Here is an 84,306-nt window from a genome sequence, read left to right on the forward strand (position 1 = left end):
TCCAGGAAACCGCCCTTGAGCGCCTGCGGACCGCACTGACCAGCGGCGTGGCCATCGCGCTGGGCACCGATGCCGGCATCGCCCCGCACGGGCGGAACCTGCGGGAACTGGAGCTGCTCGTCCGGCTGGGGCTCGATCCGCTCGACGCGATCGCCGCCGGGACCGGTGTCGCCGCTCGCATGTGCCGGGTCGACGACGAGGTGGGAACCGTCAGGGAAGGGCTGCGCGCCGACCTGCTGATCACGGGTGTGGACCCGCTGGGCGACATCGCGGCGCTCGGCGATCCCAGCGCCGTGGAGACGGTCCTGCTCGGTGGCCGGATCGTCAAGGACGCCCGGCGCGCCGCCCCGTTCTCCCAGCAGGACGTGAGGCGGGCCGCGTGACTGACCGGGAGCCCCAGGACCGCCCGGCGGCGGGCCAGCGGCGCCGCAGGCCCGGACGCCCGCGCGCCGCGCCCAAGCGGCAGAACGGTCTCAGCACGCGTGAGGAGATCCTGATCGCCGCGTCCAACCTGTTCGGCGAACAGGGGTACCAAGCGACGAGCACCCGGCAGATCGCGGATTCCGTCGGCATCAAGCAGGCGACTCTGTACTACCACTTCGCCGACAAGCGGGCGATCCTCACGTCCCTGTTGTCCAGCACCGTGACGCCGGCGCTGGACTGCGCGCGGTGGCTCGAGGCGCAGGACATCAACCCCGAGGTCCGACTGTGCGCGCTCGTCCGCTACGACCTCGACACCCTGCTGCGGGACCGGCTCAACCTGCACGTGCTCTACCACCTGCCCGGGCTCGTCTCGGACGACTTCGAGCCCACCCACTCGGCCCAGGCGACCCTGCGCGACACCTACCGCCGATTCGGCAGGGCGGCGTTGGAGGCCCTGCACCCGCCCGACCGGGTGGACACCCTCGCGCACGACCTGGATCTCGTCTTCGCCCTCGTCGAGGCGGCGGTGTCGCAACGCCAGTGGGGGGGAGAGGAGAGCCGGGCCCGGTACGCGGGATCCGTGGTGCGGGGCACGCTGCGGCTTCTCGGCGTCGAGGAGGCCCTCATCCCCGGGATCATCGCTTCCGCCGCCGACACCCTCAGCGGCTACCCCGACGCGCCGCGCGCGAAGGGTCCGTAGGCGGACCGCGCTGCCGAGCGTCACCAGCTCATGGATCCAAGCCGGGGGCTTTCGGATATTCGGATTCGCTAGGCTTTTTCGGAGGCGGACGGAGGAGCACAGGTCCCTGAGCCGATCCCCCCGCTGCCGTGCATAACTCCATGCGAGCGACGAAGGGAGCGAGTCCGCGGATGGTAGACACCGCCGGCCTGAACGTGGAGGAGAAGAGCGGTCGTGCGCTCGTCGACGACCTCGCGAGCCGCATCCGCGATCGGATCATGTCAGGCAAGATCCCGATCGGGGCGCAGTTGCGCCAGGCGGAGTTGGCCGCCGACTTCGGTGTCAGCAGGACACCCGTGCGGGAAGCGCTGCGCCAGTTGCAGAGTGGTGGCCTCATCGAGGTGCTCCCCAACCGCGGTGCCATCGTGCGCGTTCCCGCGCCCTGGGAGGTGCGCGAGGCGTACGAGGTGCGGGCGGAGCTCGAGGCGCTCGCCGCCGCGCGGGCCGTCAGCCGGGTCACCGGCGAGCAACTGGAGGAACTGCGCCGGGCCAATCAGGAGATGTACGACCACTCTCTCGCCGAGAGCATGGGAAAGCCGGTCAGCCTCCCGACCAGCCAGCGGGACAACGACCGCTTCCACACCCTGATCGCCGACATCTCGGGCAACGCCCGCCTGGCCAGGGTGGTCAACGACATCAACGAGACCTTTCCCCGCAACGTCTCGGCCCAGCTCATCGTCAACGACGCCCGCCAACGCGACGAGAACTTCCGCGAACACGAGCGGATCGTCGCCGCGCTCGCCGCGGGAGAAGCCGAGGCAGCGGCGGCCGCGATGCGTGAGCACGTCATCCAGGCCGGCGATCAGCTGGCCGAGTGGTACGAGAAGCGCTCCTCCACGGTCTTCCGCGGCTGAACCGAGCCCGTTTCCCGCCCGTCGGGTCCTGACCGCCGTGGGTGCCGCGGCGGTGGGGCTCCGGTGGTGACCGGCGAAGCCCGGTTTCCGACGCCTGCCCCTTCGCTTGGCATCCGGTGCGCGGACCGGCGCGCCCAGGGATTGGATCCATCTGTGCTAGTCTTGGATCCCAATGGAAGGGTGTTGCGAGATGGATTCGATCGAGGCGGCGCCTGGCGCCGCTCTCGGCGCAGGGGCGGAGATCGACGTCGACGCCGAGCGTGCGCGAACCTTCGGTGCGGGTCTTTCGCACCACCTCAACGCCGCGGGCGCCGCGTTGCCGTCGCGCGGCGTCACGGCGGCCGTCGTCGATCACCTGCGTCGGGAGGAGCGGTACGGTGGCTACGAGGCGTCGGCGGCGATCCGTGAGCGCGGCGAGGACGTCTACGCGGCGGCCGCGACACTCATCGGCGCCCGTCCTCGTGAAATCGCCCTCTTCGACAGTGCGTCGACGGGCCTTCGGGTGCTCGTCGACGCACTCCGGATGGCACGGGGCGAACGCGTCGTCGCGTCGAGCACGACCTATGTCAGCCATGCGATGCACCTCATGACGATCGCCCGGGAGCACGATGTCGACCTCGTCGTCGCGCCCGTGGACGACACGCGGAGGGTCGACCTCGGCGCGCTCGAGGCCCTGCTGGCGGACGGGCGGCCGTCGATCGTCTCGGTCTCGCACATCCCCACGTCGTCGGGGCTCGTCGAGCCCGCCGAGGGCATCGGCCGGATCGCCCGGCGCTACGGAGCCACCTACATCCTCGACGCGACGCAGTCCGTGGGACACCTGAACGTCGACGTCGGGGCCATCGGCTGCGACGCGCTCGTGACGACCGGCCGTAAGTTCCTCCGCGCTCCGCGCGGCACCGGCTTCGCCTACATCCGGGAGTCGCTCCTGGAGCGGCTGACGCCGACGGCGCCGGATGTGCGCGGAGCGCGATGGTTGTCGCCGTCAGGCTGGGAGCTCAGCCCGGACGCGCGGCGGTTCGAGTCGTGGGAGAGCCCCGTAGCCGCCCGGCTCGGCCTCGGCGTAGCGCTCCGCGAGACCATCGCGCGCTCGCCGGAGAGCACCGAGCGATGGCTGCGGGCGCGTGCGCGGCTGCTGCGGTCCGCCCTCGCGGACATCCCCGGCGTGACGATCGCCGACCCGGATGGCGCGGCGTCCGCGATCGTGACCTTCGTCGTCGACGGCGTCGACTCGCCCGCGGTCGTCGAGGCGCTCGCCGCGCGGAACGTCCGGGTCGTCGCGGTCCCCGCGACACACGGCCAGTGGGATCTCGGCGCACGGGCGCTCCCCTCGGTCGTGCGGGCATCGGTCCACGTCTACAACGACGACAAGGATCTCGGCGCGCTCGTCGACGGCGTCCGGATGGTCACCGCGGGCCGCGACGGGGAGGCGGGCGGATGACGCGGCACGCGGACCGGACAGACGTCATCGTCATCGGACTCGGCGTGCATGGCAGCGCCGCCGCCGCCAGCCTCGCGCGCCGTGGGCGCCGCGTGATCGCGCTCGACCGTTTCCCGTCCGGGCACGACCGCGGATCCTCGCACGGCAGGACCCGCATGATCCGCCGTGCCTACCCCAGCCCGGTGTGGAACGACTTCGTCGATCGCGCCTTCGTGGCCTGGGCCGCGCTCGAGGCCGAGTCCGGGCAACGGCTCCTGCACCGCACGGCCGGGCTCTACGCGCACCGCGGCCCGTCGGAGCTGCAGGGGCCCGGCTGCGTGGTCATCGATGATCCGGACGAACTGGCGCGCCGCATGCCAGGGCTTGCCGTGCCTGAGGGCTACCGGGGCGTTTACGACCCGGACGCCGGCGTCATCGAGGCCGCACGCGCGCTCGGGACACTGCGTGGCGTAGCCGTGGCACACGGGGCGGAGCTGCGGCACGGTGTGCACGTGCGCGGATGGGAGCCGACGGTGACGGGCGTCCGGGTCGCGACGGACGAGGGCGTGCTGTCGGCGACCAACCTCGTGATCGCCGCCGGCGGTTGGACCGGTGCCCTCGTGCCGTCGTTGGCGCCCTGGCTTGACGTCTGGCGGATCCTGACGGTGACGGTACCCACCGGCCAGCGGGCAGGCATGCCGCCGGGCCTCGGCGCGTTCTCCGTGGACCGGCCGGAGGGTCTCGTGTTCGGTATCCCCGACGCCTGCGGCAACGGGGTGAAGCTCGGCGTCGACGCGGGCCTGACATGGGATCCGGAGGAGCCGGCCGCTCCGCCGAGCCCGCGGGAGATCGCCGAGCTGCGCGCACTCCTGGAGTCCTACGTGCCCGGCCTCGACACGACGCCGGTCGAGGCCACCTCCTGCCTCTACACGATGACGGAGGACCGGCGGTTCACCATCGGCCCGCTCGCCGACGCTCCCGCGGTCGTCGTCGCGGCGGCCTGCTCCGGGCACGGCTTCAAGTTCGGGCCGGCCGTCGGCGACGCGGTCGCGGACCTGTGTGACGGCGTTCCCCGTGACGACCTCGACTTCGTCTCGACGGCACGGCGGGGACTGTGACGTGACCGTCGCCCTCGCAGCACCCCACCACGAGGCGATCGCCGCCGGCGAGCGCGCCGTCGCGGCGGGCGGCAACGCGCTCGACGCGGCTCTCGCCGCCGCGGTCATGCTCACGGTCGTCTACCCCCACCAGTGCGCGCTCGGCGGCGACCTCGTCGCGCTGGTCCGCTCGCCCACGGGAGCGACGACGGCGGTCGTCGCGGCGGGCACCGCGCCACGGGGAATCGACCGGAAGGCGGCCACGTGGCCGGCCATGCCGCGGCAGGGCCCGCACGCCGTGACCGTGCCCGGGATCGTCGCAGGCTGGCTCGAGCTGGAACGCGTCGGCGCCCGCCTGCCGCTCGGCGCGGCGTTCCGCGGCGCCGCGATCACGGCCGAGGCGGGCACCCGGGTGAGCGCGGGCCTGGAACGGGCGCTCGACGCCCGCCGCGAGGCGGTCCGAGCGGATCCGGGACTGCGTGCGGTCTTCGCGCCCGAGGGGGATCCCCTGCGCCGCGGGTCGCTGCTACGCCAGCCGGCGCTGGCCACGACGCTGCGACGGCTCGCCGAGGATCCGCGCGACGCGTACGAGGGTGACACCGCGCGCGCCGTGGTCGCGATGCTCCGTGCGCGAGGCGGTACGCACACGCTCGCGGACTTCGCCGGCTACCGGCCCGAGTCGGTCCCCGCCGTGACACGCGAGATCGCCGGGCGCTCCTGGTCGGTCGCGCCGCCGCCCTCCGTCGGTCCTGTGCTCCTGGGCGTCGCGCGCTCCGCGGCCGGCGCGGACGGTGAGCCGGACCCAGTGCGCGTGCTCGAAGCCAGCCTGGCTGGCGTCGCGGCGCGGGCCGCGCACCTCGGCGACCCACGCTCGGGCGGCGGCGACCTCGAGGCCCTGCTGCGGCTGGACGCGGCGCCCGCGGCCCGCCGGCTCGAACCGCGCGCCACCGGCGACACGGCCGCGGTGACGGCGAGCGACGACGCCGGCTGGAGCGTCACGATCGTCCAAAGCGTCTTCCAGAGCTTCGGAGCCGGGCTCCTGGAGCCCGAGACCGGTATCGTGCTGCACAATCGCGGCGCGGCGTTCAGCCTCGACCCCGCCTCGCCCGCGCATCTCGCGAGCGGGGCGCGGCCCCCGCACACGCTGTGCCCCGTCATCGTCCACTCCGACGAGGCCACGGTCGTCGTCGGCTGCCAGGGCGGGCGAGCCCAGCCCTGGATCCTGGCCCAGCTCGTGCCCGCGATGACGGATCCGGCCCGGCCGCTGGACGACGTCCTGGCCCACCCACGCTGGGTGGTCGGCGACGTCGACCTGGGCCATGCGGAGCTCACCCTCGTGGCCGAGCCGGGCGTGGGCGACGAGGTCGTCGCAGCCGCGCGGACGGCCGGCCTGCCCGTCGCCTGGTTTTCGGCCCAGGCCGACGCCGCCGGGCACGTCCAGGTCGTGCGCCGACGCACGGGGCCCACCGGAGTCGCGTTCGAGGCGGCGAGCGACCCCCGCGCCGATGGCGCGGCGGTCGTCGCCTCGTCCCTGAGCGCGCCACTTACCAAGGAGGAGAAATGACCGCCACCCGGCTGTGGAGCGACCCGCTCACCCCGGAGGAGATCGCCGGCGTCGTGGCCCTCGTGCGGCAGGACGGACGCATCGGCGCACGTCCCCGCTTCTGGGGGATCGCCGTCGAGGAGGGGCTCGCCCGTGGTCTCGCACCGGGCCAGGGCCGCCCGGTGCGGCTCGTCGTCATGAACCCCGACGCGCACGAGGCCTGGGAGGTCACCGCCTGGACGGCGGGCTCCGACCGTCCCGCGTCCCTGGCGGCGTGGGGTTCCGTGGACGCCAAGCGGCCCGGCGTCTCCTCCGAGGAGGCCCGCCTGGTCGCACGGGCGGCCCGCGACCACCCCCTGCTCAAGGAGGCACTGGCCAAGCGCGGGATCGTCGATACCTCGCTGGTGTGGGTCGACCCGGAGTCGATCACGGGCTTCGAGCCCGAGGACCTCGCCGACCGGCGCCTGTCGTGGGGCACGGTGTGGCACCGCGAGTCGGAGGACGACAACGGCTATGCGCGCCCGGTCGCGGGGCTCGTCCCCCTCATCGATCTCGAGACGCTGGACATCGTCCGCCTCGAGGATCACGGCGTGTACCCGATGGCGAGCGAGACCGGCGTGTACCGCTCGGGTACGTGGGGTCAGGACCGGGCGGTCAGCCCGCTGGAGATCACCCAACCGCAGGGGCCGGGCTTCACCGTGGACGGCCACGAGGTCAGCTGGCAGAACTGGTCGTTCCGCGTCGGCTTCACGCACCGCGAGGGACTCGTGCTGCACGACCTCGTCTATCGCGACGGCGCGACGGTGCGGCCGGTGCTGCGGCGCGCCGCCGTCAACGAGATGTACGTGCCGTACCTCGACTCCGACCCGACGGCCTACCGCAAGAACTTCTTCGACTGGGGCGAGTACGGGGCCGGTCCGCTCACCGCGTCGTTGGAACTGGGCTGCGACTGCCTGGGGGAGATCCACTACTTCGACGCGCACGTGCTCGACGGCCTCGGGGAGGCCAAGACGATCACGAACGGCGTCTGCATGCACGAGGAGGACTTCTCCATCCTCTGGAAGCATGTCAACACGCGTACCGGCGAGGCCGACGTCCGCCGCTCGCGGCGGCTGGTCATCTCCTTCTTCGCGACGGTCGCGAACTACGACTACGGCTTCTACTGGTCCCTCTACCAGGACGGCTCGATCGAGCTGGAGGTCAAGCTCACGGGGATCCTCTCGGTGTCGGGCATCGCCGACGGCGAGACGCCGCCGTTCGGCCGGCTGGTGAGCCCCAACGTGCAGGCGCCGACACACCAGCACTACTTCGCGATCCGTCTGGACACGGCGGTCGACGGCCCGCTGAACCGCCTCGTCGAGGTGCACGCCGAGGTCGAGCAGGACGAGGAGCTCAACCCCTACGGCAACGCCTGCCGCATGGTGCCGACCGTCATCCCTTCCGAGCGGACCGCCGGCCGCGCGAACGACCCGTCGCGGGCCGTGCACTGGCGCGTCGAGAGCACGGAGCGCACCAACCGCTTCGGAGATCCCACCTCGTTCCGGCTCGTGCTGCCGAACACGACCCGCCTGTTCGCGCGACCGGGCAGCGTCGTCGAACGCAAGGCCCCCTTCGTCGCGAAGCACCTGTGGGCGACGGCGTACGACCCGGCGGAACGGTTCATCGCGGGGGAGTACCCGAACCAGGCGCCCCTGGGGGAGGACGGCATCGCGGCGTGGCAGCGCGCCGACCGTCCGCTCGACGGAGCCCAGCTGGTGCTGTGGCCCGTCATCGCCTCGCACCACTACGCGCGCCCCGAGGACTGGCCGATCATGCCCGTCCAGCGCATCGGACTGCGGCTGGAGCCGGACGGGTTCTTCGACCGCAATCCGGCGCTCGACGTCCCGCCGTCACAGCCCGCCGCGCACTGCCATGCCTCCCCGGAGCCGGCCACGGACGGCGCTCGGGGGCACGCCCACCACGCCCACGACACCCGGCACGGGCACCACTAGCCCGTCGAGACCTCGTGCTCACGCCGCGGGAACGAGCGCGCAACGACTGCGTGATGGCCTGCGTCTCCCGAGCCTCGTGCCCGGTGTTCGTCCTCGACACCTGATGTTGGATACAATAATGTTGATTTGGGATACCGCATGAGAGCCGGGGAGCGAGGGAGTAGCGCGTCATGCTGAAGCAGGAAGACAACGACAAGATCACCCGCTCGGGCGCCGGCACGCCGCTGGGCGCACTGCTCCGCTCCTACTGGCAGCCCGCGGGGCTCGTCTCCGAGATGCCGAGCGAGCGCCCGGTCAAGGCGATCCGGTTGCTCGGGGAGGATCTCGTGCTGTTCCGGAAGCCCGGCGGCTGGGGGCTGATCAGCCGGTTCTGTGCCCACCGGGGCGTCGATCTGTCTTACGGGCGGCTTGAGGACGAGGGCATCCGCTGTCTCTATCACGGCTGGCTCTACAACGGGGAAGGGCGCTGCGTCGAACAGCCTGCCGAGCCCGAGCACAGTCGGTTCCTCGGCAAGATCCGGATCGCCAACTACCCGTGTGTCGAGAAGAACGGGATCATCTTCGCCTACCTGGGGGCGGGTGACCCGCCGCCCTTTCCCCACTACGACTGCTTCGTCGCCCCGGAGGAGTACACCTTCGCTTTCAAGGGGCTGTGGGAGTGCAACTGGCTGCAGGGGCTGGAGGGCGGCATCGACCCGAGCCACGTGTCGTTCCTGCACCGCTTCATCCAGGAGGACCCGCGGGAGGTCTACGGCCAGCAGTTCAGCGAGGAGGTCGAGGGCACGGGCAGGAAGCTCTCGATGCTCGTCGGCGATAACCACCGCCCGGACATCGCAGTGGAGAGCGCCGACCACGGCCTTCGCGTCTTCGCGCTGCGGCAGCTGACGGAGGAGGTCAGGCACGTCCGTGTGACGAACCTGCTCTTCCCGAACGCCTTCGTCGTGCCCTTCGGCAACTCGAAGGTCTTCACCCAGTGGCACGTGCCGATCGACGACGAGAACCACTACTGGTACATGATCTGGTACGACTTTGCCGAGCCCACTGACAGGGACACGCTCCTCCAGCAGCGCCTGGAAGGCGTGAGTCTTCCGGACTACCGGCCGCTGCGGAACCGGGGGAACGACTGGGGCTTCGACCCGCGGGAGCAGCAGGAGCTCACCTACACCGGGATGGGCCTCGACATCAACGTTCACGACCAGTGGGCGGTCGAGAGCATGGGCCCCATCCAGGACCGCACGGTCGAGCGCCTCGGCGTCTCCGACCGTGCCATCACGGCGAACCGCCGCCTCCTTCTACGAGCCATCGACGCCTTCGCCGCGGGGGCCCGGACGCCCGCGCACCCGGTCAGCGAGGCGGAGGCGGCGGCCCTGACCGGACCGCTCGCCGTCGACACGATCGCCGCCAACGACGCGTGGCAGACGCGGTGGGTCGAGCGCGAGCAGGAGCGACGGCGTGACTCGCCATGGGCCGCCGGGACGGCGCGGACGGAGGCTCCCGCCGATGCGTGAGCGCAGCGTGGACGAGCGGTCCGTCGCGGCGGGCGGCGGAGGCGTGTCGGCCCGGCCGATGCTGCGGGAGGAGCGAGGCGGCTTCATCGACCGGCACGATCTGTGGAGTGAGGCTCAGTACGCGGCGGCCGGCCAACTGCGTCGCGTCATCGACGAACTCGGCATCGAGATGGTGCGGTTCTCGTTCGTCGACCAGCACGGCATCCTGCGTGGCAAGACGCTCGCCAGGGCCGCGGTGCCGGCCGCGCTGCGGTCCGGCGTCACGGCGCCGAGTTCCCTGCTCCTGAAGGACACCTCAGGACAGTCGGTCTTCCCGGTCTTCTCGGCCGACACCGGCGTGGGCGTCGGCGGATTCAGCGGGGCGGGCGACATCGTGCTCGTCCCCGACCCGACGACCTTCCGCGTTCTGCCGTGGACCGACAGGACCGCGATGCTCCTGTGCGACCTGCGGTTCCCCGACGGCGCGCCGGTCCCGTTCTGCACGCGGTCGATCCTGCGCGACGCGCTCGCGGCGCTCGCCGTCCGCGGCTACGGCATGACGGTGGGCGCCGAACTGGAGTTCCACGTGTTTCGCGACGTGGCCGCCGGGGTCGGTCCCGAGCAGGTCGGCGGTCCCGGTCGGCCCGGCGCCGCGTCGGCGGCCCTGCCCACCACCCCTGGCGCGCAGCTGCTGCACGACGAAGGTCTCGACACCATGCAGCCGCTCGTGGACGCCTTGTACCGCGGCCTGACGCTGCTCGACCTCCCACTGCGCTCGATCGAGCTGGAGTTCGGTTCGAGTCAGTTCGAGCTGACGATGGAGGCGGGAGACGCCGCGGCGGTCGCGGACGCGATCGTCCTGTGCCGCACCGCCGTGCGTCGCATCAGCGCCGGTCTCGGCTACCACGCGACGTTCATGTCCCGGCCGCAGGGCGCCGAGGGGGCCTCGACCGGGTGGCATCTGCACCAGTCGCTCCACGACCTCGCGACGGGCGCCGGGGCGTTCGTCCCCGACGTGCCCGGCACGACGCTCTCGCTCGTCGGGGCCGGCTACCTGGCCGGCCTGCTCGCGCACGCGCTCGCCGCGGCCGCCTTCACCACGCCGACCGTGAACGGCTACAAGCGCTACCAGCCGTACTCGCTCGCACCCGACCGGATCGCGTGGGGCATCGACAACAAGGGCGCCATGATCCGCGCCGTCGGAGGCCCCGGCGACCCCGCGACGCGGCTGGAGAACCGTTCGGGGGAGCCCGCCGCGAATCCCTACCTGTACATCGCCTCCCAGCTCGTCAGTGGGATGGACGGGATCGACCGTGGCCTCGTCCCCCCGGCGCCGACGCTTCAGCCCTACGCGGAGCGCGCTGACCGGCTGCCGTCGAACCTCGGCGCGGCCGTCGACGCCCTGTGGGGTGACGCGGCCTTCAGGGCCGCCCTCGGCGACACGGTGGTGGAGTGGTACGCGACGATCAAACGCGCCGAATTCGACCGATACCTCTGCCATGTCTCCGACTGGGAGCAGCGCGAGTACTTCGGGATCTTCTGATCCCGCGCCCACCGGAAGGACGCACATGACCACCAGGACCGCCGTGCTGGCGCTGCCCGACTACGAGCCGTTCCTGTGCGGGGGCACGTGGGTCGCCCTGGGCGACCGCGAAGCCCGCGCCGTCGTCGACCCGGCCACCGAGGAGGTGCTCACCACGGTCGCCCAGGCGGAGGACGCCGACGTCGACGCGGCCGTCATGGCCGCCGCGACCGCGCACGCGGACCGCCGCTGGCGGGGACTGGCGCCCCTGGAGAGGGCACGGATCCTGAACCGGGTCGCCGAGCTCGTCGAGGACGACCTGGAGCAGCTCGCGATCCTCGAAACGCGGGACAACGGCAAGCCCATCGAGCGCTCGCGCGCGGACACGGCCATGGCCGCGCGCACGTTCCGGCACTTCGCGGGGGCGCCTTCCCGGCTGGGCGGCACCGTCATCCCCGTCGATGGCGGGGGGCACCACGTCTACACGGCCCTGGAGCCTGTGGGCGTGGTCGCCGTCATCCTGCCGTGGAACTTCCCCCTCATGACCGCGGCGTTCAAGCTCGCCCCAGCGCTCGCCGCGGGATGCACGGTCGTGGCCAAGCCCGCGGAGGACACCCCCCTCACGCTACTGCGCCTCGCGCGGATCCTGCGGCAGGCGGGCGTCCCGGACGGCGTCGTGAGTGTGCTCACCGGCGACGGGCGCGTCGGTGCGGCGCTCGCCCGCCATCCCGGTGTCGCGAAGGTGTCGTTCACCGGGTCGACGGAGGTCGGGCGAGCCGTCATGCACACCGCCGCGGACGGCTTCAAGCGCCTCACGCTGGAGCTCGGCGGCAAGAGCCCCAACATCGTCTTCGCCGACGCAGACCTCGACGCCGCCGTCGTGACCGCGATGCGGGCCGCGTTCGGGCATTCCGGCCAGATGTGCACGGCCGGCAGTCGCCTGCTCGTGCAGCGGTCCGTTCATGACGAGATGACACGGCGCCTGGCGGGCGCCGTCGCGTCGGTGCCGGTCGGCGACGGTCTCGCGGGCGGTGTCACCGTCGGCCCGCTGGTGTCGGAGGAGCAGCGGCAGCGCGTCCTCGGATACATCCGGAAGGGCATCGAAGAGGGCGCGACGCTGGTCGCCGGCGGCGGTACGCGCGGTCCGGGGTTCTATGTCGAACCGACCCTCTTCACGGGCGTCACCAACGACATGACGCTCGCGCGCGAGGAGATCTTCGGGCCGGTGGTGGGGGTCATCCCCTTCGACGACGAGGACGACGCGATCCGGATCGCCAACGACACCGCCTACGGCCTCGCCGCGGGCGTGTGGACCCGCGATCTCTCCCGGGCGCACCGGATGGCGGCGGCGATCCACGCCGGCACGGTCTGGGTGAACGCCTACAACGTGTTCGACCCGGCCCTCTCGTTCGGCGGCGTCGGCGCCTCGGGGCTCGGGCGGGACCTCGGGGACGAGGGGCTGCGCGGCTACTGCGAACCCAAGAGCGTCGTGATCGCGATCTAGCGGAGAGGGCGGGGAAGTGGTCGACATGGTCCAGAGCGTCACGGGCCCCCTGCTGCCGGAGCAGCTCGGCGTCACGCTGCCACACGAGCACGTCTTCGACTGCCTCATGACGTGTCACGTCGGCGGCGACCTGATCGCCCACCAGATCGACCGGAGACTGTCGTACCTGAGGACGGTGATCGAGAAGGGCTACCAGAACCAGATCCTGCTCTCGCAGGACGTCTGCCAGCGCTCGCACCCGCGCGCGCTCGGCGGCCCCGGTTACACCTTCCTGTTCGACGAGTTCCGGGCGCTCGCCACGGAGGCCGGCATCGACCCCGAGGTGCTCGACCTGATCCACACCACCAATCCCCGCCGCGCGATCTTCGGACAGTGATCCCATGCCCATCCACACCGTGCTCGGACCGATCACGCCCGAGCAACTCGGGCCGACGTCGATGCACGAGCACCTGCTGAGCGACCTGAGTGTCTGGGCGAAGCCGCCCGGGGAGCTGCCCCCCGCCGGCGTGCCGATGGGCCCGGAGCTCGCGGCCTACCTGCGCTGGAACGCGCTGTCGTTGCCGGAGAACCTGATCCTCGGCGACCAGGACGTCGCCGCCTCGGAACTCGCCTACGCGGGAGCGGCCGGCGCGTCCGCCGTCGTGGACCTCACGCTCGAGGGCATGGGGCGGCGCCTGGAGGACCTGCCGGAGATCTCGCGCCGCGCCGGCGTGCACGTCTGCGTCGGCGCCGGCTACTACGTGGAGGAGACCATGCCCGCGTGGGTGCGCGAGGCGGGGACGGACGAGCTCACCGAGATCCTCGTGGCGCAGCTCGTGGACGGCATCGGCCCGAACGGCATCAAGCCGGCCCTGCTCGGCGAGATCGGGACGAGCTGGCCGATCACGGCCGCCGAATGGAGGCTCGTACGGGCGGCCGGCCGAGCCGGGGCGCGCACGGGCAGCGCCGTCTCCATGCACCTCTCCTTCCGTGGCACGGGCGGGACTGCCGTTCTGGCCGCGCTCCTCGAGGAGGGATTGCCCGCCGACCGGGTCGTCATCGGTCACCTCGACGAGCGGTGGGATCGCGGGTACCACCGCGAGATCGCCCAGGCGGGTGCCCTGCTGGGCTATGACACGTTCGGCTCGGACTTCTCCTACGGCTCGCCGGCGCTGCGGAACCCGACGGACGCGGAACGTCTCCAGATGGTCGAATGGCTCCTCAGCGAGGGATTCGGCGCTCAACTGGTCATCGGCGCCGACGTCTGGACGCAGGCCAACCTCCACCGTAACGGCGGCAACGGCTACGACCACCTCTTCCGCCGCATCGCCCCGGCGATCACCGAGCTGGCCGGCGGCGACACCACAGTCGTCGACACGATCCTCGTCCACACCCCCCGACGCCTCCTGGACCGCCCGTGACACGCTCCACACCGGCCCCTGGCCCCGCCCGCGGGAACGCGCTCCCGGAGGAGGTCGAGTACGTCGTCGTGGGCGGCGGCACGTCGGGCAACGTCGTCGCCGCCCGGCTCGCCGAGGCCGGCCTGGACGTGCTCGTCCTGGAGGCCGGTCCCGATTTCGGGCCCGAGGGCAGTGCCGCCTGGCCCGCCGACCTCGTCGACGCGACGCGTCTTGGACGCTCGCACGACTGGGGCTACGACTCTCGCGACAGCTACCCGTGGGTTGTCGGCTTCGAGCGCGCCCGTGCGATCGGTGGCTGCTCCGATGTCAACGGCTGCACCCAGACGTGGGGGCACCGGCGCGACTACGACGCCTGGGCGGAGGCGGGCCTGACCGGCTGGGCCACCGAGGACCTGCTGCCGCTGTTCGACGAGGGCACGCGGCGGATGCGCGTGCGCACCTACCGGGCCGACGACCTCACGCCGTGGCAGCGCGCGTGGTACGACGCGGCGCCCACCGTCGGGATGCCGCGGCTCAACGACCTCAACGACGTCGACGAGTCGGCGGGATTCGCCCCTGAGGCGGTCAACATCGTGGACGGCGTGCGTGTCAACACCGCCTTCGCCTACCTCGACCCCGTGCGCGCGCTGCCGAACATCCGGATCGTCGGCGACACCCTCGTCGACCGCGTGATCGTGACGAACGGGCGGGTGAGCGGCGTCGTGGCCAGGCACCGGGGCGAGACGGTGACCGTGCGGGCCGGGACGGTCGTGCTGGCGGGCGGTGCCTACAACTCGCCGACCGTCCTGCTGCGCTCGGGTATCGGCCCGTACGCGCAGCTCGCGGTTCTGGACATCCCGCTCACGCAACACCTGCCCGGTGTCGGCGAGAACCTGCACGACCAGCCGTTCCTGCTGATGAGCTGGGCGGGCTCCGAGGAGATGACCGCGGCGATGGAGCGGGCGCGCGCGGCGGGCTGGTGTCCCGACGAGCAGGCGATGGGCAAGGTGGCGTCGAGCTTCGACACCGAGGCGTTCGACCTGCACTTCCTGCCGTACAGCCCGACCCATCTCATCGAGCGCAAGCGCTGGAGCGTGGGGGTGTCGGCGCTGCAACCCCGGTCCCGCGGGTTCGTGCGGTTGCGTGGCGCGGACCCGGAGGCGAAGCCGATCATCGACCATCGCTTCCTGGCCGACCCGGAAGGCGTCGACGTCGCGGTGCTCGCGGAGGGCGCCGCGATCCTGCGCGAACTCGCGGCGGACCCGCGGCTCGCGCCGCTCGTCGGCGCGGAGATCCACCCCGGACCCGAGACCTTCGACCGGGACGCGCTCGTCGCCCACCTCTACCGCAGCCCCGACAACTACTGGCACCCCGTCGGCACCTGCAGGATGGGCACCGCCGACGACGCCCTGTCCGTCGTCGACGAGCGGGCGCGGGTGCACGGCATCGAGGGGCTGCGCGTCGCGGACTGCTCGATCATGCCGAAGGTCCCCCGCGCGACGACGGCGATGCCGGCGGTCGTGATGGGCGAGAAGGTGGCCCGGTTGCTGCTGGAGGAGGCGGCCGCGCGCTGAGGGGTGACTCTCGCGGAGGAATGGATCCAATTGTGCGGTGATAGGATCCGCATCTCGTCGTGTACCTGGTCCGCAGTGACGACCTACTCATCGGAGGAAGGCTCGACCATGACGCCACCCACCTGGCCGGCACCGAATCCGACGCTCGTAGGCACGCTGCACTCGGCGTCCTCCGGGCACTACCTGGCCTCGGCCGCGGCGTTCGCGATCCTCGAGGCGGGCGGCAACGCGGTCGACGCCGGCTGCTGCGCGGGCATGGCGCTGGCCGTCCTGCACGCCGACGAGGTCAACTTCGCCGGCGTGGCGCCCATCATGATCCGCCTCGCCGACGGCACCACCGTGAGCCTCGACGGGCTCGGTGTCTGGCCGCGGCGCGTACCGGCCGACCTGTTCCAGACCGAGTACGGCGGCACCATCCCCACCGGCGTCCTGCGCACCGTGGTACCGGCCGCGCCCGACGCCTGGATCACGGCACTGCGCGACTACGGCACGATGACCTTCGCCCGGGTCGCGGCGGCCGCGGTGCGGCTGGCGCGGGACGGGTTCGCCGTCTTCCCACTGCTCGCCGACGGCATCGCCAAGCGGCAGGCCGGCTACCGGAAGTGGGCCGCGAACGCGGCGATCTACCTGCCCGGCGGTCGGCCGCCGCGCGTGGGGGAGCGATTCGTCCAGACCGACCTCGCGCGCACGATCCAGACCATGATCGACGCCGAGGAACGCGCGGGCGGCGACCGGGTCGCCGGCCTCGAGGCCGCCCGCGCGGCGTTCTACGGGGGCGAGATCGCCGACCGCGTGGTGGCCTACCACGAGGCGAACGGTGGCTATCTGCGCCACGACGACCTGGCGGAGTTCCGCTCACGCTATGAGCCCGTCGTCGAGACCCGCTGGCGCGACTTCACGCTCCTGACCTGCGGCGCGTGGTGCCAGGGCCCCACCCTCGCGGCGGCGCTGCTCATTCTGGAGCGGCACGGCCTGGACGGGATGGCACACAACAGCCCGGCGTACGTACACACGGTGATCGAAGCGCTCAAGGGGGCCTTTGCCGATCGCGAACATCACTTCGGTGACCCGGAGTTCGTCGATGTGCCGCTCGACCGGCTGCTGGGCGACGAGCACATCGCCGCGCGCGCGGCGGCGATCGACCCCGACCGCGCCTTCACCGGCCTGCCGCCCGCGCTGTTCGGCCGGTCACAGGTGCTCCCCGACGCGATCCGCGCGGACGAGGTACGCCACATCGGCGAGGGCGGCACCAGCTACGTGTGCGTCGTCGACCGCTGGGGCAACGCCTTCTCCGCGACGCCGTCAGACGGCGCGTCGACCTCGCCCGTCATCCCCGGCACCGGGATCGTCCCCTCGCTGCGCGGCCTGCAGTCGCGGCCCGACCCCGCGCATCCGGCGGGCGTCGCGCCGGGCAAGCGGCCCCGGCTGACGCCCAACCCGGCGATCGCCGTGCGCGACGACGGCAGCGTGTTCCCCTTCGGCTGCCCGGGCGGCGACATGCAGGCGCAGGCGATGCTCCAGGTCTTCCTCAACGCCTTCCACTTCGGAATGGAACTCCAGGAGGCCGTGAACGCGCCGCGCTTCTCGACCTGGAGCTTCCCGAACTCGTTCGCGCCCTTCGACTACCTCGCGGCGCACGTCTTCCTCGAGGACCGGTTCGACCAAGCCGTCTACGCGGGTCTTGAACGGCGGGGGCACGACGTGCGGCGCTGGCCCGCCTACACCCGCGACGCGGCCGCCGTCGAGGCGATCTACCGCAATGCCAGGACGGGGTTCCTGGAGTCCGCCGCCGATCCGCGGCAACCGGCCCAGGCGGTGGTCGCGTGATCGGCGCGCCGCCGCTCGACCCGCGGATCCACATCGCGCCGGTGCTCACGATGGATCCCGCCAATCCCCGGGCCGAGGCACTGGCCGTCGCGGGGGACCGGATCGTCGCGGCCGGGAGGCTCGCCGAGGTGCGCGCGGCCGTCCCCTCGGGAACACCGGAGGAGACGCACGACGGCGTCATCCTGCCGGGCCTGATCGACGCTCACCTGCACATGCAGCGTGGCGGCCTCAAGGCGCTCGCTTACCTGCCGGAGGGGGCAGGTCTCGCCGAGTTCATCGAGACGATGGATCGCACCTTCCACGACGAGGACTGGCCGCACGAGGAGCCGCCGGAGCTCGGGCAGCGTGTCCGGGCCATCGGCATCGCACAGCGGCTCTTCCATCAGCTGGGCTTCACTGGCGTCGTCGATCCGGCCTCGACCATCGACGAGATGCGCGGTTACCAGGAAGCACACCGTCGTGGCGCGCTCACGATGCGCACTGTCGCGATGCCCTACCTCGAGATCGGCTCCACGGCGACGCCCGACGTCGACGCCGTGATCGCCCACCTCGAGGGCACCGGCGTGTCCACCGGATTCGGCGACGACCAGCTGCGGATCGGCCCGATCAAGGTCTACGCCGACGGAGAGGCGTTGAAGGGGCAGGCGCTACTCGACCAGCCGTGGGACGAGAGCGGCTACCGCGGACTGCGGCGGATCTCCGACGAGGACTTCGCGCGGCTCGTGCGCTTCTGCGCCGAGCACGGCTGGGGCGTGGGCACCCACGCCGTCGGCGGCGCGGCGATGGCCTTCGTCGCGCGCGAGTACGCCGCCGCGGGCGCCGCGGTGGCGCAGCGGCGGTTCCAGATCATCCACGGGTACCTCGAGCCGAGCGCGGAGACGATCGCGACCGCCGCCCGCGCGGGTGTCATCGCGTCACTGCAGCCGTCGATCATCTGGCAGAACGGCGCGGGGCTGCGCGTCGCGCTGGGGGAGCGCGCCGAGCGCGCCAACCCCGTGCGCAGCTGGCTCGATGCCGGCGCCGTCGTCGCGTTCGGCTCGGACGGGCCGTTCTTCGCCTTCGATCCGCGCCATCTCATGTGGCAGGCGGTCACCCGGCGGGTGCGCGGCGAGGACGAGCCGCTGAGCCTCGACGAGGCGATCACGGTCGAGGAAGCGCTGGCCGCCTACACGACCGGCGCGGCGTACGCCGCCTTCGCCGAATCCAGCCGCGGCATGCTGCGGGCCGGTCGTCTCGCCGACTGGGCCCTGTGGTCGGCGGACCCCACAGCGGTGCCGATCGATCGCCTGCGCGTGCTGACCGTACGCCGCACCGTCGTCGGCGGCCAGACCGTGTATGACGAGGTGGGCGCGTGATCCAGACGGTCCTCGGTCCGATCGAGGCCTCAGCGCTCGGCCGGGTCGCGACGAACGAGCATGTGCTCACCGATGCGCGGCACCTGGTGCGGCCGACGCGCGAAGGCGGGACGCTCAAGGGGCCGATGCGCCCGGAGGTCCTCGGCGACCTGCGGTGGAGCTATCTGTCCTTGCCCGACAACCTGACGCTCGACTCGCCCGAGACCGCCGTCGCCGAACTGTCCGCCGCCGCGGAGGCGGGTCTCGGCGCGATCGTCGAGGCGACGTCGTGGGGGATGGGGCCACGCCACGCCGACCTTCCGGCGATCTCGCGCGCCGCTGGAGTCCATATCGTCGCGGCCTACGGCAGCTACATCGACAAGACCCTGCCGGGCTGGTGGGCCACGAAGACAGAGGCCTGGATGGAGCGTGCGTTCACGACGGCGCTCACCGAGGCCGTCCCCGGCGCCGGATACCGCGCGGGCCTGCTGGGTCTGCTCGGCACCAGCGCCGAGATCACGCCGGTCGAGCACCGTGCGCTGCGCGCCGCCGCACGGGCCGCCGCGGCGGCGAACGCGGCCGTGAGCGTTCGCCTCGACGCCGCGGCCCGCCGCGGGCCTGAGGTCGTGGCGATCCTCACGTCCGAGGGTCTCGACCCGTCGCGCGTGCTCTTCTGCAACATCGACAAGGTGCTCGACCGTACCTACGTGCGCGAGATCGTCGACACCGGAGTGACCGTCGAGTTCGCGTTCGGCAGCGAACACTACTTCGCCGACCGCGCCCGAGACGCCACCGACGCCGAGCGCGTCGAGTTCCTCTGCGCACTCCTCGACGATCGCCCCTCCGCCGCGGTCACCCTGACGTGCTCCGTATGGACCAAAGGACAACTCTCCCGCTACGGCGGCATGGGATACGGACACGTCGTTCGTCGGGTCGCTCCCGCCCTCGCCCGGATGGGCGTCGCGCCCCGGAGGATCGACGACATGCTCATCGCGCGCCCCGCCGCGTTGCTGGCTGGCTAGACAGAGAACGGATACACCCACATGACGACCGGGACGACCGACAGCCCGCTGCACTGGTGGAGCGCCGCGGATCTGGCGCGTGGCATCCGCACCCGCGAGATCTCCGCCGAGGAGGTGATGCGCGCCCACCTGGACCGTATCGCCGAGACGAACGACAGGGTGGGCGCCATCGTCTCGATGGTCCCGGAGTCGCAGGCGTTGGCGGCGGCTCGCGAGGCCGACCGCGCGGTGGCGCGGGGGGAGGAGGTGGGCGTCCTGCACGGACTCCCCACTGCCGTGAAGGACCTCATGGACGTCGCGGGGCTGCCGACGAGCCACGGCTCCGCCGCCTACGCCGACGCTCCGGCAGCGACCCAGGACGCCCTCATGGTGCGCCGCGTTCGCGCGGCGGGCGCCATCATCATCGGCAAGACCGCTACGCCCGAGCAAGGGCTCGGGACCCTGACGTTCAACCCGCTGCACGGCGTCTGCCGCAACCCGTACGACACCTCACGCCACGCGGGTGGTTCGAGCGGCGGCGCGGCCGCGGCGCTCGCGGTCGGCATGCTGCCGATCGCCGATGGCTCCGACAGCGGCGGCAGCCTGCGGTACCCCGCGGCGTTCTGTAACGTCGTCGGGGTGCGCCCGACACCCGGCCGGGTAGCGAGTGGTCGCCCCGACAACGGCTGGACCGCACACGGCGTGCTCGGCCCCATGGCACGGTCGAGCCTTGACGCGGCGCTCGGCCTGGCGGCGATGAGCGGCGCCGACCGTTACGCCCCGATCTCGATCCCCGAGGATCCCGCGCGCTTCCTTGAAGTCGCCTCGAGTGCCCCGCCGCACGTGCGTATCGGCTGGAGTGCGACGGCGGGCGGCGTGCCGATCAGCGAGGAGGTCGCCGCCGCCCACGCGGCCGCCCGCGACGCGCTCGCAGCCGCCGGGTATCCGATCACCGACCTGGAGCCCGAGCTCGCCGACGCCGAGGAGGCGTGGGAGACGATCGAGATGTTCAACTTCTTCGCCTTCGGCCGCGAGGAGGCGGCGCGGCATCCCGACGTGATGCGCCCCGACCTGCTGCGCAACATCCGGCAAGGCGAGCGGCTCACGGCGGGCCAACTCGCGGACGCGCTGCGTGCGCGCACCGAGATCTTCCGCCGTACGGAGCGGTTGTTCGACGACTTCGACGTGCTCATCGCGCCTGCGACGCCCGTCGTCGCCCCGCCCGCCGAGGTGGAATGGGTCGACCGGGTCGGCGGTGTCGAGTACGACCGGTACTTCCGCTGGCAGATGCTCGCGAACCGATTCACCGTCACAGCGCACCCCGTTGTCGTCACACCTGGTGGATTCAGCGCGGGGCTGCCGGTCGGGTTGCAGGCCGTCGGGCGTCACCGGGGTGAGTTCGCGCTGCTCTGCGCCACGGCGGGAATCGAGGCCGTGCTCGGCCACATCGGCCGCCGTCCCCCGATGTGAAAGCTGGCGGTAGTCAAAGGATCCAAGAGGATGTACTTTGGATCCAACTTGCCCGGTGGTCGCTTCGGAGGAGCACGTTGACATGACCCTTAGTTTCCGTGGGCGGCTCGTCGCCTCGGGCGTCGCGCTGATCAGCGTCGGTGCTCTGACCGTGAGCTGCTCCAGCACGTCGGGAGACACCGCCGACGGCGGCATCGGCGGCGAGATCATCTGGGCCGACTTCGGCGGCCCCACCAACGAAAGCCGTCAGATCGCGTATTTCGACGGGTTCGCCGACGAGTACGGTGCCGAGGTGACCTCTGTGACCACGGAGGACTCCATCTCCTACCCCATGCTCGAGGGCGAGGCCGGTGACTACGACGCGTTCCAGGTCAGCGCCGCCGAGGTTCTGAACTATCCCAATGGAATGCGGGAGTTGGCGGAGTCAGCCCAGTCTGACCTGCTGCCGGACGAACTGCGTCCCTATCTGCTGGGCGGCTTCTACCTCGGCATGGCGCAGGGGTGGCTGACGGACACGTTCCCGGACGGCGGTCCGCAGGACTGGGTTGACTTCTTCGACACCGAGACCTATCCCGGCACGCGTGCCTGGCCGGGTGCGCCGGCGTTCTACGACTCGTCGTACGAGATCGCGCTCCTGGCCGACGGCGTCGCGCCCGAGGACCTCTACCCACTCGATCTCGATCGGGCTGTCGCCAAGCTCGACACGATCCGCGACGACCTCGTGTTCTATCAGTCCTATGCCGAGGTGCAGCAACTGCTCGTCAGCGGAAGCGCGTCGATCGCCGTATCGGTGACCGGCCAGTTCAATGCTCTGCGCAACGCCGGTCAGGATGTCACCGTGCAGTGGAACCAGGCGTTCACGACGCCGCAGGGTTTCGTCATTCCACCGGAGTCGAGCAACTCCGACGCCGTGGCGGCTCTCGCCGAATGGATGAACGACGCGGAGAACCAGGCGACGTTCGTCGAGCGCACGGGGTACGGCCCGGTGAACTCCGCGGTGTTCGACGTCCTCGACCCCGAGTTCGCCGAGACCCTGGCCAACTCGCCAGAGCATGATGGTCTCGTCATCCCGTGGAACGAGCAGTGGCGCGCGGACAACAAGCAGGCGATGCTCGACACCTACACGGAGTGGCTGGCCGGCTGATGATCATCGACGCGTACAACACGACCCAGGATGTCCGTGGGCGCTCGGACTACCTCACCGGAGTCCGCGCGGGTGAGCAGCCGCCCGCGTACGTGCCCTTCGACCCGCGGCGGATCCTTGACAGCATGGACGCCGCCGGCGTCGACATGGCTATGGTGTGCTCGCTCTCGCAGCGGATCGAGAACGACTTCATCATCGGTATGCAGGATGCGTACCCGGACCGGTTCATCGGATTCGGTCAGGTCATGCCGCAGTCGGACGACGCTCTCGACGAGATCCGCCGCCTCGCCGCGGCGGGCATTCGGGGGCTCAAGCTGCATCCCAGCCTGCATGGCTATCACGTCGCCGACCATGGTCTGCTCGATCCGGTCTTCCGTCAGTGCGCGGAACACGGGATGGTCGTGCTGATCAACGCGCTCGACGACGCGTTCTGCGCGCCCTTCGCCATCGAGGAGATCGCGAAGGATCACGCGGACGTACCCACGATCATCGCCCACATGGGCGCGGTCTGGAATGTGCCCGAGGCGATCACCGTCGCCGAACGCCAGCCGCACGTCTACCTCGAGACGTCGGCGACGCTCATGGCCGACGTCAAACGCGCCTACGCGCGGCTCGGTCCGGACAGGATCCTCATGGGCACGGAGTGGCCCGGTTCCGACTTCGACATCGAGCGGCTGAAGATCAGGAAGGCCATTCGTGACGAGGCCGACCGCGCCCTTGTCGAAGGCGGCAACTACGCCAAGCTGCTCGGCATCACCGCGTAGGGCGGCCACCTCCCGTGAGCAGGCCGCCGTTGACTCGACCGCCGGAGATGAGTGACGACGACGCCGAGCTGATGGAGGCGGCCCTCGCCCTCCTCGACCGGGTATACGTGACCGGCAGGCACGAGGTTGTCGCCGCGATGCGGCTCAGCGATGGGTCCGTGCATCTCGGCGTGCACGTCGACGCGTCCTCGCGGCGCGGGGCGGTGTGCGCCGAGGGCGTCGCCGCCGGGAACGCCGTGTCGCACGCCGCGGTGACCGGCGCCGCCCCGGCGGTGGTGGTGAGCTGTGTGAGCGTGCTTCGTCGTCCGATCGGGACCCAGCACGTGATCGAGCCGTGCGGCGTATGCGCCGAGCTGCTCAGCGACTACTGGCCCGAGGCACGTGTGTGGGTGACGCGCGGCGACGACACGATGGCCGTCACGGCGGCCGAACTGCTCCCCGCGAAGCGCCAGCGCGGCTGGTGACGGGCCCGGACCGGCTGCCTCAACCGCCACCTCGCCACCGCCCGACGTGGGGCGGGCCGGGCGCCCCGATCCGGAGCCAGGGCGATGTTGCAGAGGCGAAACATCTCGGACACCCGCAAGGATCCACAGGCGCCTAGATTGGATCCATCGCTCGGCCACCGAGGAGGACCCGCTTCCCATGGCAAGCATCATCCGCATGCGCCGTGCCACGATGGCCGGTACCGCGCTCGTAGTGGTCACCGCCCTCGCGGCCGGCTGCGCCGGCTCCGGCGACCCGGCGTCGGGACTCAGCGGCGAGATCATCTGGGCCGACTTCGGCGGACCGACCAACGAGAGCCGGCAGGCCGCGTACTTCGACGACTTCCAGGACGAGACCGGCGTCGAGGTCGTCTCCGTCCCGATCGAGGACGCGATCTACATGGGCATGCTCAGCGGCGACGAGGGCGAGTACGACGTCTTCCAGTCCAGCGCCGCCGAGACACTGAGCCACGTCGAGAACCTCGTCGAGCTCCCCGAGAACGTGCGAGGCGATCTGCTGCCCGAGGAACTGCGCCCGTACTTCGTCGGCGGCTTCGTCTTCGGGATCGCGCAGGGCTGGCTCACCGACACCTTCCCCGACGGCGGCCCGCAGACCTGGGCGGACTTCTTCGACACCGAGGCGTATCCCGGCACGCGTGCCTGGCCGGGCGCGCCGGGCAGCTTCGACGCGTCGTACGAGATCGCGCTGCTGGCCGACGGTGTGGCGCCGGAGGACCTGTACCCACTCGACATCGAGCGGGCCGAGGCCAAGCTCGACACGATCCGCGACGACCTGGTGTTCTACCAGGCCTACCCGGAGGTGCAGCAGCTGCTGGTCAGCGGCAGCGCCGCCATCGCCGTGACCGTGACCGGCCAGTACACGGCTCTCATGAACGCCGGCGAAGACGTCACGATCCAGTGGAACCAGGCGTTTGCCGTGCCGTCAGGCTTCGCGTTCCCCAGCGCGTCGAGCGACCGGGACGCCGTCATCGCGCTCGCAGGCTGGATGAACGACCCGGAGCGGCAGGCGAGCTTCACCGAACGCACACTGTACGGCCCGGTGAACTCCGAGGTCTTCGACCACCTCCCCGACGATGTCGCGGAGAATCTGGTGAACTCGCCCGAGCACGAGGACCAGATGCTGCGCTGGGACGACCAATGGCGCGGCGAGAACTACGAAGACCTGCTGACGGCCTATACGGCCTGGCTGGCCGGCTGACGAGGCACCGATGACGACGCCGGCGCGGACCACCCCGAAACCCCCGAGCACCGTTGATCAGGAACGTGAGGACGTGAGCAAGCCGGTGATGGCCGTGCCGCGCGTACGCGGAGAGGCCCCGGCGCCCCGGCCGCCGGGTATGACCAAGGCCGAGTCCCGGTGGTTGCTGTGGCCACCGCTGATCTTCTTCGCGCTCGCGCTGGGTTGGCCGCTCATCACCCTCGTCACCCGGTCGCTGGAGGGCGGCGGATCGGCGTATGCCGACGCGTTCGACGTGCCAGCCTTCGCCGGCTCGCTCACCCGCACCGTGATCATGGCCGTCGTCGTCATGGTCCTGACGATGGTGCAGGGCACCGCCTATGCCCTGGCCGTCGTCGCGTCGCCGGCCTGGCTGCGGTTCGCGCTGCTCGCCGCGCTGGTCCTGTCGCTGTGGACGTCGATCATGGTGCGTTCGTTCGGCTGGATGCTGCTCGAACTGCCCCGGGGCGCCATCTATTGGCTTCTTGGCCTGTTCGGCTTGGCCGATGAGCCGATCGAGCTCTACCAGACGACGCTGGGCATGTATCCGGCGATGGTGGCCGTCATGCTGCCGTTCGCTGTGCTGCCGGTGATGTCGGCGCTCCAGTCGATCGACCGCGAGCAGCTCAACGCCGCGACGATCTTCGGAGCCGGCCCGTGGCTGACGTTCCGTGCCGTGACCTGGCCGCAGATCCTGCCGTCGGTACTGAGCGGAGGCGTCCTCGTCTTCGTCATGTCGCTCGGCTTCTACGTCACGCCGCTGCTGCTCGGCGGGCCCGGCAACATGACCGTGTCCGGCGTCATCAACGCCCAGATGAGCCAGGCCAACCGGCCGGACATCGGTGCGGCGATGAGCATGCTGCTTGTGGGAGGAATGATGATCGTCTACCTCATCGCCGACCGTCTGTTCAGGGTCAGCGAGAAGTGGGGATGACGCGATGAGCACGATCGTCGCCCGTAGTCTCGGCTGGTACCGGGTGCCCGTTGTCGTGGTGGCGGTGCTCGCGAGCCTGCTCCTGATCGTCCCGTTCCTCGTCCTCGTGGCGACCTCCTGGACCGAGGGCAGCTTCATCCTGTTCCCACCCCAGGGTTTCTCGCCGCAGTGGTACGCCGAGGTGCTCACCGACAGCCGGTGGCTGGAGTCGTTCCGGCTGTCCCTGTGGACCGCGACGGTCTCCACCGCCATCGCCGCCGTCCTGGGCGCGCTCGGTGCGCTCGGGTTGACGAGGGTGCGCAACCCGGTGGCGCGGCGCTGGATCCGCACGCTGTTCATCCTCCCGATCGCGCTGCCGCCGATCGCCTACGCCGTCGGGCTCCACGGCGTCACCATGGACCTCGGCTTTCTGCGCGGCACGTTCGTCCCACTCATCCTCGGGCACGCTCTTATCGCCCTGCCGTACGTGTTCGTCATCGTCTCCGGCGGCATCGCCCGTATCGACCCCGCGCTGCGTCCCGCGGCGCGCACGCTCGGCGCGCGGTGGCCGCTGATCCTCTGGAAGATCGAACTGCCGGCACTGTCGCCGTACTTGCTGTCGGGCGCGTTGTTCGCCTTCGTCGTCGTGTTCGACGAGGTCGTCCTCGCGGTCTTCCTCATGCCGCCGGGAGAGCAGACGCTGCCGCTGCGGATGCTCAACGCGTCGCAGGAGGCGTTCTCGCCTGAGCTGACCGCGGCCTCCACCCTGGTCTCGGTCCTCGCCGTCCTGGTGCTCGCCGTCATTCCCGTCAGCAATGCCGTCAGGCGGCGCCGGGCAGGCCGCGCGGCGTTCACGCGACCCACCGAGCGGCCGGCCGCGCTGGAAGGAGTCACGCCATGACCATCGCCCTCTCGATCGCGGACGTGCACGTCACGCTGGGCCACAACCACGTGCTCAAGGGGGTGTCCCTCGATGTCCGGCCGGGCGAGTTCGTCACGCTGCTCGGCGCGAGCGGCAGTGGCAAGTCCACGCTGCTGAACGTCATCGCCGGTCTCCAGACGGTCGACAGCGGCCGCCTCACCTTCGACGGCGTTGATGTCGGCAGGCGGCCGCCGCAAAAGCGCGATGTCGGTGTCGTGTTCCAGTCCTACGCGCTGTTCCCGCACATGACGGTCGGCGACAACGTCGCGTTCCCGCTGCTCGCGGCGCGGCGCCCGGCCAAGGAGCGGCGTGCCGTCGCCGAGGAGATGCTCGCGCTCGTCCAACTGCCGGGCATGGCCGACCGCTCCCCGGCGTCACTCTCCGGCGGTCAGCGGCAGCGTGTCGCGCTCGCCCGCGCACTGGCGGCGAACCCCGGTGTTCTCCTGCTCGACGAGCCGATGGCCGCACTGGACAAGCAGTTGCGCGAGCAGATGCAGGTCGAGATCACCCGCATCCAGCGCGAGGTCGGCATCACGACGGTGTCGGTGACACACGACCAGACGGAGGCCCTGACGATGTCGGACCGCGTCGCGATCATGCGGGACGGCGTCCTGGTGCAGGTGGACTCGCCCGAGGACCTCTACCGGCACCCCGTCGACGCGTACGTCGCGGGCTTTCTCGGGGAGGCGAACCTACTGCCCACGGCCGGCGGGCGCATCCTCGACGACTCGCGGGGCACCGAGGTCGACGGCACCGCCGTGCTGCGCCCGGAGGACCTCGAACTGGTCCCGGTCGACGAGCCGTGTCCCACCTGGCATGTCGAGGGCACGATTCGCCTGCTGAGCTTCCAGGGCACGAGATTCCGCCTGGAACTGATGACCGACGCGGGGCGCAAGGTCGTGTGCTCGCTACCCCCTTCCGTCGACGCGTCGTCCCTGGTGGTGAGCACGCGCGTCCGCGTCACATGCCCCGATCCTGAGCGCGTGCACGTCATCGCCGCCCCGCCCTCGCGGCCGGCGCCGGTCGCCGCGTGATCCTCTGAGGGCGCCGACGGTACCCGGACTCACGCCGCGAGGTCGCGCCGCGCGCCGGCGTCGCGGGTGAAGGTCGTCACGGTTGCCAACGCCGCCAGTTGCAGCCCGGCGACGAGGACGAACGCCCAGGTCGTCGACGCGACGGCGATCACGAGCCCGCCGATGAGGGCGCCGCCGGCGTAGCCGACGCTCGTGAAGCTGGAGAACATGCCAAGACCGAGCGCCCTGTTCCCGACGGTCAGGCCGCGCGTGGCGAGCATCGTCAGCGACGGATACAGCGGTGAGAAGCCGACGCCGATCAGGGCCACGCCGACCGCGGCGACCCAGAACCCGCGGGCGAGGCCGAGCGTGGCCAGACCCGCCGCGAGCGCGCACAGCGACACCGCGGTCGAACGCAGCGGACCGATGCGGTCGGGCAGGCTCGCGAGGGCGACGCGCGCCCCGATGACACTGACGGAGAAGACCACGAAGACGGAGGCCGCGCCCATGAGGCCGCTCGCCGGCACGCCCCCGGCTTCGAGATGGACGATGAGAAAGCCGAGCATCAGCCCCTCACCGCACCAGGCCGCCGCGGCGACGACGCCGGGCGTCCATACCGCGAGGAAGGCGCGCCGGACCACCACCGCGTGCTGAGGAGTCGAGGACGTCGGATCGGCCGGCGTCGACCGCGGCGGTCGCGGCAGGCAGGCGATGAGCGCGGCGGTGGCCAACTCGAACACGGCACACACGACGAACACGGCGGCGGGACCGATCGCCTGGTTCACGGCCGCGCCGATCTGCGGGCCGAGGGCGAGCCCCATCCACACGCTCAGACCGAAGACGCTGAGTGCCTTGCCGCGCTGCGCCGCGGGCGCCGTCGCGACGAGCCAGGTCATGACGAGCGTCATCGCCGCGGCGTTTCCCAGGCCGAACAGCACGCGGCCCAGGCCGGCTCCCCACAGCGACGGCACGGCCGCGAGCAGGACCATCCCGAGCGCCGCCACCACGCCGTCCGCGAGGGCGACCACCCGATACCCGTGCCGGTCGGCCAGCATTCCGGCGACCGGCATCGCGACCATCGAGGCGACGGCCGCGAGCGAGATGACGAGGCCGGACAGCGTCGTCCCGCCGTCCAGGACGCGCTCGACGTACACGGGGATGATCGGCGTACTCGCCGCGTTCGTCGTCGCGCCCAGCGCCGAGGCGGCGAAGACGAGCCAGAACGTGACCGTCCGGGTAACGTCGCGCCCCGGCGTCATGACGCGGTCGACCCAGGCACGCACTCCAGGTCAAGCCAGAGCTCGAAGCAGTTGCCGCGCGAGAGCGACGTGGCCCCGATCGACGCGCGACCCATGCTCCCGATCTCGCCGCCGAAGACCTCGAGGAAGAGATCGCTGGCGCCGTTGGAGACCTCGTGGAGCAGCTCGAACCCCGGCGGACAGACCACGAAGCACAGCGCCCGGGACAGGCCCGCGACGTTGTCGAGCGAGCCGATCGCGTAGCGGATCATCCCGAGCGTGTGGATCGCGGTGAGCCGTGCCGCCGCATAGCCCTGCTCGATCGTGACGTCGTCGCCGACGACGCCGGGGTGCAGGCGCTCGCCGGCCCGGTTCTCCGGGGTCAACCCGCTGAGTTGGAGCAGGTTGCCGATGCGGTGAAAGGGCTTCATGGGGCCGTATCGCCGGCCGTAGGGGGGATGGGCGTAGTCGGGGATGTCGAGCCCGAGCTCCCCGACCTTCCGCTCCGCACCGGTCATGTACTCTCCCGCAGGCGTGTGTATCCGATATCATTTGGAATGGATCCATCCTAGAGGGGGAACTCCGTGCCGATGACCCCGACCCCGACCCCCGAGCAGCGCGCACCGCTGCTGTCAACGTGCCCGGGCTCATCCGTTACGCGGTCGGGCGGCAACGTGTTCGAGATGGTCGCCGTCGCCGAGACGCGCGGCGAGATCCGGGACTGAGGGGGCGAGCGTGATCGAGACCGTGCTGGGAGCCATCCCGGCGGAGCGGCTGGGCGTCACGTCCATGCACGACCACGTCCTCAGCGACGCTTCCGCGCTGCGGCGCGACGGCGCCCCGCCGGGTCCTTCGGCGGATCGCGTGGTCCCCGAGACACTCGGCTATCTGCGCTGGAACATGCTGGCGCTGGCCGACAACCTCCGCCTCGACGAGCCCGGCGTCGCCGTCGCCGAACTGGCTCGCGCCGTCGCGCTCGGCCAGCACTCGCTCGTCGAGGCCACCTCGTGGGGCCTCGGTCCCGACCACGCCGGCCTGCCCGACCTGGCACAGCGCTCGGGGATGACCATCGTGTGCGGCTACGGTGCCTACATCCGTGCCACCCTGCCCGGCTGGATCGCCGAACTCGACGAGTACAGGCTGGAGGAGCACCTGGCCGGCGCGCTGCTCGACCGGGTGCCGGGCACCGGCTACCGCGCCGGCATCCTCGGCATCATGGGCACGACGGCGGACCTGCCGGAGCCGGAGCGCGCCATGCTGCGTGCCGCGGCGCGAGCCGCCGTACGGGCCGGTGCCGCCGTCACGGTACGCCTCGACCCCGAGGCTACCCGCGGCCTCGAGGTGCTCTCGCTGTGCGCGGACGAGGGCCTGCCGGCCGAGCGGGTCGTCCTCACCAACGCCGACGAGTACATGGACGCGGCGTACTGGGCCGACCTCGCGGCCGCGGGCGCCGTGCTCGAGATGTGCTTCGGGACGGAGGCGGGCCACGTCGGACGTGTCCGCAATCCGTCGGACACCGAACGCCTGGACTTCTTCGCCCGGTTCTGCGCGGAGCACCCGTCGTCGCGACACGTCCTGGGCGGATCGCTTTGGACGAAGGCGCAACTCCAGGCACACGGCGGCCACGGCTACGGCTACCTCATCGCACGGATCGCTCCCGCGCTGCGGGAGCGCGGCGTCCCGGCGGAGCGCATCGCCCGGATGCTGGTGGACGAGCCGCGGCGCCTGCTGGACCGCGAGCCGGGTGCGACATGTCGCGACGTGCGGTGACGGCAGTCGGGCCGGTTTCATCTGCCTCGGTTGCGCTCTCCGTGCTCACCGAACAGCGGGCACCCGGTACGTATCGCCGTGCGAGAGCGGGGCAGGAGGACCGGGCGTTGGCGCTGGCCGTGTCCGAAGCCCTGGCGGAGCTGCCGCTTCCGCAGCGGCAGGTCCTGACGCTGCGCTTCTCCGTTGATCTGACCGTCCGTGACATCGCCCTGGTGCTGGATGTTCCGGAGGGCACCAGGAAAGGGTGCCACCGGAGTCGCGGCAGCGCGCTCTCCACATCTCCCCGTGCAGCCCGCACCCGGTCTTCCACGACCACGGGCATTCGGTCACCGCGCACATCCGACGGGAGCGACTCGAGCACGCCCGCCGCGACCTGACCAACCCAGCGACTACCGCCGTCAGGCCCGCGGCCATGCGGCGACCGGTCGCTCCCGCGTGTGAGCGGATCCTGAACCCGGCCCCCGCCCGGCCGGTGGTGCCGGGCGGGGATCAGCTCCGTCTTCCCCCGGGGCATCGAGCCTTTGGGCCGTAGAAGTGCCAGAGCCGGCCGAGGAAGAACCGGCCGAAGCGGTCGAGCGCGGCGGCGCCGCGTGGTCCGGTGGTGCGGAAGGTCGTCAACTGGTGCAGGAAGTCGGTGACCGAAATCCTAAGTCTCCCCGCCCCGACTACTGTCGCCCGTGGTTCTTCCCGGCTTCGGATGTGGCCGTCCAGCAGCCTGAAGGGAAGGATGGTCGTCTCCGGCCAGAGACTCAGCGGGGTTCCGCCTGTGAGTTCCTTGCGGCCGGTGAGGGTGTGGGGGCGGTTCTCGGCGTCGGTGAAGTGGAGCTGGTACGTCAGTGTCCGGCCGTCGGCTGCGTCGTCCGGGGAGAACATGCGGCACGAGCCGCGCTGGATCGGCCGTCGTCCGCCGAGGCCTGGTGAGTCGATCCAGCCGTCGACTCGGGCCTGGTGACCGGGTTCGTCCAGGAAGTCGTCCGCGTCGTCGATCGTCACGGTCAGCCGCACCGAGATCCGTTGCGCTGGGCAGGCGCTGTTCTCGGTCGTGCCCGCGGTGCCCGGATTCCGCGCCCCGGGAGTGTAGAAGCCGAGCATCCGCTCGGTGAAGGTGAGGGAGGTGCTGTCGCGGTATGCGGTGGCGGTGGGCGGGAGGTTCACCGACCGCCTGGCACGCGTGGCGGAGTGGTTCTCCAGCAGGTGTGTGGACATGCGGTCGGCCAGTGCCGCGATGGTGAGTGACGGGTTGGTGCCCACCGGTCCTGGGAGGGCCGCGCCGTCCGCTACATAGAGTCCGGGGTGGCCGTGCACCTCGCCGTAGGGGTCGCACACGCCGTCCTCGGCGCGGTGTGCCATCGGCGCGCCGCCGACTGGGTGGACGGACACGACGCGCTTGCGGTACCACAGCGGGTTTTCGACGTAGCGGGTTCCCAGGACGTCGGCCACCTGCCGCATGGTCTCGCGCAGCCGGTCGAAGTACGCGGCGCTGGTGGCCGTGGACCAGTCGACGTCCAGCCGGCCGTCGCGCAGCCGGAGCACGCCGTCCGGTATGTCCCGGCCCATGCCGAGCAGTGGAATGGAGGTGCTGGAGAGCAGGCCCTGCCCGACCAGTTCCGAAACCGCCCGGGACAGGTGGGTGTCCGGTGCGCGGGTGGCGTTCGCGAGGATCCGTCCGAGCGCGAAGCGCAGGCCGCGCGAGAGGTGCCGCGGGAGGTGGGCGCCCTCCGCAAGCCAGTCGACGAAGGCGGGGTATCCGCCGTCCTCGAGGTATCCGCCGCGACCGGTCGCACCGGGGCCGTCGAGTTCGTCGGGCAGTCGGATCGCGGCGGTGATCACCGGCCCTCGACTGGGCTCCAAAGGGCGCGGGTGGCCGCCTCGCCCGGCCCTGACCAGGAGGGCGAGTAGGTCTCCGTTGGGCGAGAAGCGGGTTCCGAGGGCGGGGCTCAGGCCGGGTAGGTGTCTGCGGGAGCGCAGCAGCAGGGTTGAGGTGCCGTAGGTGCCGGCGGCCAGCACCAGTCGGTCGCAGCCGATGGTGTCCACCGTCGGCGGACCGCCATGGCCGACCCCTCGGCCCGTGCTGTTCGGGTCGTACCGCATGTAGTCCACCGCGTAACCGCCGCGCGGGAGGGGGCGGATGGCCCGTGCTTCGTGGTGGGTGCGCAGGTCGGCGCCGTGGTGCCGGGCAGCGGAGAGATAGGTGTGGTCGAGGCTGTTCTTCGCTCCCTCGTTGCAGCCGAGGTTGCATTCGCCGCACAGCCGGCAGGTCCTGCGGGTCGTGCCGTGCAGATTGCCGTATGCCGGTTCGTCGATCGGGAGTCCCGGTTCGGGGTCGGCACCGGGCGCGGGGGCGAAGCTGACGGCGAGCGGCGGCAGTTGGAAGTCGAGGCCGAGTGTGTCCGCGGCCTCCCGCATCGCGTGGGTCTTGGGCGTGCGCGTGTAGGGGGGACGGTCCAGCGGGTAGGGGGTGGCGCCGAGCATGCGCTCCACGGCGTCGTAGTGGGGGTCCAGGTCGGCGCGGCTCACCGGCCAGGACTCGTACCCGCCGCCGGGCAGCGGCTGCTCGTCGACGAACCAGTGCTCGTCCTTGCGCAGCAGCACGTTGGCGTAGACGAGGGAGCCGCCCCCAAGGCCGCTGGCCACCACGGAGTCGAACCTGCGGAAGCTGCGTATGTCGAAGAGGCCGTACAGACCCGCCGCCGGGTCCCAGAACGCGCGGCCCAGCTCCGCCGGGGTGCGGGCGAAGGAGCCGGGTGGGTAGGGACGGCCGCGTTCCAGCAGCACCACCGACAGGCCTGCCTCGGCCAGCCGGTAGGCCGTCACGGAACCGCCGAAACCGGAGCCGACGACCACGGCGTCCACGTGCTCCGAGGGGGTGGGGGCCTCGTGGTCCGGCATGTCAGTTCGCCCGCCGTTTCAGGAAGTCGAGCATCACCGGGAACACGTCACGGTGCGCGTCCTTGCCCCAGAAGGGGTCGACGTAGCCGTAGCCGGGCAGCACCGCCAGCTCGTACAGGTCGGGGGCGTACTGCGAGAGGACCCGGTGGCAGACGACGTTCGCATCCCCGAAGACGTTGTTGTGTGCGCCGGTCACGAACAGAACCGGTGTGCTCTGCCGCGCGGCGTCCATCAGGTAGTCGTCCGGTAGGTCGGCGTGCCGCCGGTCGCCGACGTCGTACTTCACGGCGCGCCCGGCCCGGGCCATCTTCCGGATGTGCCGGAAGTAGTGCAGTCCGACAGGGCCCAGAAGGTCCGCGACGCGGTCATGGGTGGCCGGTGTCAGATTGGCGTGGCTGTACAGCGCCGGCCAACCGGTGCCCCACATGAAACTCACCATGTGACAGGCCGGGTTGTCGCACTCCTGATGGGCCAGTGACACCAGCCGGGACAGCAGCCATCCCCGGCTGAACCGCGTCGCATCGGCCATCCGCGGGTCGAGGGAGGGGAGTCCCAGACCGAGTTCGAGAGCTTCCGGACCGTACTCCAGCTTCCAGCGCGACCACTTCGGCACCCGCATGATCAGCGCCACGCTCTGGGCTATCACGCTGGTCACACCGGAGACGGCGCCCCCGAACAGGCTCATCATGAACGAGGTCGAGCCGACGCAGTGCGCGATGACATGGATCCGCCGCTGCCGCCCCACGTGCCGGCGCGCTTCGGCCAGCGCGGCCGGGTAGTCGTAGTGGGCGACATCGTCGAGGGTGTACTGGTTGGGCTCGGTGTTGTACGGGAACCGGTTGCTCAGCCGCGAGTCGAGCGTCCACACGTCCTCGAACCCGTTGTCGAGAAGGTAACGGGCCAGGTTGTAGTGCTCCGGCATGATGAACATGTCGCCGGACGCGGTCAGTCCATGTACCAGCAGGACCACGTCATCGCACTCGCCCCGCTTGAAGCGGGTCAGGTTCAGCCTCAGGCCGTCCTGTGTCATGAACGGGTGCGACATGGCCTCGGCGTCGGGCACGCCTTCACGCGTGTACCTGGGAATGCTGCGTTCCATTCGAACTCCGACGTAGTCGAATCCCACGCGGGTGGCACCGCCGCGACCCTGCCGAGGGGTGGGAGCGGCGTCGCCTGAGCACGGCCCTCCGCCGACGGTGAGGGGCGGCTGATCACCTCATGCGGCCCATGGTTCCGTGAAGTCTGGCAGCGGGTACACAGCAATGCGTGCCAAGCCATTGACCTCCTGCGCCAATCCGATGCCCGGCCCTCATCACTGGGCTCCAGCGGTCAGGCAGCACACGGCCAGCGACAAACCGACTGACCCGCTTATCGCGTTCGACGGCTCGGCGGTCGGGGCCCCGCCCGCGACGAGCCGTTGACGACCGCGGCTTCGGGACGGGCGAACCGGTGACCATGAGCATCGACGGCCAACTGTGGCGAGCCCGATGCCCTTGGGCATCGCGGAGGCGTGAGTCGAGGAGCAGTTGTTGGAGTGGAGGGCCGCGCGGAGTTGGGGGAAGAAAGCCTTGTTTGGGGAATGGTGAACGGGGCCTTCGGAAGGGGCGAAGCGGAGTTTGTCCCCCAGATGTTCCCCAGCGGCGCGGCCTTGGCCGCTCGGGGTGGGAAAGGCGCAGGTCAGAGGCGGTGCGGTGAGGTCAGCTGACCGGCACGTGTGGGGCAGCGTGGGGCGTTGTCGCGGATCTCAGGTCGCCGCTCCGGCGGCGAGGCGCGCCGCGATCTCGGCGTGTTCGGCGTCGTCGGTGTCCCTGATGAACTTCGTGTAGACGCGGTGCGGCACGGTGACGCCCTGGCCGACGCGCTTGGCGGGCGGTCCCCGGGGCCACGCCGGCGCTGAGCCAGGTCGAGACGCAGGCATCGGAGGTCCTAGGGCCTGTCTGACAATCCCCGGCGGGCTCGCGACGGCTGGCATCCCGCCTGGCTGCGTTGCCGAATCGCGCGAGTACGGCCAAGTACGAGCTGCGATCCGGCGCCTTGCCAGCCGGGCGCCATCCGCCGCTCGCTGATCCACCGGGAATTATCAGACAGACCCTAGGGGCGTTTCGCCAGCTCCGACCCGTACTCCTCAGGCGTCAGCACTGCTTCGCGAGCCCGTGCCCAGACCTCGCCGTAGCCGCTTTCGTGCAGCATGCCGTCCCGCAGGGTGCGGAGGATTCGGCCGTCCGGGGCGGTGTTTTGAGCTCTCAGTCGGGGAGGAGGAATGGCACGCTCACAATCACTAGACGGTGTTGTTGCACCTGCCGTAGCGGCATGTGGTGTGGTCTAGGCGCCACAGCACGAAAGGCTCCGTCTGCGATGTACCCCTCCATCACGCCTCCCCGCCGGGTCAAGATCGGTGATGCTGCCGCCTTCGCCGGGACCACCCCACGCGCCATCCGCCACTACCACGAGATCGGTCTGCTGCCGGAGCCCGAGCGCGGCGGGGACGGCCGCCGCCGCTACGGCTACGACGACATGATCCGCCTGCTGTGGATCCGCAGGATGGCAGAGGCCGGCATCGGCCTGGACGACATGCGGGCCGCCTTCGACGAGGCCCGGGACATCGAGGAGATCCTGAGCAGGCTGGAGGAAGCCCTGGCGGCGCAGGAGACCGCCATCAAGCGTCGGCGCGCGGCTGTCCAGCGCCTGCAGGTGGTGGGTAGTCCGCTGGGGCTGCTCTCCGCACTGGTCACGGACCGGCTCAGCCACCTGCCCCCGGACGCACTGCGACCGTCGGACGTGGAAGCGCTGCTGGTCACGGAACGGATCTTCGGGCCGCTGGGCGCCGCCATCCAGGCCAGCGTGTTCATCGTGCTGGCTACTCACCCAGACCTGCGGGCCGAGCAGGACCGTCTTGACGCGGCCGAGGCGGCCCTCGACGACGGCGTCGAACCCGACGACCCGCGCGTCGAAGAGCTCGCCGTACAGCGATGTGCCCAACAAATGGCCCTGGAGCAGGCCATCGAGGCAGCTGGTCTCGACATGGCTGAGGAGGAGCTCTTCGAGATCTACGACGCTGACCTGCGGGGGGAGGAAGATGCGCCGATGAGCGCCTCCGCGGCGACCGCCAAGATGCCCTACGACTTCTCTCCCGCCCGGATGCGCTGCGTGGAACTCACGGCACAACTCCTCGTCGACGCCCACTCCGCAGACAGCTGATCGCCCGTGCCCGGACCGATGTGGCCTGGCACTGACCAAAAGTGACATCACAACCGGCCGTACGTGGGGATCCCGAACCGGCCGCTGACAGGTGAGCCAGTGTTCGGCACAGACCGGTTCACCCCCGCGCGGGCGGGGGCGGTCCGAGGCCGTGGATGACGACTCGGTCGTCCGATCAGGGTCGGGCTGAACTTCAGGTTCTGGCCCTGTGGCAGGCTCACCTGTCGACCGGGGCTGACGACGGCCTCGAACTCCACGGCTTGGAATGGGCTGTCCTCCTCGGAGGGCCGCGGAGGCGGCAGCATCGGCAGCCGCACGGGTTCCGACGGCTCCGCCGTCGGCTCGACAGTTCCGGCCTGGCGCCGGCGAGGTGCTGGCCGGGAGCGTGTGAGGGCGGAAGATCCGGGCTGGGGTGGCCATCTCCAGCGCCTGGTGGGGGCGTGTGTGGTGGGAGGCGTGGACCCAGGCGCCGGTCGCGTCCTGGGCGGCGGCCGGGTCGGGGAATGGGCCGGAGTGGTCGAGTATCGCTCGACGCAGGGTCTTGTGAAACCGTTCGATTTCGCCCGGTTGTGGTCGGCGACCGAGGCCTGGTCAGGCGCTGGTTGATGCCGTTCTCCCGGCGCACGCACTCGAACATGACCCTCGGTAGGCAGGGCTTGGGAGTAGCGGCCGGTGAACTGCTTGCCGTTGTCGGTCAGGACCTCCGCGGGGATGCCGAAACGGCGCATCGCCTCGATGAACGCCTGGCACACCGCCCGCCCGGACGGCTGTGGCACCACCTGGGCGATCGGGATGAACCGGGGGTGGTCATCGATTCAGGGCGGCCCGCTCGCGGCGATGGCGGTCGATCGTGTGGTCAGTCGTTCGTGGTGCGGCTGTGGGTGGTGAGGCCGGTGAAGACGAGGGTGAGCCAGCGGGCGCGGGCGGTGACCGGCTGGTCGGTGGGAGCGGTCGAGAAGAGCAGGTAGATGTCGTCCACCGTGACGTCGGAGTGAAGGTCGCCGTCGGTCTGGCTGGCCTGGATGAGTCTGGCCAGGGCCGCGCTGGCGCGGTCCTCCGTGGCCTTGTGGTCCGGGTCGGCGCCGAGGGCTCGGGCCGCGGCCTTGACGGCCTGGTCGGTGGCGGCGGCCTCGATGACGCGGCCGAAGAAGTCGGTGATCTCGTCCAGGGCGCGGGAGCCCGCCCGGACCCGGGCGCAGGCGGCCTCGGCGTCGTCGGCGACGGCCGCGACGGACTGGGCGACGACGGCGGCGACCAGGTCGGTCTTGGTGGGGAAGTGCCGGTAGAGGGTGCCGACGGCCACTCCGGCGGCGGCGGCGATCTCGTCCATCCCGGCGTCTGGCCCATGTCGGGTTATCTGCTCGTGGGCGGCCGCCAGGATCTTCTGGCGGTTGCGGACCGCGACGGGACGGCGCGTTCGGGGCTGGGCCATGGAAGCTCTCCAGCGGATGGGGGATCTGTGCTTGCGCGTGGGTGAACCATGGTTCACACTAGTGAGTGAACCATGGTTCATCATCTTACCCGTAGGGACATGAGTCGTAGGGAATATGCCATGACCGCCAAGATCGCCCTTGTCACCGGTGCCTCATCCGGCATCGGCGAGGCCACCGCCCTGAAACTCAAGGAACTCGGCTACACCGTCTACGGCGCGGCACGTCGCACCGAGCGCCTGGAGCCGCTGGCCGACCGTGGCGTCCTGCCGCTGGCGATGGACGTCACCGACGACGCGTCCATGCGTGCCGGCGTCGAGCGGATCGTCGCCGAATCGGGCCGGATCGACGTGCTGGTGAACAACGCCGGCTACGGCTCCTACGGTGCGATCGAGGACGTGCCCATGGCCGAGGCCCGCCGCCAGTTCGAGGTCAACGTCTTCGGCGCCATGCGGCTGGCCCAGCTCGCCCTGCCCCACATGCGCGCCCAGCACGGCGGCACGATCATCAACATCAGCTCCATGGGCGGCAAGATCCACACCCCGCTCGGCGGGTGGTACCACGGCACCAAGTTCGCCATCGAAGCCCTCAGCGACTGCCTGCGCATGGAGGTCAAGCCCTTTGGTATCGACGTCGTCGTCATCGAGCCCGGCGGCATCGCCACCGAGTGGGGCGGCATCGCCGCCGACCACCTCCGGGAGACCTCCGGCACGGGCCCGTATGCCAAGCAGGCCGACGCCGTGGCCACCTCCCTCAGCTCCGAAGCCAACGCCAAGCGCAACTCCCCACCCCAGGTCATCGCCGACGCCATCGGCAAGGCCGTCACCGCCCGCCGCCCCAAGACCCGCTACGCGACCGGCTTCGCCGCCCGCCCGATGATCGCCATGCGGCGCGTCCTGCCCGACCGCGCCTTCGACGCCCTCATGCGGCGTGCGACTGGAGTTCCCACCTGAACGTTCGCCCGCACCCTCGCGACACCGCGGGCTTCTCGGAGACCCGCGGTGCCCGGACCCGACTCGACGGGAGACGCCGCACGTGACGAAGACCCTCGGAATCATCGGCTGCGGCCACGTCGGCGGCACGGTGGCCCGGCTGGCGGTAGCGGCAGGTCTGGATGTGGTGCTCAGCAACTCCCGCGGACCTGAGACCCTCACCGACCTCGTCGCGGAACTCGGCACGCGCGCCCGGGCGGCCACGCCCACCGAAGCCGCCCAGGCCGGCGACCTCGTCGTGGCAGCCGTCCCCCTCCACGCCCACGATCAACTCCCCGCCACGGCCCTGGCCGGCAAGACCGTCGTCGACACCACCAACTACTACCCGGAACGCGACGGCCACATCACCGAACTCGACACCAACGAACTCACCTCAAGCGAACTCGTCCAACGACACCTCGCCGACGCCCACGTCGTGAAAGCCCTCAACAGCATTGGGCCACACCAGTTGCTCAGCCTCGCTCGGCCGGCTGGTGCTTCCGACCGCAACGCGCTGCCGATCGCGGGCAATGACGCGGGCGCCAAGGGGGAGGCGACACAACTGCTGGACGCTCTTGGCCATGACGCGGTGGACATCGGCAGCCTCGCCGACAGTTGGCGGAGCGGACCGAACACCGCGCTCTACGGCGTCCTCTATGTCGGGCAACCGCCCTCCGGGATGAACGCCGAGGAGTTGCAGCAATGGGCCGCTCAGACTCCAGGAGTCCCGGTGCCAGCCGAACGGGTGAAGGCCCTGGCCGACTCGGCAGCCCGCGGTGCCGCGGGCGCCTCGTACACGTGACGGTGGGCCGGGCCTGGAGGGCTGGGAGACTGACTCAGCGAGGGGGCCGAGCCGAGTGACTGGTTCTCACACCCGTCTCCTCCGGGAGGGGCTGAGGCGGACCATCTCGTCCGGCGCGGCCCGTTCCCCCGCGGCCGACACCGCCGAAGGGCCTACTGCCGGGCGCAGTGCGACGGGCCCGGACAGAATCGGCGCGGGCAGTTCACCCCGGAAAACGACGTCCAACAGGTGAATGCTGACGGCGTCGGCGAGGCGGGGCACCGACACCTCGACGACTTCCCGGGCGGTCCCCCCACGTCCGGAAGCGACTGAGGCTGACCGCGACTCCCGGCAGGCCCGTGCGAGGGCCCGCTCACCGGCGTGCCGGGCAGCCCTTGGCCGACCGACCGTGTCAACCCTTTCCACCTGTGGTGGCGATGCCCTGGACGAAGAAGCGCTGAGCGATGAGGAACAGCAGGAGGACGGGTGCCACGGCGACACAGCTGGCGGCCAGCAGGGTGCCGTAGTCCGTGGCGTACAGCGTCTGGAAGAAGCGGATTCCGACGGGCAGCGTGAACTTGGCGGAGTCCGTCAGGAAGATCAGCGGGCTGAAGAAGTCGTTCCAGGAGGCGACGAACTGGAAGAGCGCCACTGTCATCAGGGCGGGCCTGGACAGGGGTAGCGCGATCTGCGCGTACTGGCGCAGCCGGCTGGCGCCGTCGATGTGGGCGGCCTCGAAGAGCTCCTTCGGGATGCCGAGGAAGAACTGCCGCAGCAGGAATATGTAGAACGCTCCGCCGACCCCGAGGAAGCTGGGCACGGTGAGCGGCAGATAGGTGTCGAGCCAGCCGAGCTCCTGGTAGATCGAGTAGGAGGGGATCAGGGTGATGAAGGGCGGCAACATCATCGTGGACAGCAGCACCGCGAAGAGCGGGCCACGGGCCCGGGAGCGTAGGTGGGCGAAGGCGAATGCGGTCAGCGAGCAGCACAGCACGGTGCCGATGGTCGAGACGACGGCGACGAGGAGGGAGTTGCCGAAGTAGCGCCAGATGGAGATGCCGGCCGCGGCGGTGGAGAAGTTGTCGGTGTCGAAGCGCTCGGGCCAGAAGGTGGGGGGATAGGCGGTGATCTCGCTGGGTTCCTTGAAGGCGCCGGAGAGCATCCACAGGAAGGGCAGGATGAAGAAGAAGGCGGCGATGCACAGGGGGACGTAGAGCGGGACGAGCGCGACACGCCCTCGGGGCAGCGTCAGTCTGAGCGTGTTGTTCTTGACCATGGCCGGCGGGTTCCTCCGCGGTACTCGGGGCGTCAGGAGCCCAGGTAGTGGACGTGTCGGCGGGAGAGGCGCAGCACGGCGACGGTGAGCAGCACGATCACCAGGAACTGCACCCAGGCCAGTGCCGAGGCGTAGCCCACGTTGGAGTAGGAAAAGGCCTCGTTGTACAGGTAGAGGCCGAAGAAGTAGGTGGAGCGTTCGGGGCCACCGCCGGTCATGATGAAGGGCTCGGCGAAGATCTGCAGGGCGCCGATGAGCCCCATGATGACGTTGAAGAGGATGACGGGGGACAGCAGCGGCACGGTGACGTTGCGGAACCGCGCCCACCAGCCGGCGCCGTCCACGGTGGCGGCTTCCCGTAGGTCGTTGGGGATGTCCTGGAGGCCGGCCAGGAAGATGATCATCGCGCCGCCGGTGGCGGTCAGGCTCATCAGGACCAGCGCGGGGATCGACCAGGTGCTGCTGGCCAGCCAGTCGGGGCCCTCGATCCCGACCCGGCCGAGGAGGTGGTTCAGAATCCCCGCCGTGGGGTCGAACATCCACAACCAGACGACGATGAGCGGCACCCCCGTCACGATCGACGGCAGGAAGAAGACTGTGCGGAAGAACGTCCGGCCCCAGATGCGGGTATTGACCATGGCGGCGAGGGCCAGGGCGAGGACGGTGCCCAGCGCGACCCGGGCGCCGGCGTAGAGGAAGGTGCGCCCGAAGGAGGGCCAGAAGTCCGGGTCCGCGGTGAACATGACCCGGAAGTTCTGTATGCCGATGAACTCGGGTGCGTTCACGCCGTCCCATCGGGTGAAGGCGGCGTACAGGGAGTAGAGCATCGGCCCGAGGGTGAGGCCGACGAGGCCGATCAGCCAGGGGCTGAGGAAGAGCCAGAAGGCCGCGGATTCCGAGCGTGCTGCCTTTCGCCAGCGGGAGATCGGGGTTGTGGACCGCGCGGGGGGAGTCCTGAGAAGAGTGGTCATGAGGTTTTCCGATCCGGCCGTTCAGGCCCGCAGGATCTGGGTGCCGCGTTCCTGCACCTGGCGCAGGGCCTCGCGGACCGGGACGTCGCGCGTCTGCACCGCCTCGACCTCCTGGCCGAGGATGTCCCACACCTTGTTGAAGATGCCGCCCTGGTAGGCGACGAGCTGGCGGTCCATGTCCTGGAGCATCTGTGTCCAGGGGAGTGCTCGGTCCTCCGGCTGAAGGTCGTCCTGCCACTGGGCGGCGGCCGTCGCCAGCGCGGGCGTGCCGATGGGCTGGAGGAGCCGCTGGGCGTCGGGGTCGGTCGACAGGAACGTGGCGAAGTGCCAGGCCTCTTCCTTGCGTCGCGAGCCGCCGAAGATCGCCACGTTGTTGTTCTGGTAGGTGCCGACCCACTCTGCCGGATAGGGCGCGACGCCCCACTCGAATCGGGTACCGATCTGCTCCCGGTAGGAGGCGAGCGCGTAGCCGGGGAAGAGCTCCATCCCGAAGACACCGCTGGTGAAGTTCACCGCGTACTGCGACTGGGCGCCGGTCGGCATGGCCCGGTGCTCGTGGATGAGGTCCGAGATCAGCTCGACCGCCGACACCATGCGCTCGTCGGTCGCGGTCATCGTCCGGCTCTCCACCGAGAACGGCAGCCCGCCGTGGACCGTGGCCACGTCGTAGGGGAAGAGGCCGAAGGCGGCGGGCATCCCCCAGACCCGATCGCCGCCGGATGCCACGGCCGCCGCGGTCTCGACGACGTCACGCTCGCTCCAGCCCGGCTGGGGGAGGGGCACCCCGCGCTCGGTGAGCAGCGTCGCGTTGTAGGCGATGCCCTTGGGATAGACGATGACGGGCAGGCACAGCAACTGGTCGCCGATCCGGGCGGGGTTGAGGGAACCGGGCACCCACCGGTCCTCCGTCAGGCCGTCGGCCTCGACGAAGTCCGTCAGGTCGGCGTATCCCCCGAGGTGGCTGAGGCCGGAGACCCAGCTTTCCGCGACGACCATCACGTCGGGCGCCGTGCCGCCGCGGAGCATCAGGGGCAGCCGTTGGGAGAAGCCCCAGGAATCGGCGTAGGTGTAGCCGATCCGGGCCTCGGGGTACTTGCGCCGGTAGAGCTCGACGATGCTCTCGTAGATGCCGATGGAGACGGTGTCCCCGTGGAAGCCGAAGAGGAGCTCGTCCCGGTCGCGGGTGAACCCGCAGCCGGCGAGGCCGCCGGCCGCCGCGGTGGCCGCGCCGAGGCCGGCCGCCGCGCCGAGCAGGCGTCGTCTGGTGATTCCGTGTCGCGCCATGGTCGCCTCAGTCCGATCCGAGCTCGACGGCCAGGGCGTTGACGTAGGGGGTGGGGGCGTGGTCGGGGAGGTCGACGACCAGCTCGCCGCCGGGGTAGATCTGATCGAAGGGCACAGGGCCGTGGCCCAGCAGCCGCACGGCGGCGACGCGGTCCTCGAGGCGGATGCTGCGGATGACGGTGCGGCCGTCCTTCGGCCAGGCCATCTGGAAGGCGTAGACGGTCCGGTCGCGGCGGGTGAGCCGGTGGTCGGCGGCGGTCCACGGAACGCGCGTCTCGGTGAAGCCGTCGACGACGACACCGCTGGAGCCCTCGACGCCGTCGCGGAACGGCCTGGTGCCGTGGATGCCCTCGCCGCACAGCGCCATCCAGTCGGCGAGTTCGGTCAGCAGGTGCCGGCACTCCTCGTCGATCGTCCCGTCCGGGAGTTGCGGGATGTTGAGGAGCAGGTTGCCGTTCTTGGCCACGACGTCGACGAGGATCTCGATCACGTGGGCCGGGGTCTTGTAGACGGCGCGCACGTCGTAGAACCAGCCGCCGACGCAGGTGTCGGTCTGCCAGGGGTAGGGGGTCAGCCGTTCCTCCTGGCTGCGTTCGACGTCCAGGACGCCGATGCGGCGGACGTGTTCCTGGCGGTCCTTGTGCAGGTAGACGGCCTGGTTGTGCCCGTCGTTGGCGGCCGCGCTGGTGTTGTACAGGTGGGCGGCGGCGCGCAGTCCGGCGTCGAGGCCCTGCGGGCCGAACGGCGGGGCGCCGTCGGAGTAGAGCAGGTCGGGCTGGTAGCGGTCGATCATCTCCGTCACCAGCTCCAGCCAGCGCAGGTGCCACCACTCGTCGGGGGTGTACCAGGGGGCGACGGGGTCCGGCCGCCGCCCGGCACGGTGGTGTTCGTGGTTGGGCAGGTAGAGGTCCTCGAAGGCGGGGTCCGCGCCGTCGTAGGGCACCCCGGCCCGCGGACCCGTCGCGTCCGAGCCCTTGTTCACCGCCCACCAGCTGAACGCCGCGCCCAGGTGCTCGGTCAGCCCGAACGGCAGGCCGTGCCGGTGCGCGGCCGCCCGCCACAGACCGACGATGTCCTTGCCGGGACCGACCTCGGCCGCGTTCCAGCGATGCAGTCGGGACGGGTAGGTGAGGAAGTGGTCGTGGTGTGAGGCGAGCGCGACGAAATAGCGCGCACCGGCGCGGGCATACAGATCCATCAATCCGTCGGGGTCGAAATGCTCGGCTTTCCAGAGCTTTACCAGATCCTTGTAGCCGAACTCCGACGGGTGCCCGTACCTGCGTACGTGGTAGCGGTACTGGTCAGAACCCTCGACATACATGTTGCGGGCGTACCAGTCCCCGTACCTGGGGACGGACTGCGGTCCCCAGTGGGACCAGATGCCCAGCTTGGCGTCGCGGAACCAGTCCGGACAGACGAACTCCCCGAGGGATTCCAGCGTGGGAACAAAGGGCTCGGGACGTGGCAGGTCGGGCATCAGTCAGCACTCCGGGGCGGGAATTTCTGGTAGGTGCCGGACGACGGTAGGACCGGAAACGGGGACGGGCCAATGGGCGGGACGCGACATCACTGGTCCGTTCTCACCATGGCGCGCCGGGGCCACACGGAGGTAGCGTCGCGGCATGTCGGACACGCGATCACCGGTGCGATGGGCGGTGCCGTTGCGGGAACCGCCCGTCATCGCGGACATCGGGGTGGGTCGGCACGGCGTCGTCAGCCGGGTGGACGAATGGTGCCTTCCTGACCTCTGGTCGCTCCATCTCTACGGCTACTCGGGCGAGTTGGAAGTCGGCGGCGCGGTCCTTCCGATCGCCCCTGGCCGGGTGAGCCTGGTGCCGCCCGGCACGGCCACCCGATACCGCTACCACGGCGAGGCCGTGCACCTCTTCGCCCACATCCGGCTGCCGGACGCCGCGCCGGGTGACGGCGTCGAACTGCCCGTGATGCTGGACTGCGGGGCCGACCTGCCCCGCGTCCGCGACCGCTTCCAGACCGCGCTCGACTCCCACGCCCGGCTGCCCCACCTGGGGCGGGCCGAGCTGTGGAGCCTGCTGTGCCACCTCGCCGGCCGCCAGGTCTCCCGCTACGACGACGCCCTCGGCCTCCACCCCGCGGTGCGCGCCGCGCTCACCCACATCGAGACCCGACTGCGCGAACCGCTCGGCGTAGCCGAACTCGCCGAGCTCGTCGGCCTCTCCCACAACCACCTGGGCCGGCTGTTCCGCGCGCAACTCGGCAGCACCGTCGTCGGCTACATCCGCCGCCACCGCGTCGCCCGAGCCCATCACCTACTGACGAGTACATCGCTGCCGGTCAAGGCGGTCGCGCCGATGGTGGGTTTCCGCGACCTACAGACCTTCAACAAGGCCTTCCGCCGGGAGTACGGCATCCCGCCGAGCGCCGCCGGCCAGGGCGTCATGGTCCGCCCCGCGGCAGCCACCGACGACGACAAGTCCACCTCGGGGGCCTGAGGTCGTGCGCGCGTCTCCCAGGAGGTCGGATCGCCGGGTTGGGGAACCGCGACCTCCACGGCGGGGCCCCAGAGAGCCAGCCGTTCCTGACAGATTCCGCACGGAGGCAGGATCAGGACCCGATCGTGGTCCGGGTCCCGGCTGACTCAGACGGACGCGACGACGGCACGCTGTTCGGTGAACGCCTGGATGAGCGCTCCGGTCTCATGACAGAGGATCACCGCCGCGTTGAGATTGTCCAGACCGACGCTGGTGAGAACGCCTCCGTCAGCCACCCGGACGGCCGCCGCCCCGCCTGGCTCACCCGGGGGCCAGCGTCGGCTCATCAGGTCCACCGCGGCATCGACGAGTGCTTGGTCCAGCGCCATGGAAGGGGAGCCTCGCACCTTCCGATCGCCCGAGCGGACTGTCAGGCGGTGACGGACGCGCTGCTGCCGGACCGCCCCCTGGACGACATCGCGCTGTTCGTCGCCCGCACCAACGCCCTCGACGCGCGCCATGTCGCGCAGTGGGAGCTGCCCGCCGACCCGTCGGCCGTCGCCGGAATGCGTGCCGCCGTGACCGAGCAGCTGACCGAGTGGCGCCTCCAGGAACTGGCCTTCACCACCGAACTGGTCGTCAGTGAGCTCCTCGGCGACGCCATCCGCCACGCCGCGGGACCCATCCGGCTACGCCTGCTGCGCAACCGCAGCCTGATCTGCGAGGTCGCCGACGGCAGCGCCATCGCCCCGCACCCGCGCAGCGCCGCCAGCGGCGACGAGGGCGGGCGCGGACTGTTTCTCGTCACGCAGATGGTCGCCAGCTGGGGCACCCGCTACACCAGCACCGGCAAGGTCATCTTGACCGAACAGGCCATGCCGCCGCCCAGCTCCGGCGAGTGACGGTCGACCCACCGTCCCGGGCCGGACGGCAGCATGTTTTTCTACACTACGGAAATCATGCAAGTGCTATTTCCTATGCATGGAACCCGTGAGAGGTTGAGCCCATGGCAGCACAACAGCGTGGACTCAACGACGGGCCGGTCCTGGTGGTCGGCGGCGGCCCGGTGGGGATGGTGGCCGCCGCCTGGCTGGCCCGTCTCGATGTGCCGGTCGTCCTGATCGAGGCCGAGGACGAGCCGAAGACCGACTGGCGGGCCTCCACTTTTCACGCGGCGACGCTTGAACTCCTCGACGAGCTGGGCGTCTCCGAGCAGATGCACGCCGAGGGCCTGCGCGTGCCGATCTACCACTTCCGGGACCGCGTGGAGGGGCTGATAGCCGAGTTCGACTTCCGGCTGTTGGCGGACGAGACGCCGTTCCCCCACCGACTTCAGCTCAACCAGCAGCACCTGGTCCGGATGCTGCACCAACGGCTGCGCACCACCCCGGGCGTGGAACTGCGCTTCGGCAGCCGGGTCACCGGCTTGCGGCAGCGTCCCGGCGGTGGGGTGACGGTCTCCCTCCGGACCGCGACCGGGACCGAGGAGCTGACCGGCTCATACGCGATCGGCGCTGACGGAGCCGGCAGCACGGTGCGCGGCGCCCTGGGGGTCGAGTTCGCCGGCTTCACCTATCCGGAGCGGTTCCTGATCGCCAGCACCTCCGTCGACCTCGCCCAGGTGCTGCCGGGCATCGCCGAGGTCAACTACGTCGCCGATCCGCGCGAGTGGCTCTTCCTGCTGCGCACCCCGGAGTCCTGGCGCGCGGTCTGGCCGGTGCCCGCCGGGCAGAGCGAGGCGGAGGCGCTGGACGAGGACACCCTGCGCCGCCAGTTCCAGGGGGTGGCACCCCGGGCGGAGGGCTATCCGATCATCGACCGGCAGCTCTACCGTGTCCACCAGCGGGTCGCCGAGACCTTCCGGGTCGGTGACGTGCTGCTGGTCGGGGACGCCGCGCACATCAACAGCCCGATGGGCGGGGTCGGCCTCAACAGCGGCATCCACGACGCGGTCGACCTGGCCCGTCGCATCGGGCGGATCGCGGCGGGCGGCGCCGACGTGGACGCCGAGTTGGACGCCTTCGCCGAACGCCGCCACCGGGTCGCCGTGGAGTACGTCCAGGCCGACACCCAGCGCAACACCGAGCGGCTGATGGAGACCGACGAGACCCGCCGCCGCGCCGCGCACGACGAGATGCGAACGATCGCGGCCGACCCGGTGCGCGCCCGTGCCTACATGCGCCGGGCCTCGCTGCTGGAGAGCGTGCGCCGCTTCGGGATCGGTCTCCCGCCCGGGAGCACTCCCGAGCACGCCGGCACCCGCGTGCCCTGAGCCGCCGCACCCGTCCGCCGACGCCCGCACCCATCCGCCGACGATCTGGAGGCCCCCATGCCCATCGCCGAGGAGACCCCGGAGACCCGGGAGTCCCAGGTGTCCCAGGAGACCGACCCGGAGCTGTGTGCCCTCTACCAGGACATCGAAGCCGCCGGGTTGCGCCCGCTGTGGACCATCACCGAGCAGCTGCTCACCCCGACGCCCCGGCCCCGGGCGGTGCCCTGGCTCTGGCGCGCCTCGGACCTGCGTCCGCTCGCCGAACGCGCCATCCGGTTGGTTCCGGTGGAGCGTGGCGGGGAGCGCCGGGTCCTCTCGTTGACCAATCCGGGTCTTGGCGGCCGGCCCTACGCGGCCGGCACCCTCTGGGGCGCGCTCCAGTGCCTCGGCCCCCGGGAGACCGCCCCCGCGCACCGGCACACCCCGGGCGCCGTCCGCTTCGTCATCGAGGGCGACGGCGTGTGGACCACGGTGGACGGCGATGCCTGCGACATGCGCCCCGGCGACCTGGTGCTCACCCCCGGTGGCGCCTGGCACGACCACGCCAACGGCGGGGACGACCACATGTACTGGTTCGACGGCCTCGACCTGCCGATGATCGAGGCCCTGGACGCCGTCTTCTTCGAGCCGCACCCCGAGCTGCGACAGCCGGTGGTGGGCGAACACAACCGCTCCGAGCGGGAGTTCCTGGGGGCCGGCGGCGCGTTGGCCGACACCATGGTGGCCGGCGCGGTGCGCGGCCCGCTCGACGCGGAGCCGTCCGGGCTGCTGGTCTACCGCTGGGCGGAGACCGACCGGCGGCTCACCGAGCTGGCCGCGGGAGGCGAGGAGCCGCTGGTCAGCGTGGAGTTCACCAACCCGCGTTCCGGCGCCAGCGTGCTGCCCACCCTCTCCTGTGGCATGCACCGGGTGCGGCCCGGCGGCGGGTCCACCCCGGTTCGGCGCAGCGGCAACCGGATCTACGTGGTCTTCCGGGGGTCCGGCCACAGCGTGCTCGACGGGCGTCGCTTCGACTGGACCGCGGGCGACATGTTCGTGGTCCCGTCCTGGGTGGCCGAGGAACACCACAGCGTCGACGGCGCGGACCTGTTCTCGCTCGGCGACGACCCGGTGCTCCGCGCGCTTGGCGTCTACCGCGAGGAGCGCCTGCCGCCGGCCCAGGAGATCACCGATGTCTTCGGCTGAGCCCGCCGGGCCCACCCGGACCGACCCAGCCGCCCGGCCGACCCCGGCCGCCGAACCGAAGGAGAACAGGACGACATGAAGCTGGTGATCTTCGACGACCATCGCCTGGGCGTGGTGGATGGAACGGGGGAGGGGGCGCGGGTGGTCGACGTCACCGAGGCGTTGGGTTGGCCGCACGACCCGGAGCCGCTGACCTCCGGTTGGTGGCGCCGGCTGTGCCGGGACTTCCCCGAGGCGCGGCCGCGCCTGGCCGCGGCCGCCGCGGCCGGCGAGGGGCGGCCGCTCGCCGAGGTGCGGCTGCGGGCGCCCGCCGTCAACCCCAGCAAGATCGTGGCCTGCGCGTGCAACTACGCCGACCACGTGGCAGAGATGCACGGGGTCCAGGAGCGCACCCTGGGCGGCGTGGAGTCCTGGATGATGAACTTCGACGTCTTCCTGAAGTCGCCGTCCTCGCTCTCCGGCCCCGCCGACGACATCGTGCTCCCGGAGGAGATCGTCGCCGCCGGTCAGGAGATCCACCACGAGTCGGAGCTGGTGATCGTGGTGGGGCGGGGCGGTCGTGACATCCCGGAGGAGCGGGCGCTCGACCACGTCCTGGGCTACACCCTCGGGCTGGACATCACGGTGCGCTCGGCGGCCGACCGCTCCCGCCGCAAGAGCTATGACACCTTCAGCCCGCTCGGCCCGGTGCTGGTCACCGCCGACGAGATGGGTGACCCCGGCGCCCTGGAGATCCGGCTGGACGTCAACGGCGGCGAACGGCAACACGTCAACACCCGGGACCTGTTGACGCCCGTGCCGGCGATCGTCTCCTACGCCTCCCACATGATGACGTTGCTCCCCGGCGATCTGGTCTTCACCGGCGCGCCGCCCGGGGTGGGGGCCATCGAACCGGGCGACACCGTGCACGCGTCGATCGCCGGGGTGGGCGCGATGACCCTTGCCGTCCGGCGGGGCTGACCGCGCCCGGGGTCCCGGGCAGGCGGTGAATCCCGCACCGCCCGGGACTCCTCGACGGAAAAGAAGTGGGCTAGAATTCTTTTATGCCGAAAAATGTTCCCGCGGGGCGCCGGGCCACCGCCCCGTTGAGCGGCGCCGGTTCGGGCATCAGCTCGGTGGACAACGCCCTGCGGCTCCTCGAACTGATCGGGGAGCGGCAGGCGCTGCGCGTCTCGGAGGCCGCCGACGAACTGGGGGTCGCGCCCTCCACCGCGCACCGGCTGCTCAACGCGCTGCGCCGGCGCGGTTTCGTGCTCCAGGAGAAGCCCAACACCGCCTACCGGCCCGGTCCGGTGCTCAGCGAGATCGGGCTGGCCGCCATCGGCCGGGTCGACATCCGGCAGGTGGCCAGGCCGGTGCTGGAGGAGGTCAGGGACCGCACCGAGGAGACGGTCAGCCTCTCGCTGCTGGAGGGGCGCAACGTCCGGTTCATCGACTGCGTGGAGAGCCCCCGAGCGGTCCGGGTCGGCAACCGCACCGGGGTGGTGCTGCCGGCACACTGCACCGCCGCGGGCAAGGCGATCCTGGCCGCGATGCCCGAGTCCGAGCTGGCCCGCCGGTTCGCGGACGCCGAGCTGGTCACCCGCACCGAGTTCTCGGTCGCCGAATGGACCACGCTGGCCGCCGAGTTGGCCGAGATCCGGCGGCTGGGCTACGCGGTCAACCTCGAGGAGGGTGAGCTGGGCATCTCCGCCGTGGCCGCCGTCCTCCGGGACCGGGCCGGCACCCCGCTGGCCTCGGTGGCGGTCGTGGTCCCGGCGCACCGCCTCGCCGCCAGGGAGCAGGCGGGGCGGCTGGCCGAGCTGCTGCTGACCGCCAGGGACCAGCTCCAGGAGACGCTGCGCGGGCAGCTCACCTGACCCCGGGCCGCGCGGGGCCCGCCCTCGGGGCGGTGAGGGCGGGGCCGGGGAAGCGCGGTGGTCAGTCCGCCACGGCGCGTTCGTAGTCCAACTCGGCGTCGGTGAGTCCGATCTCCCGCATCACCGCGTGGATGGCCTCGATCGACTCCCGGTCGTTGCCGCCGTGCCAGACCGGCAGGTTCATCTCGCCGGCCAACTCCGGGGACAGGTCGCTGATCTCGGGCAGCGCCTCGCGGAAGGCGTCCGGGTCCTCCGCCACCGAACGCGCCGTCCGCTCGACGCCGGCCCGGAACGCCGCCACCAGCTCGGGGTCGTCCGCCACCCGCTCCGAGGTCATCAGGTAGGTGCCGATCTGCAACCCGGGCCGGGTGTTGACATAGGGGCTGGCGAGCACCCGCAGACCCTGCGAACGGCCGATGGAGGCGAACGGTTCGATCAACAGGCCGGCGTCCACGTCCCCGCGCTGGATCGCCGCCGGGATGTCCGGCAACGGCATCTCCACGAAGCGGACGTCGTCGTTGGAAAGACCCGCCTCGGTCAGCACCGAGTTGATCACCACGTCATTGATGTTCTGGAGCGAGTTGACCGCGATCCTGCTCCCGTCCAGATCCTCCGGAGAGGTGATCGGGCTGTCCTCCGGGACCACCAGCGAGGCGAAGTCCTCCGCCGGCTCCTCCGCGGTGGAGGTGCCGGCCGCCACCATCTGGATGGGCATCCGCCGCCCCATCGCGATCATCGCCGAGACCACGTTGGAGCCGGCCACGTCGATGTCGCCGCTGAGCAGCGCGGGGATCACACTCGCGCCGCCGCTGGACGGGCTCACCCGGAGGTCGACCCCCTCGTCGGCGAAGTAGCCCTGGGACACCCCGTAGGCCAGGAACGAGGACGGCACGCCGGCGGTCTCCGAGACCACCAGGGTGTCGCCGTCGCCGTCCCCGCCGCCGGAGACGTCGGCCCCGGACAGGTCGCCCCCGTAGTCGCTACAGGCCGCCGTGCCGAGCACCAGCAGCCCGGCGAGCGCGCCGGCCAACGTACCCTGCCGGCCTCGCCGCCCGCTCACGCCGCCACCGCCCCGCCGTCGATCGCGGCGAACAGCTCGCCGCGCAGCCGGGCGAACTCCGGGTTCTCCTTGGTGCGCACCTGGTCCCTGGGACGCGGCAGGTTCACCGTCACCTCGTGGCCCACGGAGGCCGGCGGACGCAGCACCAGCACCCGGTCGGCGAGATAGATCGCCTCGTCGATGTCGTGGGTGACGAAGAGCACGGTCACCCCGTAGCGCTCCCAGACCTGGAGCAGCAGGTCCTCGAGCCCCGACCTGGTCTGGGCGTCCACCGAGGCGAACGGCTCGTCCATCAGCAGGATCTTTGGCCGGTAGGCCAGCGCCCTGGCGATGGCCACCCGCTGCTGCATGCCCCCGGAGAGCTGCCAGGGGAAGCGGTCGCCCCGGCCGGCCAGGCCCACCGCGTCCAGCGCCTCCTCGGTCAGCGCCGCCGCCTCCCGGCGGTCCACCCCCTTGTAGCGCAGCGGGAAGGCGATGTTGCGGCGGACCGTCATCCAGGGCAGCAGCGAGCGGCTGTAGTCCTGGAAGACGAACGCCATGTCCTTGGGCGGCCCGGTCACCGGCTCGCCGCGTAGCGTGATCTCGCCAGAGGTGTAGGGGATCAGGCCGGACAGACAGCGCAGCATGGTGGTCTTGCCGCACCCGGAGGAGCCCAGGATGCAGACGAACTCCCGGTCCTCGACGGTGAAGTCGAGGTCCGCCACGGCCGGCGCCGCGCTCGGGTCGGGGCCGTAGACCTTCCGCAGGTGGGAAACGTTGAGCATCAGACTTCTCCGTCGGACGAGGGGGCGGCGGAACGCGCCGACCGCTTGGCGGTTCTGGTGTTCGTGGCGGCGGCCGGCGAGGCCAGGCCCTTGAGACCGAAGTGCCAGGCCAGCACCCGACGTTCCAGGCGCTGGAAGAGCCAGTTGAGGACGTAGCCGAGCACCCCGAGCAGGATGATCCCGGTCCACATCTCCGGGATGGCGAAGGAGCGTTGCTGCTCCAGCACGAAGTAGCCGAGGCCGTTGCTGCTGGCCACCATCTCGGAGACCACCATCAGGATGATCGCGATGGCCAGCGAGGTGCGCATACCGGCGAAGATCCGCGGGGCCGCGCCCGGCAGGATGATCCGCAGCACCCGAGCGCCCAACGGGACGTGGTAGGCGCGGGCCATGTCCAACTGCTGACCGTCGACCCCCCGCACCCCGTCGATGGTGTTCAGCAGGATCGGCCACACCGCGCCCAGCACGATCACGAAGATCTTGGAGCTGTCGCCGGAGCCGAAGAGCAGCAGGGAGAACGGGATCAGCGCCGGGGCCGGCAGCGCGCGCAGGAACTCCACCACCGGCTCGGCGGCGGTGCGCAGCATCCTGGACATCCCCAACACCAGGCCAAGCGTCACGCCGACGGCGACCGAGGCCAGGTAGCCGGCCGACATCCGCAGCAGTGAGGGCACCAGGTCGCTGCTCACCCGATCGAAGAGCCACAACTCACGGAAGTACTGGAGGATTTCGCCCAGCGGCGGGAAGTAGAAGCTCTGTGCCCGGGCCGTCCACAGGCCGTAGCCGACCAGCAGAGCGGCGGGCAGGGCCAGCTCCAGCAGGAGCCCGAGGACACGGCGGTTCACTGGGCCACCTCCTGGCGCTGCGACGGGTGCCACTTCAGCAACCGACGCTCGACGGACTGGAAGACGCTGTTGAGCAGCCAACCGACCAGTCCCGTGACGATGATCAGGGCGTACATCCGCGGCAGGTTGGCGTTGGACTGGGCCACCACGATCGACTGCCCGAGGCCGGGCGCGCCCACCACCAGCTCGGCGGTGACCGCCAGCACCAGAGCGATGGCGGAGGAGATCCGCAGCCCGGTGGCTATGTAGGGGGCGGCGCTCGGCAGGGTGACCCGGAAGAACCTGGCGCTCGGCGGCAGCCCATAGGACCGGGCGGTGTCCCGCACCACCGGGTCCACGTCCTGCATCCCGTAGATCACCTGGAGCAGGATCGGCCAGAAGGTGACGAAGACGATCAGGAAGACCTTCATCTCCAGGCCGACGCCGTAGACCAGCACCGCCAGCGGGATCAGCGCCACGGAGGGCACCGGGCGACAGAACTCGATGACCACCCGGGCCGCCCGGTAGGCGGTCTGGTTGGAGCCGAGCAGGATGCCGCAGGGCACGGCCAGCAGGCTGGCCAGCGCCAACCCCAGGGCCCAGCCGCTCAGCGTGCGACCGATCTCCGTCCAGAGCGGATGCCCGGCGGCCAGCTTGAACAACTCCGCGTAGGTCTCGGTGATCGGCGGAAACCAGCCACGGGAGAGCAGCCCGGTGCGCGAGCACAACTCCAACGCCAGCAGCACCGCGAGCACCCCGGCGATCTTCAGTCCGAGGTCCCGCACCCAGCGCTGACCGAGAAGGCGCGTCACACGACCAGAGCTGTCCGCCAGACGTGCCCGAGCTGTCCCCTGAGGAGCGCTTGTGGCCGCTGCGGCCCCTTCGAGGCTCATGACACGACAGCGGTGGTTTCGGACCGGCTCATGGCGACTCCTTCGTGCTTGAACGGGGTGCCCTGCAAGCTACGGTCTGATTCCGCCTACAGCAATACATTCGTTTGAACTTCCCTCTATAAGAAAAAGTGGCGGTCGGAGGACCCGCCGCGCGGTCCCGGAACGGCTGTGGCGCGACCCGGACGCCGGGTTCGAGTTCGCGGTCGAGGAGGCGAAGCGCGTCGTGGCCCTCGGCGGAGACGGCCAGGGCCCAGGAGGAGCGGTAGACGGTGTTGATCGGTGAGGTCGCGCGACGGTCCGGGGTCAGCGCCCGGATGCTCAGGCACTACGAGGCGCTCGGCCTGGTGCGGCCGACGGGCCGCACCGACTCCGGCTACCGGGAGTACTCCGGCGAGGACATCCGCCGGATCTTCCACGTCGAGAGCCTGCGGGCGCTGGGTCTTTCGCTGCGCGACGTCTGGCGCGGCGACCGCACTGCTGCGGGACGCCCTCACCGACCCCGACACCGTGGGCACCGGGTACGCGGCGCTGGCTTCGGGGGCACGGGGGAGTGGCCGACGCGATCCCCACGCTCCTCGACATGGTCGTCGAGGAGCGGAACGACGCCGACGCGGCCGACGCGCTGAGCACGCTGGGCTCACCCAGGCGCTCGCGGACATCCCGGGGCCACCGCGTCCCGTGCCCTCGCGGAACTGACACACGACGAGGACCGTGCCGTCGCGCTCACCGCGACCTACGTCCTGCGGCTGCGCGACGCGCCGTAGCGAACCGCCTGGCACGCGGATGTTTCCCGCCGATGACCTGCGCGTCAGAATTTCTCGCCATAACTACCGCGTATAACCCTGTTCGACTCTTCGTATAGGTAGCTCCCTATCCTCCGCCGCGCCGCTGCTGATAGAAATCCTGGCTAAGAAAAGCACGTGGCGGAGGAGTGAACGGATGGAATACACCCCCTGGTCGCTGTTGAGCGATGCGGGACTCGTCGCGGCGCTGCTCGTCGTCGGCGCCCTGCTCCGCGCCCGACTGGTGATCATCCAGCGCCTGATGCTGCCGTCGAGCGTGCTGGCCGGCGGCCTGGGGCTGCTGCTCGGCCCCGAAGTGCTCGACGTCCTGCCGTTCTCCGACCAACTCGGCACCTACGCTTCGGTGTTGATCGTCGTCGTGTTCGCTTGCCTCGCGCTGTCGAACGATTCCGGATTCGGCACCTTCGGGAAATCGACCGGAAAATTCTCGCTCTACTCGATCGGCAGTTATGCGGTCCAGGTCGGGCTCGGCGTGATATTCGCGCTGATATTCCTCGGGCCGGTGTGGGGCACTCCGGAGGCGTTCGGGACGCTGTTGTTCGCCGGCTGGGCCGGTGGCTTCGGCACCGCCGCCGCGCTCGGCTCGGCCTTCGAGGAGGACGGCTGGCAGCAGGCCAGCTCCCTCGGATTCACCTCGGCCACCGTCGGCATGCTGGTCGGGATCGTCGGCGGCATCGTGATCACCAACTGGGGGGCCCGCCGCGGCCACGCCAAGGGCGTGGGCACCTTCGACAGCCTCCCGGAGGAACTGCGTTCCGGGCTCGTCAGGGAACCCGCCGACCGCGCCTCGACCGGCACCGCCACCACCTCCGCCGTCTCCATCGAGCCGCTGGCCCTGCAACTGTCGCTGGTGGCCGCCGTGTCCGCGGCCGCCTACGGGCTGGCCGAGTGGGCCGGCGACCTCTACCCCGACTTCGCGGTCCCGGTGTTCGCGTTGGCCTTCGTCGTCGGCCTGCTGCTCCGGCTGGCCGGCAGTCGCACCCCGGCCTGGCACTACGTCGACCCACGGACGATCAGGAGCGTCTCCGGCACCGCGACCGACGTGCTGATCGTCTGCGGCATCGCGTCCATCGTGCCCAGCTTCGTCGCCGAGTACGTCACGCCGCTCGTCCTGCTCTTCGTCCTCGGTCTCGCCATCTGCCTGGTCCTCTTCCTGGTCGTCGCGCCCCGCGTGTTCGAGCGTGACTGGTTCGAGCGGGCGCTGTTCACCTGGGGCTGGGCCACCGGGTCCGTCTCCACCGGCATCGCCCTGCTGCGGATGAGCGACCCGAAGCTGGAGTCCGGCACCCTCGACGAGTTCGGCCTCGCCTACCTGCCGCTCGCCCCCATCGAGACTCTGACCGTCACGCTCACCCCCACCATCGTCGCCGCCGGCGCGGCGTGGGCCCTGGCCGGTGGCTGGACGGCGCTCGGGCTGCTCGCCACCGGGGCCGCGCTGCTCCTCGCCCGCGGCACCTGGCGGCGATCGACCGGCGCCGTGGCGCCCGAGACCGCGCGCCACCCCACCGCCTGACCCCCGTCCCGTCCGCTCACCCCCCCCGTGAACACCTCGAACTGGAAGGAAACCGCCATGGACGCCGACGTAGCGGTCATCGGCCTCGGAGCCATGGGATCCATGACGGCCTGGCGGCTCGCCCGCGCGGGGGCCTCGGTCCTCGGCTTCGAGCGGTACGGACTGGCCCACGACAGGGGTGCCTCGGCCGGCGAGTCCCGGCTCTTCCGCATGGCCTACCACGAGGGCGCCGGCTACGTGCCGATGCTCAGGAGCGCCAGGTCGCTGTGGAGGGAGCTGGCGGCGGTGAGCGGCCTGCCGCTGTTCCACGCCACCGGCTGCCTCTCCATCGGCCTGCCCGAACTGCCGCCCATGCGCAACGTCCGCCGGTCGGTCGACGAGCACGGCCTCGACCACGAGATCCTCGACCACGACCAGCTGGCCGCCCGCTACCCGCAACACCTGCCCCGTGAGGGGGAGATCGGCGTCCTCGACACGATGGGTGGGGTGCTGCGCCCCGAACTCGCCGTGCTGGCCGCCTGCGGCCAGGCACGCCGGCACGGAGCCCGGCTGCTCGACCACACCCCGGTCGAGAGCGTGCGCCCCGAGGACGACCGGGTCCTGATCACCGCGGGCGGCACGGAGTACACCGTCGGCCGGGTCGTCCTCACCGCAGGACCCTGGACCGAGCGGCTCGTCCCCGCCCTGGCCGGCCACCTCACCGTCAAACCCATCGTCCTCACCTGGTTCGCCCCCACGGACCCGGCGCCCTACGCCCCCGAAAGGTTCCCCGCGTTCATCCGGGACACCGACGGCACCCACCTGTTCGGCGTGCCGATGCTGGACGGCATGTCGGTCAAGACCGGCTTCGCCGACGCGTGGGGCGAACTGCCGGGACCTGAGGCGTTCACCCGGGACTTCGACGAGGCCAGGCTGCGCCCGGTGGGCGAGGCGGTGCGCCGGCTGCTGCCGGGGCTGCACCCCGACCCGGTCAGGTACGCCGTCTACCCGGACGCCTACACCCGGGACCGCACCGCCGTCGTGGACCGACTCCCCGGCACGGACCGGGCCGTGGTACTGGCCGGTTTCTCGGGACACGGCTTCAAGCTGGCCCCGGCGTTCGGCCAGATCGCCACCGAGCTCACCCTGGAGCGCGGCACCGGCTTCGACGTCGCCAACATGACGGCGTCCCGGCTCGTCACTCCGCCGGCGGGAACGCCCGGCTGAGCGCGGCGCGCAGCAGCAGCGCCGCCTCCGGCGGGCCCGCGGCGCCGACCACGACCGACAGGGGGGTCACGGCGTACTCCTCGACGAGCCGCAGGTAGACCACGCCCGGCATCGTCATCCGGGTCGTCAGCTCGGGCACCAGGGCGAGCCCGAGGCCGCACGCGACCAGGCCGAGGATGGCCTGGTCGTTGTGCACCTCGTGGCCGAACCGCGGCGAGAACCCGGCCCGCATACACACCGCGACGATCGTGTCGTAGGCCACAGGAGCCAACGAGCGCGGGAAGCCGACCAGGTCACGCCCGGCCAACTCACTCAGCGACAGCGGCCCGCCGGCGGCGAGCGGGTGGCCGGCGGGCACGGCGCAGCGCAGCGGCTCGTCGGCCAGCGGCAGCACCTCGGCGCCGGTGCCGGGCTCGGCGCCGGCCAGGCGGCAGACGCCGAGGTCGATGTCGCCGGCCCGCAGGGCCGCGAGCTGCGCCCGTTGCCCCAGTTCGGACACCCGCGGCACCACCCAGGGGTGCGCGGCCAGGAACGCGGGCAGCACCCGGGGCAGCAGCCCGGAGACGGCGGAGGTGATGGAGCCGACGCGCAGCACCGTCGGCTCGGGGCCCTGGGCGTGGGGCACAAGTTCGGTCACCTCCCGGGCCCGGTCGACCAGGGCCCTGGCCTCGGGAACCAGCAGCCGGCCGGCAGCGGTGAGACGCAGGCGGCCACCCGCACGGTCGAAGAGGACCACACCGAGCTGGCGCTCCAGCTTGGTGACGGCCTGGCTGAGCGCCGGCTGCGCCATGTGGAAGCGCCGGGCCGCCGCAGTGACGCTGAGCTCCTCCGCCACCGCGAGGAAGTACCGCAGTTGTCTGAGTTCCACCATGTCGGCCATGCGGTACACCCTCTCAGCAGGGCGGTACCCCTCCAGCGACGCGAGACCGGTACCGCCGGTCCCGTGCGGCGGGGAGAACCCCGGCCGGTCATGATGAGCGCGACGTCGGCGTCCACAACGGGATGTGTTCACGCTCTGCGCCGGCCCGGGCTTCCGGGGCGTTCAGACTGGCTGGTCGGGAGTGCGGCCGTGAGGGTGTTCATCAGCTCGACGCCGTCAGCGCGGGTCCTGGCGCCCTTGAAGGAGAACCGCATGTCGCGGCTCACCCGGGTGAGGTCGGTGCGATTGGCGGTGTCGCGGACATCGGTGAACGGCATCCAGAAGTTCACCTGGTCGACGCGCTCGGTGCCGGGAAGTGGATCCGCGTCTTCGGTGGCGCGAGTAGGACAGCGGTCGACCGACGAGCGGCGCCGCCGCCGAAGGACTCGTTGGAGGCGGTGGCGACGCTGTTGTTCTCCTCTCGCTCGGCGACTGCCCCCCTCGACCACAGACGACAGCGCGGTCTGGCAGGACTGGGTGAGCGATACGGCGCCACGATTCCTGACAGCCGGAGGGCATGGTGTGGGACACGCACCTCGGGACCCCTGCCCGGCTCCCCGCGATTCCATCGACGACGTGCCCCCAGATCTCGTGGACGGAACGGACGCGCCGATGACGCGGGAGCGCCGGGATGCCTGATTTCAACTTCACCAGGGAGGAGGTCGCCGGGGCGGCGGCCATGGATCCGTGGCGTGCACCTGGTGTGACGTGGTTCACGCTGCCGACCTGTCACGTCAGGTGCGGGTTGCCTGTCCCATGAGCGTCACCGACGCCGAAGCCGGTGCCCGACCTTGGGAGTTTGAGATGAACAACGGCCACCACGTCGTCGTCCTCGGCGCCGGCTACACGGGCATGTTCAGCGCCATCCGGTTGGCCCACCGCACCCGCCGGACCGGCCTGAAGATCACCCTGGTCAACCCCTCAAGCCGGTTTGTCGAGCGGCTGCGGATGCACCAGATCGCCGCCGGGCAAGAGCTGGCCGTCCACCAGATCCCCGACCTGCTCGCCGGGACCGGCGTCGCGTTCGTCCAGGGCACCGCCACTGCCATCGACCCCGAGGCCCGCCGGATCACCGTCGACGGCGCCCGGACACTCGGGTACGACACGCTCGTCTACGCGCTGGGCAGCTCGACCGACACCGGTAAGGTCCCCGGCGCCGACACCCACGCGTTCACCCTCAACACACCGGAGATCGCCGGTCGCTTCGCCGCGCGGCTCACCGAGGTCGCCGCGTCCGACGGCACCGTCACCGTCTGCGGCGGCGGCCTGACCGGCATCGAGGCGGCCACCGAGATCGCCGAGAGCCATCCCGGCCTGGACGTCACGCTGATCAGCCTGGACGCGCCCGGCGGCATGATGGGCACCAGGGCCCGCGCCTACCTCTACCGAGCACTGGACCGCCTCGGCGTCACCCTGGAGACCGGCGCCCGCGTCGCCGCGGTACTGCCGGACGCCGTCGAGTTGGCCGACGGCCGGCTCGTCAGCTCCGACGCCTGCCTGTGGACCACCGGTGTCAAGGTGTCGCCGCTGGCCGCCGACGCCGGGATCGCCACCGACGACCGCGGCTTGATCCTGGTCGACGCCACGCTGCGTTCGGTGTCCCACCCGGAGATCCACGCCATCGGCGACGCCGCCGCCGTCCGCCTGGCCTGGGGACAGCTCCACGGCACCTGCCAGAGCGGCCTGCCCACCGCCCAGTACACCGCTGACACCATCACGCGGCTCGTGCGTGGCAAGGCCGTCAAGGCGTTCCGCTTCGGCTACTTCCACCAGCCGGTCAGCCTCGGCCGCCGCGACGCGGTCATCCAGTTCACCAAGGCCGACGAAACCCCCCGCCGCATGCTTCTCACCGGCCGGACCGCCGTCGCGTACAAGGAGCTGGTGAGCGGCAGCCCGCTCAAGACCTACCGGTTCAGCAAGCACATGAACGTCACCACCATCATCTCCAGGGGCGGCCGCGCCACCCGCGAGTTCGCGGCATGACGGACACCGGCTCCCAGCGCCGTGTCCCGACCTTGCCGCCCAGGTCAGGGCGTGGGCAGGATGGGTCGATGACCGACGCCAGGGACGAGCGGGATCCGTACGTCGAACACCGCAGACTGCTGTTCGCCACCGCCTACCGCATGCTGGGCAGCGTCACGGACGCCGAGGACATCCTCCAGGACACCTGGCTGAGCTGGAGCACCGCGGACCGCGAGGCGATCCGCCATCCCAAGGCCTACCTGGTGCGTACGGTCACGAACCTCTCGTTGAACCGCCTCACCTCCGCGCGGGCCACCCGCGAAACCTACGTCGGCCCGTGGCTCCCCGAGCCCCTGTTGACCTCCCCCGACATCGCCGCGGACGCCGAGTTGGCCGACACCGTCTCCATCGCGATGATGGTCGTCCTGGAAACCCTCAGCCCCGTCGAACGCGCCGTCTTCCTGCTCCGCGAGGTCTTCGGCTACTCGCACGCCGAGATCGCCGAGACCCTCGAACGTCCCGAGCCGACAGTCCGCCAGATCGCCCACCGCGCCCGCCATCACGTCCAGGCCCGCCGCCCCCGCTTCGACACCGACCACACCCAGCGCCAACGGATCACCGCCCTGTTCATGGAAGCCTGCGCGGGCGGCGACCTGAACGCCGTGATGGAACTGCTCGCCCCCGATGTCACCGCATGGTCCGACGGCGGCGGCAAGGTCACCGCAGCCCGCCGCCCGCTCCACGGCACCGACCACGTCGCGCGCTGGCTCCTGGGATTCCTGGCCAGACCCCAGCTGGCCGCCCTGACCATGGAGTCAGCCGTCATCAATGGCGAACTCGGCATCCTGGCCACCCTCGACGGGCACACCGTCGGCGCCCTCTCACTCGACCTCGTCGGCGAACGCATCCAGAACCTGCGCTTCCAGGTCAACCCCGACAAGCTCAGCGGCCTGACCCCGGACAACAGCATGGCGCTTCGCTGAAGCGTTCAATCCTGGAGCGTTACCGGCGGGACCGGTCCAGAGAGCCGTTCGTCCACGACCTCCCCCTGCGGGAACTTCACCGCCGGCAGTTCGTCCGCTGCGCCGCCGCCTGATGCCGCAGTACATCGACGTGCCCTGGCTGCTGGACGTTCAGGAGCAAGCCGTCCCCGAGGACGTGTCCGTCGCCGACTGCTCGGCGCTGGTCGCGGCGGTCGCACGCCACAAGACGCGCATCCCCCGGCCGGAGAGCGCCGACCCGGTCGCGGCCCGGTTGCCGCCGCCCACATGGACCTCGCGGGCGAGGGGATCGCTCCGCCCTTCGGCGCGCTGGTCGAGCTGGTGCGGGACATCCAGGCCCGGAAGGCCACCGTCTACACCGCCGCCGACCGCATCCGCGGCTGGCGTATCTGAACGCCGGCACGCCCAGCTGCCGCCCGGCGGTGGCCGCCACCTCCACCGGCCTCCCGGTGGCCGCGCACTGCTCGGCGGCCTCTTCGGTCTGGCGTACCCACGCGGTGGTCACGCCCGAGGAGATCCGGCGGCCCCACCTGCCCGACGTGTCGCCGACGGCCCACCTGAGCGTCCTGGGCGGCACCGGCCTGACCGCCCATGTGGCGCTGACCCGGATCGCCAGGTTCCAGACCGGCAAGGACCTGTTCGTGTCCGCCGCCGCGGGCGGCGTCGGCACGGCGACCGGGCGGTTCACGAGGCTGCTCGGCGCCCGTCGGCTGGTGGGCGGCACGGGCTCGGCGGCCAAGGCCGACCATCTCGTGCGGGAGGTGGGCTACGACGCGGTGTTCGACTGCCACCAGGGGCCCGCCGCCGACCTGCTGGCCTCGGTCGCGCCGGAGGGCGTCGACGTGTTCGTCGACAACGTCGGCGGCGAGCAACTGGTGGCGGCGGGACCACGCCGAGTCCGCGACGCCGACCTGCCGTCCGACGTCACAACCACGTCGTCGCCAGCCAGCCGGTCGCCACCGCGGCGAGCAGCAGCGTGACGTTGAGGGCGAGCCGGCGGTCGCCGAGGCGCAGGTGGACCGGGATCGCGCCGAGTTGGAGGACCACGAACCCGAGCGCGGCGGCGAGGGCCAGCCAGGGCGCGATGCCGGTGAGCGGCGGCAGGACGAGGCCGATCGCGCCCAGCACCTCCACCAGCCCGATGGCCCGGACGGCGGGCATCGGCGTGCTGTCCACCCAGGCCATCATCGGCCGCAGCCCGTCCCGGGAGCGGACCGCCTTCAGCACACCCCCGTAGAGGTAGAAGGCGGCGAGCAGGCCGGCGACGATCCAGTACGCGACGTTCACGCGTCCTCCTGCCGCGGTCCGGCGCCGTCGACGGCGACATCGGTGGCGGGCTCGGTGGCGTAAGGCCTCATCGCCCGGACGTTCGCCTCCGGGGTCAGCTCCAGGCCGCCGGCCATCAGAGCCTGGAGGTCGCGGAAGTACCGCACGTACCGGGCCGGCGTGAACGTGCTGAGCATGACGGCCGGTTGGTCGGTCACGTTGGCGAACGTGTGCGGGGCCCTGGGCGGGACCATCACGAGAGTGCCGGGCGTCGCGTCGTACTCGTCCTCCCCGACGGTGAACCGCACGGTGCCGGAGACGACGTAGAAGCCCTCGTCGTGCTGGGCGTGCCGATGCTGCGGCGGTCCCGGCGTGTGCGGCGCCAGGACCGACTCGGCGATCCCGAGTCGGTGCCCGGTGGTGCCGCCGTCCTCCAGGACGCGCATGCGCGTGGCGCCCAGCAGGATCGTCTCGCCGTCGTTCGGGCCGACCACCGACACGGGCGGGTCGGCGTTCGGCGCGGTGGCCTCGGGTATGCGGGTCATGCCCCGATTCCACGTCCGCGGCACCAGTACTGTCCAAGACCCGTTCCACGCGAGCGATACCTTCCGGGTATCGTCGCAGCATGGAGCTACGCACGCTGCGCTACTTCGTGGCGGTCGCCGAGGAGCTCCACTTCGGCCGGGCGGCCGTCCGACTGCACATGAGCCAGCCGCCGTTGAGCCGGGCGATCCGGCGTCTCGAGGCCGAGATCGGCACCTCGCTCTTCGACCGATCGTCCGCCGGCGTGGCCCTCACCCCGGCCGGGGCGGTGCTGCTCGACGAGGCGCGCGCCCTGCTCGACCACGCCGACCGGGCGCGGGTGCGCGTCGCCGTGGCGGCCGGCGCCGCGACCCTCACCGTCGGCCTCCTCGGCGACAGCACCGACCCCGGCGTGACACGGCTGGCGGGCGCCTACCGCAGGCGGCACCCGCACGTCGAGATCCGGGTGCGCGAGACCGATCTCACCGATCCGACCTGCGGGCTCTCCGCCGGACTTGTCGATGTCGCCCTGACCCGGGGGCCGTTCGACGAGACCGGCCTGACCGTGCGCGAGCTGCGGGCCGACCCGGTGGGGGCGCTGCTGCGCGCCGACGACCCGCTGGCCGGCCGTGACTCACTCACACTGGCGGACCTGGCCGACCGCCGCTGGTTCCGCTTCCCGGCGGGCACCGACCCCGGCTGGCAGGCGTACTGGAACGGCGGGCGCCTCCGCGAGGGCCCGGTGGTGCGTGCCGTCCAGGAGTGCCGGCAGGCGGTGTTGTGGAACGGCACGGTCGGCGTGACGCTGCTCGACCACGAACCGGGCGAGGGGCTCACGGTGGTGCCGCTCGTCGACATGGAGCCGAGCCACGTGGTGCTGGCCTGGCCCGAGAGCGACGCGAACCCGCTGGTCCGCATGTTCATCGCCGCCGCGATCGCCGCCTACCGCGACTGAGCGCGCCGTCGAGGGGGTGCGGCGCCCAGGGACGGGGGCACCCGGGGCGAACGCTGCCTGGAGAGCCGGCGCAACTGTTCGTCCGGCGGCACGACGTTCTTCCAGCCGGTCGTCGAGGCGCTGAACGCGTACGGCGCCACGGTGTACTGAGTCGTACGGCGTCGCGTACCGGCTCAGTCGTGGAGGTGGTTCCGCCAGTCGCCGGGCACCCGCCCCCGTGGGCCGGGTGCTGGCTGGTCCAGCGGGTGGTGCTGTGGCTGTGCCAGGTCCGGGCCGGTGACGAAGTCCTGGGCGCGGTAGTCCCAGAACCAGTCGTCGCCCGGCTCGAAGCTCCGGATGAGCCGGTGCCCGGTGTCGGCGAAGTGCCGCGAGGCGTGCTGCCCCGGGGAGGAGTCACAGCACCCGATGTGGCCGCATTGGGCACAGCGGCGCAGATGGAGCCACCAGCCTTTCGCCTTCTCGCATTCCACGCAGCCGACTCCACTGGGCGGCACTGCCGGGTCGAGCCCCTCGACGGCTGATGACATCCTCTTCCTCCCGTAACGCACACAGTCCTTCACAGTCTGTCACGGTGGTGAGGGAAAGGGCGGCGGGCACGGTAGGGCGGCGGAAGCGTCGAGTGCCGTTGGCAGACCGTGTCACGCATGGAGGCGCCGAATCGAAGGAGACCGACGATGCACTCGTCGCACCCTTCGCTCTCACGTGACTGAGCGCGAGACGACCAGGCTGGTGGCCTGGAGCCAAGAACTTCGCCGGGTGCACAACCGGCTGCGCGAGGCGCTACGCGTATCACGCGCGAATCCCTGGCCGAGGGGATGGGGAGCGAGGCCACGGCCCGGGAACTCCTGCTGTACTGCCACGGCTTCTGCGCCGCGCTCGACGGCCACTACCGGGGCGAGGACACCACCCTGTTCCCGGCCATCGCGGCCGCGCACCCGGAGCTACGCCCGGTGCTGCTCTCGCTCGAGCAGGATCACTCGATGATCGCCCATCTGCTCAGCGGCCTCTTCCGCTACGAGGAGCGGCAACTACTCACCGTGCTCGCAACCCTTGAGTTGGCGGCCGCGCCCCGCCAGGTGCTTGGCCCGATATGACGGCCGTTGTCATTCGAAGAACTTGAGGCTGTATCCGATGTCGGTGGGGGAACCGGGGACGTTGGCCCGGCGGTACGTGGTGTTCCCCCACCAGACGGCCGTGCCGCTGTACCAGTAGCGGTTGGACCACGAGTACGGCGTGCCCTTGGCGACGGCGTGGAACATGGTCGGGAACCGGTTGCCGGACGGCGGACCGGCGGCGACGTCACCGCGCGGCAGGACGAACGTGTGATGGCCAGGGCCGTCGACGTTCAGCGTGGGGTCCCAGCCCGACATCATGGTCTGGGCGTGCGAGCCGAACAGGCAGCCGTTGCTCTTGTACCAGTCCCACACGTACGTCGGGTCGCCGCCGGCCCGTAGTCGCAGGTCGGCGATGCAGTAGTTGTCGCTCCAGCTGCCGTTCGCGGAGTAGGCGATGTGCAACTGTCCGTTGGGGTCGACGATGGGCTGGGGCGCCTCGTTGATGTACGGGTTGCCCACGACCCGTTCCCACGGTTCGCGCGGCTGCGAGATGATGTAACGGGCGCCGGTGGACGCGGTCGGACTACTCATTCGGGCGATGTACAGGTTCTGCTCGACGTTCGTGTCGCCTGACCAGCCGGACCACACGAACCAGCGCTGGCCACCGAAGGTGAAGGGCACGCCGTCGATGGCCCACTTGTCGTCGGGCAGGGCGACCTTCACGGCGGCGGAGTAGCCGGAGTCCGGGCTGGGCGAGCTGATGTGGTACATGCGGTGGGCCGCGCCGCGGCCGGCGGCGAAGTAGATGCGGTACTGGCCGTCGTGGTGCACGATCTCCGGGGCCCAGACCTCGCCGAGGTTGCCGGTGTCCTGCCACACCTGGTGCCTGGGCGCGGTGGCGACGCCCTCCAGGGTGGACGCCGTCCGCACCGCGATGCCGCCGTCCACGGACTTGGCGGAGACGTAGAGGTCGCCGACCTTGATGATGCTCGGGTCGGCGCCGCCGATGAGGGGGCGGCCGAGCGTGGACGGCTGCTCGTCCGTCACCGCGGCGACCGCTTCGGCGGGTTCGGTGGTGGACGCGACGTGCCCGAGGACGAGCGCGCCCACGAGTCCGAACGGAAGGATGCCGGCGAACCATCGGGAGGGGCGCATCAGGGTTTCCTCCTGACCATGTCCACGACTGAGAGCGCTCTCACATAGTCGGGGTGAGGTGAGCGACCGTCAAGTGAGGGCGCGACGGCTTTCCGGAGACGACCAGTGGGCCCGAACTGTGGTTGCCCGTGGGCCGGGGGCGCGCGCATCATGCGTGCTGTCTCGACGTTGCGACCGCTGCTGTCCGGACCCCACCGCACGTACTGAGGGTCTTTTTCGTGAGCCATGCCATAGGTGAGTACACGACCGACGGCGAAGCGGCGTATCCGCGCTGCCTGGTGCTCTCCTTCCCGAGTACCGCAGTTTCGGTGGCGTGAAGGGGACGCGGCCCTGGGAGCGGACGCCACCGCCCCGTACCGGCCCGGTCCCGCTCCGTCGAGGAGGTGGGGCCGCCCGCCTTCCGGTGCGCCGCGAGCACGACAGGGTGGCTGAAGGGCGCCGACACCGCGGCCGCCGACATCCCCCATCTCCGAGGAGCGCGCCAGGTACAAGGCCGGAGACCGGCTGACCGTTCTTGACGGGCCCGATCGGGGCAGGACGCTCCAGGTGGCCGTCGTGCGGATGTTCGCGACCGACTGCGGCTACTACTTCAAGGGGGCGCCGGTCTCTACCCGCCGGAGACGGTCCGCCTCGCCCGCGAACGCACCGACGGTAACGGGTGATCCCGCCAGCGGCCACCCCGGACGCCGGCGATGACGACGGTGCGGCCGTTGGCGGCCAGGTCGCTGAGTTCGGCCAACTCCAGGCCCTCGCGCTCGGCCAGCCGCTGAATGCCTACCGTGACCCGGCGACCGGCACCTCGCAGTGGCGCCGTGCCCCGGCACGCCTGTGAAGTTCCGGACGGCTTCCCGCGGCACACCGCCGGCCTGCGCGTGCCGGACGAGGGCGGCGGCCAGAGGGTGTTCGGACCCCTCTCGACCGCCGCCAGCCGCAGCGCTTCCTCTTCGTCCAGCCTGGCTGCCGGCACGACATCGGTGACCTCCGGCTCGCACTTGGTGAGGGTCCCGGTCTTGTCCAACACGACGATGTCGACGCGGGCCGAGGCCTCCAGAGGGGCGGAGTTGCCGGGGCCCGGAGCTCGGAGCCCAGTCCGCCGGTGGCAATCCATGGTCGCCGCCCCCCACCGTTGTCACTCAACTACATTGAAAGGAGGAAGACAGTGAGCATTTTCCATCCTCAGCCTGGGCCGGTCAGACGAAGGGTGAGGAGGGCGTAGCGCGCGGTATGGCGTGTGCCGGCTCAAGTCGTACGGCGATAGGCAGCGATAGGCCCTGGAACCGGTCGTCTGGCGAGTCAACAGGCGGCTGATTGCCGCCACTTGATCACCGCGTCCTGACTGTGGTCACGTATCAGCTGTATGGTCCGATCACATACGGGATCAATTCGAAGGGACGTGTCTGACATGGGTTGGCTCATGCTGCAACTCGTCGCTGTAGTCATCGCGTTCGTCGCACTGCTCCTTCTGGTCGGAGCCACCGCCGGATCGCTGGAGGTCCTCCTCTGGCTGGTACTGCTGGCCCTGACCTTCTCCTTGGTGATCCGTCACCACCGCCGCCGTACGACTCAATGAGCCCTTCCGACCTGGTTCGTGGCAGGTGACGTTGAGGGTGAGGGCTGGGTGCGGAGATGGGCGAAGCTCCTGGTGGATGGGTTGTCAACCAGGATCAACCTGTCCGCGCGGAGCTTCACGTGCTTGACCACCCATCGGGGATCGATCTGCCCAGTTCGACGCTTCGTTGTCTGTCCGGCCCGCTGACCGCCCGACGTCTGGAGCGTGGGACGCGGTGGCGCCGCCTCCCAGCCGGCAGGCAAGCCCTGCTGGTCCTGGCCCATCTGCGGTGCGGGCACACCTGCGCGCAGCTCGCCGCCGGGTTCGGTGTCGGTACCACCACCGTGTACCGGTACGTCACCGAGGCGGTCGACGTACTCACGGCCCTGGCCCCGGATATCAACGCGGCGGCCCGCTCCGTGGGCGGCAAGGCGTTCGTTATCCTGAACGGCACGCTGCTGCCGATCGACCGGATCGCCGCCGACCGGCCGTACTACTCCGGCAAGCACCACGGACATTGCATGAACGGCCAGGTGCTCGCTGATCCTCCCCCAGCCTCCGGCCGGGAGGTGCCCCCATGGACGCCTGCTGTGGGCCTCACCCGCCCTGCCCGGAGCAGTCCACGACATCCGCGCCGCCCGCACGCACGGCATCATCGACGCGCTGACCGCCATGGATCTGCCCTGCTGGGCCGACAAGGCGTACCGGGGTGCTGGAGGCACCGTCGGCGTGCCCTACCGGGGACGCTGGGAGAAGCTGCCAGCGGGACAGCAGGCCCACAACCGCTCCCATGCGAAGATCCGAGCCCTTGGCGACAAGCCGTCGCCCCACTGAAGTCCTGGCGGCTCCTGCGAAGGCTGCGATGCAGCACGACCCGCATAACCAACCTCGGCAAAGCCATCCTCACCCTTCAGCTGAGACCCGCAGCCTGAGGTTGAAAATGGCTCTCTAGGACCTGGGAATGGGACCTGCGCCGCCAGACCACGCCTGGCCCCGGCGGTTTGATGGACAAGGCGACCAAAGGCAAGCGGCGTCGGATCGTGCCCATCAGCCCGCAGATCCGGCCCCTGGTGATCCAGCGCCTCGAGGCCGTGGGCAATCGGCCCACGGCCCGACTGTTCACAGGGCCGCGAGGCGGCAGGATTACCACCGCGGTCTTGCGGGACGCCACGCACTGGGACGAAGTCGTGGTCGCGCTCGGTTATGAGCATCTGCGGCGGCATGACCTGCGGCACCCCGGGGCTGACGTGGATGGCCGATGCCGGGGTCAAGCCGCGTGTTCTGCGGTTGATCGCCGGATACGGTTCACTGACCACGACACAGAGGTACCTCCATCCCGATCGGCGGGCGATCAAGGAGGCCGGTGTCGCGCTGGGGGTGGGCCAGGAGGCCGCTGGTCCCAAAGTGGTCCCAGCGGGGAGGGCCCACCGTCACCTGCGTGTGGTTCGGTGAAAGCCATGCAGCACACGAAAAGGCCCGCTGACCTGGGAGAAGACTCCCGGTCTGCGGGCCTCGCACCGTGTCGGGACGGCGGGATTTGAACCCACGACCCCTTGACCCCCAGTCAAGTGCGCTACCAAGCTGCGCCACGTCCCGGTGCCCGTGTGATCTTGAGGTTTTCGCTGATCACCGCGCACGAGAACCATACCGCACTTTGGGTGGTGCTCGCTCACGGTCGTGGCTGTGGGGGGAGGTGGTCGCCGAGCGGGGTGCGGTGCCACCAGGCGTGCGTGGTGTGGCGTTCGTGGCGGGTGGTGAAGCGGTAGCGATAGAGGCGGGCGCGGACGTGGGTGGGTGGGGTGTCGGGGAAGGGGTTGACGCGCAGCAAGCGGAGGGTGCGGCGGTCGTCGGTGAGCAGGCGGTGGGTGAGGGGGCGCAGCCAGGGGCTGGGGGAGTAGGGGCGGAGGGCCTCGAACCACATCAGCCAGTCGAGGCGCAGGTGGAAGGGGGCGAACTGGCGCGGAAGGCGGCGCACGTCGCCCGGTTTGCCGTGGAACTCGTAGGGGAGCCAGCGGGTGTCCGGGGAGAGCTCGTGGTCCGCGGTGCCCTCGAGCACCACCTCGTGCCGGACCCGGGTGACGCTGCCGAAGGCGCCGTAGGTGTTGACCAGGTGCAGGCTGTCGTAGCTGCGGTTCATCTGCTGGGCGGGGGAGAGCAGGTTCCGGACCGGGCGGAGGCTGAGGACGGCGACCAGCGTCACCACCGTCCAGAGGACGGCCGTGAACCAGACCGGGGGGTCGGGCTGGTGGGGTGGCGGGTCGGGGAGGAAGGGGAGCCAGCGGGCGGCGAGGGCGCCGTCGACGGCGGCCACGGCGAGGACCATGGTGAGCCAGTTGAGCCAGGCGAAGTTTCCGGAGGCGACCAGCCACAGCTGGGTGACGATCACCACCGCGGCCGCCCAACTGGCCGCCGGTTGAGGGAGGAAGAGACAGAACGGCACCAGCAGCTGGGCGACGTGGTTGGCCGCGGCCTCCACCCGGTGCAGAGGGCGGGGCAGGTGGTGGAAGTACCAACTGAGCGGTCCCGGCATGGGCTGGGTCTCGTGGTGGTGGTACAGGCAGGTCAGCCGGCGCCAGCAGGGGTCGCCGCGCCACTTGATCAGGCCGGCGCCCAGTTCCAGGCGGAAGACCAGCCAGATCAGCAGGTAGCGGCCGGCGGTCGGCGGCGCGCTGTCGTCGTTGCCGAGGAAGATCGCCAGGAAGCCGGCCTCCAGCAGCAGCGACTCCCAGCCGAAGGCGTACCAGACCTGGCCGATGTTCACGATGGAGAGGTAGAGCAGCCAGGGCACCGCCCACAGCGCCATCGAGGCCCACAGCGGCACGAGGTCGCCGAGGCCCGCCACCAGCGCGGCGGCGAGCGTGGCGCCGAGCCAGGCGGTGGCCAGCAACAGGCGGTCGGAGTAGCTGAGCCGGAAGAGGCTGGGCGCGTGGCGGAACGGCACCGCCCGCAGGAAGCGGGGAGCCGGCGTGAGGCCGCGCTCGCCGGCCAGCACCGGGAACTCCCGGATCGCCGAGAGGAAGGCGAGCAGGTAGATCAGGGCGAGACCGCGCTGGACCACGAGGCGGCTCAGCCAGTAGTCGGGGGCGGCGATCCAGTCCATGGTCCATGGGTACCACCGAGGACGGGGTCCAGCCCGTCCGCGGCGTCGATCGCTCGAAAAGCGGGCGTTGACCTGGAGCGTGGCCCGACGTAGCTTCTCCGCGGCACCTACGAGGAGAGGCACACAGCATGGCGCTTACCGACATGCCGCTCGAGGAACTGCGGGAGTACAGACCCGCGGTCCCCGAGCCGGCGGACTTCGACGACTTCTGGGCGGGGACGCTGGCCGAGGCCCGCGCCGCCGACGGCGCGCCGGCCGAGTACCGGCCGGTGGACTCGCCGTTGGCGACGGTGGACGTCTTCGACGCCAGGTTCCCCGGTTGGGGCGGCCAGCCGATCGCCGCCTGGCTGCTGCTGCCCAGGGGCGCCCGGGGCCCGCTGCCCACGGTGGTCAGCTACATCGGCTACTCCGGCGGGCGTGGCCTGCACCACGAGCACCTGCTGTGGAACGCCGCCGGTTACGCGCAGCTCGTCGTCGACTCCCGGGGCCAGGGGCACGAGACCCCCGACCCGGACGCGGTGCCCACACCGCAGTTCGTCGCCGGCTTCATGACCCGCGGCATAGCCACCCCCGACCACTACTACTACCGGCGGCTGATGACGGACTGCGTGCGCGCCGTGGACGCGATCGTCGAGCACCCGGCCGTCGACCCGCGGCGGGTCATCGTCGCCGGCGGCAGCCAGGGCGGCGGCCTCGCGCTGGCGACGGCAGGCCTGGTCGGTGACGCGGTGGCCGGCGCGCTGATCGACGTGCCGTTCCTGTGTCACTACCGGCGGGCCGCCGACATCGCCTCCGACGGCCCCTACCCGGAGTTGACGCACTACCTCGGCATGCACCAGCGCGAACAGGTCGACAACACCTTCCGCACCCTCAACTACTTCGACGGCCAGCACTTCGCGGCCCGGGCCACCGCGCCCGCGCTCTTCAGCGTCGGTCTGATGGACCCGGTCTGTCCGCCCTCCACCGTCTACGCCGCCTACAACCGCTACGCCGGTGAGAAGGAGATCAGCGTCTGGCAGTTCGGCGACCACGCCGGCGGCCGCGCCTCCCAGGCCCGCGAACAGCTGCGCTTCCTCGCCGAACGCGGCCTACCGGGCCAGGCGCTCGCCGACTAGTCGGTTCCCGGGCCGGCGCCGGACGGCCCGGGAGCGCTTTCCCGCGCTTCACGCCCATGAAGCTGGCATGTCACCTCCTGTCTGTTTTAATTGCGCATGGTTCGCAAGAGCGTCTGGGTATCAACAGGGGTGGCAGCATGACAGTCCGCAGGCCATGGACAGTGCGCGCGGGAGGCGTGGCGGTGGCCGCCCTGCTCGGCCTCACGGCGTGCTCGGCGCCCGCCGAGGAGGGGGGCGGGTCGGCCGCCCACGACTCGCTCGTCGTCGGCATAGCCACCGAACCCGACACGCTCAGTCCGCTCCTCGGCTACGGCAAGGACGGCAATTCCAAGATCTTCGACGGCCTGCTGCGGCACGACGCCGACCTCCAGCTCACGCCGGCCCTGGCCACCGAGCTCCCCGAGGTCAGCGAGGACGGCCTGACCTACACCTACCGGCTGCGCGAGGGCGTCGAGTTCACCGACGGCGACCCGTTCACCGCGGAGGACGTCGTCTTCACCTACGAGACGATCCTCGACCCGGACACCAACAACCCGTACCGGGACGAGCTCGACGCCCTCCAGGACGTCCGCGCCGAGGACGACCACACTGTCGTCTTCACCCTCGCCTATCCCTACGCGCCGTTCGCCGAGCGCACCGTGCTGCCCATCGCCTCGGCCTCGGCAGCCGGCGACCAGGACGTCAACACCGGCTCGTACAACACCGAACCGGTCGGCACCGGGCCCTACGTGCTCACCGGCTGGACGCCGGGCGAGCGCCTCACCTTCGAGGCCAACCCCGACTACTGGGGCGGCGCGCCCGAGGTCCGGCGACTCACCATGGCCGTCATCCCCGACGACGACGTGCGCGCCACCCGGCTGCGCTCCGGCGACCTGGACGCGGCCGTGCTGCCCCCCAACCTGGCCGAGGGCTTCGCCGACGACGAGGGTCTGGTCACCCACGAGGCGGAGAGCGCCGACTTCCGCGCCGTCACCCTGCCGAGCGGCAACCCCGTCACCGGCGACCGCGCCATCCGCCGGGCCCTCGACCTGGCCGTCGACCGCGAACTGATGGTCGACAGCGTGCTCCTCGGCGCCGGGCACGCCGCCTACGGGCCCATCCCGGTCAGCAGCCCGTGGTTCGCCGACGGTACGGAGCGCGCCCACGACCCCGAGGCCGCGGGACGGATCCTGGACGAGGCCGGCTGGCCCCCCGGCGACGACGGCGTCCGCGCCCGCGACGGGCAGCGCGCCGAGTTCACCCTCTGGTACCCGGCGGGCGACCGGCTCCGTCAGGAGCACGCCCTGGCCTTCGCGACCGACGTCGCCGAGATCGGCGTCGACGTCACCGTCGAGTCCGGATCCTGGGAGGTCATCGAGGGCCGGCTCACCGAGGACGCCGTCCTCTCCGGCGGCGGGAACCCCGCCGACCCCGACTTCGACCTCTACGGGCTGCTCTACTCCGAGCTCGCCGGCGACGGCTGGAACAACATGGGCCAGTACGCCAACGCCGACGTGGACGAACAGCTCGACCTCGCCCGCCGCACCGCCGACCGGGACGAGCGCCAGGCCGCCTACGACCGGGTCCAGCGCGCCCTCGTCGACGACCCGGGCTACACCTTCCTCACCCACATCGACCACGTCTACGTGATGGCCGACCACTGGGAGGGCGTCACCACCCAGCCGGAGCCCCACGACCACGGCCTCGGCCACGGTCCCTGGTGGAACGTCGAGGACTGGCGGATCCGCGAGTGACCGGCGCCGCCTCCCTCCCCTGGATACCGATGGCCAGGCTCGCCGGACGGCGGCTGCTCGCCGCCGTCCCGGTGCTGGCCCTGGTCACGCTCGGCATGTTCGCGGTCGCCGCCGCCTCCCCCTTCGACCCCGTCCGGCAGTACCTCGGGGGCGGCGCCATGGGCGCCTCCCAGGAGACCCTGGACCAGCTGCGCGCCTCGCTCGCCGCCGACGGCACCTTCGTCGAGCAGTGGTGGCGCTGGCTCACCGCCGCCCTCACCGGCGACCTCGGCCAGTCCAACACCCTGCACCAGCCGGTCGGTCAGGTCATCGGCGAGCGCATCGGCTGGTCGGTGCTGCTCTGCGCGGTCGCCTTCGTGGGCGCCGTGCTGCTCGGCACGGCGCTCGGCACCCTCGCCGCCCGCCGGCAGGGCGGTGCCGTCGACCGGTTGATCACCTCGACCAGCTACGCCCTCCAGGCGGCGCCGCCGTTCTGGCTGGCTCTGCTGGCCGTCTGGCTGTTCGCGCTGCGCCTCGACGTGCTGCCGTCCGGCGGGCTCACGGACCCCGGCAGCGACGTGGTCACCGCCGGCTCCCTGCTTCGCCACCTCGCCCTGCCCGCCGCCGTGCTGACCATCTCCCAGCTGCCCTGGTTCGTGCTCTACACCCGCCAGGGCGTCGCCGACGCGCTCCGCGAGGACCCGGTGCGCGGCGCGCGGGCCCGCGGCCTGCGCGAGGGCACGGTGCTGCGCGGCCACGCGCTGCGATCCGGGCTGCTGCCCGTGCTCACCCTCGTCGGCACCCGCGTCCCCGAGCTCATCACCGGCGCCCTGCTGGTGGAGACCGTGTTCAGCTGGCCGGGCATCGCCTCGGCCACCGTCCGGGCCGCGACCGCCTCCGACTTCCACCTGCTCGCCGCCCTCGCGGTGCTCTCCGCGCTCGCCGTGCTGGCCGGCAACCTGCTGGCCGACCTCCTCTACGGCCTAGCCGACCCACGCGTCGACCACGACGAGATGTGATCCCCATGGCCCAGACCGTAGAACCGACCTGGCACGCGCGCGGCACCGCACGTCGCGGCACCCGCACCGCGCGGGTCGCCGCCTCCGCCGCGTTGGCCGGCGCCGCCGCCCTGGCGGCGCTGCTGGTGCCGCTGCTCTTCCCCCTGGACCAACAGGCCGTCGACCTCACCGCCAAGCTGGCGCCGCCCTCCGCCGACCACCTCTTCGGCACCGACGACCTCGGCCGCGACGTGCTGCTGCGCAGCGTCTACGGGCTGCGGGTCTCGCTCACCGTGGGCGTGGTCGCGGCGCTCACCGCCAGCGTGCTCGGCCTCGCCGTCGGCTGCCTCGCCGGGGCGCTCGGCGGCCGGACCGACCGCCTGGTGATGCGGGCGGTGGACGTGTTCACCGCCGTGCCGCACCTGCTGATGGGCATCTTCATCGTCGCGATGTTCCGGCCCGGGATCTGGCCGGTGGTCGCCTCCGTCGGACTCACCCACTGGGTGTCGACGGCGCGCATCGTGCGCGCCGAGGTGCTGTCGCTGCGCGGTCGCCCGTTCGTCGAGGCCGCGATCTCCGGCGGCGCCTCCCGCCGCCGGGTGGTCACCAGACACCTGCTGCCGGCGGTGCTGCCGCAGGCCGGGCTCGCCGCCGTGCTGATGGTGCCGCACGCCGTCTGGCACGAGTCGGCGCTGTCCTTCCTCGGCCTCGGCATCCCCGCCCACCAGGCCAGCCTGGGCACCATGATCAACGGCGCCCGTGGCTCGCTGGCCGCCGGCGACTGGTGGCCCACCCTCTTCCCCGGCCTCTTCATCGTCCTGCCGACGCTCGCCGTCGCCGGCCTCGCCGGCGTCTGGCGCGAGCGGATCAACCCCAGGCGACGCTCGGAGCTCGTGCTGTGACGAGCCCCGGCCACACCGACCACGAGGCGCGAACGAACGACGAGAGGGAGGAGCGGCGGATGGACGAGGCGACGCCGGCCGTGCTGTCCGTGCGGGGGCTCTCCGTGCGGTTCCTGATGCCGGGTGGCCGGGAGGTGGCCGCCGTGAACGACGTCTCCTTCGACCTCGCGCCCGGCGAGTGCCTGGCCCTGGTCGGGGAGAGCGGCTGCGGGAAGTCCGTGCTGACCTCCGCCCTGCTCGGGCTGCTGCCCGCCAACGCCCGCACCCGGGGAACGGCCCACCTGCGCGGCCCGGCCCGCGAGGGGGCGGCCTGCGACGGCGTCGAACTGCTCAGGGCGAGCGACGAGGTGCTGGCGCGACGGGTGCGCGGGCGGCTGGTCGGCCTCGTGCCGCAGAGCCCCGCCGCCCACCTGACGCCGGTCAGGACCGTGCGCTCGCACCTGGAGGAGACCGTGCGGGAGCTGACCGACACCCCACGGACCGGGCTGCGGAAGGCCGCCGAGGCGGCCGCGGCGCGCGCCGCGTTCCCCGCCGACCACCTCGACCGTTACCCACACCAGCTCTCCGGGGGCCTCGCCCAGCGTGCCGCCACCGCGCTCGCGCTCGTCGCCGACGCGCCGCTCCTCATCGCCGACGAGCCCACCACGGGACTCGACCGCGACCTGGTGGACCGCACCGTGGCCGAACTGCGCCGGCACGCTGACGCCGGCCACGCCCTGCTGGTGATCACCCACGACCTGGCCGCGGCCGAGCGGATCGCCGACCGGGTGGCCGTCATGTACGCCGGCCGCGTCGTCGAGGTCGCCCCCGCGCGCCGCTTCTTCGGCACCCCGGGCCCCCGCCACCCCTACGCCCGCGGCCTGCTCGAAGCCCTTCCCGAACGCGCCTTCACACCCATCCCCGGGCTGCCGCCCGAGCTCGACGCCCTCCCCGCCGGCTGCGCCTTCGCCGCGCGCTGCCACCTCGCCACCGAACGCTGCGCCACCCAGCCCGCGCTGAGCGACGGCGTCGCCTGCCACCACGCCCCGGAGCCCGCCGATGCTTGAGCTGAGCCGCGTCACCGCCGGATACCAGCGTGGCGCCCCGGTGGTCCGCGACGTCTCGCTGACCGTCGCGGACGGCGAGGCCGTCGGCCTCGTCGGCCCCAGCGGCTGCGGCAAGTCGACCCTGGCCCGGGTCGCCGCGCTGCTCCACCGGCCCGACGCCGGCACCGTGCGGCTCGGCGGCGAGACGGTCCGCGGCTTCCGCTTCCGCGCCCCCCGCGCGCTGCGCACCAGCGTGGGCGTCGTCTTCCAGCAGCCCCGGCTCGCCGCCGACCCGAGACTGACCCTGCGCGAGCTGATCGCCGAGCCGGCGGCCGCCACCGGCAGGACCCGGGAACTCGCCGGCCGGGCCGCCGAACTCGCCGAAGCGGCCGGGCTCGCCGAGAGCCTGCTGCGCCGCCGCCCGCACGAGGTCAGCGACGGACAGCTGCAACGCGCCTGCGTCGCCCGCGCCCTGCTGCCGCGTCCCAGGCTGCTGGTCTGCGACGAGATGACGGCCATGCTCGACGCCTCCACCACCGCCGCGCTGGTCGCCCTCGTCGAGCGGTACCGCGCCGAGCACGGCGCCGCCCTGCTGGCCGTGGGTCACGACCGGGTGCTCCTGGACCGCTGGTGCGACCGGGTGACCGAGTTCCCCAGCCCGGCCGCCTGACCCCCGCGCCGGGAATCTTCCGCCCCCGCGGTGGTTGGAACAGGAGTGGACAACACGGCACGACTGCGGTCGGTGCGCTGGTCGATCCTCGACCGGGCGCTGATCCGCGAAGGACAGGCCCCGCACGAGGCCCTGCGCGAGACGGTCGACTTCGCCCGGCAGGCGGAGGCGCTCGGCTACCACCGGTTCTGGGTCGCCGAACACCACGCGGTCCCCGGGGTCGCGGGATCGGCCCCCACCGTGCTGGCGGCCGCGGTCGCCGCCGCCACCCGTCGGATCCGGGTCGGCACCGGCGGCGTGATGCTGCCCAACCACCGGCCGCTGGTGGTGGCCGAACAGTTCGGCGTCCTGGAGGCGCTGTTCCCCGGCCGCGTCGACATGGGACTCGGCCGCTCCGTCGGCTTCACCGCGGCGGTCCGCCGCGCGCTCGGCGCTGAGAAGGCGGACGCCGACCGGTTCGACGAACAACTGACCGAACTGCTCTCGTACTTCGACGGCACCGGGCCGCTGTCCGCGCCGCCGGCCACCGGGCTGCGGGTACCGGCCTTCGTGCTCGCCGTGGGCGAGGGCGCCGGCATCGCGGCCGCGCACGGGCTGCCGCTGGTGATGGCCCACCTCGGCGACGAGGACCGCATGCTGGCCGCCATCGACCGCTACCGCGCCGAGTTCACCCCGGGCCCGCACGGCGAGCGGCCCTACCTGGTGCTCTCCGTCAACGCCGCCGTCGCCGCCACGGCCGAGGAGGCCGCCACGCTCCAGCTCCCGGAGGCCTGGGCCACCGTCCACTCCCGCACCCGCGGGGTCTTCCCGCCCCTCGAACCGCCCTCCCGGGTGGCGGCCCGCGACCTCACCGACCGGGAGCGACGCCTGTTCGACCAGGCACGGGCCAGCCAACTGCACGGCGACGAGCGCCAGATGACCGAGGCGCTGGGCGCCCTCGTCGCCCGCACCGGCGCCGACGAGCTGCTGCTGACGTTCGGCGACGGCCACCCGGGGCGACTCGACTCCTACCGCCGCCTCGCCCGGCTGGCCGGTCTCCGGCCGGAAGACGGGTCCTAGCCGACCGGCACGATCCCGCGGGCCACGCCGAGTTCCACCAGGTCCTCCGGCCGCAGCCGCAGTTGGTCGGCCGTGGCGCGGACCTGCTCGGGGCCCCGCTTGACCAGGGCCGCCGCCGACTCGGGGGCCACCACCGCGTAGTAGCTGTCCGGAGTGACCCACGTCCGGCCCGGCGAGGTCAGCGCCACCGCGCCGCCCGAGCCGCCCTCGCCGATGACCAGCGTCGTCACCGGGATGGTCGCCGCGGCCACCGCCATGATCGACTCGGCGATCGCGGACCCCACCCCGTCCCGCTCGGCCTCCGCGCCGTTGGCCGCGCCCGGCGTGTCCACCAGTGTCAGCACCGGCACGGACAGCCGGTCGGCCAGCCGCAGCAGGCGGGTCGCGGTTCGGAAGCCCGCCGGCGTGGTGGCGGTGCCGAGCTGGGCCACGTACGCCACGGCGCGTCCGGCGTGGCGCCCGAAGCCGCAGCGCAGCCCGGGGTCGGGGCAGCCGAGCGTCACCCGCTCGGTGAAGTAGGCCCGCAGATACGCGTCGGCACGCGGCCGGGACGGGTCGCGCGCCAGCTCCACGGCCGCCCAGCCGGTCCCGGGCGCGGCCACCGAACGCAGCGCCGCGGGCGGCGGCGCCGGCCCCGCCGCCGGCGTCGTCAGCAGGGAGAGCCAGCGCGCCACGGCGGTGCCGAGATCCTCGGGCGGCACCAACTCGTCCACCTGGCCGATCGCCGCCTGCGCCTCCGCCGTGTAGGCGGCGGGGTCCGCGCCCGGCGGCCTGACCCGGGCGCCGGCGAAGCCGACCTGCACGCCGGGCAGCGCCAGCCGGACGTCGGCGCCCGCCCCGAGCGTCGCCCAACCGCCGCCCGTCACCGGACCGGCGAGCACCGCCAGATGGGGCAGCCCGACCGCCCGCAGCCGCACCAACTGGGTGGCGATGCGCTGCAACTGCGCCAGCGCGAACATGCCCTCCTGCACCCTGCTGCCGCCGCTGGCGATCAACGAGACGACGGGCAGGGAGAGTTCACGGGCCGTGATGAGCGCGCCGGCGATCCGCTCGCCCACGGCCCGGCCGATGGAGCCGCCGAGGAAGCCGAACTCGAAGGCGATCAGCACCGCCTCGGCGCCGCCCACCCGGCCGAGGCCGCAGACCACCGCCTCCGACTCGCCGCTGCGTCGGGCGGCCAGCGCCCGGGCCGCGCCGTAGCCGGGCCAGCCGATCGGCGCGTCGCCCTCGTCCGCCCGGTGGGCGGCCGTCGGCCGGTACGGCAGCTCGGCGAACCGGTCCCCGGCCACCGCGGCGACCAGTGCCCTGGCCGGTGCGGCCGGCTCGCTCACACCAGCTCCCGCTTGAGGATCTTGCCCATGTCGTTGCGCGGCAGCGCCGCCCGGAACCGGACCTCGCGCGGCCGCTTGTGCGCGGCCAACTGGCCCGCCACATGCTCCGTCAGCTCGCGCGCCGAGGGCGGGCTCGTTCCGTCCCTCGGCACGATCCAGGCGATGATCCGCTCCCCGAGGTCGGGGTCGGGCGCGGCGGTCACGGCGGCCTCGGCGACCCCCGGGTGTGCCAGCAGCACGTTCTCGATCTCGCCGGCGCCGATCCGGTAGCCGCCGCTCTTGATCAGGTCCGTCGAGCCGCGCCCCACGATCCGGTACCGGCCGGCGGCGTCCCGCGTCGCCATGTCGCCGGTGCGGAACCAGTCGCCGTCGAAGGCGGCGGCCGTGGCCTCCGGGCGGTTGAGGTAGCCGGTGAACAGGTTGGGCCCGCGCACCTGGATCTCGCCCACCGTCTCGCTGTCGTCGCCCTCGATCACCCGTCCTGACTCGTCGACCAGGCGGAGCGTCACGCCGGGCAGCGGCACCCCGACCGTGCCGGTCGCCGCGGCCTCGGCGCCGGCCGGCACGCTCGTGTTCATCAGCGTCTCCGTCATGCCGTAGCGCTCCACCACCCGACGCCCGGTGGCGGCCAGGATCCGCTCGTGGTCGGGCAGGGGGAGCGGGGCCGAGCCGGACACCAGCAGCCGGGCCCCGGCCAGCGCGGCGGCGACGGCCGCGTCCCGGGCGGCCGCCTCGGCCAGCCGGTGGTACATGGTGGGCACCCCGAAGAGCACGGTGCCGCCCCCGGCGAGCGCGCCGGCCACCGCCTCGGGCGAGAAGCGGCCCACGTGGTGCGCCGTGCCGCCGTGCCGCAGCGGCCCCAGCACCCCGAGCACCAGGCCGTGCACGTGGAACAGCGGCAGCGCGTGCACCACCACGTCGGCGCCGGTCCACCCCCATGTCTCGCCCAGCGCGTCCAGCGTGGCGGCGACCGCGCGGCGCGGCAGCAGCACGCCCTTGGGCGGCCCCGTGGTGCCCGAGGTGTAGACGACGAGGGCGGTGGCCTCCGGGTCCGGCTCGGCCGGCGGCCCGGCCGGCGCCGTGGCGGGAGGTTCCGCGGTGACGTCCAGCCGGGCCGTCCCGGCGAACGCTGGCGGCAGCTGGGCCCCGGCCGGGGCCAGCACCAGCGCGGGCGCGCTGTCGCCCACGATGTGCGCCAACTCCCGCTCGCCGCTCCCCGGGTTGACGGGCACCGCCGGCACCCCGGCGAGCAGCGCCGCCACGGTCGCGACCGCCGTCTCGAGCGAGGGCGTGGCCCACACCGCGACCCGCTGGTGGCCCGCGAGGCGCCCGGCGAGCGCGCCGGCCGTGGCGCGCAGCTCCGCGTAGCTGACTATCCGGTCGCCGAAGCGCAGCGCCGGCGCGTCCGATGCGGCCGCCAGGGCCGGGAACAGAGGGCTCATTCGCATCATGCTAGGGGGCGGCGTCCACACGTCGGTCGGGGCACGGGAGGCCGTCAGGAACCCGTGCCGGCCTGGGGGAAGAGGGCCGTGTACGTCTCGGTCACGTCATCCAGGCCGCGGGCGTAGGGGGCGTCGAAGTGCCAGACCAGGAACAGCAGGAAGGCGATCATCGCGGTGAAGAGACCGGCCAACAGCAACTCCCGCGCCGAGCGCCGGATCTGGAGCACGAAGACCATGCCGATGACCACGGCGGCCCCGCTGACCAGACCGATCCACACCGCGAGCGGCATGGTGGGCTCCGCGCTCTGACCGCGCCCGACGCGCGCCTCGTCGACCCTCGCCAGCTGGTCGACGAGCCCCTGGTACGACTCGGTCTCCCGCACGGTGGTCGGCTCCCTGTCGGTGATGACCTCCCGCAGCCGCAGCAGCAACTCGTCGCCACGGTCGCCGAGTTCACCCTCCTCCCGGAGCAGGGGCCACTCCTCGTCCAGCACGTAGTCGACGTAGCCGGCCACGTCGGCGCGTATCGCGTCCCGCACCTCGGCCGGGAAGACGCCGGCGCGCACGTCCATCTCGTGCAGTGCCTGCGCCTCCTGCCGCACCCAGTCCTCCGCCGCGCCGCGCGCCTCCCAGACGCCGGCGATGGCGAGGCCGAGGACGATCGCGTAGACGACGCCCAGCATCATCGTCATGTACTCGATGACGTCCGGGGTCTCCGACGGGTCGTCGGACTCGCCGGCCCTGCGCTGCCGGAACACGGCGATCAGGAAGACGGCCCCGCAGGTCACGAGGATGATCACGGTGAGGGCCAGCCATTCGGACACACGGGCTCCTAGGAGGCGCTGGAACGGGAGGGGCCGCCGGCTCGTGAGCGGGGGCGCAGCACGGCCGCGGCCAGCACGGCGGGGGCGACGACCAGCAGGGTGCGGGTCACCAGGGAGCCGCCGGAGTCCGGCGGATCGCCGTCGACGGGCAGCTCCAGGCCGGCCACCGGTGGCAGGCCCGTGGGGGAGGGCGGCGGCGAGGGCTCGGCCGGCATCGGCTCTGGCTCCTCGGCGGGCGGCTCCGGGCTCGGGGCGGCGGGGGCGGGCGGTGGTACGGGCTCGGCCGGCGCCGGCGGTGGAGCGGCCTCGCTCGGCTCGGGCGGCGGGGTGGGCTCGGGCGGTGGCGAGGGCGTGGGCGTGGGCTCCGGCGTGGGGGAGGGGGACGGGGGCGGGGTCTCCGGCTCGGACGGCGTGGGCGTCGGGGTGGGCGAGGGGGGCGAGGTGGGCGGTGGTTCCGGTGGCGGGGTGGGACAACCCGGCGGCCACCAGGGCGGTAACGGGAGCCAGACGCAGAGGCAGATGCCGTGCCGGGCGCCCGCACCCGCCTCGGGGTGGTCCGGCGGGCAGTGGTGGAACGACCGGGCGGCCGTCGGTTCGGCGGCCGCGACGGGCGCGGCGGTACCGGCCGTGCCCGCGGCGGCCAGCAGCACGGCGACGCCGGCCAGGCGGGTGCGCTGCGCGATGTTCACGGGGTGATCCTGCGCGCCGGGCGCGCGGCACACCGGACGGTCGCGTTGATTTCGCCCGATGGGGTGAAGTTCGAGGGCGGGAGGATTGTCCGCCGCCGTGTCGGTTCTGTCCGGCTCTCAGGCCCGCAGCAGCCGGGCCGGCTCGTCGAGCGCGGCCCGCACCGTGGACCCGGCGGCGCCGAGCAACGGCCCGTCAGGGCCCAGTGGCGAGGCGGTCACCGGCACCGGGGTGGCCCGCCCCCCGGCCGCCACGCTGGTGCGGCGGGCCAGCTCGCGGTTCACCGGCGGCAACAGCCAGGGCGCGAGCATGGCCAGCGATCCGCCGATCACCACCTGCCGGGGATCCAACAGGTTGACCGTGCCGGACAGCGCGATGCCGAGCGCGGTGCCGGCCTGCCGCACCGCCCGCAGCGCATCCGCGTGGCCCGCCTCGCAGCGCGCCGTGAGGGCACCGAGCCGCACCCCGGGACCCGGCTCGAGACCCGCGGCCCGCAGCACCGCCTCCTCGCCCGCGTAGGCCTCCAGGCAGCCGCGCCCGCCGCAGGAGCAGGGCCGGCCCTCGGGCCGCACCGGAACGTGCCCGAGCTCGCCCGCGAACCCGTGGGCGCCGCGCAGCAGTCGACCCTCGACCACCACCGCGGCGCCGATCCCGATCTCGGCCGACACGTGCACGAAGCTGTCCAGGCCCCCGGCCGCGCTCGACCAGCAGTCCACCGCGCAGCAACTCGTCGACCAGGGTGGACACGGCGGCCCTGGTCAGCCCGATCCGGGTGGCGAC

Annotated in this window: 77 protein-coding genes, 1 tRNA gene and 6 pseudogenes (1 of these 84 running past the window's edge); 54 read left to right on the forward strand and 30 right to left on the reverse strand. The window is 71.7% G+C overall.

The window, feature by feature from the left end:
• The 24 genes from ACFWI8_RS07185 to ACFWI8_RS07300 all read left to right on the forward strand — a co-directional run.
• Positions 1-383, forward strand: partial view of an amidohydrolase family protein gene (locus ACFWI8_RS07185; protein ID WP_387086833.1) — the end only. The gene continues 916 nt to the left of window position 1, outside the view; 383 of the gene's 1,299 nt are visible here — the last part of the coding sequence; its start codon lies off the left edge, out of view; its stop codon occupies positions 381-383.
• Positions 380-1,123 (forward strand): TetR/AcrR family transcriptional regulator, encoded by a 744-nt coding sequence (locus ACFWI8_RS07190; RefSeq protein ID WP_387086835.1) that lies wholly within the window; start codon positions 380-382, stop codon positions 1,121-1,123. Before ACFWI8_RS07185 ends, ACFWI8_RS07190 begins: the two co-directional genes overlap by 4 nt.
• A gap of 170 nt (positions 1,124-1,293) precedes the next feature.
• Positions 1,294-2,016: a GntR family transcriptional regulator gene (locus tag ACFWI8_RS07195; RefSeq protein ID WP_387086837.1), complete on the forward strand. Its 723-nt coding sequence runs from the start codon at positions 1,294-1,296 to the stop codon at positions 2,014-2,016.
• 190 nt (positions 2,017-2,206) lie between these two features.
• Positions 2,207-3,457 (forward strand): aminotransferase class V-fold PLP-dependent enzyme, encoded by a 1,251-nt coding sequence (locus tag ACFWI8_RS07200; RefSeq protein WP_387086839.1) that lies wholly within the window; start codon positions 2,207-2,209, stop codon positions 3,455-3,457.
• The gene (locus ACFWI8_RS07205) at positions 3,454-4,554 is read left to right on the forward strand and encodes an FAD-dependent oxidoreductase (protein ID WP_387086841.1); all 1,101 of its coding nucleotides are present in this window, start codon (positions 3,454-3,456) and stop codon (positions 4,552-4,554) included. The genes ACFWI8_RS07200 and ACFWI8_RS07205 overlap by 4 nt, the downstream gene beginning before the upstream one ends.
• A 1-nt stretch (position 4,555) precedes the next feature.
• Entirely contained in the window at positions 4,556-6,097 is a 1,542-nt protein-coding gene (locus ACFWI8_RS07210; protein ID WP_387086843.1) for a gamma-glutamyltransferase, read from the forward strand.
• The gene (locus ACFWI8_RS07215; protein ID WP_387086845.1) at positions 6,094-8,067 is read left to right on the forward strand and encodes a primary-amine oxidase; all 1,974 of its coding nucleotides are present in this window, start codon (positions 6,094-6,096) and stop codon (positions 8,065-8,067) included. Before ACFWI8_RS07210 ends, ACFWI8_RS07215 begins: the two co-directional genes overlap by 4 nt.
• Before the next feature lie 170 nt (positions 8,068-8,237).
• Complete coding sequence (locus ACFWI8_RS07220) at positions 8,238-9,575, forward strand: Rieske 2Fe-2S domain-containing protein (RefSeq protein ID WP_387086847.1); 1,338 nt, start codon at positions 8,238-8,240, stop codon at positions 9,573-9,575.
• Positions 9,568-11,097 carry a glutamine synthetase family protein gene (locus ACFWI8_RS07225; protein WP_387086849.1) on the forward strand — a complete coding sequence of 510 codons (1,530 nt, stop codon included), beginning with the start codon at positions 9,568-9,570 and terminating at the stop codon, positions 11,095-11,097. Before ACFWI8_RS07220 ends, ACFWI8_RS07225 begins: the two co-directional genes overlap by 8 nt.
• Before the next feature lie 25 nt (positions 11,098-11,122).
• A complete protein-coding gene (locus ACFWI8_RS07230) occupies positions 11,123-12,580 on the forward strand; it encodes an aldehyde dehydrogenase family protein (protein WP_387086851.1) in 1,458 nt (485 codons plus the stop codon).
• Between the two features lie 25 nt (positions 12,581-12,605).
• Entirely contained in the window at positions 12,606-12,956 is a 351-nt protein-coding gene (locus tag ACFWI8_RS07235) for a hypothetical protein (RefSeq protein WP_387086853.1), read from the forward strand.
• Between the two features lie 4 nt (positions 12,957-12,960).
• Positions 12,961-13,980 (forward strand): phosphotriesterase, encoded by a 1,020-nt coding sequence (locus ACFWI8_RS07240; RefSeq protein WP_387086855.1) that lies wholly within the window; start codon positions 12,961-12,963, stop codon positions 13,978-13,980.
• On the forward strand, positions 13,977-15,533 hold the full coding sequence (locus ACFWI8_RS07245; protein ID WP_387086857.1) for a GMC family oxidoreductase: 1,557 nt from the start codon (positions 13,977-13,979) through the stop codon (positions 15,531-15,533). The genes ACFWI8_RS07240 and ACFWI8_RS07245 overlap by 4 nt, the downstream gene beginning before the upstream one ends.
• A gap of 108 nt (positions 15,534-15,641) precedes the next feature.
• On the forward strand, positions 15,642-17,360 hold the full coding sequence (locus tag ACFWI8_RS07250; RefSeq protein ID WP_387086859.1) for a gamma-glutamyltransferase family protein: 1,719 nt from the start codon (positions 15,642-15,644) through the stop codon (positions 17,358-17,360).
• Positions 17,357-18,715 (forward strand): amidohydrolase, encoded by a 1,359-nt coding sequence (locus tag ACFWI8_RS07255; protein ID WP_387086861.1) that lies wholly within the window; start codon positions 17,357-17,359, stop codon positions 18,713-18,715. Before ACFWI8_RS07250 ends, ACFWI8_RS07255 begins: the two co-directional genes overlap by 4 nt.
• Positions 18,712-19,716, forward strand: coding sequence for a hypothetical protein (locus ACFWI8_RS07260; protein WP_387086863.1), 1,005 nt, complete (start codon positions 18,712-18,714; stop codon positions 19,714-19,716). The genes ACFWI8_RS07255 and ACFWI8_RS07260 overlap by 4 nt, the downstream gene beginning before the upstream one ends.
• 21 nt (positions 19,717-19,737) lie before the next feature.
• Positions 19,738-21,165 carry an amidase gene (locus ACFWI8_RS07265; RefSeq protein WP_387086865.1) on the forward strand — a complete coding sequence of 476 codons (1,428 nt, stop codon included), beginning with the start codon at positions 19,738-19,740 and terminating at the stop codon, positions 21,163-21,165.
• Between the two features lie 82 nt (positions 21,166-21,247).
• Positions 21,248-22,309, forward strand: a complete 1,062-nt coding sequence (locus ACFWI8_RS07270) for an extracellular solute-binding protein (protein WP_387086867.1) — start codon at positions 21,248-21,250, stop codon at positions 22,307-22,309.
• Positions 22,309-23,073 (forward strand): amidohydrolase family protein, encoded by a 765-nt coding sequence (locus ACFWI8_RS07275; RefSeq protein WP_387086869.1) that lies wholly within the window; start codon positions 22,309-22,311, stop codon positions 23,071-23,073. The genes ACFWI8_RS07270 and ACFWI8_RS07275 overlap by 1 nt, the downstream gene beginning before the upstream one ends.
• 47 nt (positions 23,074-23,120) lie before the next feature.
• Positions 23,121-23,537, forward strand: a complete 417-nt coding sequence (locus ACFWI8_RS07280) for a cytidine deaminase (protein WP_387086871.1) — start codon at positions 23,121-23,123, stop codon at positions 23,535-23,537.
• Between the two features lie 178 nt (positions 23,538-23,715).
• Entirely contained in the window at positions 23,716-24,774 is a 1,059-nt protein-coding gene (locus tag ACFWI8_RS07285; protein WP_387086873.1) for an extracellular solute-binding protein, read from the forward strand.
• A 73-nt stretch (positions 24,775-24,847) separates the two neighbouring features.
• Entirely contained in the window at positions 24,848-25,726 is an 879-nt protein-coding gene (locus tag ACFWI8_RS07290; RefSeq protein ID WP_387086875.1) for an ABC transporter permease, read from the forward strand.
• 4 nt (positions 25,727-25,730) lie between these two features.
• On the forward strand, positions 25,731-26,606 hold the full coding sequence (locus tag ACFWI8_RS07295; RefSeq protein WP_387086877.1) for an ABC transporter permease: 876 nt from the start codon (positions 25,731-25,733) through the stop codon (positions 26,604-26,606).
• Positions 26,603-27,661: an ABC transporter ATP-binding protein gene (locus ACFWI8_RS07300; RefSeq protein WP_387086879.1), complete on the forward strand. Its 1,059-nt coding sequence runs from the start codon at positions 26,603-26,605 to the stop codon at positions 27,659-27,661. The genes ACFWI8_RS07295 and ACFWI8_RS07300 overlap by 4 nt, the downstream gene beginning before the upstream one ends.
• Before the next feature lie 29 nt (positions 27,662-27,690).
• Here ACFWI8_RS07300 and ACFWI8_RS07305 read toward each other — a convergent pair whose 3' ends face one another.
• Positions 27,691-28,899, reverse strand: coding sequence for an MFS transporter (locus tag ACFWI8_RS07305; protein ID WP_387087036.1), 1,209 nt, complete (start codon positions 28,897-28,899; stop codon positions 27,691-27,693).
• Complete coding sequence (locus tag ACFWI8_RS07310; RefSeq protein ID WP_387086881.1) at positions 28,896-29,396, reverse strand: RidA family protein; 501 nt, start codon at positions 29,394-29,396, stop codon at positions 28,896-28,898. Before ACFWI8_RS07310 ends, ACFWI8_RS07305 begins: the two co-directional genes overlap by 4 nt.
• Positions 29,397-29,468: 72 nt before the next feature.
• Here ACFWI8_RS07310 and ACFWI8_RS07315 point away from each other — a divergent pair, with 72 nt between their 5' ends.
• From ACFWI8_RS07315 to ACFWI8_RS07325, 3 genes are read left to right on the forward strand one after another with little or no spacing between them, the layout of a single operon-like run.
• Positions 29,469-29,603, forward strand: coding sequence for a hypothetical protein (locus ACFWI8_RS07315; protein ID WP_387086883.1), 135 nt, complete (start codon positions 29,469-29,471; stop codon positions 29,601-29,603).
• Positions 29,604-29,613: 10 nt separating this feature from the next.
• A complete protein-coding gene (locus ACFWI8_RS07320; protein ID WP_387086885.1) occupies positions 29,614-30,648 on the forward strand; it encodes a hypothetical protein in 1,035 nt (344 codons plus the stop codon).
• A complete protein-coding gene (locus tag ACFWI8_RS07325; protein WP_387086887.1) occupies positions 30,630-31,025 on the forward strand; it encodes a sigma factor-like helix-turn-helix DNA-binding protein in 396 nt (131 codons plus the stop codon). Before ACFWI8_RS07320 ends, ACFWI8_RS07325 begins: the two co-directional genes overlap by 19 nt.
• 112 nt (positions 31,026-31,137) lie before the next feature.
• On the opposite strand, the gene ACFWI8_RS07330 is transcribed toward ACFWI8_RS07325, so the two are convergent.
• The 3 genes from ACFWI8_RS07330 to ACFWI8_RS07340 all read right to left on the reverse strand — a co-directional run bounded on the left by ACFWI8_RS07330 (position 31,138) and on the right by ACFWI8_RS07340 (position 35,455).
• The gene (locus ACFWI8_RS07330; RefSeq protein WP_387086889.1) at positions 31,138-33,537 is read right to left on the reverse strand and encodes an FAD-dependent oxidoreductase; all 2,400 of its coding nucleotides are present in this window, start codon (positions 33,535-33,537) and stop codon (positions 31,138-31,140) included.
• Position 33,538: 1 nt separating this feature from the next.
• Positions 33,539-34,636, reverse strand: coding sequence for an alpha/beta hydrolase (locus ACFWI8_RS07335; RefSeq protein WP_387086891.1), 1,098 nt, complete (start codon positions 34,634-34,636; stop codon positions 33,539-33,541).
• Between the two features lie 645 nt (positions 34,637-35,281).
• Positions 35,282-35,455, reverse strand: coding sequence for a hypothetical protein (locus tag ACFWI8_RS07340; protein WP_387086893.1), 174 nt, complete (start codon positions 35,453-35,455; stop codon positions 35,282-35,284).
• A gap of 437 nt (positions 35,456-35,892) precedes the next feature.
• Between ACFWI8_RS07340 and ACFWI8_RS07345 the strand changes: the two genes are divergently transcribed.
• Positions 35,893-36,735, forward strand: coding sequence for a MerR family transcriptional regulator (locus ACFWI8_RS07345; protein ID WP_387086895.1), 843 nt, complete (start codon positions 35,893-35,895; stop codon positions 36,733-36,735).
• A 420-nt stretch (positions 36,736-37,155) separates the two neighbouring features.
• Here ACFWI8_RS07345 and ACFWI8_RS07350 read toward each other — a convergent pair.
• Together ACFWI8_RS07350 and ACFWI8_RS07355 are read right to left on the reverse strand one after the other, a co-directional pair.
• Positions 37,156-37,296: pseudogene (locus ACFWI8_RS07350) on the reverse strand (integrase core domain-containing protein); the annotation flags it as partial.
• Positions 37,297-37,591: 295 nt separating this feature from the next.
• Positions 37,592-38,167: a helix-turn-helix domain-containing protein gene (locus ACFWI8_RS07355; protein WP_387086897.1), complete on the reverse strand. Its 576-nt coding sequence runs from the start codon at positions 38,165-38,167 to the stop codon at positions 37,592-37,594.
• Positions 38,168-38,287: 120 nt separating this feature from the next.
• Between ACFWI8_RS07355 and ACFWI8_RS07360 the strand changes: the two genes are divergently transcribed.
• Together ACFWI8_RS07360 and ACFWI8_RS07365 are read left to right on the forward strand one after the other, a co-directional pair.
• The gene (locus ACFWI8_RS07360) at positions 38,288-39,118 is read left to right on the forward strand and encodes an oxidoreductase (RefSeq protein WP_387086899.1); all 831 of its coding nucleotides are present in this window, start codon (positions 38,288-38,290) and stop codon (positions 39,116-39,118) included.
• A gap of 82 nt (positions 39,119-39,200) precedes the next feature.
• Entirely contained in the window at positions 39,201-39,938 is a 738-nt protein-coding gene (locus tag ACFWI8_RS07365; RefSeq protein WP_387086901.1) for an NADPH-dependent F420 reductase, read from the forward strand.
• A gap of 391 nt (positions 39,939-40,329) precedes the next feature.
• Here ACFWI8_RS07365 and ACFWI8_RS07370 read toward each other — a convergent pair whose 3' ends face one another.
• The 4 genes from ACFWI8_RS07370 to ACFWI8_RS07385 are packed head-to-tail and all read right to left on the reverse strand — an operon-like array spanning position 40,330 to position 44,925.
• Positions 40,330-41,193 (reverse strand): carbohydrate ABC transporter permease, encoded by an 864-nt coding sequence (locus ACFWI8_RS07370; protein WP_387086903.1) that lies wholly within the window; start codon positions 41,191-41,193, stop codon positions 40,330-40,332.
• A 32-nt stretch (positions 41,194-41,225) separates the two neighbouring features.
• Positions 41,226-42,164: a carbohydrate ABC transporter permease gene (locus ACFWI8_RS07375; RefSeq protein WP_387086905.1), complete on the reverse strand. Its 939-nt coding sequence runs from the start codon at positions 42,162-42,164 to the stop codon at positions 41,226-41,228.
• 21 nt (positions 42,165-42,185) lie between these two features.
• Positions 42,186-43,448: an extracellular solute-binding protein gene (locus tag ACFWI8_RS07380; RefSeq protein WP_387086907.1), complete on the reverse strand. Its 1,263-nt coding sequence runs from the start codon at positions 43,446-43,448 to the stop codon at positions 42,186-42,188.
• A 7-nt stretch (positions 43,449-43,455) separates the two neighbouring features.
• Positions 43,456-44,925 carry an alpha-L-fucosidase gene (locus tag ACFWI8_RS07385; RefSeq protein ID WP_387086909.1) on the reverse strand — a complete coding sequence of 490 codons (1,470 nt, stop codon included), beginning with the start codon at positions 44,923-44,925 and terminating at the stop codon, positions 43,456-43,458.
• A 145-nt stretch (positions 44,926-45,070) separates the two neighbouring features.
• On the opposite strand from ACFWI8_RS07385, the gene ACFWI8_RS07390 reads away from it, so the two are divergent.
• Positions 45,071-45,919 (forward strand): helix-turn-helix domain-containing protein, encoded by an 849-nt coding sequence (locus ACFWI8_RS07390; RefSeq protein ID WP_387086911.1) that lies wholly within the window; start codon positions 45,071-45,073, stop codon positions 45,917-45,919.
• 146 nt (positions 45,920-46,065) lie between these two features.
• Here ACFWI8_RS07390 and ACFWI8_RS07395 read toward each other — a convergent pair whose 3' ends face one another.
• Positions 46,066-46,287, reverse strand: a complete 222-nt coding sequence (locus ACFWI8_RS07395) for a hypothetical protein (protein WP_387086913.1) — start codon at positions 46,285-46,287, stop codon at positions 46,066-46,068.
• Positions 46,288-46,335: 48 nt separating this feature from the next.
• Between ACFWI8_RS07395 and ACFWI8_RS07400 the strand changes: the two genes are divergently transcribed.
• The 5 genes from ACFWI8_RS07400 (at position 46,336) to ACFWI8_RS07420 (ending at position 51,214) form a co-directional block, all read left to right on the forward strand.
• The gene (locus tag ACFWI8_RS07400; protein ID WP_387086915.1) at positions 46,336-46,800 is read left to right on the forward strand and encodes an ATP-binding protein; all 465 of its coding nucleotides are present in this window, start codon (positions 46,336-46,338) and stop codon (positions 46,798-46,800) included.
• A gap of 104 nt (positions 46,801-46,904) precedes the next feature.
• On the forward strand, positions 46,905-48,170 hold the full coding sequence (locus ACFWI8_RS07405) for an FAD-dependent oxidoreductase (RefSeq protein ID WP_387086917.1): 1,266 nt from the start codon (positions 46,905-46,907) through the stop codon (positions 48,168-48,170).
• A 57-nt stretch (positions 48,171-48,227) separates the two neighbouring features.
• Positions 48,228-49,355 carry a cupin domain-containing protein gene (locus tag ACFWI8_RS07410; RefSeq protein ID WP_387086919.1) on the forward strand — a complete coding sequence of 376 codons (1,128 nt, stop codon included), beginning with the start codon at positions 48,228-48,230 and terminating at the stop codon, positions 49,353-49,355.
• Between the two features lie 75 nt (positions 49,356-49,430).
• On the forward strand, positions 49,431-50,315 hold the full coding sequence (locus ACFWI8_RS07415; protein ID WP_387086921.1) for a fumarylacetoacetate hydrolase family protein: 885 nt from the start codon (positions 49,431-49,433) through the stop codon (positions 50,313-50,315).
• 83 nt (positions 50,316-50,398) lie between these two features.
• Positions 50,399-51,214, forward strand: a complete 816-nt coding sequence (locus ACFWI8_RS07420; RefSeq protein WP_387086923.1) for an IclR family transcriptional regulator — start codon at positions 50,399-50,401, stop codon at positions 51,212-51,214.
• 61 nt (positions 51,215-51,275) lie between these two features.
• Here the strand turns inward: ACFWI8_RS07420 and ACFWI8_RS07425 are convergent, their stop codons facing one another.
• Genes ACFWI8_RS07425 through ACFWI8_RS07440 form a run of 4 tightly spaced genes read right to left on the reverse strand, consistent with a single transcriptional unit; the run spans position 51,276 to position 54,674 of the window.
• Positions 51,276-52,274, reverse strand: coding sequence for an ABC transporter substrate-binding protein (locus tag ACFWI8_RS07425; RefSeq protein WP_387086925.1), 999 nt, complete (start codon positions 52,272-52,274; stop codon positions 51,276-51,278).
• Positions 52,271-53,038, reverse strand: a complete 768-nt coding sequence (locus tag ACFWI8_RS07430) for an ABC transporter ATP-binding protein (protein WP_387086927.1) — start codon at positions 53,036-53,038, stop codon at positions 52,271-52,273. The genes ACFWI8_RS07425 and ACFWI8_RS07430 overlap by 4 nt, the downstream gene beginning before the upstream one ends.
• Positions 53,038-53,883, reverse strand: coding sequence for an ABC transporter permease (locus ACFWI8_RS07435; RefSeq protein WP_387086929.1), 846 nt, complete (start codon positions 53,881-53,883; stop codon positions 53,038-53,040). The genes ACFWI8_RS07430 and ACFWI8_RS07435 overlap by 1 nt, the downstream gene beginning before the upstream one ends.
• Positions 53,880-54,674 (reverse strand): ABC transporter permease, encoded by a 795-nt coding sequence (locus ACFWI8_RS07440; protein ID WP_387086931.1) that lies wholly within the window; start codon positions 54,672-54,674, stop codon positions 53,880-53,882. The genes ACFWI8_RS07435 and ACFWI8_RS07440 overlap by 4 nt, the downstream gene beginning before the upstream one ends.
• Before the next feature lie 350 nt (positions 54,675-55,024).
• Between ACFWI8_RS07440 and ACFWI8_RS07445 the strand changes: the two are divergent.
• The 3 genes and pseudogenes from ACFWI8_RS07445 to solA all read left to right on the forward strand — a co-directional run bounded on the left by ACFWI8_RS07445 (position 55,025) and on the right by solA (position 58,277).
• Positions 55,025-55,519 (forward strand): annotated as a pseudogene (locus tag ACFWI8_RS07445) (MerR family DNA-binding transcriptional regulator).
• Between the two features lie 175 nt (positions 55,520-55,694).
• Positions 55,695-57,071, forward strand: a complete 1,377-nt coding sequence (locus tag ACFWI8_RS07450) for a sodium/glutamate symporter (RefSeq protein ID WP_387086933.1) — start codon at positions 55,695-55,697, stop codon at positions 57,069-57,071.
• Positions 57,072-57,128: 57 nt separating this feature from the next.
• Complete coding sequence (solA, locus tag ACFWI8_RS07455) at positions 57,129-58,277, forward strand: N-methyl-L-tryptophan oxidase (RefSeq protein ID WP_387086935.1); 1,149 nt, start codon at positions 57,129-57,131, stop codon at positions 58,275-58,277.
• On the opposite strand, the gene ACFWI8_RS07460 is transcribed toward solA, so the two are convergent.
• Both ACFWI8_RS07460 and ACFWI8_RS07465 read right to left on the reverse strand, forming a co-directional pair.
• A complete protein-coding gene (locus ACFWI8_RS07460) occupies positions 58,249-59,157 on the reverse strand; it encodes a LysR substrate-binding domain-containing protein (protein WP_387086937.1) in 909 nt (302 codons plus the stop codon). The two genes, solA and ACFWI8_RS07460, sit on opposite strands and share 29 nt — an antisense overlap.
• Before the next feature lie 128 nt (positions 59,158-59,285).
• The gene (locus ACFWI8_RS07465; protein WP_387086939.1) at positions 59,286-59,474 is read right to left on the reverse strand and encodes a hypothetical protein; all 189 of its coding nucleotides are present in this window, start codon (positions 59,472-59,474) and stop codon (positions 59,286-59,288) included.
• Positions 59,475-60,000: 526 nt separating this feature from the next.
• Between ACFWI8_RS07465 and ACFWI8_RS07470 the strand changes: the two genes are divergently transcribed.
• The 4 genes and pseudogenes from ACFWI8_RS07470 to ACFWI8_RS07485 form a co-directional block, all read left to right on the forward strand.
• Positions 60,001-61,179 carry an NAD(P)/FAD-dependent oxidoreductase gene (locus ACFWI8_RS07470; protein ID WP_387086941.1) on the forward strand — a complete coding sequence of 393 codons (1,179 nt, stop codon included), beginning with the start codon at positions 60,001-60,003 and terminating at the stop codon, positions 61,177-61,179.
• 68 nt (positions 61,180-61,247) lie between these two features.
• Entirely contained in the window at positions 61,248-62,141 is an 894-nt protein-coding gene (locus ACFWI8_RS07475) for an RNA polymerase sigma-70 factor (RefSeq protein ID WP_387086943.1), read from the forward strand.
• Between the two features lie 112 nt (positions 62,142-62,253).
• Positions 62,254-62,552, forward strand: a pseudogene (locus tag ACFWI8_RS07480) (toxin Doc).
• An 89-nt stretch (positions 62,553-62,641) separates the two neighbouring features.
• Positions 62,642-63,043, forward strand: a pseudogene (locus tag ACFWI8_RS07485) (NADP-dependent oxidoreductase); the annotation flags it as partial.
• 40 nt (positions 63,044-63,083) lie between these two features.
• On the opposite strand, the gene ACFWI8_RS07490 reads toward ACFWI8_RS07485, so the two are convergent.
• Positions 63,084-63,446: a DoxX family protein gene (locus ACFWI8_RS07490; RefSeq protein WP_387086945.1), complete on the reverse strand. Its 363-nt coding sequence runs from the start codon at positions 63,444-63,446 to the stop codon at positions 63,084-63,086.
• Positions 63,443-63,970: a cupin domain-containing protein gene (locus tag ACFWI8_RS07495; RefSeq protein WP_387086947.1), complete on the reverse strand. Its 528-nt coding sequence runs from the start codon at positions 63,968-63,970 to the stop codon at positions 63,443-63,445. The genes ACFWI8_RS07490 and ACFWI8_RS07495 overlap by 4 nt, the downstream gene beginning before the upstream one ends.
• Before the next feature lie 80 nt (positions 63,971-64,050).
• Here ACFWI8_RS07495 and ACFWI8_RS07500 point away from each other — a divergent pair, with 80 nt between their 5' ends.
• Positions 64,051-64,902 carry a LysR family transcriptional regulator gene (locus ACFWI8_RS07500; RefSeq protein ID WP_387086949.1) on the forward strand — a complete coding sequence of 284 codons (852 nt, stop codon included), beginning with the start codon at positions 64,051-64,053 and terminating at the stop codon, positions 64,900-64,902.
• Between the two features lie 173 nt (positions 64,903-65,075).
• Here the strand turns inward: ACFWI8_RS07500 and ACFWI8_RS07505 are convergent, their stop codons facing one another.
• Positions 65,076-65,429 carry a UBP-type zinc finger domain-containing protein gene (locus ACFWI8_RS07505; RefSeq protein ID WP_387086951.1) on the reverse strand — a complete coding sequence of 118 codons (354 nt, stop codon included), beginning with the start codon at positions 65,427-65,429 and terminating at the stop codon, positions 65,076-65,078.
• Between the two features lie 288 nt (positions 65,430-65,717).
• Here ACFWI8_RS07505 and ACFWI8_RS07510 point away from each other — a divergent pair, with 288 nt between their 5' ends.
• Positions 65,718-65,996 (forward strand): hemerythrin domain-containing protein, encoded by a 279-nt coding sequence (locus ACFWI8_RS07510; protein WP_387086953.1) that lies wholly within the window; start codon positions 65,718-65,720, stop codon positions 65,994-65,996.
• Between the two features lie 9 nt (positions 65,997-66,005).
• On the opposite strand, the gene ACFWI8_RS07515 is transcribed toward ACFWI8_RS07510, so the two are convergent.
• Together ACFWI8_RS07515 and ACFWI8_RS07520 are read right to left on the reverse strand one after the other, a co-directional pair.
• A complete protein-coding gene (locus tag ACFWI8_RS07515) occupies positions 66,006-66,965 on the reverse strand; it encodes a glycoside hydrolase family 43 protein (protein WP_387087038.1) in 960 nt (319 codons plus the stop codon).
• Positions 66,966-67,719: 754 nt separating this feature from the next.
• Positions 67,720-68,220, reverse strand: a complete 501-nt coding sequence (locus tag ACFWI8_RS07520; protein WP_387086955.1) for an HAD family hydrolase — start codon at positions 68,218-68,220, stop codon at positions 67,720-67,722.
• A 306-nt stretch (positions 68,221-68,526) separates the two neighbouring features.
• Here ACFWI8_RS07520 and ACFWI8_RS07525 point away from each other — a divergent pair, with 306 nt between their 5' ends.
• On the forward strand, positions 68,527-68,682 hold the full coding sequence (locus ACFWI8_RS07525; protein WP_387086957.1) for a hypothetical protein: 156 nt from the start codon (positions 68,527-68,529) through the stop codon (positions 68,680-68,682).
• 119 nt (positions 68,683-68,801) lie between these two features.
• Positions 68,802-69,593, forward strand: a pseudogene (locus ACFWI8_RS07530) (transposase family protein).
• Between the two features lie 590 nt (positions 69,594-70,183).
• On the opposite strand, the gene ACFWI8_RS07535 reads toward ACFWI8_RS07530, so the two are convergent.
• Both ACFWI8_RS07535 and ACFWI8_RS07540 read right to left on the reverse strand, forming a co-directional pair.
• Positions 70,184-70,257: transfer RNA gene (locus ACFWI8_RS07535), tRNA-Pro, on the reverse strand.
• A 73-nt stretch (positions 70,258-70,330) separates the two neighbouring features.
• Positions 70,331-71,761 carry a lipase maturation factor family protein gene (locus ACFWI8_RS07540; protein ID WP_387086959.1) on the reverse strand — a complete coding sequence of 477 codons (1,431 nt, stop codon included), beginning with the start codon at positions 71,759-71,761 and terminating at the stop codon, positions 70,331-70,333.
• A gap of 128 nt (positions 71,762-71,889) precedes the next feature.
• Between ACFWI8_RS07540 and ACFWI8_RS07545 the strand changes: the two genes are divergently transcribed.
• From ACFWI8_RS07545 to ACFWI8_RS07575, 7 genes are all read left to right on the forward strand, one after another.
• Positions 71,890-72,876: an acetylxylan esterase gene (locus tag ACFWI8_RS07545; RefSeq protein ID WP_387086961.1), complete on the forward strand. Its 987-nt coding sequence runs from the start codon at positions 71,890-71,892 to the stop codon at positions 72,874-72,876.
• A 137-nt stretch (positions 72,877-73,013) separates the two neighbouring features.
• Positions 73,014-74,609 carry an ABC transporter substrate-binding protein gene (locus tag ACFWI8_RS07550; protein WP_387086963.1) on the forward strand — a complete coding sequence of 532 codons (1,596 nt, stop codon included), beginning with the start codon at positions 73,014-73,016 and terminating at the stop codon, positions 74,607-74,609.
• A gap of 29 nt (positions 74,610-74,638) precedes the next feature.
• The gene (locus tag ACFWI8_RS07555) at positions 74,639-75,607 is read left to right on the forward strand and encodes an ABC transporter permease (RefSeq protein WP_387087040.1); all 969 of its coding nucleotides are present in this window, start codon (positions 74,639-74,641) and stop codon (positions 75,605-75,607) included.
• Positions 75,608-75,612: 5 nt separating this feature from the next.
• Entirely contained in the window at positions 75,613-76,488 is an 876-nt protein-coding gene (locus ACFWI8_RS07560) for an ABC transporter permease (protein WP_387086965.1), read from the forward strand.
• Between the two features lie 59 nt (positions 76,489-76,547).
• Positions 76,548-77,534 carry an ABC transporter ATP-binding protein gene (locus ACFWI8_RS07565; protein ID WP_387086967.1) on the forward strand — a complete coding sequence of 329 codons (987 nt, stop codon included), beginning with the start codon at positions 76,548-76,550 and terminating at the stop codon, positions 77,532-77,534.
• Entirely contained in the window at positions 77,527-78,183 is a 657-nt protein-coding gene (locus ACFWI8_RS07570; RefSeq protein WP_387086969.1) for an ABC transporter ATP-binding protein, read from the forward strand. Before ACFWI8_RS07565 ends, ACFWI8_RS07570 begins: the two co-directional genes overlap by 8 nt.
• A gap of 45 nt (positions 78,184-78,228) precedes the next feature.
• The gene (locus ACFWI8_RS07575; RefSeq protein ID WP_387086971.1) at positions 78,229-79,242 is read left to right on the forward strand and encodes an MsnO8 family LLM class oxidoreductase; all 1,014 of its coding nucleotides are present in this window, start codon (positions 78,229-78,231) and stop codon (positions 79,240-79,242) included.
• Here the strand turns inward: ACFWI8_RS07575 and ACFWI8_RS07580 are convergent.
• The 5 genes and pseudogenes from ACFWI8_RS07580 to ACFWI8_RS07600 all read right to left on the reverse strand — a co-directional run.
• On the reverse strand, positions 79,239-80,573 hold the full coding sequence (locus tag ACFWI8_RS07580; RefSeq protein ID WP_387086973.1) for a carboxyl transferase domain-containing protein: 1,335 nt from the start codon (positions 80,571-80,573) through the stop codon (positions 79,239-79,241). The genes ACFWI8_RS07575 and ACFWI8_RS07580 overlap by 4 nt on opposite strands.
• Positions 80,570-82,015, reverse strand: coding sequence for an AMP-binding protein (locus ACFWI8_RS07585; protein WP_387086975.1), 1,446 nt, complete (start codon positions 82,013-82,015; stop codon positions 80,570-80,572). The genes ACFWI8_RS07580 and ACFWI8_RS07585 overlap by 4 nt, the downstream gene beginning before the upstream one ends.
• 53 nt (positions 82,016-82,068) lie before the next feature.
• Positions 82,069-82,839 carry a hypothetical protein gene (locus ACFWI8_RS07590; protein ID WP_387086977.1) on the reverse strand — a complete coding sequence of 257 codons (771 nt, stop codon included), beginning with the start codon at positions 82,837-82,839 and terminating at the stop codon, positions 82,069-82,071.
• A gap of 8 nt (positions 82,840-82,847) precedes the next feature.
• A complete protein-coding gene (locus ACFWI8_RS07595) occupies positions 82,848-83,528 on the reverse strand; it encodes a hypothetical protein (RefSeq protein WP_387086979.1) in 681 nt (226 codons plus the stop codon).
• Positions 83,529-83,645: 117 nt separating this feature from the next.
• Positions 83,646-84,306, reverse strand: a pseudogene (locus ACFWI8_RS07600) (ROK family protein); the annotation flags it as partial.

The organism is Streptomyces sp. NPDC127098 (assembly GCF_042722465.1).
Classification (GTDB): domain Bacteria; phylum Actinomycetota; class Actinomycetes; order Streptomycetales; family Streptomycetaceae; genus Streptomyces; species Streptomyces millisiae.

Bases quoted from the DNA above. Each gene is read 5' to 3' on its own strand.
- ACFWI8_RS07195 (WP_387086837.1), top strand. From the start codon at position 1,294: ATGGTAGACACCGCCGGCCTGAACGTGGAGGAGAAGAGCGGTCGTGCG.
- ACFWI8_RS07200 (WP_387086839.1), top strand. From the start codon at position 2,207: ATGGATTCGATCGAGGCGGCGCCTGGCGCCGCTCTCGGCGCAGGGGCG.
- ACFWI8_RS07205 (WP_387086841.1), top strand. From the start codon at position 3,454: ATGACGCGGCACGCGGACCGGACAGACGTCATCGTCATCGGACTCGGC.
- ACFWI8_RS07215 (WP_387086845.1), top strand. From the start codon at position 6,094: ATGACCGCCACCCGGCTGTGGAGCGACCCGCTCACCCCGGAGGAGATC.
- ACFWI8_RS07220 (WP_387086847.1), top strand. From the start codon at position 8,238: ATGCTGAAGCAGGAAGACAACGACAAGATCACCCGCTCGGGCGCCGGC.
- ACFWI8_RS07225 (WP_387086849.1), top strand. From the start codon at position 9,568: ATGCGTGAGCGCAGCGTGGACGAGCGGTCCGTCGCGGCGGGCGGCGGA.
- ACFWI8_RS07230 (WP_387086851.1), top strand. From the start codon at position 11,123: ATGACCACCAGGACCGCCGTGCTGGCGCTGCCCGACTACGAGCCGTTC.
- ACFWI8_RS07235 (WP_387086853.1), top strand. From the start codon at position 12,606: ATGGTCCAGAGCGTCACGGGCCCCCTGCTGCCGGAGCAGCTCGGCGTC.
- ACFWI8_RS07240 (WP_387086855.1), top strand. From the start codon at position 12,961: ATGCCCATCCACACCGTGCTCGGACCGATCACGCCCGAGCAACTCGGG.
- ACFWI8_RS07250 (WP_387086859.1), top strand. From the start codon at position 15,642: ATGACGCCACCCACCTGGCCGGCACCGAATCCGACGCTCGTAGGCACG.
- ACFWI8_RS07265 (WP_387086865.1), top strand. From the start codon at position 19,738: ATGACGACCGGGACGACCGACAGCCCGCTGCACTGGTGGAGCGCCGCG.
- ACFWI8_RS07270 (WP_387086867.1), top strand. From the start codon at position 21,248: ATGACCCTTAGTTTCCGTGGGCGGCTCGTCGCCTCGGGCGTCGCGCTG.
- ACFWI8_RS07275 (WP_387086869.1), top strand. From the start codon at position 22,309: ATGATCATCGACGCGTACAACACGACCCAGGATGTCCGTGGGCGCTCG.
- ACFWI8_RS07280 (WP_387086871.1), top strand. From the start codon at position 23,121: ATGAGTGACGACGACGCCGAGCTGATGGAGGCGGCCCTCGCCCTCCTC.
- ACFWI8_RS07285 (WP_387086873.1), top strand. From the start codon at position 23,716: ATGGCAAGCATCATCCGCATGCGCCGTGCCACGATGGCCGGTACCGCG.
- ACFWI8_RS07295 (WP_387086877.1), top strand. From the start codon at position 25,731: ATGAGCACGATCGTCGCCCGTAGTCTCGGCTGGTACCGGGTGCCCGTT.
- ACFWI8_RS07300 (WP_387086879.1), top strand. From the start codon at position 26,603: ATGACCATCGCCCTCTCGATCGCGGACGTGCACGTCACGCTGGGCCAC.
- ACFWI8_RS07305 (WP_387087036.1), bottom strand. From the start codon at position 28,899: ATGACGCCGGGGCGCGACGTTACCCGGACGGTCACGTTCTGGCTCGTC.
- ACFWI8_RS07310 (WP_387086881.1), bottom strand. From the start codon at position 29,396: ATGACCGGTGCGGAGCGGAAGGTCGGGGAGCTCGGGCTCGACATCCCC.
- ACFWI8_RS07315 (WP_387086883.1), top strand. From the start codon at position 29,469: ATGACCCCGACCCCGACCCCCGAGCAGCGCGCACCGCTGCTGTCAACG.
- ACFWI8_RS07325 (WP_387086887.1), top strand. From the start codon at position 30,630: ATGTCGCGACGTGCGGTGACGGCAGTCGGGCCGGTTTCATCTGCCTCG.
- ACFWI8_RS07330 (WP_387086889.1), bottom strand. From the start codon at position 33,537: ATGCCGGACCACGAGGCCCCCACCCCCTCGGAGCACGTGGACGCCGTG.
- ACFWI8_RS07335 (WP_387086891.1), bottom strand. From the start codon at position 34,636: ATGGAACGCAGCATTCCCAGGTACACGCGTGAAGGCGTGCCCGACGCC.
- ACFWI8_RS07340 (WP_387086893.1), bottom strand. From the start codon at position 35,455: ATGCCTGCGTCTCGACCTGGCTCAGCGCCGGCGTGGCCCCGGGGACCG.
- ACFWI8_RS07345 (WP_387086895.1), top strand. From the start codon at position 35,893: ATGTACCCCTCCATCACGCCTCCCCGCCGGGTCAAGATCGGTGATGCT.
- ACFWI8_RS07355 (WP_387086897.1), bottom strand. From the start codon at position 38,167: ATGGCCCAGCCCCGAACGCGCCGTCCCGTCGCGGTCCGCAACCGCCAG.
- ACFWI8_RS07360 (WP_387086899.1), top strand. From the start codon at position 38,288: ATGACCGCCAAGATCGCCCTTGTCACCGGTGCCTCATCCGGCATCGGC.
- ACFWI8_RS07370 (WP_387086903.1), bottom strand. From the start codon at position 41,193: ATGGTCAAGAACAACACGCTCAGACTGACGCTGCCCCGAGGGCGTGTC.
- ACFWI8_RS07375 (WP_387086905.1), bottom strand. From the start codon at position 42,164: ATGACCACTCTTCTCAGGACTCCCCCCGCGCGGTCCACAACCCCGATC.
- ACFWI8_RS07380 (WP_387086907.1), bottom strand. From the start codon at position 43,448: ATGGCGCGACACGGAATCACCAGACGACGCCTGCTCGGCGCGGCGGCC.
- ACFWI8_RS07385 (WP_387086909.1), bottom strand. From the start codon at position 44,925: ATGCCCGACCTGCCACGTCCCGAGCCCTTTGTTCCCACGCTGGAATCC.
- ACFWI8_RS07390 (WP_387086911.1), top strand. From the start codon at position 45,071: ATGTCGGACACGCGATCACCGGTGCGATGGGCGGTGCCGTTGCGGGAA.
- ACFWI8_RS07395 (WP_387086913.1), bottom strand. From the start codon at position 46,287: ATGGCGCTGGACCAAGCACTCGTCGATGCCGCGGTGGACCTGATGAGC.
- ACFWI8_RS07405 (WP_387086917.1), top strand. From the start codon at position 46,905: ATGGCAGCACAACAGCGTGGACTCAACGACGGGCCGGTCCTGGTGGTC.
- ACFWI8_RS07410 (WP_387086919.1), top strand. From the start codon at position 48,228: ATGCCCATCGCCGAGGAGACCCCGGAGACCCGGGAGTCCCAGGTGTCC.
- ACFWI8_RS07415 (WP_387086921.1), top strand. From the start codon at position 49,431: ATGAAGCTGGTGATCTTCGACGACCATCGCCTGGGCGTGGTGGATGGA.
- ACFWI8_RS07420 (WP_387086923.1), top strand. From the start codon at position 50,399: ATGCCGAAAAATGTTCCCGCGGGGCGCCGGGCCACCGCCCCGTTGAGC.
- ACFWI8_RS07430 (WP_387086927.1), bottom strand. From the start codon at position 53,038: ATGCTCAACGTTTCCCACCTGCGGAAGGTCTACGGCCCCGACCCGAGC.
- ACFWI8_RS07450 (WP_387086933.1), top strand. From the start codon at position 55,695: ATGGAATACACCCCCTGGTCGCTGTTGAGCGATGCGGGACTCGTCGCG.
- solA (WP_387086935.1), top strand. From the start codon at position 57,129: ATGGACGCCGACGTAGCGGTCATCGGCCTCGGAGCCATGGGATCCATG.
- ACFWI8_RS07460 (WP_387086937.1), bottom strand. From the start codon at position 59,157: ATGGCCGACATGGTGGAACTCAGACAACTGCGGTACTTCCTCGCGGTG.
- ACFWI8_RS07465 (WP_387086939.1), bottom strand. From the start codon at position 59,474: ATGCCGTTCACCGATGTCCGCGACACCGCCAATCGCACCGACCTCACC.
- ACFWI8_RS07470 (WP_387086941.1), top strand. From the start codon at position 60,001: ATGAACAACGGCCACCACGTCGTCGTCCTCGGCGCCGGCTACACGGGC.
- ACFWI8_RS07475 (WP_387086943.1), top strand. From the start codon at position 61,248: ATGACCGACGCCAGGGACGAGCGGGATCCGTACGTCGAACACCGCAGA.
- ACFWI8_RS07495 (WP_387086947.1), bottom strand. From the start codon at position 63,970: ATGACCCGCATACCCGAGGCCACCGCGCCGAACGCCGACCCGCCCGTG.
- ACFWI8_RS07500 (WP_387086949.1), top strand. From the start codon at position 64,051: ATGGAGCTACGCACGCTGCGCTACTTCGTGGCGGTCGCCGAGGAGCTC.
- ACFWI8_RS07505 (WP_387086951.1), bottom strand. From the start codon at position 65,429: ATGTCATCAGCCGTCGAGGGGCTCGACCCGGCAGTGCCGCCCAGTGGA.
- ACFWI8_RS07510 (WP_387086953.1), top strand. From the start codon at position 65,718: ATGGGGAGCGAGGCCACGGCCCGGGAACTCCTGCTGTACTGCCACGGC.
- ACFWI8_RS07520 (WP_387086955.1), bottom strand. From the start codon at position 68,220: ATGGATTGCCACCGGCGGACTGGGCTCCGAGCTCCGGGCCCCGGCAAC.
- ACFWI8_RS07525 (WP_387086957.1), top strand. From the start codon at position 68,527: ATGCTGCAACTCGTCGCTGTAGTCATCGCGTTCGTCGCACTGCTCCTT.
- ACFWI8_RS07540 (WP_387086959.1), bottom strand. From the start codon at position 71,761: ATGGACTGGATCGCCGCCCCCGACTACTGGCTGAGCCGCCTCGTGGTC.
- ACFWI8_RS07545 (WP_387086961.1), top strand. From the start codon at position 71,890: ATGGCGCTTACCGACATGCCGCTCGAGGAACTGCGGGAGTACAGACCC.
- ACFWI8_RS07550 (WP_387086963.1), top strand. From the start codon at position 73,014: ATGACAGTCCGCAGGCCATGGACAGTGCGCGCGGGAGGCGTGGCGGTG.
- ACFWI8_RS07555 (WP_387087040.1), top strand. From the start codon at position 74,639: ATGGCCAGGCTCGCCGGACGGCGGCTGCTCGCCGCCGTCCCGGTGCTG.
- ACFWI8_RS07560 (WP_387086965.1), top strand. From the start codon at position 75,613: ATGGCCCAGACCGTAGAACCGACCTGGCACGCGCGCGGCACCGCACGT.
- ACFWI8_RS07565 (WP_387086967.1), top strand. From the start codon at position 76,548: ATGGACGAGGCGACGCCGGCCGTGCTGTCCGTGCGGGGGCTCTCCGTG.
- ACFWI8_RS07570 (WP_387086969.1), top strand. From the start codon at position 77,527: ATGCTTGAGCTGAGCCGCGTCACCGCCGGATACCAGCGTGGCGCCCCG.
- ACFWI8_RS07585 (WP_387086975.1), bottom strand. From the start codon at position 82,015: ATGAGCCCTCTGTTCCCGGCCCTGGCGGCCGCATCGGACGCGCCGGCG.